Source organism: Clostridium aestuarii (assembly GCF_026735135.1).
Lineage (GTDB): Bacteria > Bacillota > Clostridia > Clostridiales > Clostridiaceae > Clostridium_H > Clostridium_H aestuarii.
In genome coordinates, this window is the sequence record NZ_JAPQER010000001.1 from 584,215 (window position 1) to 699,557 (window position 115,343).

Annotated in this window: 84 protein-coding genes, 1 pseudogene and 1 riboswitch (2 of these 86 only partly in view); of the genes and pseudogenes, 16 read left to right on the top strand and 69 right to left on the bottom strand. The window is 28.1% G+C overall.

What is annotated here, in order from left to right; genetic code table 11:
* The 3 genes from OW763_RS02495 to OW763_RS02505 form a co-directional block, all read right to left on the bottom strand.
* Nucleotides 1-8,564 carry the 5' portion of a GH36-type glycosyl hydrolase domain-containing protein gene (locus tag OW763_RS02495; protein WP_268039481.1) on the bottom strand. Its footprint begins 76 nt before the window's first position, so only the first 8,564 of its 8,640 coding nucleotides appear in the window; it begins with the start codon at nucleotides 8,562-8,564; its stop codon lies beyond the left edge, outside the window.
* 184 nt (nucleotides 8,565-8,748) lie between these two features.
* A complete protein-coding gene (lysA, locus tag OW763_RS02500) occupies nucleotides 8,749-10,047 on the bottom strand; it encodes a diaminopimelate decarboxylase (RefSeq protein ID WP_268039482.1) in 1,299 nt (432 codons plus the stop codon).
* Nucleotides 10,048-10,067: 20 nt separating this feature from the next.
* Nucleotides 10,068-11,267 carry an aspartate kinase gene (locus OW763_RS02505; RefSeq protein ID WP_268039483.1) on the bottom strand — a complete coding sequence of 400 codons (1,200 nt, stop codon included), beginning with the start codon at nucleotides 11,265-11,267 and terminating at the stop codon, nucleotides 10,068-10,070.
* Nucleotides 11,268-11,386: 119 nt separating this feature from the next.
* Nucleotides 11,387-11,559, bottom strand: a riboswitch (Lysine riboswitch).
* A 188-nt stretch (nucleotides 11,560-11,747) separates the two neighbouring features.
* On the opposite strand from OW763_RS02505, the gene OW763_RS02510 reads away from it, so the two are divergent.
* Nucleotides 11,748-13,115, top strand: a complete 1,368-nt coding sequence (locus OW763_RS02510) for an MATE family efflux transporter (protein ID WP_268039484.1) — start codon at nucleotides 11,748-11,750, stop codon at nucleotides 13,113-13,115.
* A gap of 56 nt (nucleotides 13,116-13,171) precedes the next feature.
* On the opposite strand, the gene OW763_RS02515 is transcribed toward OW763_RS02510, so the two are convergent.
* The 8 genes from OW763_RS02515 to OW763_RS02550 all read right to left on the bottom strand — a co-directional run bounded on the left by OW763_RS02515 (nucleotide 13,172) and on the right by OW763_RS02550 (nucleotide 23,378).
* Entirely contained in the window at nucleotides 13,172-13,966 is a 795-nt protein-coding gene (locus tag OW763_RS02515; RefSeq protein WP_268039485.1) for a 5-deoxy-glucuronate isomerase, read from the bottom strand.
* Nucleotides 13,967-14,047: 81 nt separating this feature from the next.
* A complete protein-coding gene (gene iolE, locus OW763_RS02520) occupies nucleotides 14,048-14,947 on the bottom strand; it encodes a myo-inosose-2 dehydratase (protein WP_268039486.1) in 900 nt (299 codons plus the stop codon).
* A 64-nt stretch (nucleotides 14,948-15,011) separates the two neighbouring features.
* The gene (gene iolD / locus OW763_RS02525; protein ID WP_268039487.1) at nucleotides 15,012-16,874 is read right to left on the bottom strand and encodes a 3D-(3,5/4)-trihydroxycyclohexane-1,2-dione acylhydrolase (decyclizing); all 1,863 of its coding nucleotides are present in this window, start codon (nucleotides 16,872-16,874) and stop codon (nucleotides 15,012-15,014) included.
* A gap of 41 nt (nucleotides 16,875-16,915) precedes the next feature.
* Nucleotides 16,916-17,908 (bottom strand): 5-dehydro-2-deoxygluconokinase, encoded by a 993-nt coding sequence (iolC, locus tag OW763_RS02530; protein ID WP_268039488.1) that lies wholly within the window; start codon nucleotides 17,906-17,908, stop codon nucleotides 16,916-16,918.
* 248 nt (nucleotides 17,909-18,156) lie between these two features.
* Nucleotides 18,157-19,173, bottom strand: coding sequence for a LacI family DNA-binding transcriptional regulator (locus tag OW763_RS02535; RefSeq protein ID WP_268039489.1), 1,017 nt, complete (start codon nucleotides 19,171-19,173; stop codon nucleotides 18,157-18,159).
* A gap of 76 nt (nucleotides 19,174-19,249) precedes the next feature.
* Nucleotides 19,250-20,083, bottom strand: coding sequence for a class II fructose-bisphosphate aldolase (locus OW763_RS02540; RefSeq protein ID WP_268039490.1), 834 nt, complete (start codon nucleotides 20,081-20,083; stop codon nucleotides 19,250-19,252).
* A 305-nt stretch (nucleotides 20,084-20,388) separates the two neighbouring features.
* Nucleotides 20,389-21,978 carry a solute:sodium symporter family transporter gene (locus OW763_RS02545; RefSeq protein WP_268039491.1) on the bottom strand — a complete coding sequence of 530 codons (1,590 nt, stop codon included), beginning with the start codon at nucleotides 21,976-21,978 and terminating at the stop codon, nucleotides 20,389-20,391.
* 662 nt (nucleotides 21,979-22,640) lie between these two features.
* Complete coding sequence (locus OW763_RS02550) at nucleotides 22,641-23,378, bottom strand: DeoR/GlpR family DNA-binding transcription regulator (protein ID WP_336296876.1); 738 nt, start codon at nucleotides 23,376-23,378, stop codon at nucleotides 22,641-22,643.
* Nucleotides 23,379-24,078: 700 nt separating this feature from the next.
* On the opposite strand from OW763_RS02550, the gene OW763_RS02555 reads away from it, so the two are divergent.
* Nucleotides 24,079-25,392 carry a sodium-dependent transporter gene (locus OW763_RS02555; protein WP_268039492.1) on the top strand — a complete coding sequence of 438 codons (1,314 nt, stop codon included), beginning with the start codon at nucleotides 24,079-24,081 and terminating at the stop codon, nucleotides 25,390-25,392.
* Between the two features lie 89 nt (nucleotides 25,393-25,481).
* Here OW763_RS02555 and OW763_RS02560 read toward each other — a convergent pair whose 3' ends face one another.
* The 3 genes from OW763_RS02560 to OW763_RS02570 all read right to left on the bottom strand — a co-directional run bounded on the left by OW763_RS02560 (nucleotide 25,482) and on the right by OW763_RS02570 (nucleotide 29,040).
* Nucleotides 25,482-26,708 carry a tetratricopeptide repeat protein gene (locus tag OW763_RS02560; protein WP_268039493.1) on the bottom strand — a complete coding sequence of 409 codons (1,227 nt, stop codon included), beginning with the start codon at nucleotides 26,706-26,708 and terminating at the stop codon, nucleotides 25,482-25,484.
* Nucleotides 26,709-26,794: 86 nt separating this feature from the next.
* Nucleotides 26,795-27,499 (bottom strand): 2-phosphosulfolactate phosphatase family protein, encoded by a 705-nt coding sequence (locus OW763_RS02565; RefSeq protein WP_268039494.1) that lies wholly within the window; start codon nucleotides 27,497-27,499, stop codon nucleotides 26,795-26,797.
* A gap of 239 nt (nucleotides 27,500-27,738) precedes the next feature.
* On the bottom strand, nucleotides 27,739-29,040 hold the full coding sequence (locus tag OW763_RS02570) for a M18 family aminopeptidase (RefSeq protein ID WP_268039495.1): 1,302 nt from the start codon (nucleotides 29,038-29,040) through the stop codon (nucleotides 27,739-27,741).
* Between the two features lie 314 nt (nucleotides 29,041-29,354).
* Here OW763_RS02570 and OW763_RS02575 point away from each other — a divergent pair, with 314 nt between their 5' ends.
* Nucleotides 29,355-31,349: a methyl-accepting chemotaxis protein gene (locus OW763_RS02575; protein ID WP_268039496.1), complete on the top strand. Its 1,995-nt coding sequence runs from the start codon at nucleotides 29,355-29,357 to the stop codon at nucleotides 31,347-31,349.
* Nucleotides 31,350-31,432: 83 nt separating this feature from the next.
* Here the strand turns inward: OW763_RS02575 and OW763_RS02580 are convergent, their stop codons facing one another.
* Nucleotides 31,433-32,905: a hypothetical protein gene (locus OW763_RS02580; protein WP_268039497.1), complete on the bottom strand. Its 1,473-nt coding sequence runs from the start codon at nucleotides 32,903-32,905 to the stop codon at nucleotides 31,433-31,435.
* Nucleotides 32,906-33,093: 188 nt separating this feature from the next.
* Between OW763_RS02580 and OW763_RS02585 the strand changes: the two genes are divergently transcribed.
* Nucleotides 33,094-34,272, top strand: a complete 1,179-nt coding sequence (locus OW763_RS02585; RefSeq protein WP_268039498.1) for a cation diffusion facilitator family transporter — start codon at nucleotides 33,094-33,096, stop codon at nucleotides 34,270-34,272.
* Nucleotides 34,273-34,382: 110 nt separating this feature from the next.
* Here OW763_RS02585 and OW763_RS02590 read toward each other — a convergent pair whose 3' ends face one another.
* The 3 genes from OW763_RS02590 to OW763_RS02600 form a co-directional block, all read right to left on the bottom strand.
* The gene (locus tag OW763_RS02590; protein WP_268039499.1) at nucleotides 34,383-34,511 is read right to left on the bottom strand and encodes a hypothetical protein; all 129 of its coding nucleotides are present in this window, start codon (nucleotides 34,509-34,511) and stop codon (nucleotides 34,383-34,385) included.
* A 26-nt stretch (nucleotides 34,512-34,537) separates the two neighbouring features.
* Entirely contained in the window at nucleotides 34,538-34,759 is a 222-nt protein-coding gene (locus tag OW763_RS02595; RefSeq protein WP_268039500.1) for a hypothetical protein, read from the bottom strand.
* A 193-nt stretch (nucleotides 34,760-34,952) separates the two neighbouring features.
* On the bottom strand, nucleotides 34,953-35,624 hold the full coding sequence (locus OW763_RS02600; RefSeq protein WP_268039501.1) for a DUF2238 domain-containing protein: 672 nt from the start codon (nucleotides 35,622-35,624) through the stop codon (nucleotides 34,953-34,955).
* A 220-nt stretch (nucleotides 35,625-35,844) separates the two neighbouring features.
* Here OW763_RS02600 and OW763_RS02605 point away from each other — a divergent pair.
* Nucleotides 35,845-36,132, top strand: a pseudogene (locus OW763_RS02605) (P-loop domain-containing protein); the annotation flags it as partial.
* A 60-nt stretch (nucleotides 36,133-36,192) separates the two neighbouring features.
* Here the strand turns inward: OW763_RS02605 and OW763_RS02610 are convergent.
* The 7 genes from OW763_RS02610 to OW763_RS02640 all read right to left on the bottom strand — a co-directional run bounded on the left by OW763_RS02610 (nucleotide 36,193) and on the right by OW763_RS02640 (nucleotide 44,345).
* Complete coding sequence (locus OW763_RS02610) at nucleotides 36,193-36,444, bottom strand: type II toxin-antitoxin system RelE family toxin (RefSeq protein ID WP_268039502.1); 252 nt, start codon at nucleotides 36,442-36,444, stop codon at nucleotides 36,193-36,195.
* Nucleotides 36,434-36,688, bottom strand: coding sequence for a hypothetical protein (locus OW763_RS02615; protein WP_268039503.1), 255 nt, complete (start codon nucleotides 36,686-36,688; stop codon nucleotides 36,434-36,436). The genes OW763_RS02610 and OW763_RS02615 overlap by 11 nt, the downstream gene beginning before the upstream one ends.
* Before the next feature lie 81 nt (nucleotides 36,689-36,769).
* Nucleotides 36,770-38,338 carry a recombinase family protein gene (locus OW763_RS02620; protein ID WP_268039504.1) on the bottom strand — a complete coding sequence of 523 codons (1,569 nt, stop codon included), beginning with the start codon at nucleotides 38,336-38,338 and terminating at the stop codon, nucleotides 36,770-36,772.
* A gap of 102 nt (nucleotides 38,339-38,440) precedes the next feature.
* The gene (locus tag OW763_RS02625; protein WP_268039505.1) at nucleotides 38,441-38,572 is read right to left on the bottom strand and encodes a hypothetical protein; all 132 of its coding nucleotides are present in this window, start codon (nucleotides 38,570-38,572) and stop codon (nucleotides 38,441-38,443) included.
* 463 nt (nucleotides 38,573-39,035) lie between these two features.
* Nucleotides 39,036-41,603: a DEAD/DEAH box helicase gene (locus OW763_RS02630; RefSeq protein ID WP_268039506.1), complete on the bottom strand. Its 2,568-nt coding sequence runs from the start codon at nucleotides 41,601-41,603 to the stop codon at nucleotides 39,036-39,038.
* 14 nt (nucleotides 41,604-41,617) lie between these two features.
* Nucleotides 41,618-43,102 (bottom strand): trypsin-like serine protease, encoded by a 1,485-nt coding sequence (locus OW763_RS02635; protein WP_268039507.1) that lies wholly within the window; start codon nucleotides 43,100-43,102, stop codon nucleotides 41,618-41,620.
* Entirely contained in the window at nucleotides 43,074-44,345 is a 1,272-nt protein-coding gene (locus OW763_RS02640) for an MBL fold metallo-hydrolase (protein ID WP_268039508.1), read from the bottom strand. Before OW763_RS02640 ends, OW763_RS02635 begins: the two co-directional genes overlap by 29 nt.
* A gap of 417 nt (nucleotides 44,346-44,762) precedes the next feature.
* Here OW763_RS02640 and OW763_RS02645 point away from each other — a divergent pair, with 417 nt between their 5' ends.
* The 5 genes from OW763_RS02645 (at nucleotide 44,763) to OW763_RS02665 (ending at nucleotide 49,534) form a co-directional block, all read left to right on the top strand.
* Nucleotides 44,763-45,224, top strand: coding sequence for a helix-turn-helix domain-containing protein (locus tag OW763_RS02645; RefSeq protein ID WP_268039509.1), 462 nt, complete (start codon nucleotides 44,763-44,765; stop codon nucleotides 45,222-45,224).
* A gap of 257 nt (nucleotides 45,225-45,481) precedes the next feature.
* A complete protein-coding gene (locus tag OW763_RS02650) occupies nucleotides 45,482-45,652 on the top strand; it encodes a hypothetical protein (protein WP_268039510.1) in 171 nt (56 codons plus the stop codon).
* Nucleotides 45,612-47,189, top strand: a complete 1,578-nt coding sequence (locus OW763_RS02655; RefSeq protein WP_268039511.1) for a recombinase family protein — start codon at nucleotides 45,612-45,614, stop codon at nucleotides 47,187-47,189. The genes OW763_RS02650 and OW763_RS02655 overlap by 41 nt, the downstream gene beginning before the upstream one ends.
* On the top strand, nucleotides 47,146-48,744 hold the full coding sequence (locus OW763_RS02660; protein ID WP_268039813.1) for a recombinase family protein: 1,599 nt from the start codon (nucleotides 47,146-47,148) through the stop codon (nucleotides 48,742-48,744). The genes OW763_RS02655 and OW763_RS02660 overlap by 44 nt, the downstream gene beginning before the upstream one ends.
* A 193-nt stretch (nucleotides 48,745-48,937) precedes the next feature.
* The gene (locus OW763_RS02665; RefSeq protein ID WP_268039512.1) at nucleotides 48,938-49,534 is read left to right on the top strand and encodes a hypothetical protein; all 597 of its coding nucleotides are present in this window, start codon (nucleotides 48,938-48,940) and stop codon (nucleotides 49,532-49,534) included.
* 547 nt (nucleotides 49,535-50,081) lie between these two features.
* Here OW763_RS02665 and OW763_RS02670 read toward each other — a convergent pair.
* A complete protein-coding gene (locus OW763_RS02670) occupies nucleotides 50,082-51,608 on the bottom strand; it encodes a leucine-rich repeat domain-containing protein (protein WP_268039513.1) in 1,527 nt (508 codons plus the stop codon).
* A gap of 163 nt (nucleotides 51,609-51,771) precedes the next feature.
* Between OW763_RS02670 and OW763_RS02675 the strand changes: the two genes are divergently transcribed.
* A complete protein-coding gene (locus tag OW763_RS02675) occupies nucleotides 51,772-51,912 on the top strand; it encodes a hypothetical protein (RefSeq protein WP_268039514.1) in 141 nt (46 codons plus the stop codon).
* Nucleotides 51,913-51,966: 54 nt separating this feature from the next.
* Nucleotides 51,967-52,461: a hypothetical protein gene (locus tag OW763_RS02680; RefSeq protein WP_268039515.1), complete on the top strand. Its 495-nt coding sequence runs from the start codon at nucleotides 51,967-51,969 to the stop codon at nucleotides 52,459-52,461.
* Nucleotides 52,462-52,542: 81 nt separating this feature from the next.
* On the opposite strand, the gene OW763_RS02685 is transcribed toward OW763_RS02680, so the two are convergent.
* Nucleotides 52,543-53,451 (bottom strand): type II toxin-antitoxin system RelE family toxin, encoded by a 909-nt coding sequence (locus OW763_RS02685; protein WP_268039516.1) that lies wholly within the window; start codon nucleotides 53,449-53,451, stop codon nucleotides 52,543-52,545.
* 32 nt (nucleotides 53,452-53,483) lie between these two features.
* The gene (locus OW763_RS02690; protein WP_268039517.1) at nucleotides 53,484-53,855 is read right to left on the bottom strand and encodes a hypothetical protein; all 372 of its coding nucleotides are present in this window, start codon (nucleotides 53,853-53,855) and stop codon (nucleotides 53,484-53,486) included.
* A 332-nt stretch (nucleotides 53,856-54,187) separates the two neighbouring features.
* Between OW763_RS02690 and OW763_RS02695 the strand changes: the two genes are divergently transcribed.
* Nucleotides 54,188-54,970, top strand: coding sequence for an ATPase (locus tag OW763_RS02695; RefSeq protein WP_268039518.1), 783 nt, complete (start codon nucleotides 54,188-54,190; stop codon nucleotides 54,968-54,970).
* An 81-nt stretch (nucleotides 54,971-55,051) separates the two neighbouring features.
* Here the strand turns inward: OW763_RS02695 and OW763_RS02700 are convergent, their stop codons facing one another.
* The 17 genes from OW763_RS02700 to OW763_RS02780 all read right to left on the bottom strand — a co-directional run bounded on the left by OW763_RS02700 (nucleotide 55,052) and on the right by OW763_RS02780 (nucleotide 77,384).
* Nucleotides 55,052-57,193, bottom strand: coding sequence for a HelD family protein (locus OW763_RS02700; protein ID WP_268039519.1), 2,142 nt, complete (start codon nucleotides 57,191-57,193; stop codon nucleotides 55,052-55,054).
* Between the two features lie 110 nt (nucleotides 57,194-57,303).
* A complete protein-coding gene (gene ftsH / locus OW763_RS02705; protein ID WP_268039520.1) occupies nucleotides 57,304-59,223 on the bottom strand; it encodes an ATP-dependent zinc metalloprotease FtsH in 1,920 nt (639 codons plus the stop codon).
* Between the two features lie 67 nt (nucleotides 59,224-59,290).
* Nucleotides 59,291-60,379 (bottom strand): dipeptide epimerase, encoded by a 1,089-nt coding sequence (locus OW763_RS02710; RefSeq protein ID WP_268039521.1) that lies wholly within the window; start codon nucleotides 60,377-60,379, stop codon nucleotides 59,291-59,293.
* 450 nt (nucleotides 60,380-60,829) lie between these two features.
* Nucleotides 60,830-61,393: a glycerol-3-phosphate responsive antiterminator gene (locus tag OW763_RS02715; protein WP_268039522.1), complete on the bottom strand. Its 564-nt coding sequence runs from the start codon at nucleotides 61,391-61,393 to the stop codon at nucleotides 60,830-60,832.
* 136 nt (nucleotides 61,394-61,529) lie between these two features.
* A complete protein-coding gene (gene pgtP / locus OW763_RS02720; RefSeq protein WP_268039523.1) occupies nucleotides 61,530-62,882 on the bottom strand; it encodes an MFS transporter in 1,353 nt (450 codons plus the stop codon).
* Nucleotides 62,883-63,550: 668 nt separating this feature from the next.
* The gene (locus tag OW763_RS02725; RefSeq protein ID WP_268039524.1) at nucleotides 63,551-63,919 is read right to left on the bottom strand and encodes a DUF1667 domain-containing protein; all 369 of its coding nucleotides are present in this window, start codon (nucleotides 63,917-63,919) and stop codon (nucleotides 63,551-63,553) included.
* Between the two features lie 3 nt (nucleotides 63,920-63,922).
* Nucleotides 63,923-65,182: an NAD(P)/FAD-dependent oxidoreductase gene (locus OW763_RS02730; protein WP_268039525.1), complete on the bottom strand. Its 1,260-nt coding sequence runs from the start codon at nucleotides 65,180-65,182 to the stop codon at nucleotides 63,923-63,925.
* Nucleotides 65,183-65,203: 21 nt separating this feature from the next.
* Entirely contained in the window at nucleotides 65,204-66,646 is a 1,443-nt protein-coding gene (locus OW763_RS02735) for an NAD(P)/FAD-dependent oxidoreductase (protein WP_268039526.1), read from the bottom strand.
* Nucleotides 66,647-66,797: 151 nt separating this feature from the next.
* Entirely contained in the window at nucleotides 66,798-68,291 is a 1,494-nt protein-coding gene (gene glpK / locus OW763_RS02740; protein WP_268039527.1) for a glycerol kinase GlpK, read from the bottom strand.
* A 98-nt stretch (nucleotides 68,292-68,389) separates the two neighbouring features.
* Nucleotides 68,390-69,094, bottom strand: coding sequence for an MIP/aquaporin family protein (locus OW763_RS02745; RefSeq protein ID WP_268039528.1), 705 nt, complete (start codon nucleotides 69,092-69,094; stop codon nucleotides 68,390-68,392).
* Between the two features lie 373 nt (nucleotides 69,095-69,467).
* Nucleotides 69,468-70,961 (bottom strand): glycerol kinase GlpK, encoded by a 1,494-nt coding sequence (glpK, locus tag OW763_RS02750; RefSeq protein ID WP_268039529.1) that lies wholly within the window; start codon nucleotides 70,959-70,961, stop codon nucleotides 69,468-69,470.
* 98 nt (nucleotides 70,962-71,059) lie between these two features.
* Entirely contained in the window at nucleotides 71,060-71,764 is a 705-nt protein-coding gene (locus tag OW763_RS02755) for an MIP/aquaporin family protein (RefSeq protein WP_268039530.1), read from the bottom strand.
* Nucleotides 71,765-72,106: 342 nt separating this feature from the next.
* A complete protein-coding gene (gene lepB / locus OW763_RS02760; RefSeq protein WP_268039531.1) occupies nucleotides 72,107-72,640 on the bottom strand; it encodes a signal peptidase I in 534 nt (177 codons plus the stop codon).
* Between the two features lie 154 nt (nucleotides 72,641-72,794).
* Entirely contained in the window at nucleotides 72,795-74,189 is a 1,395-nt protein-coding gene (locus OW763_RS02765; protein WP_268039532.1) for an alanine/glycine:cation symporter family protein, read from the bottom strand.
* Between the two features lie 482 nt (nucleotides 74,190-74,671).
* Nucleotides 74,672-75,850, bottom strand: coding sequence for a Gfo/Idh/MocA family protein (locus OW763_RS02770; protein WP_268039533.1), 1,179 nt, complete (start codon nucleotides 75,848-75,850; stop codon nucleotides 74,672-74,674).
* Nucleotides 75,851-76,369: 519 nt separating this feature from the next.
* Nucleotides 76,370-76,675 (bottom strand): AzlD domain-containing protein, encoded by a 306-nt coding sequence (locus tag OW763_RS02775; protein ID WP_268039534.1) that lies wholly within the window; start codon nucleotides 76,673-76,675, stop codon nucleotides 76,370-76,372.
* Nucleotides 76,668-77,384 (bottom strand): AzlC family ABC transporter permease, encoded by a 717-nt coding sequence (locus tag OW763_RS02780; protein ID WP_268039535.1) that lies wholly within the window; start codon nucleotides 77,382-77,384, stop codon nucleotides 76,668-76,670. Before OW763_RS02780 ends, OW763_RS02775 begins: the two co-directional genes overlap by 8 nt.
* Before the next feature lie 196 nt (nucleotides 77,385-77,580).
* Here OW763_RS02780 and OW763_RS02785 point away from each other — a divergent pair, with 196 nt between their 5' ends.
* Nucleotides 77,581-79,029 carry an aminotransferase-like domain-containing protein gene (locus OW763_RS02785; protein ID WP_268039536.1) on the top strand — a complete coding sequence of 483 codons (1,449 nt, stop codon included), beginning with the start codon at nucleotides 77,581-77,583 and terminating at the stop codon, nucleotides 79,027-79,029.
* A 91-nt stretch (nucleotides 79,030-79,120) separates the two neighbouring features.
* On the opposite strand, the gene OW763_RS02790 is transcribed toward OW763_RS02785, so the two are convergent.
* The 5 genes from OW763_RS02790 to asnA form a co-directional block, all read right to left on the bottom strand.
* Nucleotides 79,121-79,483, bottom strand: a complete 363-nt coding sequence (locus OW763_RS02790; RefSeq protein ID WP_268039537.1) for a DUF1540 domain-containing protein — start codon at nucleotides 79,481-79,483, stop codon at nucleotides 79,121-79,123.
* A 357-nt stretch (nucleotides 79,484-79,840) separates the two neighbouring features.
* On the bottom strand, nucleotides 79,841-81,598 hold the full coding sequence (gene pyk, locus OW763_RS02795; RefSeq protein WP_268039538.1) for a pyruvate kinase: 1,758 nt from the start codon (nucleotides 81,596-81,598) through the stop codon (nucleotides 79,841-79,843).
* Between the two features lie 88 nt (nucleotides 81,599-81,686).
* Nucleotides 81,687-82,646, bottom strand: a complete 960-nt coding sequence (gene pfkA, locus OW763_RS02800; RefSeq protein WP_268039539.1) for a 6-phosphofructokinase — start codon at nucleotides 82,644-82,646, stop codon at nucleotides 81,687-81,689.
* A 407-nt stretch (nucleotides 82,647-83,053) separates the two neighbouring features.
* Nucleotides 83,054-86,557 carry a DNA polymerase III subunit alpha gene (locus tag OW763_RS02805; RefSeq protein ID WP_268039540.1) on the bottom strand — a complete coding sequence of 1,168 codons (3,504 nt, stop codon included), beginning with the start codon at nucleotides 86,555-86,557 and terminating at the stop codon, nucleotides 83,054-83,056.
* A gap of 290 nt (nucleotides 86,558-86,847) precedes the next feature.
* Nucleotides 86,848-87,858, bottom strand: a complete 1,011-nt coding sequence (asnA, locus tag OW763_RS02810) for an aspartate--ammonia ligase (protein ID WP_268039814.1) — start codon at nucleotides 87,856-87,858, stop codon at nucleotides 86,848-86,850.
* 292 nt (nucleotides 87,859-88,150) lie between these two features.
* On the opposite strand from asnA, the gene OW763_RS02815 reads away from it, so the two are divergent.
* Nucleotides 88,151-88,639, top strand: coding sequence for a hypothetical protein (locus OW763_RS02815; protein ID WP_268039541.1), 489 nt, complete (start codon nucleotides 88,151-88,153; stop codon nucleotides 88,637-88,639).
* 92 nt (nucleotides 88,640-88,731) lie between these two features.
* Here the strand turns inward: OW763_RS02815 and OW763_RS02820 are convergent, their stop codons facing one another.
* The 5 genes from OW763_RS02820 to rapZ all read right to left on the bottom strand — a co-directional run bounded on the left by OW763_RS02820 (nucleotide 88,732) and on the right by rapZ (nucleotide 95,380).
* The gene (locus tag OW763_RS02820) at nucleotides 88,732-90,609 is read right to left on the bottom strand and encodes a 5'-nucleotidase C-terminal domain-containing protein (protein WP_268039542.1); all 1,878 of its coding nucleotides are present in this window, start codon (nucleotides 90,607-90,609) and stop codon (nucleotides 88,732-88,734) included.
* Between the two features lie 283 nt (nucleotides 90,610-90,892).
* Entirely contained in the window at nucleotides 90,893-92,191 is a 1,299-nt protein-coding gene (locus tag OW763_RS02825) for a DRTGG domain-containing protein (RefSeq protein ID WP_268039543.1), read from the bottom strand.
* A 10-nt stretch (nucleotides 92,192-92,201) separates the two neighbouring features.
* The gene (whiA, locus tag OW763_RS02830) at nucleotides 92,202-93,155 is read right to left on the bottom strand and encodes a DNA-binding protein WhiA (RefSeq protein ID WP_268039544.1); all 954 of its coding nucleotides are present in this window, start codon (nucleotides 93,153-93,155) and stop codon (nucleotides 92,202-92,204) included.
* A 6-nt stretch (nucleotides 93,156-93,161) separates the two neighbouring features.
* On the bottom strand, nucleotides 93,162-94,499 hold the full coding sequence (gene yvcK, locus OW763_RS02835) for a uridine diphosphate-N-acetylglucosamine-binding protein YvcK (protein WP_268039545.1): 1,338 nt from the start codon (nucleotides 94,497-94,499) through the stop codon (nucleotides 93,162-93,164).
* On the bottom strand, nucleotides 94,496-95,380 hold the full coding sequence (gene rapZ / locus OW763_RS02840; RefSeq protein WP_268039546.1) for an RNase adapter RapZ: 885 nt from the start codon (nucleotides 95,378-95,380) through the stop codon (nucleotides 94,496-94,498). The genes yvcK and rapZ overlap by 4 nt, the downstream gene beginning before the upstream one ends.
* 245 nt (nucleotides 95,381-95,625) lie before the next feature.
* On the opposite strand from rapZ, the gene OW763_RS02845 reads away from it, so the two are divergent.
* Entirely contained in the window at nucleotides 95,626-97,053 is a 1,428-nt protein-coding gene (locus OW763_RS02845) for a pyridoxal phosphate-dependent decarboxylase family protein (protein ID WP_268039547.1), read from the top strand.
* A 59-nt stretch (nucleotides 97,054-97,112) separates the two neighbouring features.
* On the opposite strand, the gene murB is transcribed toward OW763_RS02845, so the two are convergent.
* From murB to ftsX, 14 genes are all read right to left on the bottom strand, one after another.
* Nucleotides 97,113-98,039: a UDP-N-acetylmuramate dehydrogenase gene (gene murB, locus OW763_RS02850; protein WP_268039548.1), complete on the bottom strand. Its 927-nt coding sequence runs from the start codon at nucleotides 98,037-98,039 to the stop codon at nucleotides 97,113-97,115.
* A gap of 59 nt (nucleotides 98,040-98,098) precedes the next feature.
* Nucleotides 98,099-98,833, bottom strand: coding sequence for a phosphatase (locus tag OW763_RS02855; RefSeq protein WP_268039549.1), 735 nt, complete (start codon nucleotides 98,831-98,833; stop codon nucleotides 98,099-98,101).
* A gap of 14 nt (nucleotides 98,834-98,847) precedes the next feature.
* Entirely contained in the window at nucleotides 98,848-100,713 is a 1,866-nt protein-coding gene (uvrC, locus tag OW763_RS02860; protein ID WP_268039550.1) for an excinuclease ABC subunit UvrC, read from the bottom strand.
* A 14-nt stretch (nucleotides 100,714-100,727) separates the two neighbouring features.
* Nucleotides 100,728-101,330 carry a metal-dependent hydrolase gene (locus tag OW763_RS02865; RefSeq protein WP_268039551.1) on the bottom strand — a complete coding sequence of 201 codons (603 nt, stop codon included), beginning with the start codon at nucleotides 101,328-101,330 and terminating at the stop codon, nucleotides 100,728-100,730.
* 128 nt (nucleotides 101,331-101,458) lie between these two features.
* Entirely contained in the window at nucleotides 101,459-102,874 is a 1,416-nt protein-coding gene (locus OW763_RS02870; RefSeq protein WP_268039552.1) for a peptidoglycan D,D-transpeptidase FtsI family protein, read from the bottom strand.
* Nucleotides 102,867-104,087 (bottom strand): FtsW/RodA/SpoVE family cell cycle protein, encoded by a 1,221-nt coding sequence (locus OW763_RS02875; RefSeq protein WP_268039553.1) that lies wholly within the window; start codon nucleotides 104,085-104,087, stop codon nucleotides 102,867-102,869. Before OW763_RS02875 ends, OW763_RS02870 begins: the two co-directional genes overlap by 8 nt.
* Before the next feature lie 37 nt (nucleotides 104,088-104,124).
* Nucleotides 104,125-104,553 carry an FHA domain-containing protein gene (locus OW763_RS02880; RefSeq protein ID WP_272507263.1) on the bottom strand — a complete coding sequence of 143 codons (429 nt, stop codon included), beginning with the start codon at nucleotides 104,551-104,553 and terminating at the stop codon, nucleotides 104,125-104,127.
* Between the two features lie 91 nt (nucleotides 104,554-104,644).
* A complete protein-coding gene (uvrA, locus tag OW763_RS02885) occupies nucleotides 104,645-107,467 on the bottom strand; it encodes an excinuclease ABC subunit UvrA (protein WP_268039554.1) in 2,823 nt (940 codons plus the stop codon).
* 67 nt (nucleotides 107,468-107,534) lie between these two features.
* Nucleotides 107,535-109,508: an excinuclease ABC subunit UvrB gene (uvrB, locus tag OW763_RS02890; RefSeq protein ID WP_268039555.1), complete on the bottom strand. Its 1,974-nt coding sequence runs from the start codon at nucleotides 109,506-109,508 to the stop codon at nucleotides 107,535-107,537.
* 139 nt (nucleotides 109,509-109,647) lie between these two features.
* Complete coding sequence (locus OW763_RS02895) at nucleotides 109,648-110,883, bottom strand: MFS transporter (RefSeq protein ID WP_268039556.1); 1,236 nt, start codon at nucleotides 110,881-110,883, stop codon at nucleotides 109,648-109,650.
* A gap of 24 nt (nucleotides 110,884-110,907) precedes the next feature.
* The gene (gene plsY, locus OW763_RS02900; protein ID WP_268039557.1) at nucleotides 110,908-111,516 is read right to left on the bottom strand and encodes a glycerol-3-phosphate 1-O-acyltransferase PlsY; all 609 of its coding nucleotides are present in this window, start codon (nucleotides 111,514-111,516) and stop codon (nucleotides 110,908-110,910) included.
* 232 nt (nucleotides 111,517-111,748) lie between these two features.
* Nucleotides 111,749-113,038, bottom strand: coding sequence for a site-2 protease family protein (locus OW763_RS02905; RefSeq protein ID WP_268039558.1), 1,290 nt, complete (start codon nucleotides 113,036-113,038; stop codon nucleotides 111,749-111,751).
* Between the two features lie 29 nt (nucleotides 113,039-113,067).
* Complete coding sequence (locus OW763_RS02910) at nucleotides 113,068-114,330, bottom strand: S41 family peptidase (protein ID WP_268039559.1); 1,263 nt, start codon at nucleotides 114,328-114,330, stop codon at nucleotides 113,068-113,070.
* 136 nt (nucleotides 114,331-114,466) lie between these two features.
* Nucleotides 114,467-115,343, bottom strand: partial view of a permease-like cell division protein FtsX gene (gene ftsX, locus OW763_RS02915; protein ID WP_268039560.1) — the 3' portion only. The gene runs 14 nt beyond the window's last position; 877 of the gene's 891 nt are visible here — the last part of the coding sequence; the start codon falls outside the window, past its right edge; its stop codon occupies nucleotides 114,467-114,469.

The window sequence follows — 115,343 nt, forward strand, 5'->3', positions numbered from 1 at the left end:
ATTAATGGTATTACACCATCTTCTAACATATTACCATCTAATTTTGTTTCTTCTTTATCACCTTTTGAAATTTTTATTATATATTTACACTCTTCCATATTATACTCAATTTCAAAATCTTTCCATTCTTCTGGCACAGCAGGTTCTATTGTAAATCCTTTTTTACCTTTAAATTTAAGTCCCAAAATCCCCTCAAGAGCTACTCTATACATCCATCCTGATGTTCCTGTATACCAGCTCCAGCCACCTCTTCCTATATGAGGTTCTCTTCCATATACATCAGCTGTCATTACATAAGGTTCTGCCTTATATCTTTCACATTCATAATAGGATTTAGTATGACTTATAGGATTAAGCATATTATATATATTCCAAGCTTTATTTCCATATCCTAATTTTGTCATAGCAAGAACAACCCATGTAGCTGCATGAGTATATTGACCTCCATTTTCACGTACTCCTGGAACATACCCTTTTATATAACCTGGTTTCTCTCTACCATTTTCAAAAGGTGGTGTAAGCAATAACACCATGCCCACATCTTCTTTTACAAGATATTTTTCTAAAGCACTCATTGCCTCTTTAACTCTCTCTTTATCTCCTGCATTTGAAATAACGGCCCAAGATTGAGATAACGAATCTATCTGACACTCGTCATTTTCTATTGAACCAAGTGGAGTTCCATCATCAAAATATGCTCTTCTGTACCAATTTCCATCCCAAGCATTTTTCTCTAGATTTTCTTTTATAAACTCTTTCATTTCAGCATATCTTTGGACTCTATATTCATCTCCTCTTGATTTACATATTTCATTAAAATTGTCTAATATGCTGTATAGGAACCATCCAAGCCACACACTTTCACCTTTCCCTTTATTACCAACTTCACTCATTCCGTCATTCCAATCTCCAGAACCCATAAGAGGTATATTGTGAGGCCCAAATTTCAATCCTCTTTCCATTGCTTTTATACAGTGTTCATAAATAGTACCTTTTTGTTCTGAACGTCTTGATATAGTATATCTTTCGTCTTCACCTTCTTCTAATGGTTTATCTTCCAGATAATATACTTCTTCATCTAGTATACTATAATCTCCAGTTCTATTTATATAATCAGCTGTTACATATGGAAGCCATAGTAAATCATCTGAAAATCTAGTTCTTATACCACTATCAACTCCTGGATGCCACCAATGTTGAACATCGCCTTCTAAAAATTGTCTTGATGCACTGTATATAATATGCTCTTTGGTCATCTTAGGATCAACATATGCTACCGCCATCATGTCTTGAAGCTGATCTCTAAATCCATAAGCTCCTCCAGATTGATAAAATGCACTTCTAGCCCAAATCCTACATACAATTGTTTGATATAACAACCATCCGTTTAACATTATATCCATAGCTTTATCAGGGGTTTTTACCTTTATCGTACCAAGTAGTTTTTTCCAATAGCTTTTAACATTCTCTAGTTCTTTTCTTGCATTTTTTATATTTTCATATTTCTTAATAATTCTTTCAATATTCTCTATACTTTCATCTTCACCAAACATAATTAATAAAGTTTTTTCTTTTCCTGCTTTAATATTAAATTTAACATTTTCACAAAGACAAGGATCATATCCACCACCTACTGAATTTGAAAGTCTAACCATTTTTAGGGCTTCTGGATTTTCTATACTTTTACCTCTTCCAATGAATTCTTTTCTATCTCCTGTAAAGCTTTCTTCTCTTCCACCAACAACTTTTAAATAAGCATGTAAATTTCCAAAATTTTCACTATACGGATTTTGTGCAGATATATATTTTTTTTCAGTATTCAAAGAACTTGCTATATGCATAGCCGTATGTTGTGGTACAACGCCTAAAACCATTTGTGCATAATAAGTTAACGATAATTTTCTATTTTCTTTGGAATCGTTCTTTAATGTAACCAAACACAATTTAACATTTTCTTCCTTAGGCACAAACATTGTCATTTCTCCAACTATTCCATAAACACCATGCTTAAAATTAGAGTATCCAAAGCCATGCTCTATAATATATTCCCCTTTATCCCTTATAGGTTTAGGCGTAATGCTCCATATATCTCCTGTTTCTTCATCTCTTAAATAGCCAACTTCTGATGGTGAATCAATTACCCAATCATTTGACCATCTTGTTATCTTATTCTCTCTACTGTTCTTATACCATGTATAAGCTGAACCAGCTTCAGAAACTAAAAAACCAAACTCTTTATTTGATATAACATTTATCCAAGGTGCTGGAGTATTTCTACCATCTTTCAATCTAATTACATATTTATCACCTTCTAAATCAAATCCTCCTATATCATTAAAGTATTTAAGTTTATTAACTTTAAATCTATGATGTCTAAATATACACTTTTTAGGTTTTGTAGAAAGAATTTCCATATCTTTTTTCTTGTTATTTTCCTTTTTAAATTGATTTACAACTAATCCATTTTCTCCTTCTATAACTATTCTTGAAATTGCTTTTAATAAATTTATATCTTCTTGTTCAATAGTAGCTTTACTATTTAAAAATATACCACCAGGTTTATTTTGTTTATCTCTTGCATGACTTGTAGCTATTAACTCTCTTATGCTCTCTTGAAGCGGCTGAGTATATGCTGTTTCTTGTAAATTTAAAATTACAAGATCAACTTTTAATCCTTTTATACTCCAATATTCATGAGCATTTAACATTTGTCTTACTATATCCTTATGTTTTTCTTTAGTCACAATAACTAATACAATAGGTAAATCTCCTGAAATCCCATATTTCCATAAAGAAGTTTGACCTCTTTTAATATTTTTAATATACTCTTCTCTCTCTTCATATAAATCACTTAAAAATAATATTTTAGATGCCATGGCTTGATATAAATTAGCTTGCGGATATTTTATTCCTAAGTATTTCATTTCAACTCCACTTTGTGTCCATGCAAGCTCAAATATTCTATTAACATTATTAATTTCCTTATATTTCCTAGCAAGTTCTAATGCATTTTCTCTAGAATCTGTGACTGCTGTAGTATACGCAATTTTACAACTTTCCCCTGGCTTTATTCTTATTCTTTTTCTCATACTAATTATAGGATCAAGCACTGCTCCTACAGTATTTTTTAACGGAGTATCTACTTCCATTGCATTAGGAGTAAATAATGTTTTACCTCTGCCTATAAAATTAACTCTACTTGTTTCATACTGAATATTACCTACTAGTTCTCCTTCTACTGCAATAGTTTGAATAATATAAGGTTTCTTTTGACCTTTTGATCGTGGTCTTCTGTTACCAATAATACATTCTGGATTTTGCAAAAATTCTGTTCTTATAAATAAATTACTAAAAGCAGGATGTACTATATCTGCATTTAAAGGAGCTAAAGTTACTTCACAATAACTAGTTATTTCGAGAGTTCTTTCTTCACTTCCGTGATTAGTTAGAGAAATTCGTCTTACTTCTGCATTATCTTCACTTGAAACTGTAATTTCCGTATGAGTTGAAATTTCCCCATCTTCACGCTTGAATTCAGCTTTATCTAATGAAAAAATGGTCTCATATTTATCTCCTTCATTCTTACATGGTTCATAAGTCGCACTCCAGTACTTGTTAGTTTTAACATCTTTTATATAGAAAAACATTCCACTACTATCTAGAGTTATATCTTCATTCCACCTATAAACAGTCATATCATCTTTTTTTCCATATCCACTTCCACTATTTGATATCATAAGAGAATATTTCCCATTAGATAGCAAATGTGTTTCCGGCATATCTGTACATGCTGTATTATATTTTCTAACTACTATATTTTGTCTTTCATTAGTAAAATCTACAGATTCAAATCTATATTCTCTTTCATAAACAATTCTATCTGGAACTTTTTCTTGAAGTAGTAATTGTGTTGCTTTCACCTTGGAAATATTGTGAAATCTGTTTTGAAGAATATTATTTTTTAAAACATTATCAAGTGCCATTAAACTCATACCTTGATGATGTACCATAAAGCATTTTATAATAGCTTTCTTTTTACTTTTAGACATTCTATTTTCAGTATAGTCAACAGCTTCATAAAAACCATATCTACCTTCTAACCCTTCATTTGTAAGTTTTTCTATATTTGCTACTGCATCTTGAGTGTCTACTTGAAGTGCCATAACTGTAGAATATGGAGAAATTACTAACTCATTGCTAAGTCCTCTTTTCAATCCTATTCCTGGAACGCCAAATGCTTTATATTGATAATTCAAACTTACATCAAAACTTTTAAAAGCTGACTCTGATATACCCCAAGGAACTTTTTTACTTCTGCAATATCTTTTTTGCCCCTCTATTACAGCTTTATAGGTTTCGTTTAATAATGTATCCGGATAAGATTTCATAATCAATAAAGGCATTAGATACTCAAACATGGTTCCGCTCCATGAAACTAATCCTTTACTTCTTCCCATTAAAGTCATAGCTCTTCCTAGATTAAACCAATGTTTTTGTTCAACATCTCCTTTAGCAATTGCAATAAAACTTGCTTGCCTTGCCTCAGAAGCTAATAAATCATAATAACTTTTGCCTAAACTATCTTTTTCAATATCGTATCCAATGGAAAACAATCCTCTTTTTACATCAAACAACATGGTAAAATCAGTTTCATCAGCAATTCTATCAACTTTTTCTTTTATATTTTTTATTTTTATAATAATCTTATCAATTTCATTTTTGCTATTTATTAGTAACTGTTTTAATTCACCATCAGACTTATTAACTTCTTTTATTAAACTTTCTTCTTCCTTTTTTAAATTTTTTAAAGAAGTATTGAAAACCAAATAGTTGAATTTTGAATATATATTATTTTTTTCATTAACATAATCTATCCATGGAAAAACTCTTTGAAGTTCTGCTAAAATTTTACCAGTACTATTTTTTAATTTACTATTCCAATATAGTTTCTCACTACTACTAGATTTTTCTATTTCATTAACTTTGCTCCATACATTATAAAACATGTTTTTCCAAATTATAATATCATCTACTTCATTTGCTTTTGTACTATTTATTATCTCATCATAAAAACCCTTGATTTGTAATTCTTTATATATTTCTTCATTAGCTAAAGAAAGCGTATCACAAATACCTTTTTTCATCTCTTTGTTAATCAATGGTTTATTATAATATTCATCTAATGTCTCCTTCAAAAGCCATAAGTATCCAACTAAATTCCCACTATCCACTGTAGAAATATATTTTGGATTAAGATATTGCTTAGTTTTAGTGTTATACCAATTATAAAAATGTCCCTTATATCTATCTAATCCTTCCATACTACTAGTGATTTTATCTAGCCTATTTAAATTTTCTTCAAGACCAATATAACCTAAATCATATGCAACTAGATTAGAAGTTAGTCCCATAGCTATGTTTGTAGGAGAAGTTCTATATGCAATTCCATTATGTGGATCCTCTTGGTAGTTATCTGGTGCTAACCAATTATTTTCTTCATTTACAAAATCCTCAAAATAAGCCCAAGTTTTTCTACTAATTCTTCTTAGCATATTAATATGCGATATATTTAAATTAAATTTTTTATACTTAGTTTCTTTGCTTATATAATAAGCAATAGCTGGACTAACAAACCATACTACACATGAAGGTATCATTAGTAGTCCTGAATTTGTAGATTTTAAAAATGCAAGACCTAATATAACTATTGAAGTCAAACTAGCAATCCACATTGAGAAAATATAATTCTTAAGTTTTTTTCCTGACTTTATTTCAGCGTCTGCTGCTGTCTGCCACTCTAATAAATTTTTCTTGCTAATAATAAGTCTATAAAGTGTTCTAACTATTGCATCAACCATAAGATAAGCTGAATATGGTAAAAAGCAAAATATTAGTACTACCTGTTGAACTACAGTTTTTCCATTATCTATTTTGCCCGATAAATTTATCCCTCTTATAGGTGCTGTAACAGTTTCACTTATATCAAAAAGTAATGGAGCTATTAAAGCAAGCACAGCTGCAACTATCCATTTATCAGTTCCATCTGGTAAAACCTTAAATGATAAAGCTACTAACAATATTATAGATGGTGTTAACAAACTTCTTCTTAAATTATCAATAATTTTCCATTTAGATAACATATTTATAGACTGTTTATTCTTTAACCAAGGTAACAGCTGCCAATCACCCCTGACCCATCTATGTAGCCTTTTCATACTAGCATTATAATAAGCAGGATATCCATCTATAAGCTCTATGTCTGTAACTAGTGCACATCTCGCATAAGCCCCTTCTAATAAATCATGACTTAGTACTGAATTTTCTGGTATCTCGTTTTTTAGCATATAATTAAAATTATCTACATTATATATACCTTTCCCTGTAAAAATTCCTTCTCCAAATAGATCTTGATAAACATCAGATACAGCAGTAGTATAAGTATCTATTCCTGTTTCACCAGAAAAAATTCTTGCAAATAAAGTTTTATTTGCACTTACAGTACTTATACTTACTCTCGGCTGCATTATTCCATATCCTCTAATAACTCTTTTCCTTGAAGTGTCAATATGTGGTATATTTAAAATATGTCCCATAGCTCCAATTAATTTTTTTGCAGTATCTCTTGGTAATTGTGTATCAGTATCTAATGTTATTACATATTTTGCTTTGCATAATTCACTTATATCTCCACTTATAACATCGTAACTTGTTTTTTTATTGCCTCTAATTAAAGTGTTAAATTCCATGAGCTTACCACGTTTTCTTTCCCATGCAATCCATTTTCCTTCTTTTTCATTATACTGACGGTATCTACTAAAAAAATAAAATGTATCTTCTTTGTTTTTACAATATTTTTCATTAAGAGATTTTACTTCCTTCAAAGCTTCTCTTATTATCTTTTGATCTTCTTTTTCTTCTTTTAGCGTACTATCCTTAAAATCTGCTAAAAGAGCAAAATATAAATTTCTATCACAATTAGCCAAATAATATATTTCCATATTATTAACAAGTTCATGAATTTTTTCTACATTATTTATAATAGTTGGTATAACTACTACTGCTCTATTTTCTTTTCCTATACCATTTTTCATCTCAAGTTTAGGTATAAATCTTGGAGTAGTTAAACGATTTATACTCCAATTAAAAATAGAATTAATTATTTCACTACATGGTACTAAAAGAACTAAAGCAGCTAATATATATCTCCAAAAAATTCTTTGAAAATCATTTATATAACTTAAAGTAATAAATATTGACATAGTAATTATTGTTCCAACAATTATTACACCAATATAATAACCTACACTATGTTCTTTAATATGATTTTTAATTTTTTCAATCCCTTTATCCTTAATATCTGCTTTTCTTTTTAACTTTTTTAATCCTTCGTCAATAATATAATATCCAACATGTTTTTCATATTCTCTTCCATCAACATCTTCAGCTTCTTGTGCACATTCTATTGCTTTTTTAGCAACAAAAGACTCTGGTTTATTTATAACTCTAGCTAATTCTTCTAACTTATGTCTATAATAATCTCTAGATTCAAAATCCATTTCTATATAAACATTTGAAGGATCTTTTCTTAAAATATTTTCAACAAAGCTTAATTTTTCAAAAACATCTCTCCAATTTAAAGCTTCAACTTCTCTTATTGAATTTATAGAATTTCCTATAGAAAACTGATAGTCAGCTTGTTTATGATGCTCTAAATTTATCATTTTTTCTGTATTTGTTTCTTGAAGCTCTAATTTCTCATCTATCCACTTATATACTTTTTTATTGTCAACCCCATTATCTCTTAATAACTTTAATAATCTTTCAGTAAAATGAGAGGTGAACTTAATATCTTCTAATACTATTTTTTCTAATTCTTCTTCTATTCTGCTATCTACTGAAGCATTTATTAATCTGTCTGCAATTATATCAGCTCTTCTTTTTTCTTGTTGAGCAAAAACTATATTTTCTGTAATTTTACTTATATTTTGGATTAATGCTATTCTTAGCATTATAGGTAGTGCCCAAAGTTCACCACTTGTAAGTATAATATTAGTTTGATAAGCTTTAATAAATTTTTCTATTGTATCCTCATCTATTCTTCCATCAGTATGTGAAACTAATTCCACAGCAATATGATAAATTCTAGGATATCCTTTCATAATTCCTTTATTAATAATAGGTAACTTTTTGTAATACGATTCAGGCATACTGTGTTTTATATGCTTATATTCTTTTTCAACTAAATATAAATTATCTAAAAGCCATTCAGCAGCGGGTACAACTTCTCTTTTATTCTTTACATCTCTGTCTATATACTCATACCCATTCAACATATTTTTATAGCTTTTATCCAAATTTTTTATAAGCTTTCGTCTAAAACTTATATTTTTAGTTTGAGAATAATGATTAGATATTTCTAGTGCATGTTTTTCTAAATCTTCCTTATTAACATCTATTACTGGCATATCCTCCAATATATTAACTTCATCGTTTTTAGATTTTAAAAAAATTATGTAGCTAGCTCCCATCAATACTATACCCACAAGTACAATAATATAAGCCATTTGAGTCACTCCTTTATTATACGTTCTTTACTGCTTTATTTAAAAATTCATGCTTAAGTATTTTTCCCTAAAATAACGAATATTAAACACAAAAAATAAATAAAGGATTTAAACTAAAAAATATTAGCTTAAACCCTTTATTTGTTTGAATATATATTTTAAAATTTGAATTGTATAACTAACTCTAAAGTTCTACCTCATTTATAAGCAAATCATCGTAAGATTGTCGTCTACAAATAACCTTTGCATTACCTTCTTTTACCAATACAACTGCTGCTCTTGGAATTTTATTGTAGTTACTAGACATTGAATATCCATATGCTCCAGTGGCTAAAACTGCTAAGACATCACCACTTCTTGCTTCACTAATTTCTACATTGTTAAGTAATATATCTCCTGATTCACAGCATTTACCTGATATAGTTACCTTTTCTTTAGAATGTGCATTAACTCTATTTGCTATAACACACTCATACTCTGCATTATATAAAGCAGGTCTTATATTATCTGTCATTCCACCATCTACAGCAACATATTTTCTTACATTTGGAATTTTCTTTATTGACCCTACAGTATACAAAGTAACTCCAGCATTTCCTACAATAGATCTTCCTGGTTCTATTGTAAGAATAGGTAAATTTATACTTAATTCTTTTGATTTCTTATCTGCTTGTTCTAATATTGTATTACAAAACTCTTCAATTTCTTTAGGTTTATCTTCTGCTGTATAGTAAATTCCAAAACCTCCACCTAAATCTAATTCATTTATTTCATATCCTAATTGTTCCTTTATATCTTTTATTAATCCCAACATTATATTTACTGTATCACGATATGGTTCAAGTTCAAATATTTGTGAACCTATATGACAGTGAAAACCCATAACTTGAATATTAGATAATGCATTAGCTTTTTGCACTGCTTTTATAGTCTCATTTTCAAGCATTGTAAAACCAAATTTTGAATCTATCTGACCAGTTTTTATATATTCATGTGTATGTGCTTCTATTCCTGGAGTTATTCTTAATAAAATTTTTTGAGTCTTATTATATTTTTTTGCTATCTTATTTATATTTTCAATTTCATAAAGATTATCAGCAACAAATCTTCCTACTCCAAATCTAATTCCCATTTCTATTTCTTCTGAAGTTTTATTATTTCCATGGAAATAAACCTTTTCCATAGGGAAGTTACTCTTATACGCTGTATACAATTCTCCACCTGAAACCACATCTAGGTATAAACCTTCTTCAGCTATAATTTGACACATAGCAATAGTTAAAAAAGCTTTTCCTGCATAAGCAACTCTATTAATTTCTTTGTTTGCTCTAAAACTATTATAATATCTTCTACAATTATCACGAATATTTTCTTCATCCATTACATACAAAGGCGTCCCAAATTCTTTAGTAAGTTCCATTGTACTAATATGACCTATATATAATTCATCATTTTTAATTTCCATAGTACCAAATAAATTCATAATGTTGTCCCCCTTTTTAGTTAAAGATAAAATTTTTCGGCTACAATTTGAATAGCTTTATTTTTATCTTTTTGACTTATCGTACATGTTATCCTTATTTCAGATGTTGTTATCATTTTTACATTTATATTATTATCACTAAATAGCTTAAACATTTTGGAAGCAACTCCAGAAGTGTTTTTCATTCCTATTCCTACTATTGAAAATTTAGTTATATCCTCATCTATTGATATATTACGCTCATTAGAAAAGTTTTTAATTATACTCATACATTCTTCTTGTTCATCTTTTGGAACAGTAAATGATACATTCACCTTTCCATTTATAGGTGATGTTTGACTTATCATATCTATATTAATTTTCCTACTTGCTATAGTTTCAAACAAATTTGAAAGAATATTTATATTTCCATCGATTTCTTTTAAATTTACTGCAATATCATCATCACTTGTTGCAAGTCCAGTTACAGGCTTACTCTCTAAATTCATTTTATTTACCCCCTTAATAATTGTACCCTTAATATTACTATTACTTAACCCAACGTATATAGGAATCTGATATTTTTGAGCAAGTTCAATAGATCTTGAATGCATTACCTGTGCCCCTAAACTTGATAGTTCAAGCATCTCCTCATAATCTATAGCATCTAATTTTTTAGCATATTTATATTTTCTTGGATCTACACTATATATTCCATCTACGTCTGTATAAATCTCACAAACTCCGTTAAGCTTTACTGCTAGAGCTACAGCAGAAGTGTCAGATCCACCTCTACCTAAAGTAGTTATATCTCCATTCTTATTAACACCTTGAAATCCTGCTGTTATTACAATTTTACCTTTTTTTAGGCTTTCCTTTATTTTTGTAACATCTATATCATCTATTAAACATTTTCCATACTGTCCACTTGTTCTTATATCTATTTGATATGCAGTATAACTTATAGAATCATAGCCTAATTCCCTAATAGCCATTGACAAAAGTGCACAAGACATCATTTCCCCTGTAGACATAAGAGCATCTAATTCTCTTTTATCTGGATTTTTTGAAATTCCTTTTGCAAGGCTAATTAAATCATCTGTAGTATCTCCCATAGCTGACACTACGACCACCAAATCATTTCCCTCTTCTTTTTTATTTATTAGTGTTTTAGCAATATTCTTAATTTTGTTTATTGTAGAAACTGAACTTCCCCCATATTTTTGTACTACTATCCCCATATCTAAGCCCCCCATTTTAAATTCCCTTTAATTTTTATAAAAAAAATAATTGCGACAAGGGACACCCTTGCCGCAATATAAATTCACAATTATGATTTAAAATATATTCCGAACTTAGTGCACCTTGTAGCTCTCCACATAAAATTCTACGTGACAGCCTTACATATGTTCTACGTAAGACCAGAAAATAAATTTGCCAATTTATTTTCTTCGGCCATAATTCCTTTCTTTACTCATCTTTGTCTACCGACTCCAAGTAAATACTATTAATTACAGCGCCTCTACTCTAGGCAACTATTTTTTATTCTCATATTAAATTGTACTTAGTTTAACATAAGTTTTTAATCAATGCAACATTTTATTAAAATAAATTTTTTATTCTGAAATTACAAAATCTAATATATTATATAAATAGAACTTACTTTTTCATTGTATAATAAAATTATTAAATTTTATTATACATAATTTAGGAGTGTTTAAATGAATAAAAAAGAAGAATTATTAGCTAATGCTAAAATTAGTAGTGTTCTTTTTAAATTAGCTTTACCTGCAACAATTGCAATGATTGTAAATGCCTTATATAACATAGTTGATACAATTTTTATTGGTAGAGGAATAGGAACCCTTGGTATTGCTGGAGTTGCTATTCAACTTCCAGTACAAATTATTATTCTGTCATGTGCTCTACTCATTGGAATTGGTTCAGGATCTATGATATCTAGAAATCTTGGAAAAAAAGATACGGAAAAAGTAAACTATATAGCTTGTAACTCCTTTTTATGTGTAGGATGTATGGGTATTATTTTTTCAATTTTGGGATATATGTTTGCCACTCCTATAGTAGATTTTTTTGGTGCTACTAAAAATATTTTACCTTATGCAAGAGATTATGTGAAAATTATGTTTATTGGCAGTCTTTACTTTCCATTCTGCGTTTCTACCAATAACTTAATAAGAGCTGAAGGAAATTCTAGAGATGCAATGATATCAATGATAATAGGATTTTTAACAAATATACTACTTGATTATATATTTATTTTTATACTAGATATGGGTATAAAAGGCGCTGCACTTGCAACTATATTATCAAAACTTGGATCTTTTATTTATATAATTATTTACCTAAACAGTAGTCGAACTTCCATACAAATAAAACTTAAATATTTTGTTCCACAAAAAAACATTATAAAAGAAATTATCTCTATAGGATTTTCCGGATTTGCTGTGCAAGTATCTAGTAGCATTGTAACCATTATATTAAACCATATTTTAGGTCATTTGGGTGGAGATCTCTCAATTGCTATTTATGGAATAATTTACAAAATAACTTTATTCTTATTTATGCCATTAAATGGTATGATTCAAGGAATGCAGCCTATTGTTGGTTATAATTACGGCTGCAATAATATATCTAGAATTAAAGAAACTATTAAGCTTACTATAATTTGTACAACTATAATTACTACTATAGGTGTACTTATAGGAGAATTATTTCCTTATCAGATTATAAGTCTATTTAACAAAGATGAAGTTCTCCTTTCGCATGGAGTATCCGCACTAAGAATAGTTATAATAATGACTCCATTTGTAGGAGTACAAATGACAGGATTAGGCATTTCTCAATCTTTAGGAAAATCTTTAACATCTTTTTTTCTTTCAATTTTAAGACAAGTATTATTGTTTATTCCTCTAATTTTACTTTTACCTAACATTTATAATTTAGGTATTTGGGGAATATGGATTGCTTTTCCAATAGCTGATTTACTTTCAATGATTATTACAATACTAATTTCAAAAAAACAATTTAAGAACTTTATTGTAGAAAATAATACTTATACAAAAATATGAGGCAAAATTTTTTAAAAATTCTTGCCTCATATTTTATATATATATTTATAAAAGTATTATTTTTCTGGCCAAATTTTGGCATTTGGGTCATCTAACCATTTATGTTCGTCTGTAAATATTGGTTTAATATATGGATTATTGTCTAAATGTCTTATAACCCATATATAATACATTGCATATCCAGGTGCTGCTACTTGAGGATGTACTAGATTAGGTTCTATCATAACAGTATCATCATGTCTAAGTAATACCCCTTCTTCCCCAAGTTTTAGCAATCCAAATCCATTTTGTGGTTTAAATTTATAATAATAAATTTCTGGTTGTGGATGGTAATGTGAAGGAAATCCTGACCACTTTCCTGGATAATGAACATCTTCTCCTAACATTAAATTAGCATCTGGAGATATAGACTTATCTAAAATAGTTCTTACTATTCTAGTACCTGCATCATTCATTGTTCCTTTTCCTCTAATTTCAATTCTGCAATCATTCTCTGTATATAGTTTTGATTGGAAAACAATATCATTTTTTGTTTTATGAACTGCTATTTCAGTATTTTCTGAAACTCCAGTTATTTTAACTTCTACATTTTTAGGAACATGTAGGCACCACGGATTATTATCAGTAAATGATTCTCTTTTAGCATTTACTTTATTACCTTGCCATTCAAAAGTAACTTCACCTTCAACTAACAAGAATGCTCTTTCTTTTTCTTCTTTATTTACTTCTTGCTGTCCTTTAGACATTCTTAATATTCCAAAATCCATTAAATATTTGTTGTATTCTCCATCAATGTCTACAACATTATTATAACCAAATTCAAATCCATTTTTATGTTGAAATTTTTTCATGAGCTGTAACATCTCCTGTTTTCATATTATAATCCATTTCTATATTACAATCTATTTCTATACTATAATCCTATTTTTGTATTATAGTCCAGTTTTTTCATTTATGAATGCTCTTGATTTTTGAGCATATTCTAATGGATCTGCAATTGCTGGATCTTGTTCAGCTTCTATAACTATCCATCCTTCATAATTGCTTTCATCTAATATCTTAAATACACCATCCCAATCAACCATATCTCCATCTCCTGGAACAGTAAATATACCAGCTTTAACAGCTTGTAAGAAGCTTAATTTTTCTTTTTTAACTTTTTCTAAAATATTACTTCTAACATCTTTAAAATGAACGTGTTTAACTCTATTAGCATATTTTCTTAAAACTTCAACTGCATTTTCTCCTGCAAATGTAGCATGCCCTGCGTCAAATACTATTCCTACTAATTCTGGATCAGTCATTTCCATAAGTTTATCAAGTTCTTTTAGTGATTGAACTCCTGTTCCCATATGATAGTGATAAGCTATCTTCATATCTTTTTCTTTAGCTAGTGCTCCTAATTTGTTTAATCCTTTAGCTAACGTTTCAAATTCTTCATCAGTTAATTTTGGAGCTTTTTCGAATATAGATAAACTTTCATTTCCATGAATAGTTCTTCCACATTCTGCAAGTCCTACTACTTTTGCTCCTAATTCATGAAGGAAATCTCTATGTTTTATAAACTCATCTATAGTTTCTTGTTCATCTTTAGTTGTAAAAAAGCAGCTAAACCAAGCATTACAGATACACATATTTCTTAAATCTAAAGCTTTCTTTAGTGTTTTTAAATCTTTAGGATATTTATTTCCTATTTCACTTCCAGTAAAACCTGCAAGAGCCATTTCACTTAAACATTGTTGATAAGTAAGTTCTCCTCCTAATTCTGGTAAATCATCATTTGTCCAGTTTATTGGTGCACATCCTAATTTTACTTTATCTTTGTTTAACATTTTTATATCCCCCTTATGTTTTATAATTTTATATAATATTATTTTTTATAATAATTCTCATTTACTAATATGGTCTACATTTTGAAACCATATCTTTCATTGTTTCATATGCTTCATTAACTTCTTTTTTATTAGAAACAGCTGGTGTTCCAACTCTCCAAAATGCCTCATATGCATCTGTCATTGTTCCTGGTTTTACCTTAATTTCTATTAATGTAGATACCTTATCTTTTTTAGATTGTTCAATAGCTTCTTTTAATTCTTCAAGATTTGTTACAGTATATCCTTTAGCTCCATAACTTCTAGCATTTGCTGCAAAATCTATTGGTGCATATTGACCTGTTAATTCATTAGTTCTATCTTCCCTATAACGGAATTCAGTTCCAAAACTTCCTATACCTTGATTTCTTTGAAGATTATGAATACATTGGTGTCCAGAATTATCAAATAAAAGAACATTTATTTTAATTCCTTCTTGAATACTTGTATAAAGTTCAGTATGAGCCATTAAGTATCCACCATCTCCAACAAAAGTATATACTTCTTTATCCATTTCTGCCATTTTAACCCCAAGTGTTGCTGGAACTTCATAACCCATACATGAAAATCCATATTCTAAGTGATAAGTATTGGTTTTTTCTGGATTCCATATTCTTTCTAAATCTGATGGCAAACTTCCAGATGCAGAAACAATTATATCATCATCACTTAATAACTTATTCAATTCTCTCAATACTCTTGTTTGAGATAATCCATCTTCAAGTTCTATTTTTTCCATTTCACTTAGAATTTCTTTCCACTCATTTTTTGCTCTTTGTATCTCATCTGTATAAGCTGACTTATAATTATTATCTTCAAGGTATTTTTCTAAGTTTTCTAAAGTATCTTTTGCATCAGCCACTACTGAAATGGAATTCATCTTAACTGAGTCAGTACCATTAATATTAACATTTACTATTTTTGCATTTGGATTTTGATATGCATATTTTGATGATGTAACAAAATCATTTAATCTTGTTCCAATAGCAAGTACTAAATCTGCATCTTTTGCAATTACATTAGATGCTTTTGTTCCACAAACCCCAGAACCACCTAAATTGAGAGGAAAACTCCAAGGAATAGTTCCTTTTCCAGCTTGAGTTTCCATAATAGGTATATTGAATTTAGTTGCAAAAGACTTAAGTGCTTCTCCTGCTTCTGAATACCTTACTCCACCACCACATATAACAACAGGTTTTTCACTAGCAAGTAAAGCCTGTCCTGCTATTTCTAAAGTTCTTTTGCTGATTGCACGTCTTTCTATTCTGTGAACTCTTTTTTCGAAAAACTTCACTGGGTAATCATATGCTTCTCCTTGAACATCTTGAGGTAATGCCAAAGTTACTGCACCAGTTTCAGCTGGATCTGTAAGAACTCTCATCGCATTAATTGCAGCTGTCATTAATTGTTCTGGTCTTACTATTCTATCCCAATATTTACTAACAGGTTTAAAAGCATCATTTCCAGTTATATTATAATTTGTACCATTTTCTACTTGTTGAAGTACAGGGTCTGGTTGTCTATTTGCATAAGCATCTCCTGGTAAAAATAAAGCTGGTATTCTATTAACTGTTGCAGTTCCTGCTGCTGTAACCATATTTAATGAACCTGGTCCAATAGATGCAGTACATGCGTATATTTGTCTTCTATTTTTTTGCTTTGCATATGCAATAGCAACATCTGATATACTTTGTTCATTTTTCCCTTGATAATATGGGAAATCACCTTCATATGTAGCTAATGCTTCACCAAGTCCTACTACATTACCATGACCAAAAATCCCCATTACACCTTTTACAAATTTTTCTTCTTTACCATCAAATTCTACATATTGATTATCTAAAAATTTAACAAGCGCCTGAGCTACTGTCATTCTTATTGTTTTCATTTTTATACCTCCTCATTAAAATTTGTAGATTACTTTATTGTTTATTTAAATTCTTTAATATAATTCTTGATTTTTTCAACTGAAGGCATTGCACTAGAGCAACTATTTTGAGAAATAACAATTGAAGCAGAAGCAGCACCAAATTCTAAACATCTATCAATAGACCAATCTTGCATTAAACCATATATAAATGCTGAAGCATATGAATCGCCTGCACCTTGAGTTTTTAATACTTTTGATGGGAAAATTCTACCTTCATAAGTTTCTCCATCTTTCGTATAAGCTATTGATCCATCTTTACCATGTTTAATTACTACAAGCTTTCCATTATAATCAAACCATTTTTTTGCTGTCTTATAATCATCAGAGTTCCCCAGATCAGTTATATGCTCCATCACCTCAAACTCTTCTCTAGTACCAATAATAACATCACACTTTTCAGCAGCTAAATTGTAATAGATACTTGTTTCTTCCTTAGATTGCCATGAATATGGTCTATAATCCAATTCAAATACTACGATGCATCCATTTTTTCTAGCATATTCTAATGCAACAAATACTGCCTCTCTAGAAGGACTCTTTGCCAAAGCTGTTCCTGAAATTAAAAATATTTTTGAATTTTTCAAATATTCTTCTTTTATGTCCTTTAAATTTATATTTAAATCTGCAACATTATCTCTATACATTACTATGCCGCACTCAGTAGGACTTTTAATCTCTGTAAAAGCAAGTCCATTAACTGCTCCTGTTTTATCAACTACAATTTCAGAAGTATCTATATTATTATCTTTAAAATAATTTATAACGTATCTTCCAAAACCATCATCTGACACTCTACCTATAAATCCAGTTTTCATACCTAGTTTAGCTGTACCAACTGCAATATTAGCTGGAGAACCGCCCACATATCTAGTAAAAGTTATTGATTCTTCTAATGGTCTATTTATCTCATTTGGATTTAAATCTATACCTGCTCTTCCTATAGCTATTAAATCCATTGGCTTGTTTTTATCAAAATTTAGTATGTTGCTCATTTTAAGTACCTCCTAAAATTTTAAACTTTAATAACTTACACTACTAAATTACATAAACCCAATGCTAGAACATTTGCAATATTTTAGCACCTCCTAAACCAATATTAATTAAATTTATATATATGTTTAGTTAATTTAAAATTAATAGTTTTCTTATTCTATCTTAACTTATTGTTCAATGCACAGATTATAATAAATTTCATGCACACAGTTGCATAAATGCATAAAAATAAACTGATTACTTTATCTTAACAGGTTTCTCTTATAATCAACCTTGGCTGAACAAACTTACTTTGATATGAGTACGTTTGTTTACCATTTAATAATTGAATTAACCTTTCACATCCAATTTTAGCAATTTGCTCTCTTGGTTGACGAATTGTTGTAAGTAGCGGTGAAAAATAGGGAGCAATATCCAAATCATCGTATCCTATAACTGCTACATCTTGAGGAATTTTTACTCCTAATTCTTTTAAAGCTTTAATAGATCCTAAAGCCATTAAATCTGACTGTATAAAAATAGCAGTTACCTCTTTAATCATATTTACATTTTCTTTTATAATATTGTAGCCAGATTCAAATGAAAAATCGCCTTCTAATATTAGTTTAGGATCAACTAGTAAATTATTTTTTTTGAATATAGATGTATAACCACTCATTCTTTGCTTAACTTCTTCTTCTTTTGGATTGCCAGTTAAACACATAGTCTTTTGATGTCCTAATTGTATAAGATGACTTGCAGCTAAAATTCCTCCTACAAAATGGTCAGTACTTACAAAATCCACTTCTGTTTTTATATTTGATTTTGGCATATAGTGTAAAAATATACATGGTATTTTTGAATTCTTAATATACTCCCAATCTTCTGCATCAATATCAGAATGAACAATCATTAATCCATCAACCTTTTTTCGATTAATTAATTTTTTAATATTACTTTCTCCAGTAAACCTATTTTTAGGAAAACTAACAATACTATCTATAAACTCTTTTTCTAAACTGCTTCTTATGTCATTCAACAAAGAGGTAAGATATAAACTAATCCTAACTTCTGCTGTTTGTTCTGGATAAATAATACCAATAGTTCCTGTTTTATTAGTATTCAAAGATTGTGCACTAAAATTAAATTCAAAATCCAATTCTTTTGCTATTTTTTTTATCTTTGTTTTTGTTTTTTCAGAAATCAATGGACTATCATTTAAGCTACGTGATACTGTAGAGTGATTAACTCCAGCAATTTCAGCAATATCCTTTATTGTAGCCAAATTTTCAAATCACCTTCTTTAACTATAATTCTAAGCTTATATTAAACATAATATTGCTTAACTCTTTTAATATATTCTAAAATCCTAATAATCTAAATTTTTCTTTAGCTTTTTCTTTAACTTTAAACATTGCTTTTTCATTAAAATACATTCTGTCGAATTCCTCTGGGTTGCTCTCCATTTCTTTTCTTAAGGTATTACCAAATTCCATTCTCAAGGCTGTTCCTATGTTTATCTTACCAACACCATAATTTCTTAATTGTTCAAGATTTTCATCAGATATACCAGTAGAACCATGAACAACAAGCGGCACATTAGCTTTATTCTGAATTTTTCCTATTAAATCAAACTTAATATCAGCATTTTGAATCTGCATTTTATGAACAGTACCAACTGCTACAGCAAGCCAATCTGTATTTGTCTCTTTATAAAATTTTTCTGCTTCTTCTGGCTTGGTAAACAATGGCTTGTACTCTTCTAATGAAACATCACTATATGCAACAGAACCAATTTCAGCTTCTACAGATACATCTAATGCATGAGCTATTTTAACAATTTCTTTTGTATTTTTAATATTATCTTCAATAGGTAATTGTGATCCATCATACATAACAGAGGAATATCCACTTTTAATGGCTCTAGCTATAACTTCATAATTTTTACCATGGTCCAAATGAATAGATACTGGAACTTTAGCATCCTTAGCTATTTCCCCTAACAGTTTTGCCCAATATTCTACTGGCATAAAATTAACAGCAAAATTATTAGTCATTAATAAAACTGGTGCATTCATCTCTTCTGCTGCTTTAACTACAGAAATAGCATCTTCATATCCAAATATGTTAAATCCCGGAACTATATAATTGTTTTTAGACGCATCCTTTATTATATTTCTTAAGTTGCTTAACATATTCTACTCTCCCTTCAAAATATAAAAACATATCTAAAAATATTTATTACAACATTTAGTTTATCTTTTAAACTTATTTTATTATTTTTTTATATATTTTTCAATACATTTTTTTATATTTTTTTATATTTTTTAATTTTTATTTATTTTTATTTGTTTTTTATTATTTATATTTTTATTAAATATATGGTTCTATTACATGTATTTAAACTTTCTTATTATATAATTTCCTCTTACTCTTTAAGTAATAATTGTTATGTAATTTTAATCTCCCAAATTACACAACAATTATTATTAATAACTAATTAAGCAACAATTCCTATTTTTGAAAAGAATGCATATATTACTAGTATCATTATGCATATAAAAATCGATATAGGTTTAGCATATTTCCAAGGAGTTATATCTACCTGCTCAGTATATTTTTGTACATAGTCTGTTTCTCTTGGTCGTATTTTTCCAATAAAAAGCATAATTGAAACACTTATTATAAATAATACAAAGAGTACATGTAAGAAATGTATATCCCTTGCTAGGAATTTAGAAGCACCATACAAAATAATGTGAACAACAAGTGCTATTTTAGGAGCAATAGCTGGAACCTTTTTACTAAAGAAGCCAACCATAACCGCAGCTAAAATTGGTATATTATAAAATCCAAAACATTCTTGTAAATATACAAATAGTCCTGATGGAGCATAAAGAATAAACGGAGCTATTATCATTGAAGCAATTGCTAAACAAACCCCAAATCTTTTCCCTACTTTTACCACTTCAGTATCTGCTGCATCCGGGTTAATGATAGGTCTATAAATATCTAGCGTAAATAATGTTACCGAACTATTTAACGCACTATTAAATGAGCTTAAAATTGCTCCAAACAATACTGCTGCAAAGAAACCAGCTAAAGGTCTAGGTAAAACGTCAAGTACTAAAGTGGGATATGCCATATCTGGATTAGATATTGAATTTCCATACAAACTAAAAGCAATAATTCCTGGTAGTACTAAGAAAATAGGTCCCCATAATTTTAAAAAACCTGCAAAGAGAACTCCCTTTTGTCCTTCTTTTAAATTTTTAGCTCCAAGAGTTCTTTGAATAATAGATTGGTTTGTACACCAATAAAATAAATTATTAAAAGTTAATCCAGTAAATAAAACTGGCCAAGGCATTGGAGATTCAGGTCCACCTATAGCATTTAGTTTTTGAGGATTTACTGTTACCAAATGATTGATTCCAGCTGTAAAACTACCTCCTCCTAATTTGGTTAGACCAAGTATAGGAATCAACATTCCACCAATTATTAAGCCCATACCATTAAATGTATCTGATACAGCAACTGCTTTAAGCCCACCAAAAATGGCATAAATAGAACCAACTATTCCTATTGCCCAAACTGTTATCCAAAGAGCTGGCATTTCACCAATTCCGAAAACTTCTGGTATATTAAATAGTTTAACTAAAACTAAAGCTCCAGAATACAATACCGTTGGAAGATAAGTTGCAGCATATCCAATTAAGAATAAAACAGATACTATCTGTCTTGTTTTTTTATCATAACGTTCTTCTAAAAAATCAGGTATTGTTGTTATACCACTTTTTAGATATCTAGGTAAAAATATCAATGCCATGCATACTAGCGCAAAAGAAGCTGTTATTTCCCATGCCATTAAAGCCATGGTATTATTATATGCTTGTCCGTTTAGCCCAACCACTTGTTCTGTTGATAGATTTGTCAACATCAATGACCCACCAATAAAAACACCTGTTAAACTTCTTCCACCAAGAAAATAACCGTCTTGTGTATCTACATTGTCATCGCGAGTCTTATACCATGATAATATTGCTACTAACGTTGTAAAACCAACAAATGATAAAATTATTACTGCACTCATCCTTTTTCCTCCTATTCTCAATTTAAAATTCCTATATACTTGTTTTACTTCAAACATAAAATAATCATCTTTGGTTTATTGTAGAATTCATATTTTTGATTATATATTTATATTTAAACCTCCTTTTACCTAAATTTATAAATTATATAGTATTTAGCTCACTTTATCATTAAACAACCCCTGAAAATACAATATTTGTAATATATCTATATAAAATCATTTCTTTTACTTGCTGTGTTTGTTTTATTATTTTTTATTTTTATTTTTTATTATTTTTTATTTTTATTTTTTTATTGTTTTTTTATTTTTTTTATTGCTTTTATTTATTTTTATTATAAACGTTTCCATTTGAATTGTAAATATTTTTGTAAATATTTTTAATTTTTTTTTAAAATTAACAATTCTTAAAATATTTTGTTTATAGATATTCAAAGCCAAATTTAAACTTGTTTAAAAGTACTTATTATAAATCTTAGTAACTTAAATTGATTCCTTATTAAAACTTAAATTTTTTTTTAAAATTCAGCATAAAAATAAAGAAAAGAAAATCAATAATGAATTTTCTTTTCTTCATAATTTTTTTAACTTATTAGATAATTGTAAAATCAAACACAAAAGCTAACCTGTTTAATAATTTACAAGTTAGCAGTATTTTTAAACCATTATTCACATATAAGTAATCGTTTTTCTTTTTTATCAAATATTTCTTTATATTGTTTATCTATTTTATTAGTAATAATACAGTCAGGTGAATCAAGTGATGCCACATATACCAACCCTATTTTATTATATTTCGAGTCATCTATCATTAATGTCCAATTATTTGTAATATCAGATATACCTCTATATATGTACGCACTAAATTCTTTAGTTACTGTTAATCCAGCATTCAAATCAACCCCCGTTACACTAGTGAATGCCCTATTAACATATATTCCTTCAAATGTATTACTAGTTTTTTTGCCTAAAGTAAATTTAATTCCATTCTGGCATATAACTTCTCCTCCAATCAATATAACATTCTTACAATTAGGAAGAAGTAAATCTAGTATACTTATATTATTAGTAACCACTGAAATTTCATCTTCTTTTTTTATTCTTTGTGCTAAAAGATAGCAAGTAGTACCTGAACCTATAAATATTGACTCACCTTTTTGTATTGTTTTGTAAGCAGTTTCAACAATTTTTTCTTTTTGATCTAAATTACTAATACTTATTTCTTCGCTGCTAAATTTATTTTTTTTCGTTTCAATTAATACTGCTCCTCCATGTATTTTTTCAAGAAATCCTTCATCTTGTAGTTTATCTAAATCTTTTCTTACAGTTACATCACTTACTCCTAAAATTTCAGTTAATGAATTAATGTCTATTTTTTTCTTGTTTTTTAAGATTTGTTTAATTTTTCCATTCTCTCAACTATTAACATTACCTTATCTATTCCCTTCTTTAAAAAATTTTACTTATATTATATACATATTATGTGAAAAACATTGTGAAACTTTATTCTCATTTAACGTCTTTACACTATATTACTATATACTTCTTTATAATTATAGTTTATATTTTTATTTTTAGTAATACTCTGTCCTTTTTTATTTTAATTTTACTTTTTTTAATTTTAATTATCAATATATATTTTATATTTATTATTAGTTGATATTTTTATAAAATATAAAACCATATAAAATATTAAACTTATTTTACTTATAAAATATTTTTTCATATTGTTGTAACCAAAAAGTAGGATATCTTTACAAATACGCAATTGAAAATAATATTTCAACTACAAACTTTACAATTTAGCTTGAATTATCAAATATATTATGCTATACTTGTTGAAAATTAACTTTTAGGAGAAAGATTATGCAACTTATGAGTAAACTAATAAATTTAAAGTCAAAAACTAATAGAGTCTTTATTAACCATTTTAGATAGGGTTTGTATATATGAATTTTTCATCATAGATACAGGCCCTGTAAGTATTGTTTTATAGGGTTTGTATCTATGGTGGTTATATAATAATAGTTTATTAGCCACGTAGATATTTTTGTCTATGTGGCTTTTTTATATTTATTTTACATTATCAAAGGGGGTTTACTAATGAAAGAAAGAGAAAGCTTTTCAGGAAAGCTGGGTTTTATATTATCATGTATAGGATCGGCAATAGGTTTAGGTAACATTTGGATGTTTTCATGGAGACTTGGTCAGTATGGAGGTGCTGCATTTCTTGTACCATATTGTATCTTTGTGTTTATATTAGGTTCAATAGGATTAATGGGAGAATTTGCACTTGGAAGATCTAGAAAAAAAGGTTCTTTTGGAGGTATTAAAGAAATATTCAAAGAAAAGAATTTACCTTTTGGTTCTATAATTGCAACCATACCAACAATAGGATTAACTGGAATACTTATATTTTATACTGTAGTAGTTGGATGGATTATTAGATATTTTTATGCATCTTTAATAGGTACTTTCAATAAAGTTGATATTCCAACTTATTTTTCAAACTTTGCAGGAACATCTTCAAGCATTCCATGGCATGCTCTAGCTGTATTACTTACTATTATTGTAGTTACACTAGGCGTAACCAAGGGAATTGAAAAGGTAAATAAAATTGTAATGCCCGCACTTTTTATAATATTTATTATATTGATGATAAGATCATTAACTCTTCCTGGAGCTGTAAAAGGAATAAAATATTTACTTATACCTGACTGGTCATATTTATTAAAACCTATAACTTGGGTTATGGCTTTAGGTCAAGCTTTCTTTACAGTATCACTTACTGGATGTGCACTTGTAGTATATGGTAGTTATCTAAATGATGATATAGATATTCCTTCTGCTGCAATACACACAGTAATTTTTGACACTATATCTGCTTTACTTGCATCTTTTATAATTATTCCATCTGCTTTTGCTTTTGGATTAGACCCAACTGCAGGACCAGCTTTGTTATTTATAACCGTACCTTCTATATTTAAAATGATGCCAGGTGGAAATATATTTGGTGCACTATTTTTCTTAAGTATAATTTTTGCTTCTGTTTCTTCTGCAATAAATATGATGGAAGGTCCTGTAGAAGCTCTAATGCACCAATTTAACTGGAAAAGAACTAATACAGTTTTCATAGTTGGATTATTTTCCTTTATTGCTGCTATTCCATTAGACTTGAGTATGGCAAAATTCGGAGCTTTTTCTGATTTTATTACAGTTTATATTTCACCATTAGGAGCAGTACTAGCTGCAATAGCTTTCTTTTGGATTTATGGAGCTGAAAAAGCAAGAATTCAAATAAATAAAGGCTCTGCCAAACCTTTAGGAAAATGGCTGGAACCTGCTGGTAAATATATGTTTGTAAGTATTTCCATAATTGTTTTAATTCTTGGAATTATATACGGAGGTATTGGCTAATATAAAAATTAAACTTTAAAATTTAAATTTAAATTCAATTAACAAATATAAGCATCAAACTTTAAATCTTAAAGTTTGATGCTTATATTTTAATCTTTTAATTTATTTAATTCATCTTCTACTCTATTAAAGGTAACCTCTCTGTTAATATCTAATATAGTATCTTGAAGAAAATATCCTTCTTTTAAAAGTTCTTTAAGCAACTCTAAAGATATATTAAATTTTTCTTTAGCTTTATTTTTGTTTTTTTGTTCTAAGTAACTTCTTCCAAGTTCAAAATACATATCTGAAAGTTCTTTCTGCATATCCATATAATAAAAATCATTATCATTAATTATTTTTTCTCTATTAGTATCTATTATTTTTGTTATTTCTTTAGAAATTCCTAATAAAATATCTTCTGCTTTTTTATATTCTTCTAATTCATTTAACGCTTTTGCTTTTAGCAAATAAAATTTATAATCTTCTATTTCATAAATCCCATCTTTGTTTTTATTTATTTGAAAAACCTTTTCTATTGATTCCAGTGCCTCTTTTGCTCTATTGGCCTTAATCTGCATGTCTATAAAATAATACCATGCAAATTTGAACTCCTTCAAATGTTCTCTCCCAAAATATTTAGGATTATTATCTATACAATTCTCAAAATATACTGGATATTCTTTTTCAGCACATGTAAATTTTTCCCTATTAAATCTTATTACATCAACCGAATATATATTGGCTCCTTGATTTAACCATCCGCCAAAAACAATTCCTTTATCATCATTCAAAGAATTGTTTAATATCTGAAATTTATTCCACAAGCCTAATTCTAATTTTTCAAATTTATCCTTTTTAAAATTATATACAGTATATTCAGAACCTGCGCGAGTACTTATTAATTTCCCTAGTATAAGACTTTTTTTTGTACTATCATATACATTTACAAGTTGTACCATTGATATTGCATTTGCTTGACTTTTATCTTCAAAAATTTTTATCCATTTGTTATTATTTTTCTTCAACACAAAAAATCCATTTTCGAATTTTTCTTTATTTTTAAAAAATACCACAACTTCATCTATATCATCATTATCTACATCTAGTTTATATATAGATTCATTTCCTACTATCCTATCTTCCTCTAAAATCTTCGCACCTTGAGGAATGAACCTATTGGCTATATCTTTTAAATTTTCGCTACTCTTAATTTGTTTATTCACAATTTGAGGTTGTTTACTGACTGCCGCCTGAGTAGTATGTGCAGAACACCCATTCAAAAACACTCCACTAACTATAAATCCACTTAAAATCACTTTTGATACTTTGTTCATTTGTGTCCCCCCAACATTTATGTAATTATTTAATAAATATTATACACCCTAATATTTATTAAATAATTACATAAATGTAAAAAAAATCATAAAATTCTTCCTTTTTTGTATTCTGGAACATAGTCTATAATATCTTTCTTACAGCAATATCTCAAGTCTTCTTCTAACCCCAAATTAATAAGTGTATTATAGTGTTTTGCTTTTTTTACAAAGCTTATAATATCACTATTTTGCTTATAAACATACTGTGCCGTTATTGCTATATCTGATAATTCTACTTCCTTATTATTTAAAATACATTCTATAATGTACCCACTACATATAAAATCATCTATAGAAAATTGACTATCAGTACCCGCATTGATTATAACTACATCATCTTTTAATTTCAAAATTTTTTCTGCAACAGCCTTGGCATTTATTAATGCTCCTATTAAAAGATTTTTAGCTGCCACAGCTCTATTTATAGCCTTTGTACCATTAGTTGTTGTCATAACCAAAATCTTATCTTCTGCAATATTTTTTTTGTATTCTAAAGGAGAATTTGAAAAATCAAATCCATCTATTTTCTTAGCATTTCGTTCTCCCCCAAGAACATACTTTTCTCTACTGTTTTTCACTATATTTTTAGCTTCTTCTATATTAGTTACAGGTATTACATAGTTGCACCCATTATTCATTGCAGTTACTATAACAGATGTCGCTCTTAGCATATCTATAATCACTACTGTTTTATTTTTGATTTTTTCTTCTTTTATATCATCTGCTGATATAATTATATCTATTTTCATCTTATCTAATTCTCCTTCCATAATTTAAGTATTTATTTTTATTTTAGAAATTATCTAATACCCAATGTTCTCTCTAAAACACCCTTTGGTTTCGTAAATAAATTTCAAACTTTATTATCTTTTTTAACAATAAAAATGGGCTGTATCAAATAAATTTTATATACAATATACTTGTTTATAATCTAAAAATCGCTCAGTATATTGTACTTTTTTTATTTTTATACAGCCTCTTTTAAAAACTATAATTTATAAAATTCTGCAAAACTTCTAAATGTATAATAGTGATCTAAAACTCCACAAAGTTCTCTGATTGAATGCATCGAAAGAAGAGGCGTTCCAATATCAACTGATCGAATAGCTAGGTGAGTTGAAGATATTGGTCCTATAGTTGATCCCCCTCTTTCATCAGAGCGATTAACAAATTTTTGAACAGGAACTCCTGCTTTTTTACATATGCTTTCATACACAGCTGAAGAGTTACTGTCTGAAGTATAACTTTGGCTCGCAGCTATTTTTATAGCAGGACCTTTATTTATCATAGGTCTATTTGTAGGATCACATTTTTCTCCTCTGTTTGGATGTACAGCATGAGCTGAATCTGATGAAATTATAAAGGATTTTGCAAGAGCTCTAAAGAAATCTTCTCTATCTCCTCCTACTGCTATTACTATTCTCTCAAGAACATCTGACAGCATATTTGAATCTGCTCCTTGTTTAGTTGAACTTCCAACTTCCTCATTATCAAAACAAACTAAAACATTAGTTGCCTTTGATTGCTCAACATTGACTAACGCTGAAAGTCCAGAATGAACTGCTTCCAAATCATCTAATCTTCCACATGATATAAACTCATTATTTAATCCTATAATACTTCCTTTTTCATATTCATAAAGAAATAAATCAAAGTCTAATATATCCTTTGAATTTACATTTAACTCTTCCGATATAAGTTTTAAAATATAATTATCCTTTTCAAATTTTTCGTTTACAAGCTCTAATACAGGTAATGTATCAACTTGTCTGTTTAATTCCACACCTTTATTAATTTCTCTATTCATATGTATTGCAAGATTTGGTATTATCATTATTGGCTTTTTAATATTAATAAGCTTTGTTTCAGGATATAATATATTTTTTCCTTTTAATATAACTCTTCCTGCTACAGATAACGGTCTATCAAGCCAAGTATTAAGTATTGGTCCTCCATAAACTTCTGTATTTATCTTAAGATATGTTCCTTCTGATATTATTTCTGGTGATGGCTTTAATCTAAATGTAGGAGAATCAGTATGTGCACCTATTATTTTAAAACCATTTTCTTCAATATCACCATTTCCAATAACAAAAGCTATTATGGCAGAATTATTCTTGGTTACAAAATATTTACCTTGTTTATTCAAATTCCATTTTTCTTCTTCTTTAACTTCTTTAAATCCATTTTTATATAATTTTTCTTTTATATTTTCCACAGCATGAAAAGCTGTTGGGCTTTTATATATAAATTCTACAAGCTCTTGTGAAAATATTAATTCTTTATTCATAGTATTTTCCCTCCATTATTATAAATTAACACACTCTTCAAACACTAACTATTTACTTTCTTTATAATTTATAGTATATCAGATAAAAATAAATTTTTTAAAATTTTAATATAATTTTCTTGTAATCTAAATTATTTGTAAAACTATATAATTTTTTGAATTTTTAATAAATGCATTACCATATTTTGATAGATATGATATTATATACATTGTAGTATTATATAATTTTTTATATAATAATGTAATACCCAACATAAAATTACTTATTTCATAAAATTTTAATACCAAAAAAGTTCATAAGGAGGATATATAAAATGACTTTAAAAAACAATTTTAAGAGTAGACTATCATTACTCTTATCTCTTGCCGTAATTATACCTGTTTTTTTTGCTTCAACATTCACTTATTACAACAATAAAAACAGAACTCAGAATGCTTTTCACACACTAATGAAAGAAAGTTCTATTAACGTATATTCTATAATATCTGATACTATAAAATATAATACTGAATCCATAGATATGTTAAGCAAAGATACTGATCTTATTAATACGTGTTTTAATCCTGCATTTGAAGAGAAAATGGTATCTGCACTTTATAATTTTAGAGATACTCATAAAGATGTAATAACCGCATATTTGGGACAAGTAACAGGTCATCAAAGTGCTACTGTGGATAAAATTCCTGATGGATATGATCCAAGAACCAAACTATGGTATAAAGATGCTATTGCAAATGATGGAAACGCTATCATTACTGCTCCATATGAAGATGTAAATAAAAAAGGTCGATATGTTATTACTGTAGCTAAAACAGTTAAAGATAATAATGGAACTTTACTTGGAGTTGTTGGAACAGACATAACACTTTCTCATATTGCTGATTCTGTTTCAAATATAAAATTAGGTGAAAATGGTTACATAGCTGTTATAGACTCTTCAAGAACAATTATAGGTATCAATAATGAAGACATGTTAGGTAAAAATTCTGAAGAAGAACCTTGGATTAATGATGCACTAAACCTCAATAATAAAAATTCTACACTAAATATTAACGGTAAAGAATTTATTGCATATACAAAAGTTAATTCTGAAACTGGCTGGAGTATTGTAGCCTGTATTCCAAAAGCAGAATTAACAGCTGCATTATCAAAAGATAGAAATTCTTCACTAATTATAGGATTACTATTTTTAATACTAGCTATAATTTTTGGAAATATATCTGGGACTCAAGTTTCCAAATCTATACATAATATAGTTAATATCATAGAAAAATTAGGCGAAGGAGATTTTTCTATCAAAATTGAATCTAACAAAAAAGATGTTGAAGAATTCAATGCAGTAAAAAGCTCTTTAAATAAAATGGTTAAGGACATAAATGGATTGCTTAATAATATGAAATTCTCATCTATTAAGCTTAAAGATTCCTCAGAAAGTTTAGTAGCCATAACAGAAGAATCGGGTGCAGCTTCAGATGAAATAGCAAAAGCTGTTCAACATATATCTGAAGATACTACTCAACAATCCCACTCATTACAATCCTGTACTAATACAATAAATAATCTTGGAGAAGAAATAAATACTTCTTTAGAAAATGGTACGGATATGAATAAAGCTTCCATTAAAGTAAGTAAGGCTGCTGAAAATGGTATTAATTCAATAAATGATTTAAAGAAGAATTATAAACTAAACTCTGAAGCTAATTATAGATTGTTGAACGAAACAGATACTTTAGCTAAAAATTCTGAAAAAATAATGAAAATAACAGATAGTATAACTAGCATTACAGAACAAACAAGTCTTTTAGCTTTAAATGCCAGTATTGAAGCTGCTCGTGCAGGTGAAGCTGGTAAGGGATTTGCAGTAGTTGCAGATGAAGTTAGAAAGCTTTCAGAAGAATCAGCTGAATCTGCATCTCAAATAAATGAAATATTAAATATAATGCAAAAAAATATAAATAGCGTTCTTAAAAGTATTAAAGAAAGTAAACAATTAAATGATTTAACTGGAGAGAGTGTAATAACCACAAGTTCAAGTTTTGAAAGCATATTAAAAGATTTAGATTTTCTAAAAGAATATATAGATAAAGTAAATTTTTCACTAAAACAAGTTGATAATAATAAAAATACTGCTATAAATAATATTTCTGAAACTCTAGCAGTATCTGAACAAATCTCAGCTACTACACAAGAAGTTAGTGCTTCTACAGAAGAACAAGCTGCTGGCTTCCAGGAAGTTGTTCTTCTCGCTGAAAACTTGTCTACTCTTTCAATTGACCTAGATGAAGCATTAGGGAAATTTAGAATCTAAATATAGTAAAAAAAAGCAGATCACATTATATAATATGATCTGCTTTTAATTATTTTTTTACTTATAACTTATCTTGTAATTACTTATTCAGCTTGTGAATTGGGTTCAGTTTTGCCTCCACCATTCATTGCTTGCATTAAAAGATCTGTATATTTAATAGAATTTTTTTCAGTTATTTCTGGTATAGGATCAAATTCTATTGTTTCATTTACCTTATCTAAATCACTAGTATATTTAATTGTAAAAGTATATTTTGAATTAGATTTTTGAACCTTATTCTCTTCTTTTACTTCTAATTGAGTATTTTTAATTTCTTTTATTTTTGCTTGAAGTTTTGCTACATCAGCAGTAAATTTCATATTTCCAGTTTGATATACAATATATCCATCATTATTTACTCCAAAGTCAAATACTAATTCATATTCAACTAAGTCTTTTATACTATCTAATCCTTTTATTGCTTCTTCTATCATTTCATCCATTGATTCATTCATTTGTTTTTGTAAATCAACACCTTTAAGTTCTTTTTTATCTTGTTCTGGTATTAATTTCATTATATCATTTACATATTCTACAAATGCTGTTCTGATTTCTTCATTTTTCATTGCATCTTTAAGTATTTCAGCTAAGTTATCATTATTTATCTTAATCTCATAAATTTGAACATTTTGTACTCCATTTCCAATAGTTACTTGCTTTTTATCTTTTCTGCTAACAATATTATATTTAGCATCTTCTACTGTTAGAAAATCCACAAAAATATTTTCAAAGTTTTTACTGAATTTTGTAGCAGCTTTCATTATACCATCAAAATCCACATTTTGTGTTCCTGTTCCATTCTCCCCTAAAAGTTTACTTATATTATCAAAATCATATACAAGATATTTTTTTTCACCAAGCTCAGGTGCAAAAGCCTTTATCATTTCAGGAATAGAGATAATCATATTAATTTTAGGAGTATCTTGTGTTACATCAACATCTTCCCATAAATCAAAATTAATAGGATTACCCATTACATCAATATTTACATTGCTTTTAAAATATACTTTTTCGCCTTGTTTTTCTGACTTAATTTGTGACTTGCCATTGATTTTTAATTTGTTTATAACCTGCTCAATTTGAGCTAATTTCATTTTTTCTTCTTCTGATAAATTTTCACCTTTAATGTTCATTGTAAACTGTGACTGTGAAACACATGACTTAATTTCTTGGCTCTTTTTGAAAGCTTTCATTAATTCATCTACAGGAGAAATATTATCTCCAAGATGATTATAAATATTAAAATTCAATACTTCACTATATAATTTCTTAACATTTGATTTTGGCATTTTGCTTATAGCTATTCTAGCTTTTTTTATATTTTCTTCATTTAGGTTTTTTCTTGCTTCTTTAACTAATTCTTTAGCTGATTTTTCAACATCATTGTCTTGTGTTTGTTTAGCTTCAACCTTTACTTCATTTTTAGTTTCTGCCATAGCTTTACAAGGTGCTAATCCAATTCCACTTATAACCAAACTTGCTGACATAACTATAGACATAAGTTTTTTATTTTTCATTATTTTCCCCCCTAAATTTCTAACTCTCATATATTTTACCTTATTTTTCATATACAATCAAATATATGAATCTTAAAAATATCTTAATTTAATAATAACTAATATTATTTAAATTTTAATTTTATGCAAAACATGTTATTATGTATAAATAGCTATTTATTTTACTTATTAATTATGGAGGATATAATATGCTATCAAAATTTTTAGTATCTCATTTTATAAAAAATCATGAAAACATTAATGATAACAAAGTTAGAGAAGCTTATGGATATTTAGCTGGCACAATAGGTATAATATCTAATTTAATTTTATTTTTAATAAAATTGTTTATTGGTTTAATGGTGAAAAGTATTGCAGTAACAGCAGATGCTTTTAATAATCTCTCAGATGCACTTTCTTCTATAATTACTATTTTAGGATTCAAACTAGCAGCAAAACCAGCTGACAAAGAGCATCCTTTTGGACATGGAAGAATAGAATACATTTCTGGTCTAATAATAGCTTTTATGGTTATGTTAGTTGGATTTGAATTTACTAAATCATCTGTTAACAGAATAATTCATCCAGGAAAAATAAACTTTCATTTAGTACCTTTGATATTAATATTAATATCAATACTAGCTAAAATATGGCTAAGTCTATTTAATAAATACATTGGTAAAAAGATTAATTCTTCTGCTCTAGAAGCTTCTTCTTTAGATGCTTTAAGTGATGTTATATCTTCTAGTACAGTTGCTTTATCACTACTTCTTTCAAAATGGATTTCATTTCCAATAGATGGATACATAGGAATTCTAGTATCTTTATTTATACTACATTCTGGTTTTTCATTAATAAAGGACACTATTAATCCTCTATTAGGTGAAGCACCTAACCCTGAGTTCGTAAAAAAACTCAAATCAGAAATACTAAGTTATGAACATATAAATGATATCCATGACCTGATTATCCACAATTATGGTCCTGGAAGATGTATGGCTTCGCTTCATGCAGAAGTCCCATGTGATATATCAATTGTAAAAATTCATGAAATTATTGATAAAGCAGAAAAAGAAGTTTCTAAAAAATTACATGTATTTTTAGTAATTCATATGGATCCAGTTAATAATAATGATGATGAAATTATTACTACTAAAAATGAAGTTAGTAATATTCTAAAAAAATTTGATGAAGTAAAATCCTTTCATGATTTCAGAATAGTAGGTGAGGGTCAATATAAGAATTTACTCTTCGATGTAGTAATAGGTTTTAATTGCAACTTTAATGAAAAAGATAAAGAAAATCTTGTATATGATATAAATAAAGAAATTAAAAAATTTCATCCTAATTACAATGCTTTAGTTACCATCGATAGAGAATATGTATAAAAATTCTATAAGTAAAAATTCTACTATAAAAAAGTACACCTTCAAATGTTATATTTGTCTAACATTTAAAGGTGTACTTCATTTAGCTGTTTTATTAAATAAACTAATATTTATATTTTAGGTAAACCCTTTACGGGTTTTTTCATATCTGGATCAACATCCATAGTTATAGGGTTAGCACTTTTAGGATTTTTAGTTTTATTATCATTTCTTTTCTTTTTTTCTGCTTTAGTTGACATAATAATTCCTCCTTAAAACATTAATTTTATCTTTGTTTATCTTCTACCTCATACATATGAGTTTCTATCTCAACTTCTTTTATATCTTGGTTTTCGTCCATTATGGTCATAGTAGGTACAATTACTGTTCTTTCTTTTTGTTCTAAATTTCCAATTTGTTTATTTTTTAGTTGTTGAAGCTTTTCTTTACTTATTTCTGAACCTTTTAAGTGTTCTTCCTTTTTATGATTATAAATGATTTTATTCACATCTTAACGCTCCTTTCTAGAGTTATTTTTTCCTCAATATAAGTGTTTTATGCCTTATCTTAAGTGGTACCCAACTTTCATACTCCATGATAAAATATAATCACATATTATATAGCTGTACCTTTACTGACTTTTTAAAAAACATCATAATAAAACATTAGCTCATAAGAAAATTTAATTCTTACGAGCTGTATTAACAACTATGGTTATTATCATGCTGTTTTTTCTTTTTTAAAAATCTTGGATTTTCATCAAAAAATTCTTTAATGACTGGAACTTGCTGATGCCTTTTCTGATAAAAATATCCGTTAACTGAGGTAACAAAAGCTCCTATAGAGTCTACAATCAAATCCCACATAGTATCAACCAATCCAGACTTCTGCATATTTAATCCAACTATAGAATCCACAGTAAATTCAAAAATTTCCCATAGTGCTCCTATACATAAAGCAAACGTGAACGAAAATAACGCAACGAAAAACGGGCTCATTATAAGATCAATTTTTTCTTCTCTATTTAATATATATATTAATAAAAATCCAACCATTCCAAGAATAATTCCTGAAAAAGTATGAAGCATTATATCCCACCACCAAAATTTATTATAATAATTTCTAAGTTCTCCTAAAAACTGAGCTGCAAAAATAAAACTTAAAATTACTATTTGAAAACTTGCAGGAAGCTTTATACCATTTTTTCTAGCAATTATATAAGGTAAATACGTAAGTATAATCGTACTTATAGCAATAAAAAGATTTAACCAATTGTGGGTTTTAATGCTTATGATTATAGCTAATATTAAAAGCATCCTTATGGTATTGGCTAGTACAATTTCTTTTTTATAAATCTTCTTTATTATCTTCATCTAAATTCAACTCCTTTATTAAATTTTCTAAAGGAACTAGCTCTTCTTTTGAATTTCTATATTACTTACATATTTTTATTTCCTGTTCTATAGTTTTCTTGTCTTTTTACATAATTTTAATGTAATCAATAAATTAATATTTAAATATTAGCTATTAACAGTAAACTTTCACTTTTATCTTTAATATACTATATAAATATGAAAATAGGAGTGTGATTTTATGAAAGGTAAATTTAAACATTTTTTCCCAGGTGGAAATACATCTAAAGGCTTTTATTCTTTTTATAGATATATATTATCTCAAGAATCTGCAAGAAGAATAATTTGTCTTAAAGGCGGTCCTGGAACTGGTAAATCTTCTCTAATGAAAAAAGTTGGACAATATTTTAATGAAAAGGGCTATGATATAGAATATCATCATTGTTCTTCTGATAATAATTCTCTAGATGGAGTTGTTATAAAAGATTTAAATGTAGCTCTACTTGATGGAACCTCACCACATGTAGTTGTCTCATTAACACACAATGGCACCTGTTAATTTTTACAATATAACAGGTGCCATTTTAATTTATTTATATATCTGTCCTCTATTTCCAATGTCAATTACAATAATTATAAGCTCATCATCATTCTTTTCAAATAAAACTCTAAAATCCCCTACTCTTAATCTGTATATATCATCTATGCCTTTTAATTTCTTTATATCACCTTTGGGTAATTCTAGTATTGCTTTAATAATTCTTTTTTGAGTATTAGCATCTTGTTTTTTTATAAACTTTTCAGCTTTTTTAGTAAGATTGATCTTATAATTATTCTCCATCTAAATTTAACTCCTTCATCAAACCTTCTAACGGAACTAAATCTTCTTTTGAATTTTTATATTCCTTACATATTTTTATTTCTTCAGCATCAGGTTCATCTTCTTCAATACTAGCCCATTCCTTTTTCAATTGCTTTTGCTTCTTTTGCTTTAAGTATTCATAAAAATCTAATACTTCAGCCAAAACTTGTGAATCCTCTTCTTTGATTAATTTTTCAATTACTTCTTTAGATAATGGACTCATTTAATCACCCCTCTAATTACTAATATCATTACTATAATTATACCATAGGTAATTAATCTTAAACTATGCTAACCTACTCTTTTAGAAGTTCCAATAAATCTTTATTTCCTGTTCTCTTGTTTCTTTATCTTTTTCACCTATCTCAATATAATCAATAAGTTCATTTACCATTGTGTGAGTTAACTCAGTAAAATTCTTATATTTTTCTATTATACCCATGTATTCTTCAATAGAACTTTGACTTTCTTTTAATTCATTTATTTTATTTTTCAATAACTGTTTTTGTGAATTTAATTCTTCTTTTTCTTTTAAAAATATAGTGTTAAATTCCTTGAACTGCTCCTGTGAAATAGTCCCTTTAATTTTATCAAGGTATATATTTTTTAATGCTTCCGTTCTATTTTCTATATCTACATTTATTTTTATCAATTTCTTTTCCATTACTTTTATTTTGGAATTAAAGTTATGCTCTTGTAATAGCTGAGAACTCATTTTGTTCATATCACACAAGGTATTTATATAATTCTTAATCTTTTTAGTAACAATATCTTGCAGCAAATCAAATCTTATAGAATGGCTTGTACAGAGTTTCTTTGTTGGATGAATACTATAAAGCTTACACCTTAAATAAACATAATTTTTGCCATTACATAATTTATTCATAGTGCTTTTACAGTCCATACATTTAACCTTTCCTGCAAATATATGAGTTTTTCCGCTTCCAGTACTTCTAACTTTTGACTTAATTCTCTGCTGTACTGTCTCAAAGGTTTTCTTATCAATTATTGCACTGTGAGTATTTTTTACAATAATCCACTGATTATCATCTAACTCTCTCATCTTCTTTGACTTATAATTTAGCTTATGTCTTTTATGCTGTACCATATTTCCAATGTATATTTCATTTTTAAGAATACGCTTTATAGTTGTTTTATTCCAAAGACCATAATTATCTTTTGCCGAAACATTCTTATATTTTAGTCCCTTATTTTTCTTGTATTTAGTTGGGTTAGAAATTTCTTTTTCATTGAGAATACGTGCTATATGCTGTGTTCCATTTCCTTGAATATACAAGTTGAATATCATTCTAATAACTTCTGCTGCTTCTTCGTCAATAACTAATTTATTTTTATCATTAGGATCTTTAGCATATCCATAGGAAGCAAAAGATCCAATAAACTTTCCACTTTGCTGTTTTAATCTAAAGACTGCCTTAATGGATTCACTTACATCTTCACAGTACCACTCATTTACTAACCCATTTATTTGGCGAGATTTCTTATTCTGTTTGTCTAAAGTATCCACACCATCAACAGCAGTTACAAACCTTATACCCCATTCGATAAATTTATTGTGAAGATATTTTTCTACAAGCTCCATATCCCTTGTAAATCTAGATTGTGTTTTGCAAAGAATAATATTGAACTTACCTTGTTCAGCATCTTTTAACATGACATTAAATTCTGGTCTATTGGAATCTAGTCCCGAATAGTCATCATCACTATAAATCTTGTATATATCCCATCCTTTTTCTATAGCATATTTCATTAATAAGTTCTTCTGATTCTGTATACTCTCACTATCATCTTTATAGCTTTTCTTGTTCTTATCCTCATCTGATAGTCTACAATATATGGCTATTTTATTCATTTTTGGCTATACCTCTCCTTTAAATTGTTAAGAAGTATAACTATCTGCTTTACCTATAATTATTATATACAAAAGCTGATAGCACTTTCAAAAGAACATAATTCATCTGTTACCAATCGTTTCTAATTGACCTATTATTTTTAACAATAATTCTTCTAAAGTTTCTTTTCTTTTATCTATGTCTTCATTTTTAAAGCTTTCAGTGATTTTAATTTTTGTTTCTTTTTTAAGCATAAAAATCCCCCCATATAATAATATGAGAGGGAAAAGTAATTTATTAGTTGTTATTTTAGGTATTAATGAAATCTATATCAACTATTAATTTATTTTATTATTAGTTGATATATGGATGTATATACTTATAAACTAAAAATGATTTTATTGGTGAAGACGAAGCACGCCCTTTAAAATCCACCACTTTTCTTACTATTATTTAATTATCTCTAATAATCAATATAGACTTTCAGGATTAAGTTAATTCTCTAAAACTTTGTAACATCTATATCTGAATTAATATATCTATTTCCTACACTAAAAGTTTTAAACCAGCTATTTTTTGAATTTCTACAATCTTTGAAAGAAAAACAATCCTATCTTTATTTACTCCAACTTAATTTTCTTCACTATCATCACTATTTTTAATTAACTCAACACACTTATCATAAGTCAATATTTTCATATTCAATTTTAAATATTATTATTTAATTGTTTCAATAAACTCTTCTAGTTTACCTTTTAAATAATTATTGTTTAATTTAGATAAATCTAGCTTTTTCAGCTGTTCAATAGAATTATTTTCTGTAATTTTAAATTTCTCAACAACTTCTATTGCAAATTCTCTATTCATACCAAGAGATACCAATTCTACTGTAGAATTTTTACAAGCACCTATTTCTAAATACATAGGAATGTTAATTATTTTATGTGCTAATTTTTCTCTTCCAGTTATCTTTAAATATTCTTTTAAAATTTCTCCATAAGCATAAAATCCTTTAACTAATTTATACCTAATATTTCCATTTAAGTATCTTACCTGTTTTTCTACTTCTTTAGAAATTTCTTTATTATTATATTCCTTATTCGAACTATTTTTTAAAACTTTATATAATAAAATAAACTTTAATTTATTTTCTGTAATCCACGAATATGACATAAACTTTAATTTATCCTTATCATATTGATTATATAAATTTTCATTCATAAGATATTTATTAATTATATCTATAACTTCAGTATAAACTTTTAAAAATGTTTTTTTATCTACATTAAAAGGATGAGGTAATAGAAATTTTTCAATTGTACTATCATTACTTTTTAAGTATAACCATAATTTATTTATATTACTATATCTCATACCAACAAGTCTAATTAAAAGTTCCTTAGGTGGTTCAAACCCCTGTATAATTTTATCAACCATATCTTCCAAATTATTGTAACTTTCATTTTCTACTTGATGATTTATTAATTTTTGGTGATTAATTCTATCTATTATTGTAGAGCTAACTATATAATCATTAATACCATCATTATCATCTATATCATCTATGTCTTCTCCATCTTCTATATCCTCTACATCTTCTGTATTTTCTATATCATTACATTCACTATGTAAGATTATCTTTTTTAATTTATCTATTTCTTTATATTGATCGGAAATAAATTGAACTTCATTACTTTTATCATCATATTTGTTAATATCATTCCACTCTTTATTCTGAATAAGTATAATATTTCCACAAAAATCATATCCCATTCTACCTGCTCTGCCAGCTAAATTCCAAAATTCCAAATTAGATAAATCCTTTTTCTTTTTTCCTCTTCCTTTAACAGGATTATATACATATATATTTTGAGCTGGTAAATTAATTCCTTGAAGTAATGTTGATGTGCATGCAATAATTTTAAAATATCCTTGAGCTGCTAACTCCTCAATTCCCCCTCTAATAAAAGGTGGTAATTTCCCATAATGATATACTATACCCTTTCTTATATATTTACTCAACAAATATTTTTTACTTATGGAATACTCAATAAAATCTGCAAATTCATTTAACACATCTATATTTGAATCATCATAATTTCCTGAATTGAATATTTTTTCACAAACATCTACTGCCAACTTAGTAGTATTACAATAAATAATGGAGTTTTGACCATTATTAAATCCCAATACTACACTAGCAATATTACCTGAAATTGAACTTGCTGATCTATTTATCCTAACTTTTTCTGCAACCAAATTATCGTTAATAGTTATTTTATATCCACATGTATCTTTATAAAGTTTTATTATATTTTGCCTTACTGATGATTTCATTTCATTCAAATATCCACTTTCATCTTCTTTGGCAAATCTTTGAGTAAACTTTTCAGGATTATTTATTAAAGGACTTATAAATATAAGTTTTAAATCCTTCCATAATCTTTTGGCGTATTTAATACTATATTCTAGTAAAACCCCTCTTTTACCATCAATAACATTTTGTGCTTCATCAACAATTAGCACATTCACCTTAATTTCATTATTATTGCATAATTGATAAAATCTCTCTTGAGTTAATATTAATATTGTTTTAAATTCTTTTTTTAAATTTGTTACATCTGATGACGAAGATATATTAAATCCTATATTCAAATCATCTATATTTATTTCTTTCCTGATTTCTTTCCTGATTTCATTAATTACTTCAGTTATTAACGCTCTAGTTGGAACTACATAAACACAACAGTTTAATCCATTTAAAAGCATATCTATTATTATTCTTTTTATTATAAACGATTTTCCAACAGACGTTGGTGCTGAAACACTCACTACTTTCCTTTTCTTAACGAGTTCATAAAAACTCAATTGAAAATTATTTAATAAATACTCTTTATTTACTAATTTTATTGTATTATTTCTTTTATATAAATTATTCTTTAACATATCAAATGGCGATATTATATTTTCTTCATTATTATTATCCACTAATTCCTGACTTTTAAAGTTTCTTAATCTACCTAATATTATGCTTGATATTAATTTTAATTGCTTATTCTTAACTGGTAGCTTGGCTACTATAGTTGCAATTGTTAGTGCTCTTTCCTTATTTTTATTACTATGAGAATTTAATAGTATTAGAGCATTTTCTAATAAATATACTAGTTCCCCAATATTCTTTTCACTTTCACATTGGTCATGAAGAAACTCTCTCTTTATCTCCAGTTTAATATATTTATTAATTAAGTTATCTATTTTTTTTATACATTCTCTATTCACTATCATAAATTGCCTCCAAATTATAATAACATATTGTTAAAATCACTCAACGATTCTATTGGTAATGATATCCAATGAATTTTTATCTCTTTTATCCATTTAAATTTAGAGCACAATCCTACAATATCATGGTTATACTTGTCCAATTCATTTTTTACTATAAATTTAACTAACGCATCATTATCTCCATTTCGTTTATACTGGATTTTATTATAAATTTCACTATTATAAGAATTCAATAATATTATCTCTAATTCTAGTTTATCATTTTTTATTTTGTTAATTTGTACTTTTGTTGCAGTATCTAAATAGCTGACAGCTAATTCATCCCAGATAATAATTCTTTCTTGGTCATTCTTCGCTGATTTTTCTTTATCAATTTCATTCAACACTTCTTTAATTGAATCTAAAATATTTTCTTGCATTTCTGCATAACCTATTAATAATTTTATTCCATCATTGGTATTACATATGTATATATCTTGTTTTAAATTTTCATTTATTAATGAATATGTTGAAGCTAAACGTGGTGATTTATATTTTCCTTCTAATATAATCCAAAGTAAAACCAAAGAAATTTTATTATCTTTAATTAATTGTTCTTTTAATTCATTTGTAACCTCGTCAACAATTTTCATTTGTTTACGTTTAATTTTTAAATTATTATCCTCTAATAAAATTAAATCTTGTAATTCATTTGCATAATCTCTTAAAAATAAATCAACTAAATCTCCTATATCTTGAATTTGATATTTTTGTTTAAGCACAAGACAATCTGAACTAAAATCTTCCATTACATATTGAAAATAAAAAAATTTTTCTTCACATTCTTTGTGAAATTCATCAATTCTATCATTGAGTAAGTTCTTACATCTATATGATAATACCTTTAACACATCCATTTTATCGTTTTTCGCTAAAAATTCCACTACTTTTTGTATACTCACTACTTTGATTTTAGTTTTAATTCGTTTAGATATAAATTCAGTTGAAATAATCCCAACTATTTTATTATCTATCAACAAAGGTGCTCCAGATAATCCCTGCCAATCTGTATTAAGTTTTTGATCATTGATAGTCAATTCATAATCGCATTTTTCATTCTCAATTTCTCTATTTATAGTTCCATCAAGATATGAATATTTATTATCTTTATTAGTCAAATCATATTTAGCATCTTCAGGATAACCAGTTGTCTCCCAAACATCACCTTTTTCTAGTGCTACATCAGCATATATTTCACTATAATTTATATTTTGCTTAATCTCACTATCTAATCTTAATACTGCAAGATCAATATCATCATAGTTAATATAGACTTTATCTCTACTTTTACTTGTAGTATTAATAAACTTAAAAATTATATCTAAATCTTTTACATCATCTAAATCTTTTAATACATGCCCAGCTGTCAATACATATGTTGGATTGATTAAAAAACAAGTTCCCATTAACTTTCCATCTTTTTTTCTATTTCTAATCTCTCCCACTATCTTGTAATTCATCTTCCTCCCCCTTAATATCAATTAACTGTGTATCCTCATCAAGCGAACTTTCATTTTCATATTTAACTATAAATTTGCTCTCTTCTAACCTATAATCTCTTAAAAATTCTTCTACTTTGGGCAACCTATAATTAAAATATAATATCTTCTTTTCTTTCTGATTAACTATAATTTTTGATATAGCTTCTAAATCAGGATGATCAAAACTATTGCCATTAGTTGATATAAGATATCTTTTGCTAGTTATCATTTCTAAAAATTTATTTGATGTACTATACTTGCTCCCATGATGTGAAACCTTAACTAAATTAAATTTCAATTTATCCTTTTTTAAATTTTTTAATAAATTTCCCAATATTTCTTCATAGTCTATTGGACTACTATCTCCTAAAAATAGCAAACGTTTGTCATAAAACTTTAAAATAAATGAAATAGAACTTCTATTTTCTATCCTTTCATCTGAAACATTAAATTCTAAATACTCTTTTAAGTCATCACTTGCAGCACACTCTTTTTCACAATAGATTTCTTCCATTGCATCTTCAATCTGATTTACATAATATAGTTCAAAAGCTTCAGCAAGTTCTTTAGATTTAACTATTTCCTTTTCAAATCCCTTATCTATTAAATATTTTCTCCAATCATATAATAATTCATTTAATATTTCTTTAGTGGGACCTAATAATATAATTTCTACTTCATTACTTATTGGAATTTTTTTTAATTTATTCTTATCATCAATGCATACTGCATTTTCAAATGATTTATTTAATCTCTGCCTTATTTTATCTTTTTCTAAATAATCTACTAAAAGGTTAGCAGATTTATATGAAATAGTTTTTTCACCAGTTTCATTAGGATCTGGTGGATATTCATCACTTTGTAATAATTTAAATATATTATATTCTGTTTTACATAATTCTTTTTTATTAACCTCAATATCATATATGCTAAAATAATCATTGTACCAAATTTCTGATATTTCACATATTTCATCATTAATATAATCACAAAGTAAATCTCTTGCACCATTAATATGATCATTATCTATATGAGTTAATACAAGTAAGTCAATCTTCTTTTTATTTTTTTTAAAATTACTCAAATCTTTTTTGATTAATTTATAAGTTGAAATATAACCACAATCCACTAATATATTAGTTTGCTCTTTACCATTACATTCTATTAAAATGCTTTCCCCATTAGATGCTGGGTATACTTTGATTTTTATATAGTTTTCCATTTTATCCCCTCTTTTATTATTTTCTCCATAATTATACATCATGTTTCATTTTTTGTATATAAAGTCACTTTAAGCTAATCTTCTTTATGCTTTTCTCTTTTTAATTTATTTTTTATCATTCATTCCAATCTGCCAATCATTAGTTAAAATACTATAACAGAATATCTTTTTTATAGAAAAAGTATTCTATATTTCTTCTTTTACTTCCATGATTTATCCTTAATTAAAAAATCCACGAAACTCCTATATTTATTATACTTTTACTTCCATTAATCCTAAATTTTCTTTTTTATTACCTTTATACCTCACATTATATTTTAATTTTTCTTTCAACCTTAAACCTACTTACCAATATAACCTTTTTACAGTTTATAATTTCTATTTTTTGTCAATAATCCTTAACAAGGAGGTGTCTTCATGCTTACACCAAATGAAAAACTCGGATTTACTATAAAAAAATATAGAAAAGCTAAAAATTACTCAACTCAAGAATTGGCCAAGCATTTGAATGTATCAGTAGGATTTGTTAACCATCTTGAACATGGTAAAAATAATGTATTCAAACTAAATTTATTAATGCAACTTATAAATGTTTTGGACATACCTTTAGCAGAAATAATACTAGATAAATCTATACAAATTAATGGGTTGCATATAAACCCTAAAGAAAAAAAACTTGAAATCTATTTAAACAATAAAGGTTTTAATAACATAGATATATTAACAAAAGAATTAAATCTTGTTATAAATTCATTTCTAGAAACCATCTCAGAATATGAATATACTCCTGAAGCTATAAAAGCTATTTCTACCCACACAGTAGAAGAAATGAAATACATCAAACAATTAAAGAACTTAAAACAAGACACTGATTTATAATTCAGAGTCTTATTTTTTTACCCTATTATTCAATTTATTGAACAATTCGTGTTATTGAATATTTTCATTAAATTTACACAAGCTAAGTTCAAGGAGGAATAAGACTGATGCGCACTAAAACTTATTTCAGTTATTGATAAAACTTTAATTTTTTATTCTAATAAAAAACTACCTATTTATTTTCTTGTTCCCCTACCCCTAACTGCAAAACATACTGTGAATATTTTAATATTTGCAATTTACAAGGAGAAAAAATAATGAAAAAAGAAAATCAAAGCCCAATTATATCAATAGAATACAAAAATGATGAAAAAGCAAGGAATAAACTTGTCCATTTTTTAATAAATCTCTTAATAGAAGAAAATAATTCTATAGGAGATTTGTTAAATGAACAAAATCAAAGTGATCGAGGATGTGACAATAACTAATATGGTTAAAAGTCCCGAGAATTACGCAGCAATTTATGCCCGTCAATCCAATCCACAAAGTAAATCTTTGGATTTTCAAGTAAACCTAGGCATAGAAATAGCTGATACTCATAATCTTTTTATTTACAATGTTTATGAAGAACAAATATCTGCCACAAAAATTAGATATTATGAAAGACCTGAATTTAATAAGCTTTTAGAAGATGCCGCAGCAGGATGCTTCAAAACTGTAATTGTATTTCGTAGAGATAGATTAGCTAGATTATCTCCAGACTTCATTGATATAAAAAATTTTTTTAAAAATCATAACATCAAAATTTTATATTCTAATGAAGGAGAATTCCAAGCTCCACAAAACTATGTTGGAGATTTTATTGAAAATATAATTATGGCTGTTGACGAACTTGAGCCTAAAATTGTTACTGAAAGAACTACAGCAGGTAGAAAGAAAAAAAGAGAACGGAGAGAATATTCAGCTGGAAAATATATTCCTTTTGGTCTTAAAATTGATGAACCTAATTATCCAATAACCAACATAACTCCTCTTAATTCTAATTCAGACAATATATCTAAAAAGCCATGTACTGAATACATTAAAGATAAAAAAAAAGCTGAGTTTATTGAAACACTTTTTCAAAAGTACACTGAAAATAATGAAATAACCGGTGCTGCAGAGCTTTTTAGAGAAATACGTAAAGATAAAACCATAACAATACCTACTGATTTTAAGAAATCTAGTATACCAAATGTCATACAAAATCCTATATATGCTAATCTTCAACTAAAAGACCTGGATTATAAATTAAAGGATTCTCTTATTTATGAAAATAACACTATAGTAGAAGTTAATAAAAACTTTTTTCATCCTTGTTCTAACGTAAAAAATATCATAGATGAAGATCTTTGGTATGAAGCATTTAAAAAATGGAAAAATACTCATACTCGTAAACGTAAGCCTAGAAAAACCGTCAACTATTTACTTAAAGGATTGTTATATTGTAATAAATGTGGGAAAAAACTTAGTCTTAAAGGTAAAATCTATAAATGTAATACTCCTCAATGTATCATCCTAGAAGAATCATATATTGTAAATAACGTATTAGAAAAAGTTATAAATGATCTTTTCAGTACAGCTAATATAATCACTGCTATTGATAAAAATATTAACTCTATTAAAAAACAATTGTCTGATAAAAATAAATCTCTTAATAAAAATAAATTAACTCAAAGAGAATCTACATTGAAATATGTCAATAATGCTAAAAATGAAAAATATAAATTAAAGTTAAAATCGCTATTAAATATTGAAAAAACACTTAAATCTGATATTGGTCACTTAAAACGCAATATAAATTACCATAATCAGCTTAGATCAATTGTTTTACAACTAATTAACTTTAATAACATACATGAGCTTATCGCAAAAATGAAAATTAATTATGAGACTACTCAAAAATTTTTGAATGAAAATATAAAGAAGGTGTTTGTTTGTGATGAAAACTCAGATTATAGAATCAATGACATCAAATACAAATAGGGAAAAAACAGCTGCTGCTTACATTAGAGTATCTACAGAAACTCAAAAAGAAAAGGGCTTTTCTCCCGAAAATCAACGTTCTCTAGCAGAGCAATACGCTGAAAAAAAAGGTTGGATTTTAGACGATAATATGATTTTTGAAGAAGCCAAACCTGCTTCTACTATACTTGGTAAACAATTTAGTGAAGAAAATTTAATTGAAAATATGTATAATAGACCTGAATTACAAAAGCTATTACAATTAGCAGGATATAAACGTTTCAAGTATTTAATTGTATACACTCGAGACAGACTTTCTAGAAGTGTTGCCGAAACTAATGCACTAGATATATTCTTTAAAAATTTTAAAATTGATATTCATTATACTAAAGATGGAGAAAATCTTAACTTTAAAGATGATAAAATGAATCGCTTTATGCATATTGTTTTATCAAGTTTAGCTGAATTTGAAGCAAATACTATTTCTATGAGAGTAAAAGCTGGTAATAAATCCTGTGTAACTAAAGGTTATTGGCCTGGTGGTAGAGAACCTTATGGTTACATACGTAAACCAATAGATGAAGATGATTCTAAACGAAATCATTTTACACTAGAAATATCTAATTTTGAAAGTAATGTAGTAAAAACTATATTTGAATATTATATAAATGAAGGATTAGGCTATAAAAGAATAGCTGATAAAATGAATAAAGAGTATGGTCCTTATTGGACTAAAAATAAAATTGAATCTATTATTAAAAATCAAACTTATACTGGGCATATTGCATGGGATAGACGCGGCGGCAGACGAACACATAACAAACATGAAAATCCTATATTATCTAACCTTCTTAAAGACGCTACTATTATAAATGAAGACCAGTGGAATAAATGTGTAGAATTGAGAGAACAGCGTTCTAAATTAAGAGATCCTCATTATTATACAACACCTTTCATTTTAAAAGGAAAATTAATATGTGCAAAATGTAATTCCATTATGAAATGTAAAAACTATGGTAAAGCCAAAGGTAGCGTTTACCGCTGTTGTATCAAAAGTAGTAATGGAAGATCTGAATTAATTATAAAAAAGGAATTAGTTGAAAATCTATTTATAGAAACCTTAAATAAAATTTTAAACTTTAAGAATCTTGATAACTTATTTGAAACTTATTACAATGAATTTAATAATAAGCATAATAAAGCTAAAACTTTTCTCAAATGCATTAATGACAAAATTAATGAAATCCAAAATTATAAAACTAAAATTCAATCCTTAATAAAAGATGAAACAGATTCTGATATTAAAGAAATTCTTCGCTCCGAAAAAGCTATACTCTCAAATTTATATGAAAAATATCAACAGAAAAAAAGTAAACTTGAAAACTCACTAAAAAAACAACCATTTAGTAAAGAAACTTTTATTGAATCTTTATCTAATTTCCCCAAAAACTTTAATAAATTAGAACGACTAGACAAAAGATTATTCATTGATAATTATATAGATAAGATAATAGTAAATAAAATTAATAAGCAACTTTCAATGAATATTATAGTAAAACCATATAAATTTATATAACCTTTTATTAAATAAGTATATATAAGAACGAGGTATATTATATATTTAACCCCAAAGTAGGCAAACACTCTGTCACGGTATACCGTGATAGAGTGTTTGCCTACTTTTCAATAAAATTTATTCAATGCTAAAGTAATATCTTATTCACTACAAAAATATTATATACTATAAGTAATTTTTAAGGATTGTGATTATGGCGAGTAAAAGGAAAATTTTAACTCATGAAGAATTTGATACTATACATCAAATGATAACAACTAATAACGCTCCTAAGATAATAATTAAAACATTCAAGAAAAGTGGAAGGATAAGATTCGGTTATGATTCTCTAAGAAAAACCATTTTATGGTATTTCGATATGCATTGGGATACCATAAAGAAAAGATGGGTTGAAATTCCTTCGCTCCATCCCTATTATAAACTACCAAAAGATTTTCAACTATCGATGTTTACAACTTCCATAAACATAAACCAATCAGAAAATAATCCTAAACCTTTACCACATGAAAATCCCACTATTAAAAAATCTCCACCAAATAGTTCTAAAACCAATGATTGCAAAATTAATCTTAATGGTAAACTTAAACCTATAATTCCATTAATTGAACTTGAACTCGCAATAGCTGGTAAAGAAAGTCCCTATTCATTAGCTATTCCAGGTAACGATATAGTAACTATAATAAAAAACATTCACGTTATAGAACAAACTATAACACAAATTCAAAAATCCATTAACTCTATGAATCATAATTTATCGGTATTAGTTAATCATTATAATGAACTTAATTAAAAATTAGAGGATTAAATTTGTTTTTCTATAATTTTAATACAAAAACAAATTTAATCCTCTACTGTACATAATAATGAGGAGTCTAGTGAAGAAAAATCAAAATACTTGATGTCGTTTAATATGCAAAATACATAATAATATTTTATAATTTATCCATTATTAAGTTATATAACCATCCTACAAAATTAAAACAGAGTCTCTAAAGCACAAATATGGTTTTGCCATTTCTAGTAAGGATAAACTTCCATTTTATATTATAGGATCAGTTTCAAATCCAATAATTGTAAATTTTTAAATTTATTTTCAGCTAAAATCGATTAATCTACTTCTCTTTATTATCTAATTTCATTATAAACAAAAACTGTGAAAGCATTCTCTTAACAGTAGTTTCACAACTTTTCATTTAAGTTTAATTGCGTTTTTAATTTACATTTTACTCGTGTCAGACACGACCTCTTAAAAGAAAATATTATCAGTTTTTTTCTTGCTAGTATATCCTCCTCTTAAAATATCAATAGTCTAATATATATTAATTTCCTAGATACTTTTAATCAATATTATTTGCACAAATCGAACATACAATATCATCATTATATATTTCATTTCCACAAAATATACAGTATCTATGTGTGTCTTTTCTTATATCTTCTGACTCATCTTTTTTAATATAATGTGTAATAATAAAAATTCCATTGTAAAAAATATATTTATACTCTTGTCCTCTTTTATCATTTTTTAATTCCTTGATGCCAAAATCACTTAATATACTATTGAAACCTTCAATATTCTTTAATGCTTTTTCAAACTCATCATAGAAAGGTTTATTAACTGTTCTAACAACATTGAAGTTATTTTTATCGCAATAACTCAAAAATGCCTTATAAGTATTAACTACAAGAATTTGGTTGCTAATTCTTCTACTGAATATTTCTATCTTACTTTTCTCTAAATTAGGTATTAAATAGTTTTTATTTGTATTCGGATCATAATCTTCCTCTTTAACATAATTACATAGAACTCTATAATTACCTACAGCTATAAAGAAAAATATATATTTTCCTTTTTTAGTATTTTGAGTAACTCTAACTTCTTGTACTGCTTTTCTACCTATATACTTATCTTTTAAAATAATCAATTCATACAAATCAGGATTAGTATAAATAAATTCTGCAAATCTATCTATAGAGGAGTTATAATTACTATAATCATCTTTTGTTTTAAGATTAATACCTTTTAATTTTCTAAATGGAGAATATATATCATTAAATAATCCTGAATCGATATCTTTCTTAATTTTTACAAAAAGCAAATATAAATTTGAATATTCTAATGTATGGTATTCAAAATCAGGTTTAAATAATTTGCTATAATATTTCTCAACAGGACTATAATCAATAATTTTATTTCCACTTAACGTTAACACTTCTAACCCATTCAGTCCCCTTAAAATACCAATATCATAAATTCTATTATTCTTAATTTGGAGTCCATCTAAATTTGTTAAATCCTTTAATGGTTTTATATCTTCAATATAATTATTATCAAGATTAAGCGCTTCTAATTTAGTCAAATTTTCTAATGGTTTGATATCTGAAATTTTATTATTCTCTAAATATAGCCATTCCATTTCTATGAGTCTACTCAAAGAACTTATATCACTAATATTATTATTCTGTGCCAATAAAGATTCTAATTTTACTAGATTCTCTAATGGAGTAATGTCAGTAATGTTATTATGAGAAATTGCCAACATTTTTAATTTGGTTAGATTTCTTAATGCACTAATTTCTTTAATTTTATTTCCTACTAACCCTAAAGCTTTTAAATTAACTAATTTACTAAGCTGATGTATATCATTAATATCTTGATTTAGTAAATTTAAGTCTTCTAAATTTATAGCATATTGTATTCCTTCTAAATCTTTTATTTTCCCTTTATTAAAATCATTTATATTTATTTTTTTAATATATCCCATTTCTTCTTTTAGAATATCTCCTTTAGGTTTATTAATTATTATTCTAATTACCTGTTCTAAATTTTTATCTTTAAATTTTACTACGTTAGAATTATTCATTTCTTTCCCCCACTCCCTACGTTTGATTTTTAATTACGTTTATAATTAAAAATATATTAATTAAAAATAAATTATATACTCAGTTTTAAATACAATTCTGATCTATCTTTACTTAACATATATTCATAATAATAAATAATTAAATGCATGGAGGTTTTAATATATGATTTCCTTTAATCCAAGTGATTTTAATGTGCAAAATGCAAAGCAAAAAAATAAGTTAAGAGATAAACTAAATGATTTGGGCAAATCATTAATAGTTTATGCCCAAAATGTATGTCCAAATATCACATGGGATAATTAAGTTACTAACAGTCCTAATATAGATGCTGAATGGGGTGCTATTTGCCCTTTACCAATGTCACTATATCCTGATTTAATTTCTCAATCTCCTAATATATTTTTAGGAATTCCTCAAAATAGTGATAACGTAACACTAGCAGTCAATATACAATTTAAGGAACAAAGAAAAATGTTTGAAATGCACTGTCAACCATTTAATATCAATAAATTATTGACTTCTTTCAAAAATGCTTCAAATGCAACTATTAGTGTATTGAAGAAAGAAGTAAATGTAGAAACTAGCCGTTTTTATAATTGGTTAGATTTGTGGGATATTAAAAATTTACCTGATATTAATGTATCTAATGTTTCTACTTCTTATATAAATACTTATCTAAAAATTACAAAATCTGTCCCTAAACACCCTAATCCAACTTTCAAATATGAACCGGTTTTCTTAGTAAAATATACCTTCACCCGATATCAAATAATAAGTAGTACTGACGTTGAAAAACTTCTAGGTGATAAAGTCAAGCTACTATGGCCTATTATAGATACTCTTATCCATTAATTAAAATAAAATTTCAAAAAAATTAACAAGTGGTTGTCTCAAAAGTATATTTTCAGACAGCCACTCTGTATATATTCATATTTAAAATGGTCTCATATATAAATCCTTATGCTTTGCTATTCTTAATAATTCCCATTTATGTTCCTTATTTTTACTCGGTTCTCTTAATGATACTCTATAATTATCATTTACTCTAAATGTAAATATATCATCATATCGTTCTAGTTTTTTAAAATTTAGTCCATGAATATTTATATTTTCATTTAATTTCTTTAAGGCTCTTTTATATCTCTTTTTAATATTATGTGGCATTGATTTTAAATCTTTTTTGAATTTATTACTTTCAATTATTTCATCATAAGATATTGAAGTAACCATTTTCATAGTAGATTTAAAACTATAAAAATCTTTTAATATATAAACTGGAACATCTGTATATTTTACATACTTACTTGCAATATCAAATAAAATTTCTAAAGGTATTATTCCATTATTATACATATACTTAGTATCTAAAATCGAAGTGCTTAATCCTCTTAATCCTGCTTCATTTTTTTCTCTAGATAAATACTTATCAAATTCATTATACCCTCTTGGTTGACTCTTTATAAAATTTTTTATTGAATTTCTTATTGATGAGGATATATTTTTTCCATAAAATTTTTTATAACTATAAGCATTAGCTAAAGCCTCTTCTAATGAATCTGTTTTTAAATATACTTTTTCTATATAATTTTTATATAATTTATATTTATTATCCATAGTTAAAATTTTTTTAAGTGCTTCCAAAGTATCATTTGTTAGACAGCTTGATATGTTTTTTCCTATTTCATCATTAATATTTTTAAACATGTAATTTTTCCATATATCAACAAACTTATGAGAAACAAAATCATCCCATATTATATCTATTCTATCTCGCAATGATATTTCTAAAGTGGCAATAGCTATATCTGTTAAAAAGTGAAAAAAATCATGTGTAAATAACAACTTAAAAGCTAATTGTAAACTTGTATATATATCTATTCCATTAAAAAAAATACTTTTTTAGCTACATAATATAATGCACCTTCTTTAATATAAATTCCCCACTTATCCATATTATACTTTTCTTTATTATCTTTTTGTGACCAATGAAAAGAATGATAATATGCTAATGCTTCAATCCCATGTTCTTTAACCTTCTCATTATAAGTACTAATATCAATATTTATATCTTTAAAATAATTATTATCTATCAAAAAAATATTTCTATCTATATCATTAACTCTATACCTTGAATTTTCTGCTTCTTTTACATCACACATTTCACTATACATATTATTTCTTATATCTGAGAAATCAGTTATAAGGTTATATTCTATTAATTTTTCAATGATTTTATTTACTTCCACCTAACCCACTCCCATTTATTATTATCTTATATAAAATATATTAAGTCTCTTACTTTTGTATTCTCATAATAAAAACCACTCATTGATATATGAGTGATTTTAAAATGAAAGTTTTCTCTATTATTTATTGTTAATATTTCATATAATTTCAACATTATAATCTTAATATACTATTATCTATTTCTTGAAATTTCCTTTTTAAATCTTAGTTACATTTTATCTATAGGTAATCAAATAGCTATACTTATTTTTATCTTTTCTTTTGTGTTTACGATACCTCACCACATGTAGTTGATCCTATAAATCCTGGAGCAGTTGATGAAATTTTAAATATGGGTGAATGTTGGAATGAAAATGGGTTTAAAGATTGTAGAAATAAAATTATATCTATAAACAAACAGGTTGGAAAAACTTTCAAACATGCTTATCACTATATTGGAGCTGCTAAAACTATACATGACGATTGGAGCAGCTATAACACTCAAGCTTTAAATTTATCTAAATTAAATAATTTAAAAGAAGAATTAAAAAATAAAATACTAACAAACTTTAAGGTTTCAACTATGGGAAACAGTAGACACTTATTTGCTACTGCCTTCACCCCAAATGGGATAGTAACTTATATTGATTCAATATATAGAGATTGTAAAGATATTTATGTATTAAACGGTGGACCTGGTACTGGAAAAACTTCCGTTCTAACTTATATATATAAAGAAGCCTTAAAACGTGGTTTATTTGTTGAAGTATATCACGATGCTTTAATTCCTGAAAAAATTGAACATATTGTAATACCTGCTCTTAATATTGCAATTTTAACCTCTAATGAGATAAATCAGAAAAAATTTAAAGGTTATCAAATTAATATGGACAATTATTTAAATAAAAACATGTTAAAAAATAACATGGAAGAAATAAAGAAAGATATAGAAAACTTCTATTTACTTCTCAACACTGGTCTTAAAATTATAGCAAAAGCAAAATCACTACATGATGAACTTGAAAAATACTATATTCCAAATATGAATTTTGATAAAACGGAAGAAATCGGTACTCAAACTATAAATAAAATTCTGATATATGAAAAAGATTTTAAAAGAAAAAGTATATTTTAAAAACTCATAAAATTTATAGTTTAAATTTAAACTTAAAGACCATAAATATAGAAATTTTCTATATTTATGGTCTTTATTTATCTAATCTAGATTGTAAATAAACAGTTTATGCAGTGCTCTTGTTGCCATAACATACATTAGCTTCTCTTCATTTTGTTCTATTTTTTCTGATTCATTATTTTTAGCTTGTTCATTAATTATTATTACTGCATCAAATTCCAATCCTTTTGCAAAATAAGATGGGATAATAATTTGACCTTTACTATATATCATATCCTCTCTATCCAGAACCTTAATTCCTGTTTTTTCCTTTATTAAATCTGATATTTCCTTGGTTTCCTTTATATTTTTGCATACTACTGCAATACTTTCAAAGCCTTCCTTTTGTAACTTATGTATGTTTGTATGAATTTCTTTTACAAATTCTTCTTTAATACCAAAATTCCTTTCAACAACTTTTTCTCCACTTCTAACTATAGGAACTATTTTTTCTTCTTGTAAATATTTATTTGCATACTCCATAATTTCTTTAGTAGATCTATAACTCTTATTTAATTTAAAATATTCTATTTCATCAAATACTTTTTCCAATTGAAGCATAGGTATTTCACCTAAAATTGGTAGTATTCTTTGATTTTTATCTCCTACTATTGTAAAAGCACTACACTTAGTTAACTCTTTAATCACTTTAAATTGAAGTAAACTGTAATCTTGTGCTTCATCTATAACTACATGTTTAATTTGTTCATCTAATTTTAAACCTTCTAGCTTTATTTTTAAATACAAAATAGGAGCTAAATCATCAGCTGTTAATTGCCTATTTCCGTTTAACCCATTATATAATTGAACAACATCTTCATTGTCTAACCATTTAACAGATTCTTTCGCAACCATAACTTCTTTAATAACTTCTCTTATTTTTAATTTTCTCTTAAAAGCTAAGTTACTTTCTTCAATATTTTTTTGTTCTTCATTCAAGCTAGAAATCTTATTTTTATACCATTTTTCTATATCTCTAACTTTTTCATCTCTTCTATCGCTAATTTTAGAATATAATATCCTTTTAATCTTTTTACTTCTTCTAAATAAAGGCATAGATTTATAATATTCAAATAAATCTTTAATAGCTAACTTTGGCACTAGTATTTCATTATTAAAAACAAGTTCTTGTATAATAAAATATCTTTCATTTAGGGTATCTATAAATTTATCTAATTCTTTTATAAAGTCTTCAGAGTTTTTAACTATCATAGTGTCGATAAAAGATTTCTCCTTATTTATTACTTTTTCCATGTACTCTCCAGTACTCATAATATTAGATAAATCTAAAAATTCTAATGCAAATTCATTAAAAGTTTGCTGCCTTACCCCTATTTCTCCAAGGCTAGGAAGCACTGTTGAAATGTACTCCATAAAAATACTATTAGGTCCTAAAATCAAAACCTTATCTTGAAGAATTTTTCTATAATTATAAAGTAAATATGCAACTCTGTGCAACGCTATAGTAGTCTTACCACTACCAGCAACTCCGTCCACAATTATTGTTTTATTTCTTTGCTGTCTTATTAACTTATCTTGCTCTTCTTGAATTGTCATTATTATATCTTTTAATTTTTGTTCAGCTTTTTTACTAAGTACCATTTGAAGAATTTCATCTTTTACATCAATAGCTGAATCAAACATTCCCTCAAGCTTTTCTTTCTTTATTATAAACTGTCTTTTACCTTCTATATCTACTTTTACTTCTCCCATAGGTGCTTCATACTTTGCCTCTCCAAGTTTTCCTGCATAAAAAAGCGAAGCAACTGGAGCTCTCCAATCTAAAACTAGCGGTTCATAAGCTTCTTCTTGTGTTAAACCAAATCTACCTATGTATACTTCCTCTTCATCATTAAATTCTTTTTCCAAAAAGTTAACCTTACCAAAATAAGGTGACCCTTGAAGAACAGTCATTTCTTTAAGTTTTCTATCTATAGCTTTAAAACTTTCCTCTTTAATAAATCTTTCATGATCAAAATACTCAAGCAATTTATCTTCATCATCTCTATATTCTTCAACAGCTTTTTTTCTGGTATTTATCAAAACTTCAGTTACTTGTTTTCTTTTATTTATATAGTTTAAAATTTCTTTTTTTATTATTTCAACAGTTTCTTCAACCCTTTGTTTTTCTGCTTCTAATTCTATCTCTTTTTGTATCTCTTTTTGCATTTCTTTATTTTCCACTTTCTATCCTCGCTTTCTTTTTTATTCCTCATCTATAATAATGTGTAAGAGTACATAATTTACTATCATATGTAAATCATGTACTCTAAGTTCTTTATTAAGCATTAAATTTATTCAATTTTACCTTCTTGTTTATAATCTTCTTCTATTTGTTTATCTAATACTATATTACTATTCTCTTTTTCATTTTGATTTTCTTCATCATTATCACCTATCAACTGCTCGTTTTCAAAATCTCCATTAACCATTTTCATAAACTCTTCACCCATTAGAGTTTCTTTTTCAATAAGTCTATTTGATATAATTGTAAGAAGTTCTTTATTCTCTTCTAATATTTCTATAGATTTCTTATGTGCTTTTTTTATTATATCTAATACTTCTTCATCTATAATAGCTGCAGTTTGAGCACTACAATTTTGCACTGGTCTTCCATCAAGATATCTACTGGAAATAGATTCAAGTCCCATCATATCAAATTTTTCTGTCATACCATATATGGTAACCATATTTCTAGCAGTTTGAGTTGATTTTTCTATATCATTGGATGCTCCCGTTGATATAGTACTAAATTCCACTTCCTCAGCTGCTCTTCCTCCCAACATCACAGATATTTTATCCATCATTTCTTCTTTGCTTATCAAATATTTTTCCTCTTCTGGCAGCTGCATAGTATATCCTAATGCCCCCATTGTTCTTGGAACAATAGTTATTTTATGTACTGGATCTGTATGTTTTAATAAGGCTGCAACTAACGCATGACCAACTTCATGAAAAGCAACAGTTCTCTTTTCTTTATCTGACATTATCCTGTCTTTTTTCTCTTTACCAGCAATTATTATCTCAATTGCTTCTTCTAAATCTTCTTGAATAACAACTTTTCTTCCATTCTTAACCGCAATAAGTGCTGCCTCATTTATCATATTAGCAAGATCTGCTCCTACTGCTCCAGGAGTAGCTTTTGCTATATTATCAAGATTTACATCATCAGACATTTTAACTTGCTTTGCGTGAACTCTTAATATAGCTTCTCTTCCCTTTAAGTCAGGAGTATCTACAATCACTCTTCTATCAAATCTACCTGGTCTTAATAATGCTTTATCTAAAATTTCAGGTCTATTTGTTGCAGCTAATATCACAACACCTTTTGAAGAATCAAAACCATCCATTTGAGCAAGAAGTTGGTTTAATGTTTGCTCTCTTTCATCATTACCTCCACCCATTGCAGTATCTCTACTTTTTCCTATAGCATCGATTTCATCAATAAATATTATACATGGTGCCTTTTCTTCCGCTTGCTTAAATAAATCTCTAACTCTCGCTGCTCCCATACCTACAAACATCTCAACAAAGCTAGAACCTGACATTGAGAAAAATGGAACTTTTGCCTCTCCTGCTACAGCTTTTGCAAGCAATGTCTTACCTGTTCCTGGGGGTCCTACAAGCAGTGCACCCTTAGGAAGTTTTGCACCTATTTCCACGTATTTTTGTGGTTTATGCAGAAAATCAACAATTTCAACTAAAGATTCTTTAGCTTCATCTTGTCCAGCCACATCTTTAAAAGTCTTTCCGGTTTCATTCTCAGCATAAATTTTAGCATTATTCTTTCCGAAGGACATGACTCCACTACCCATTCTTTTTTCCATACTTCCAAATAGTATTCTTCCAATAAGCATAAATATTGCAATTGGTAATACCCACTCAAAGAAAAAGTTTTTAATAGGATCATTATTACTTACTGGTCCATCATATTCTACACCTGACTCTTTTAGCTTTTTTAATAAATCTTCATCATATATATTGGCTGTGTACAATATTTTTTGACTTATTCCTTCCTCTTTAGGAACAATAACTATTTGGTTTTTAGTTATTTGTACTTCTTTAATTTTCTGTTCTGTAAGCATTTTCTCAAAAGTACTATATTTAATGTGTTCTGTTTTAAAACTTCTCCATACTGAGTTTAATACAAGAATCAAACCCATAACACCTATAACATAGTACATAAGATATTTAATCTTTTTATTTTTAAACATCTTGTTATGTCCTCCTACTAATAAATTTAAAATAATTATCTTAAGTTCATATATAAATATATACTTATTATATAATTTCTTCCCAACCAGTTATATTTATAATTCCAAGCCCTGGAATATCACTAGCAGTAATAATGTTTTCTTCAAATTCCACTCCTCCTACTACAGGATCACTTTCAAAATTCATAATCATATCAAGATTTGTATTAACTATATTTTTTTTACCCATAGCAAGATTAGCTGCCGCAGTTACACCTATTTTACTTTCAGCCATACAACTCATCATACATTTAACACCCATAGTTTCAGCAATGTTACATATTTTTAAAGCATTATGAAAACCTCCGCATTTCATAAGTTTTATATTAATTAAATCTGCAGCTCTCATTTGCATAATTTTTAGTGCATCCCTACTTGAATGCACAGCTTCATCTGCTAAGATATCTGTACGTACATTGTCTGTTACAAACTTTAATCCTTCTATATCCCAAGCTTTTACTGGTTGCTCAACAAATTCAATATCTAATCCTGCATCTTCAAATTTAGTTATTATTTTAACAGCAGATTTTGGTGTCCATTCTTGATCAGCATCAACTCTTATATTTATACCTTTTCTTGCTACCTGTTTTATTGATTTCACTCTTTTAAAATCCATAATAGGATCGGTACCTACTTTTACCTTTAAATGCTTGAATCCATTATTTATAGCCTGCATTGCTTCTCTTACCATTTCTTCTGGAGTACCTAGATTAATAGTAATATCAGTAACAATACTTTTTTTACTTCCTCCAAACAACTTGTATAATGGTATATTATATTTCTGTGCAAACAAATCATAAACAGCCATATCTAAAGCTGCTTTTGCACTTGTGTTTCCACTTATTGTATTATCTATTGTTGACATAATTTCTTCTAAATTATCAATATTCATTCCGATAATCTTATCTTTAATTAAATTTATAGCGTCAATTATTGATTTTTCACTATCACCTGTTATTTGTGCACTTGGCACAGCAGAGCCTATACCTACTTTTTCATTATCTGTAATTATCTTTATTACAACTTCATCAACTTCATTTATAGTAGTTATTGCAGTTTTAAAAGCTTGTTTAAGTGGTATATTTATTCTGCCTATCATTATATCTTTTATATTCATAGTATGACACCTACCATAATTTTTGGTTAACGAGAATAACCTTTAATAGTTATTATACCTTTAATAATCTTTACCTACAAGACTTTAACTTCTATTGATTTTTTAACTTTTTATTAATAATGCATTTAAAATCTTAATAAATTAATTTTACCTCTAATAAATTTTATAATTATTCAATTTATACTAATACTTTTATTGACATTAAAATAAACTAATAATACAATATATAGTGAAGGTAAATAATTTTATTATATTTATTTTAATACAAATTTAATAAAATTATTTATTAATAAGCTAAAGTAACCATTATAATTTATTAGTAGATAAACACATATGTCATACATGGATAGAAATCTCGTATTTCCCTCCCACACCCATGTATGACATTTTTTATGTACCATTAAACTTTAAAATCATATAATTTCCTCAATTACAATATAATGAGTAACTCTATAAACTTAACAAATCATATTTTGAAGTTGATACAGCAATTGCTCCACCGGATAAAGCATCTATAACATCTTTTTTACTTTCTATCAATCCACCAGCTATTACTGGAATTTTTACTTCTTTTTTTATATTTTTAATTATTTTATTAGCAATTCCAGGCATAATTTCTACCGCACTAGGTAATATTTCTTTTAAATTTTTAATTCCTGTTTGTAGTGACAGGGAGTCTATTAGAAAAATTCTAAGTATTGTTAATAATCCAATCTTTTTGGCATATTTTACATTAGATAATTTTGTAGTAATTATTCCACTTGGTTGTACATGCTCTTTTATAAAATCTATTCCTGCATGGTCTCCTCTTAGTCCTTCAATAAAATCTACATGTATAAATACAATTTTATTATTATCTTTTAATTTTTTACATATAGAAGATATATTTATTATATTTCCATATAATATAAATACAACTTTAACTTCACTTTCTATTACTCTTTGTAAGTCATTATCTTTTCTAATAGCTGCAACTACTGGATTTTCAATAAGCGTTTCTTCCCACTGTTTCATATCTTTATCCTCCTTATATTTGCTCTATATTTAAAGAAAAACTGCATTTAATTTTTAAATGCAGCCTATAATAAATTAAGTCTTTATTTTAAATTTTATACCATTAGTAACATATTTTCAATTTAATTAAACTTCATTAACAAGCAACGTCTTTTTCATTTTCATCTTTTTCAGTTCTATCGTGAACATTCCATGTGAATGATAGAAATACTATTGCAAAAACACAAGATGCAACTAATAGCATAAATCCTCCATCCCATCCAAACTTATCAAATATGTTGCCTAATAATACTTCTGCTAATACAGCTCCACCCATATAACCAAATAGCCCTGTAAATCCAGCAGCAGTACCTGCAGCTTTTTTAGGAACTAAGTCAAGTGCAGAAACACCTATAAGCATAACAGGTCCATAAATTAAAGCTCCTACTGATGCCAATGCTATATCTATAGCTATTAAGCTTGTACTTTTCCAATATATATATGTAGCAATTGCAACACCTATCATACAAAACACTCCAACTGGTGCACGACGTCCGTGGAATATCTTATCACTTATCCATCCTACTATAATAGTACCAGGTATAGCAGCATACTCAAATAATGCAAAAGCCCATCCTGCTTGTGTTTTATCAAACCCTCTTACTTGTTGTAAATAAACTGGTGCCCAGTTAAGAACTCCATATCTTACTAGATAAACAAATAAATTAGCTATAGCAATAATCCATAAAAACTTATTATTTAATACATATTTAAATAATATCTCTTTAGTTGTTAACTCTTTTTCCCTATCCTCTACTTCCATACCAAATTCTGGATAATCATTTTTATATTCTTCTATTGGTGGTAATCCTAATGATTGTGGAGTATCTTTTGCAAATATCATAAATAATACTCCTGTAACAATTGCTATTATGCCTGGTAAGTAAAAAGCGCCTTTGTAGCTTCCATCAAACATAGTAACACCTATAACTGCTACTGTAGCTATTAATCCACCACCTAAGTTATGAGCAGTATTCCAAATAGACATTTTAACTCCACGTTCTTTATCTGAGAACCAATGTGTCATTGTTCTTCCACATGGAGGCCATCCCATACCTTGAACCCATCCATTTACTGTCATTAACATAAATAAGATTGGTATACTTGCTGTTAATCCTAAACATAGGTTAGCAATTCCAGATAATATAAGTCCTATTGGTAAAAAATATCTTGGGTTAGATCTATCCGAAAAACTTCCCATTACAAACTTACTTATTCCATAAGCTATTCCTAACCCAGAAGCTATAAATCCAAGTTCTGTTTTTGTAAACCCTAATTGTGTTATCATATAACTTTTAGCTATTGAAAAGTTACTTCTAACAAAATAGTAAATCGCATATCCAATATAAATACTTAAAAAAACTTGGAGACGATACCTCTTATAAGTAGAGTCAATTTTATCTTTTGGTAAACGCTCAACATGAGGTGCTGGTTTTAAAAATCCTATCATTTTATTTTACCCCTTCCTTTTAGATCTAATTTTATAATTTAAGTAAATTTATAGCTTATACAAGCGATATTTTTACAAAATTATTAACATTTTTGATACATATATTTCTTATACTATAAAACAAAATTTTTATAAAAAACGTTTTCAAAAAACATTAAAAGCCTCGTTTTAAAGATAGTATTTCACATCTATCTTTTAAAACGAGGCTTTCTCCATTTCTCATCCTCAATACTTAATTCAGTTTTATATTACATCTTTAATAAATATTCTTCAATACTCTATATTTTTCAACTTTTTTGATAATGTTACTAGTTCTTATCATTTATTTCTACAATTGAATTCATATTTATACATATATTTTACTTATTGTAATATATTATAATTTATTATTATTATTTTGTCAATATATAGGTAATTTTTAGAATCATTACATATTTCTTAATAATTAAATTATTGTTAAATTTAATTTTTTCTCACCATATATCTTTCGATTTTTATAAATTTTTGAGCTATATCACCAGTGTATATTCTTACACTTTAAAACTTTCTTTAACTTAATAAGTTCCTGTTTTTTACATTAAAAACTGAAAAAAATATAAAAGTACAGCAAACTAAAAACAGTCTTGCTGTACTTTTATTACATTTTATATTTAATCTATTCAAATGTATTAATTTCTCTTCCTTATTTTCTTAGTTGCAACTATATTAACACCTGTTCCTGCAACATTTTCAACTATTATATCGCCAACTTCTATTGGAGCCTTTACACATATTCCTTTTAAAGCTCTAACACACTCAAATATTTTTCCTTTTGGTATATCATTTTCTGTCTTAATAGACAATACATCTATTTCTCCTTCTTCAACTTTAACTGAAGAGGTTACAATCCTTGTAGGATTTGTACATTCTTTTTCTGCATATACTACTCCTCTTGGACATGTATTTCCAGTTACTTTCACTACCTTATCACCATCTATTTCAACTTCTAAATGACATCCAATAGGACATTGTATACAAGTTAATTCTCTCATAGCCATACTCTATTCTCCTTCCACTTTTACAGTAATTGTTTTACAGTTAGGATATTTTTCAAACACTGCTCTTGTAAGTTTTACTGTTTCCATTTCACCAGGAGCTAAAACTCTTTTCTTTCTGTGTATTTCACGTTCATTATCAAAGTATACAGAAACATAGCTATCTTTAAATACCCCGCCAACTCTAAATCTAACATCTACATCTTGTTCTACATTTTCAGGATTTATTTCTACAGGTACAGTATATCTAACACCTTCTGTTGCTATAAGTTTTACACTTTCTCCCTTAACTTTCTTTCCTCTTATATAATCAACAGCATTTTTACCTGCATTATAGCTTTCTTGAGTAACAAAATCAACTAAATCATGTACATGAAGTACATTACCACAAGCAAAAATACCATCTTCACTCGTTTCCATAATTTCGTTAACTTGTGGTCCTCCAGTTACATTTGAAAGTTTAACTCCCGCACTTTTTGAAAGTTCATTTTCTGGAAGAAGACCAACTGATAGTAATAACGTATCACATTTTATGTGTTCTTCAGTCCCTGGTATAGACTTTAAGTTTTCATCAACTTTTGCTATAATTATTCCTTCAACTCTATCTTTTCCTTCTATTTTTGTTACCGTATGTGATAATTTTAAAGGAATTCCATAGTCATCTAAACACTGGACAATATTTCTTTTTAATCCACCTGAATAAGGCATAAGTTCTACTACAGCTTTAACTTTTGCTCCTTCAAAAGTCATTCTTCTTGCCATTATAAGTCCTATATCTCCTGAACCTAATATAACCACTTCTTTACCTGGCATATATCCTTCAATATTTACAAATTTTTGCGCTGTACCAGCAGAATATATTCCTGCACATCTGCTTCCTGGTATATTTATAGCTCCTCTTGGTCTTTCTCTACATCCCATTGCAAGTATTATTGCTTGAGCTTTTATTTGCACTAATCCATCTTCTTTATTTATTACCGTTATAACTTTATCTTTATTTAAATCTAATACCATTGTATTTAATTTATATGGTATTTCTAATTCTTGTACTTTATCTATAAACCTTTGAGCATATTCTGGTCCTGTTAATTCTTCTTTAAATGTATGAAGTCCAAATCCATTATGAATACATTGATTAAGGATTCCACCTAAGTGACCATCTCTTTCTAATATCAAAATATTATCTATTCCTTCTTCTTTAGCTTTTATTGCTGCTGCAAGTCCCGCTGGTCCTCCACCAATTACTACTATATCATATTGTTGCATTTGAAAGTCCCCCATTCTTTCCTATTTAATATCTTCTTTAATCTTTCCTGTTAGCACATTAGATTTTCTACCATATTTAGTTACTTCGGTACGAGGTATATTTAATTCTCTTGCTAACAATTCTACAATTCTATTTGAACAGAAACCTGATTGACATCTTCCCATTCCAGCTCTTGTTCTTCTCTTTACTCCATCTAATGTTCTAGCACCTAAAGGTCTTCTTATAGCATTCAATATTTCTCCTTCAGTTACTGTTTCACATCTACATACTATTTTGCCATAGTCTGCATTTTCTTGTATAAGCTTTCTTCTTTCTTCATTATTCATTTCTCTAAATTTAGGAATATCTTTTCTTATAGGATTAAACTTTTCATTTTTTTCTGGTGATAATTTTTCAACAACTATATCAGCAACCATTTCACCTATAGCTGGTGCACTAGTTAACCCTGGGGATTCAATTCCTGCAGCATTAATGAAATTATTAGCATCTTCTACTTCACCTATAATAAAATCACTATCTACTTCATGTGCTCTAAGTCCTGTAAATGAAGTTATTACCTGTCTCATAGGTACTCCCTTTACACTTTTCTTACTTTTTTCTAGTATAGAATCTATTCCTTCTCTTGTTGTATTCACATTTTCTTTATTGTCAATATCTACTGAACTCGGACCTATTAATAAATTGCCATCCACTGTTGGTGTAACAAGTACTCCTTTACCCATTTTAGTTGGAAGTTGGAATAAAGTTCTTGAGATAAGATTTCCTGCTGATTTATCAAATAAACAATATTCTCCTTTTCGTGGTATTATTTTAATTTTTTTGTTACTTACCATATTATTAAATTCGTCAGCATGTACACCAGCTGCGTTTATAACTAATTTTGTCTGTATAGTACCTTTATTCGTTTTTAATCTATATTCGTCTTCTAACTTTTCTATTTCTTGCACTTCTGTTTCAAATTTAAACTCTACACCATTCATATATGCATTTTCTGCAAGAGCAATAGTAAATTCATACGGACAAACTATTCCACCAGTTGGAAGTCTTAATACTGCTACAACACCATCTGCTAAATTTGGTTCCAATTTTAAGGCTTCTTCTCTATTTAAAACTTCCATTGTATCTGGAATACCGTTTTTTATTCCTCTTTGTCTTAAAGCTTCTAGCTTATCTATATCGTTTTCATCAAAACATAAAACTAAAGACTCATTTCTCTTAAAAGGAAAATCTAATTCTTCTTTAAGCTTATCATACATTTTATTTGCTCTAACATTTAATTTAGCTTTAAGTGTACCTGGAATAGGATCTTCACCTGCATGTACAATACCACTGTTAGCTTTACTTGTACCACAAGCTACATCAATCTCTTTTTCTAATACACAAATCTTTAATTTGTACTTAGATAATTCTCTAGCAATTGCACAACCTGTAACTCCAGCACCTATAATTGTAATATCAAACATAATATTCCTCCTTCAAATTAACAAAAAGAGCCTTAATCTAAAGGGATCTATTTTCCCTTCAAATTAAGGCTCTCTATTTCTCGGCCTATTTAATATTCCATTTGTAATTAATTATATCATATATTGATTTGAAATTCAATTATATCTTTCATTAATTTTCTTCCCATTTTTTAGATCTTTCTACTGCTCTATGCCATCCTTTAACCAATTCCTCAGTCTTTTCTTGTTTCATTGAAGAATTGAAAGTTCTTGATATTGCCCAATTTTGTGCAACTTCTTCTTTATCCTTCCAATATCCAACTGCAAGTCCTGCTAAATATGCTGCCCCTAGCGCTGTAGTTTCTATTACTTCTGGTCTTGCAACATTTACTCCTAAAATATCTGATTGGAATTGCATCAAGAAATTATTTGCACATGCTCCTCCATCTACTTTTAACTCTTTAAGTTTAATTTCTGAATCTTGTTCCATTGCTTTTAACACATCATAAGTTTGATATGCCATTGATTCTACTGCCGCTCTTATAATATGCTCTTTTTTAGCACCTCTTGTAAGTCCAACCATCGTTCCTCTTGCATATTGATCCCAATATGGTGCTCCAAGCCCAACGAACGCTGGTACTAAATATACTCCATTTGAGTCTTCTACTGCTGTAGCATATTTTTCTGATTCTGGTGCACTCTTTATCATTCTAAGTTCATCTCTAAGCCATTGAATAACTGCTCCCCCTATAAACACACTACCTTCTAAAGCATATTCTACCTTTCCATCTATACCTACTGCTATTGTTGTAAGTAATCCATTCTTAGAATCTACTGCTTTTTCGCCAGTATTCATTAATAAGAAGCATCCTGTTCCATAAGTATTCTTGGCAGTACCTGGTTTGAAACAAGTCTGCCCAAACAATGCAGCTTGTTGATCACCTGCAACTCCTGCAATTGGAATTTCTGCTCCTAGAATTTCTCTATTAGTTTTACCATATATATAGCTAGATGGTTTTACTTCTGGAAGCATTGATTTTGGTATATCAAGTATTTCTAAAAGTTCTTCATCCCATTTTAACTCGTGTATATTATATAACATCGTTCTTGACGCATTTGTATAGTCAGTAACATAAACTTTTCCTTTTGTTAGATTCCAGATTAACCATGTATCAATATTACCAAATAATAATTCCCCTTTTTCTGCTTGTTCTCTAGCACCTTCAACATTATCAAGTATCCATTTTACTTTTGTAGCTGAAAAATATGCGTCTAACACAAGACCTGTTTTCTCTCTAATCTTTTTATCCATTCCTTTTTCTCTTAATTTATCACAATACCCTGCTGTTCTTCTACACTGCCATACTATAGCATTATATACTGGTTTTCCTGTGTTCTTGTTCCATACAACTGTTGTTTCTCTTTGATTTGTAATACCTATTCCAGCTATATCTTCCGGACTTATATTTGCTTTAGCAAGAGCTTCTTGCGCCACTCCTACTTGAGTTCCCCATATTTCCATTGGATCATGCTCAACCCATCCTGCTTTTGGATATATTTGCTCGAATTCCTTTTGTGCTACACTTATTATCTCACCTTTTTTATTGAATATTATACATCTTGAACTTGTTGTACCTTGATCCAATGCCATAATATATTTTCCCACCATAATTCCCCCTTGTTAAAATAAGTATTTATATTGTAAAACTTAAACTTTTATAAAAAATTTGATAAAACCTTATAATATAACCTTATAAAATACCTTTAAAATACTGATACAAATAATAATGCTCCTGCTATTCCTCCAACTATAGGTCCTAAAACTGGTATCCATGAATATCCCCAATCTGAATCACCTTTTCCTGCTATAGGTAAAATAGCATGTGCTATACGAGGTCCTAAATCTCTAGCTGGATTAATTGCATATCCTGTAGGTCCACCAAGTGAAAGTCCTATTACAACTATCAATAAGCCTGCTGCAAAAGCACCAATTCCTGCTACCATTTCTGCTTGCCCTAATCCCATTAAACCAAATACTAATAATGCAGTTCCTAAAAACTCACATAAAAAGTTTGCTCCAGTATTTCTTATTGCTGGTGCTGTACAAAACACCCCTAACTTTGCAGCCTTATCTTCTGTTACTTCCCAATGTGGTAAATAAGTTAACCATACTAATGCTCCACCAACAATACCTCCTAACATTTGTGCAGCTACATATGATGGTACTTGACTCCAAGCCAAATTACCAACAACTGCATTAGCTATTGTAACAGCTGGGTTTATGTGTGCTCCACTAATTCCTGTAAAAATATATGCAGGAATCGCAACTGCTAGTCCCCAAGCAACTGTTACAACTATCCAGCCTCCATCTTTACCTTTACTTTTGTTAAGTGAAACAGAAGCAACTACTCCATCACCTAACCAAATCAAAATTAAAGTTCCTAAAAATTCCGCCATAAAATTTGACATTTGAATACCTCCTTAAATTTTAATAAAATAGCTTATACTACATGCAGTATAGTTTAAAATGAACACTGTAAACGTTTATATAAGTGTTATAAAAAAACCGCTTTTAATATAAGGATTTCTCCTCATATTAAAAACGGCTCTCATATCTCTGCCTTAAATATGTTATTTATTGTAATTCTATAATACACTACTTTCCTTTCCATTACAAGTATTTTTTTGTATTTTTTTACATTTATCAGATTATAACCCTTGTTATTATATATGCGTTTATTTAAAATATTTATAATATCAATTACAAACTAAAAAAGCTATTGACAAAACGTCAATAGCCAAAATCAACTTAATAAAAAGTATTCTTTTTTATTTTACACTATTAATTTTCTTCCCATTTTTTAGATCTTTCTACTGCTCTATGCCATCCTTCAACCAATTCCTCAGTCTTTTCTTGTTCCATTGAAGAATTGAAAGTTCTTGATATTGCCCAGTTTTGTGCAACTTCTTCTTTATCCTTCCAATATCCAACTGCAAGTCCTGCTAAATATGCTGCCCCTAGGGCTGTAGTTTCTATTACTTCTGGTCTTGCAACATTTACCCCTAAAATATCTGATTGGAATTGCATTAAGAAATTATTTGCACATGCTCCTCCATCTACTTTTAACTCTTTAAGTTTAATTTCTGAATCTTGTTCCATTGCTTTTAACACATCATAAGTTTGATATGCCATTGATTCTACTGCTGCTCTTATAATATGCTCTTTTTTAGCGCCTCTTGTAAGTCCAACCATTGTTCCTCTTGCATATTGATCCCAATATGGTGCTCCAAGCCCAACGAACGCTGGTACTAAATATACTCCATTTGAGTCTTCTACTGCTGTAGCATATTTTTCTGATTCTGGTGCACTCTTTATCATTCTAAGTTCATCTCTAAGCCATTGAATAACTGCTCCTCCTATAAACACACTACCTTCTAAAGCATATTCTACCTTTCCATCTATACCTACTGCTATTGTTGTAAGTAATCCACTCTTAGAATCTACTGCTTTTTCGCCAGTATTCATTAATAAGAAGCATCCTGTTCCATAAGTATTCTTGGCAGTACCTGGTTTGAAACAAGTCTGCCCAAACAATGCAGCTTGTTGATCACCTGCAACTCCTGCAATTGGAATTTCTGCTCCTAGAATTTCTCTATTAGTTTTACCATATATATAGCTAGATGGTTTTACTTCTGGAAGCATTGATTTTGGTATATCAAGTATTTCTAAAAGTTCTTCATCCCATTTTAACTCGTGTATATTATATAACATCGTTCTTGACGCATTTGTATAGTCAGTAACATAAACTTTTCCTTTTGTTAGATTCCAGATTAACCATGTATCAATATTACCAAATAATAATTCCCCTTTTTCTGCTTGTTCTCTAGCACCTTCAACATTATCAAGTATCCATTTTACTTTTGTAGCTGAAAAATATGCGTCTAACACAAGACCTGTTTTCTCTCTAATCTTTTTATCCATTCCTTTTTCTCTTAATTTATCACAATACCCTGCTGTTCTTCTACACTGCCATACTATAGCATTATATACTGGTTTTCCTGTGTTCTTGTTCCATACAACTGTTGTTTCTCTTTGATTTGTAATACCTATTCCAGCTATATCTTCCGGACTTATATTTGCTTTAGCAAGAGCTTCTTGCGCCACTCCTACTTGAGTTCCCCATATTTCCATTGGATCATGCTCAACCCATCCTGCTTTTGGATATATTTGCTCGAATTCCTTTTGTGCTACACTTATTATCTCACCTTTTTTATTGAATATTATACATCTTGAACTTGTTGTACCTTGATCCAATGCCATAATATATTTTCCCACCATAATTCCCCCTTGTTAAAATAAGTATTTATATTGTAAAACTTAAACTTTTATAAAAAATTTGATAAAACCTTATAATATAACCTTATAATATACCTTTAAAATACTGATACAAATAATAATGCTCCTGCTATTCCTCCAACTATAGGTCCTAAAACTGGTATCCATGAATATCCCCAATCTGAATCACCTTTTCCTGCTATAGGTAAAATAGCATGTGCTATACGAGGTCCTAAATCTCTAGCTGGATTAATTGCATATCCTGTAGGTCCACCAAGCGAAAGTCCTATTACAACTATGAATAGCCCTACTGCTAAAGCACTAATTCCTGCTACCATTTCTGCTTGCCCTAATCCCATTAAACCAAAAACTAATAATGCTGTAACTAAAAACTCACATAAAAAGTTTGCTGTAGTATTTCTTATTGCTGGTGCTGTACAAAACACCCCTAGTTTTGTAGCTTTATCTTCTGTTTCTTTCCAATGAGGTAAATAAGTTAACCATACTAATACTGCTCCAACAATACCGCCTAGCACTTGTGCCGACACATAAGCTGGTACTTGACTCCAAGCAAATTTTCCAACAACTGCATTAGCTATTGTAACAGCTGGATTTATATGTGCACCACTAATTCCGCCAAAAATATACACAGGAATTGCAACCGCTAGCCCCCAAGCAACTGTTACAACTATCCATCCACCATCTTTACCTTTACTTTTGTTAAGTGCAACAGACGCAACTACCCCGTCTCCTAACCAAACCAACAATAAAGTTCCTAAAAATTCTGCCATAAAATTTGACATTTAAATTCCTCCTTAGTTTTTTAATAAAATAATTAATACTACATGCAGTATAATTTAAAACAAGTATTGTAAACGTTTATATCAAAACTATAAAAAAGCCGTTTTTAACACAAGGATTCCTTAAATCCTAGTATTAAAAACGGCTCTCATATCTCTGCCTAAAATATATTATTTATTATAAGTCTATAATACACTATTTATTTCCCCTTTACAAGCATTTTTTTAAAATGATTAAATTTTAGCCTTTTAAATTGTATGTATATAGATATTTTGTAAAATTTCATACTATTTCAATACATCATTCGACATTTTCTTATTGTTTTTACCTTTATAATATAAAATTTATTTCAATGCTTCTTCTCCATATACAAATTTTCCAAACCTCTTAAAAGGAAAAACTATAAATCGTGCTTTGCCCCTTATTTTATCACCAGTTATGTAATGCTCATTCCAATACCTACTATCTAGAGAATCCCCTCTGTTATCTCCCATAAAAAAATATTTACCTTCTGGCACCTTAAATTCTCCACCTATTCCACCATTAAATACTACATATGGCTGATCTACTTTTTCTTCATTTATATAAACATCTCTTTGGTTATCTACCCTTATTTTATCCCCTGGAAGTCCTATAAGTCTTTTAATTAATGTTTCTTTTAATTCATCAGAATAAAAAACTACAATGTCTCCTCTTTTTAGTTTACCTTTATCATATACTCTTGTAACAACAATTCTATCTCCTGGCTTTATCGTTGGATACATTGATTTTGTAGGAACTGATACTTGAAAAAACAAAAACTTATTTATCAAAAATGCAAGTAAAATTGCTGTACCTATAGGTAAAACCCAATCCCTTAAGATTTTTTTAGCTTTCATATGTCTATCTCTCCTTATTTTTGTAATACATAAAGATATTTTATCATAAATAAAAAACTAAAAAAACATATAATATTAGAAATACCTTTCATTGTGTAAAATTATTATTAAAACAATAATAAGATGCCATTTTTATTGGCATCTTATCATTATTTTAACAAGCTGTTTTACTGTATTCTGTTTGTTCTTGAATATCAATAATTTTATCTTGAGATATTTGATCTAAATTATCATTCCATAAATATTTTTCAGTTTCACTTACGATAACTTTACTCAAAGCTATTAGAGATATTAAATTTGGTATAGCCATTAATCCATTAGATATATCTGATATTCCCCATACTAAATTCAATGAGAATACAGACCCCATAAACACCATAACTATCCATATAAATTTATAGAGAATTATCCCTTTTTTGCCTAAAAGATATTCAGTTGCTTTCTCCCCATAATAAGACCATCCAAGTATAGTAGAAAAAGCAAAAGTCATAAGAGCTATGGCTAAAAATTTAGTTCCTATTGATGGAATAAATTCGAAAGCTGTTTTTGTAAGTTGGCCTCCTTCAAGACCTTGTTTCCAAACTCCTGTATTAGTTAATACAAGTCCTGTAATAGCACACACAACCCCAGTGTCCCAAAATGTTCCAGAAGAAGCTACTAAAGCTTGTCTAACTGGATTCTTTGTTTGAGCTACTGCTGAAACTATTGGTGCACTACCCAATCCCGATTCATTTGAAAAAAGACCTCTGGAAACTCCAAATCTCATAGCCATCATTATAGTTGATCCTGCAAATCCACCTGCTGCTGCCTGTTTTGTAAAAGCATATTTTATTATCAACGCAATAGATGATGGAATAGTTTTATATCCTAATGCAAGTATTATAGAACATCCTAAAATATAAAAAATTGCCATAAAAGGAACCAACACATTAGAAACCTTCGCTATATTTTTTATTCCTCCAAGTATTACAAATGCAGTAAGAAAAGCAAGTGCTAAACCAGTAGTCCATGTAGGAATATTAAAAACATCCTTTGCCATCTCTGCTACTGAATTAGATTGAACCATGCAACCTGTGCCAATACACGCTATAGCTGTAAATATTGCAAATAGAATCCCTAGCCATTTCTTCTTAAGCCCATATTCCAAAACGTACATAGGTCCACCTGCTATACTACCATCTTTGGTTTTAACTCTATATTTCACAGAAAGAAGAGCTTCTCCATATTTTGTTGCAATACCTAATATTCCTGCCATCCATGTCCAAAACACAGCACCAGGTCCACCTAACGTTACAGCAGTTGCGACCCCTACTATATTACCTGTTCCTATAGTCGATGCAAGTGTTGTAGCTAAAGCACTAAATTGACTAATCTCTCCATCTGTACCTTCATCCTTTGCAACTGAAAGTTTTATTGCTTTCCCAATATATCTTTGAATAAATTTTAGCCTAATAGTTAAAAACACATGAGTTCCCAAAAGCAAAATTAATAAAGGCCATCCCCATAAGATAGCATCCACCTTAGAAACTATCTCTTCCATAATACCCATCCTACAATCCTCCTAATTATTTCAAATAATAGTATTATTATTTAGTTTTTTACATAATGATTTATTTTATCACAAATTCGTCTATAAGTGAATATTTATAAACTTATAACTTTCAATTTTCAAATAATATTAAATTTCGATCTGTATATTTATACATATTGACTTTACGTGTTATAGATAATATTTTAAATATAGTTGTTTTAAAATCAACTTTTTCTACCTTTAACACGTCTAATATAACAATTGTGATACATAAATGATATTTACTGCAGGTATTTAAAATCTCTTATCTTACAAACACAAACAAACTTAACCATAAAACCTTTATAAAACTATTTATATCTTCTTACTCTAAAAACATTCAATTGAATCAAGAAATGAAAATTCTAGATTCAAATCATATAATAAAAAGATATCTTACAATAAAGAAATCACCTGCGTCAGAAAAACTAACACAGGTGATTATAATTTTTAGTTTTAATTTATTTGTAAGCAACCCATTTACATCCATTATCAGCTGACTCAACACAATTTTCCAATAATCTAACACCTTCAATACCTGCATCAACTCCAGGAAACCAAAGGTTATCAAGAGTATCTTTATCTCCTCTATTCATAGCATCCATTGCTAATGCAAAACGATGGTAAAGATTAGCCCAAGACTCAAATAGACCTTCAGCATGACCGCAACCAATACGATTAGCACTAACTCCTTGATCATCATTATAAAGATATCCATGTCCACGATCTAGAATACGTTTTGGTTCACCTTGAACTTCATATTTTAATTGGTTTGGATGCTCGTCCCACCATTCAATAGAAGCTTTAGAACCAACAACACGTATTTTTTGTTCGTGTATACCACCAGCATTAACTGCGGATGCCCAAAGGTTACCAACAGCACCGCCTTCAAAGTGCATTAACACAAAAGCATTATCTTCTAATGGTGAACGGCTTTTTATAAAACTTTGACGAGTACACATTAGTTCTTTAATCTTTAGATTAGGAACCATAAATTCAGCAAGATAGAATGCATGAGTACCAACATCACCTAATACATAAGTTGAACCTGATACTTCAGGACTTACACGCCATTTTGTACCTGGGTCATTTGCTTCTACTTCAGTAGAATGCCAACCATGAGCAAATTGCATATTGATTATACGAATTTCTCCAAGATCTCCATTTTCAATCATATTACGTGCTTGATGTATCATCTCATAACCTGTATAACCATATGTTACACCAATTATTCTATTTTCACTCTCAGCTATTGCTTTTAGTTCTTCAGCTTCTTTTACAGTGAAACAAAGTGGTTTTTCACATATTACATGCAAACCAGCTTCCAAAGCAGCTTTGCACATCTCATAATGAAATTTATTTGGAGTGGCAATTGAAACTGCTTGAATTCCATCTTCACGTTTTGCTTCCTCTTCAAACATTACTTTATAGTCTGAATAACAACGTTCTGGATCAACCCCTAAGTTTTTACCAAAATCAACGCAACGTTCTGGATTAATATCAAATGCACCGGCAACTAATTGAAAAAACTTATCACGTGCAGCTGAAGCACGGTGAATATACCCTATTTGACTACCGCGTCCCCCTCCAATCATTGCCCATCTAATTGGTTGTTCAAATCTTCTTTCTTCATTAAACATAATATACCTCCTCCAAAAATGTATTTAATGTATTTTATTAAAATTCTCCTAAGAGAACATGTTTCGCAAATTTATTTCAGAATAATATTTTAATCCCATTTCTTTAAAATATTTACATCCACAGGCAATATTCGTGAAACTTCTACCTTAATGACATTCTTCTAAATCTAAAAAGGCATTTTTACAACTTAACTATATACTAAATAAAATTTTTCAAAACAAATTGGAATACTTTATAAATATTTTAATCCATATATAATTCGTAGTCAAGACAAAAATGTTATTTTTATCTATATTTTCTTATTTTTTTTTATTTTTATTTATCTTTTATTATTTTTACTTATGTTATATAATCATTATAAGCAATTATAAAAAGATTTATAAACAAATTGTGTAAAAGCCAGGCTTAACATTAAGTTATTTGAAAATTTACATATATATAGGAATAACTCTGCTGACTTAATTAATCTAGAATAATAAAAGCACCTACAACTTTTCATTGTAGATGCTCTTACCACTCTAAATCATAAGTAAACACACATAAGCAAATAAAACTGAACCAGTTACTGCAATAAATAAATTTTCTTTAATAAAACTTAATAGTATTGCAATTCCTAACGCACATATTGAAATCAAAGGATGTCCTTCTACAGCTGAAAACCCACCAGGTATAACCATAGCTCCTAACGCTGCATAAGGTATATATGTTAAACTTCTTTTTACCTTATCAGAAAGATTTAATCTCTCAACAATATAGAAAGGTAAAATTCGTGGTATATATGTTACTAGCATCATTCCTATAATTAATAGCATTACCTTATTCATAACATTTCTCCTCAGTTTTATTATTTTTTTCATCTATTACATTCCATATGATAACAGTTAATACTATAACTATTATTATGTGCCACCCTTGAGGAATAAATTTAATATGATGAATTAGTATATTTAAAACACCTGAAGTTACTACAACACCAATAATTTTAAAAGATTTTTTAAATTCTGGTGCTAATATAGCTAAAAACATAGCGTATAAAGCTATTCCCATACTTTGATTCAATGCATTGGGTAATATACTCCCTAACTGAAATCCTAAGAAAGAACCTATTGATAAAGATAAATACGCAGTTACAGCCATAGGTAAGTAAAAATATACTCCAACAGATTCTTGTTTTAAATATGATATAGAATATGTTTCATCTGTCATCCAAAATGCTATTAGAGGACGCCATTTTAAACAATTTTTATTAAGTTTAGTACTAAGTGAAACCCCCATAATAAAATGCCTAAAATTGAAAAGTAATGTTGTGAATATTATACTTAGCATACCTGCTCCTGAATTTAATAACTCTAGTGCAACAAACTGAGATGCTCCAGCATAAACAATTGCTGAAAATCCTACACATTCTACTAACCCAATACCACTAGATTTAGCTAAGATTCCAAATGTCATAGCAATAGGAATAAATCCCAACGCTATGGACACCCCCGCTTGAAAACCTGACTTAACTTCCTTTAAATGCTCTCTCTTCATTTTACTTCTGTTTCTCCTTTCAAATTTTTAATAAAAATTCATCTAACAAAGTTCAAAATGTATTTGTTAATCACATACTATGTACTCTTAAAATTCTGTATACAATATTGAATAATTTATAAATTTGTTATAGTATATAAGAAATTATATATAACAGTCAAAATAATAGTATAACAGTGCAAAAGGGGAATAATTGATGTTTATATCTATTGATCGAAATAAAAAAGAGCCAATTTATAAACAAATTGCTCAAGGAATTACAGATAAAATTTTATCAGCAGAATTCTCACATAATATGCAATTACCTTCTGTTAGAAAACTGTCTGACAATCTTGGGTTGAGTCATATGACTATTGTAAAAGCTTATAACTTACTTGAAAAAGATAAAATGATAACAAAGATTCAAGGTAAAGGTATTTTTGTTAATTCTTCTATACTTCACCCAACTTCTAATACAAAGATAATTTCATCATGGTATAGCTCCATAGAAGACTATCAGCCTAGAGCTCTTACACTAAACCTTTTAAAAAATACTTTAGTTAAGAAAAAGTATAATTTATCCTATGCCATGCTTCCTATAAGTTTGTGCCTAGATGTTAAAGATATATTTATGAACGTTTTATCTACTCAACCCGAAGCAATAATGTCTTATACAGAAACCTCCGGGGATTCAAAACTCAAAAAATCCTTTATTCAATATCTATCTAAATACAGAAGTATTAGTACAAACTCCAACCAAATAATAATTGTCTCTGGTACACAACAAGGTCTAAGTTTAATAGCATCTGTCTTTACAAGTTCAAAAGACCTTGTAATGATAGAATCTCCATCTTATACAGGTGCAATAGATGCATTTAAAAATTCTGGTGCCATAATAAAACCATTACCAATTTCTAATAACAAATTTTCTCTTAACGAACTTTTAAAACAATGTGATCAGCGACCACCAAAGTTTCTATATCTAACACCAAATTATAGTAATCCAACAGGCTATTGCTTATCAAAAAAAGAACGTCTTGAACTCTTAAATATTGCTGACTCCTTCAATTTTTATATTATAGAAGATGATCCTTGGGGAGAAATTAGTTTTGAAAAAGAACCTCCATTACCTATCAAGGCTTATGATAAAAATAATAGAGTTATCTATATCAAAGGTATTAGTAAAATTTTAGGTGCTGGTTATAGAGTAAGCCTTATCTCAGCATCTGAAAATATCATTAACACTATCGAAAAAGCAAAGGCCTGCGCCGATTTAGGAACTGCTTTGCTTCCTCAAAGGTTACTTTCTGAAGTTTTAAATAGTACAAAAATTGATAATCATATTAAAAATATAAAAAATTTCATTAAACAAAGAATGGAACTTACTATACGAATTTTTAAAAAAAATTTAAATAAAAAGGTAAAATATACAGTCCCAAATGGTGGATTCAATATTTGGCTTAGACTTCCTGATGAAATAAATACAGAAAATATTTTATTTAAATCTGCTTATGATAAAGGCATCACATTTTTACCTGGGGCTATATGCTATCCATTACACCCTCACCACAACGAGATTAGAATTTCAATTTCATATTTAAATAATGAAAATTATGAATTTGCTATTACGCAGTTGTGTAAAATCATAAATGAAGCATTAAATTAATCAACTTATTAAATTCTGCCAAAAACATAGCACTAAAACAAAGGCTTTCCTATCGATGTAGGAAAGCCTTATTTATCTTAAAAAACGAATTTTATTTTTGTATAAATGTTTCACATTCTGTTTGTTCACTCATTTGAGCTCTTAGACCCTTTATTTGTACATTAGGAGCATTACAAATTCTATTATTGTTATAACTACAATTTTCTGCATTACATATAATTTTAGGACTCATCTCTATTGAATTTTTAGCAAATACCTGTTTAAGTTCACCTGATATATTCATATTAGCTAAATTGGTAAAAGCATTTTTTAAACCTTTTTCTGCAAATGTACCACATTGAGTATCGCTACTTGTATTAGCCTTTAACCCACCAACATTAATTTCTCTTGCTGAACACAGACCATTTATATTATGAACACACTTTCCCACACTGCAACTTAATACAGTATTCATTTTATAACTCCTCCTCATTTTTTTGCTTTAATATATTTTTTGATTAATAGGAGTTTTTATTCTTATATTGTGTAAATAAAAAAAGGCATCCTATTAATAGGATGCTAAGAATGGAATTAGTTACCTAATCTATGTATTAAATTAGTTTAACCATTTATATGTGGATTATACTAAACATATGAATATGTTGTTTTTAATCTAAACTCATTTTCTCATTGTAACATATAACTATTATTATATCTACATATTTTTTTAAATTTAATAATTTTTTATTTTTAAGTTTTAAATATCAATATAAAAGGAAAGTATTTGATTCATTATACTTTCCTTTTGTTTTTCTAAAATATATAATTTCTTTTATTGCACTACATCAGCTCTTCCACTATATACAACACCACGAGCTACATCAAGTGTAATAAATGTACCTGTTTTTATACCTTCCATTGCTCCACCAGCATTACAAATTATAGGAATACCTCTAGACAAACATTCAATAGCCATATGGGAAGTTAATCCACCGGTTTCTGATACAACACCAGCAACTTTGTCTAAAACTTCTATGTATCCTTTATCTAAATGTTTAACTACTAATATATCATCATTTTCTACTTTTTCTTGCGCTTCTTGTGGATTATTAATTACTTTAGCTGTACCATATCCTGCAAAATCTCCTGCTCCTTTACCTTGTACTAAAACATCACCAACAATATGAACTTTAAGCATATTAGTAGTTCCTGAATAGTGTACAGGTATTCCTGCTGCAACAATAACTACATCTCCATTTTTAACATATTCAACTTCTTTTGCCTTATTTACAGATTGAGCTATCATTTCATCAGTTGACTCGAATTTTTTAGCTGTTATAGGAAACACACCCCAATTTAGTGCTAATCTTCTAGCAACCTTTTGATTTGGAGTAACTGCAATAACAGGACATTTAGGTCTATATTTTGATACCATTCTAGCAGTATTTCCTGTTTGAGTTGCAGTAATTATAGCTGAAACATTCAATTCTTCAGCAGTTGTACAAGTAGCAAGACTTATGGCATTAGCAACATTAGCTATAGCATGCTCTTTTCTTTTGCTTAAAGCATCTTCATAATTTATTTGTGATTCTGCTGCAATAGCTATTCTAGACATAGTTTTAGCAGCCTCGATAGGATATTTACCATTTGCAGATTCTCCACTCAACATTACAGCATCTGTACCATCAAATATAGCATTAGCTACATCAGATGCTTCTGCTCTTGTAGGTCTTGGATTTCTCATCATAGAATCAAGCATTTGAGTTGCAGTTATAACAGCTTTTCCAGCTTTATTACATTTATCTATTATCATTTTTTGAACTAAAGGAACTTCTTCTATAGGAATTTCTACTCCCATATCTCCTCTGGCTACCATTATACCATCAGAGAATTTAATAATTTCATCTATATTGTCAACACCCTCTTGATTTTCAATCTTAGAGAATATTTGTATATCGCTTCCTCCATTTTGCTCTAACACTTTTCTAATTGCTAAAACATCTGATGCTTTTCTTATAAAAGAAGCAGCTACTAAATCTACACCTTGTTCACAACCAAAAATTAAATCTGATTTATCTTTTTCTGTAAGTGCAGGTAAATTTATTGATACATTTGGAACATTAATTCCTTTTTTACTAGATACAAATCCATTATTAGCAACTACACAATGTATTTTATTTCCTTCTATTTCTCTTACATTTAATCCAACTAATCCATCATCTATTAATATAGTATCTCCTACTTTTACATCTTTGTGCAACTCTTCATAAGTTACAGAACATTTTGTTTCATCCCCAAGTACATCTTCTCCACAAAAAATTGTAAATTGACTTCCTTCTTTTAATTCAAGCTTTTCTTTAAAATCTTTAGTTCTTATTTCTGGTCCTTTAGTATCTAGTACAATTGCTACTGATTTGTCAAGATTTTCTCTTAACTCTTTTATTAAAGCTATTCTTTCACCATGTTCTTCATGATTTCCATGAGAAAAATTAAGTCTTGCAGCATTCATACCAATTTTAATTAATTCTGTTAATACATCTTCTTTTTCACTTGTAGGACCAATTGTAAAAACCATTTTAGTTTTTTGCATAAATTACTCCCCTTTAGCTATAATTTTATTATTGAATGATGTTAAAACTTTAAATTTATAAAATTAGCTTTAACATCATTTAACTACTTTAATAAGATAATATCTTGGCTATCTCATATAGTTCATCGTCAAATTTTGTTTCCATAGCTAATGCCTCTTCAATACCATCATCAATTACTTTTCCATCTCTAATTCCAACTACTCTTGATGATTTTCCATCCAGCAATAATTCTACAGCTTTAGCTCCCAATCTAGAAGCTAGAATTCTATCAAAAGCTGATGGACTTCCGCCTCTTTGAATATGCCCTAAAATAGTTGCTCTTGTTTCTATTCCTGTCACTCCTTGTATCCTTTTAGCTAGTTTTTCAGCTCCACCTACACCTTCAGCTAAAATAACTAAATTATGCATTTTTCCTCTTAATTTACCTTCTAAAATTGTTCTACATAATTCATCTTCAGTAAAACCTTTTTCAGGAACTATAACACTTTCTGCACCACCTGCAATACCTGCATAAAGACTTAAATCACCACAATTTCGTCCCATTACTTCTACTATACTTACTCTTTCGTGAGAAGAAGATGTATCTCTTAATTTATTTATTGCATCTAAAACAGTATTAAGTGCAGTATCAAATCCAATTGTATATTTCGTATATGCTAAATCATTATCTATAGTTCCAGGCAATCCAATTGTTGATATTCCTAGTTTTGATAACAATCTGGCTCCTTGTAATGAACCATCTCCACCTATAACTACAACACCATCAATTCCAAAAGCTTTTAAAATATTTACAGCTTTCTTTCTTCCTTCTTCTGTTCTAAACTCCTCACTACGAGCTGTTTTCAAAATTGTACCGCCTCTTTGTATTATGTCTGATACACTATGATGGGTCATTTCGAAAATTTCTCCATTAATTAAGCCACTATATCCTCTTTGTATTCCCATTACCTTTAAACCTTTGTGTAATCCGGTTCTTACTACCGCTCTTATCGCAGCATTCATTCCTGGTGCATCTCCACCACTTGTTAAAACAGCAATTGTTTTCATAAACCATTACCTCCTGAACCCGCCGGGACTTTTTTAATCCCATTAAAGCTATAAACTAACTAGTATAATACTATTTTTAACTTAACGATAGTATAACATTTTCTTTTTAATTTTTCATTAAAATTTTATTATAAAATATGAAATTAGCACTAATTTTATATTTTTTTATGTTCTTCTTTTATAATATTTTGTTTAACCTTATAACTAAATATACTATATACTTAGAAAAAAAAATTACATAATTAAAAAATCTAAATGCTAAATGCAAGTTTCATTGTGAACAACGTCTTATAACTTCTCTTTTCCTATGTTTTAAGTTTATTATAAACCTTAAAAAAGAAATTTAGTGAGCAGTAAACATTTAAACTTGCATATAACTATATGATTTTAGAATTATATAATTTTTTTCAGATAACTTTAATATTAGGTTCTCCAAATTTTTCAATTAAAAAATTTAATAATTTATCTTCTTCTTTAATCCACAATTCTCTTTTAAGCATGTATTTTTTTCTTTCTCTTTTTGTACAAATATAAACTGGCATATCACCTTTGTTTTTTAAAAATTCACTTTTTAATTCATTTGTAGTTTTCTTTACATCCTTATCTGATTCTATTTGAATATATAATTTTTTATTAGAAATTTTAACTAGTCTTTGAATATTATCACATAAAACTTTAGGCTGTTCATCTTCTCTTTTAGTAATTCTTCCTTTTATTAAAACAATTTCATCTTCCAATATTAAGTCATTAAATTTCTCCAAAGTCTTTGGAAATATAATAACTTCCATACTACCATATAAATCTTCTAATCTGATAAACGCCATCATTGAGTTATTTTTAGTTATTTTTCTGGTTACTTCACTTATAATACCACCAATAATAACCCTATCTCCATCTTTAAATTTTGCATTTTTCTCTTCAATATGCTTTGCAGCTTCATCTAATAGTTCCTCTTCTAACGCTCCATCTCCTATTATATCTATAGTTTTAGCAGAAGTTGCATTTTTGAGAGTAATTTCATACTCTTGAAGTGGATGTCCAGATAAATATAATCCTGTCATTTCCTTTTCCATTGATAGTAAATATTTTTTATCAAATTCATTTATATTAGGATATTTTATCTCTATTTGTTTAAATTCACTTTTAAAACTAGCAAACAAACTCATTTGTCCATCAATATTTTTCTTTCTTTGATTTACAATAGAATCTATTATTCTTTCATAAACTGCTAAAAGCTGTGAACGATATATATTAAAGCAATCGAAAGCTCCTGCTTTAATTAAACTTTCAATAACTCTTTTATTAATACAGCTCAAATCTATTTTATTGCAAAAATCTACAAAACTTGTGAATTGACCTTTTTCTTTTCTTATTTTAACTATGTTTTCTATTATATTATCTCCAACATTCTTTATAGCTGCTAATCCAAAACGTATTTTACCATTTGGCACTGTAAATTTTGCAGAACTTTCATTTATATTTGGGGATAAAATTTCAATTTTCATCTCTCTTACAGCTCTAATATAAAATGATACTTTATCACTGTTTCCTCTTACACTATTCAACATAGCCGCCATATATTCTTTTGGATAATAATAAACTAAGTAAGCAGTATCATATGCTACAACAGCATATGCAGCAGCATGTGATTTATTAAAAGCATAAGATGCAAAATCCATCATAGAATCATAAATTTTATTAGCTGCATTTTCACTTATACCATTTTTAACACATCCTGGTACATCTACATTACCATTTTCATCTACAATTCCGTATATAAAATTTTTTCGTTCTTCTTCCATTACTTTATGCTTTTTCTTTGACATAGCACGACGCACCAAATCACTTCGTCCCATAGAATACCCTGCTAAATCTCTAACTATTTGCATTACTTGTTCTTGATATACCATACACCCATAAGTAACCCCTAATATATGCTCTAGTTCTGGAGTTTCATATTGTGCTTCACTAGGGTTATTCTTATTTCTAATATATCTTGGTATTTCAGCCATAGGACCAGGTCTATATAAACTTATTCCCGCTATAATATCTTCTAAACTTTCTGGTTTTAGTTCCTTCATAAAATTTGTCATTCCTGGAGATTCTAATTGAAATACTCCTACTGTCTTTCCTTTACCTAACATTTTATATACATTTTCATCTTCAAAATTTATTTTATCTAAATCTATATCTATATTATTATTTTCTTTTATTAATTCTACTGTATCTCTCATTACTGTAAGAGTTCTAAGTCCTAAAAAGTCCATTTTTAATAGTCCAAGTTCTTCTAAAGTAGTCATAGTAAATTGTGCAACTATAGATTGCTCATTTTTTAAAAGAGGGACGTAATTTACAAGTGGATGAGACGCTATAACAACCCCAGCAGCATGCGTTGATGTATGTCTTGGAAGACCTTCAAGATTTCTTGCAACATCTATAAGCTCTTTAATTCTTTGATCAGTATCATAATTATTTTTAAGTTCTTGATTCATCTCTAATGCTTTGTCTATAGTTATTCCTAGAACTGTTGGTATCATTTTAGCTATCTTATCTACTTCAACATAAGAATAATTCATAGCTCTTCCTACATCTCTTATACAAGCTCTTGCTGCCATAGTTCCAAAAGTTACAATCTGAGCTACATTTTCCTTACCATATTTTTCAACAACATAATCTATAACTTCTCCACGTCTTTCATAACAAAAATCACTATCTATATCTGGCATAGATACACGATCTGGATTTAGAAATCTTTCAAATATTAAATTATATTTTATAGGATCTATTTTAGTTATTCCTAATGTATATGCAACTAATGATCCTGCAGCACTTCCTCTTCCTGGTCCAGTCATTATCCCTTTTTCATTTGAAAATCTAAAAAAATCCCAAACTATTAAAAAATAATCCACATATCCCATTTGTTTAATTACGCCTAATTCATATTCAAGCCTGTCTTTTAACTTTTCGTCTATATGTGTGTATCTTTCTTTTAAACCCTTATAACATAAATCTTTTAAATATTCATAATGATCCGTCCCCTTTTGCAATGGGAAAGTAGGAAGTTTTGATTCATGAAATTTATAATCAAAATCACATTGCTCTGCAATCTTAACAGTATTCTCTAATGCTTCTGGAGCATAAGCAAATCTATCATACATTTCTTGTGGTGACCTTAAATAAAATTGTTCTGGTTGATAACTCATTCTGTTTTCATCATCTACTGTTTTTCCTGTTTGAATACACAGTAATACATCATGAGATTTTGTATCTTCTTTTCTAATGTAGTGGACATCATTAGTTGCAACAAGTGGGATATCTAATTCTTTTGATAATTCCACTATCATTTCATTAACTCTAAGCTGTTCTTCCATACCATGATATTGAAGTTCCAAATAAAAGCCTTCCTTAAAAGTTTCCTTATAAAAAAGTGCTGCTGCTTTTGCTTTTTCTATATTATTATTTAATAAGTTATTCTGAACTTCTCCAGCTAAACATGCACCTAAAGCTATAAGACCTTCACTGTGCTTTTGTAAATATTCATGATCAACTCTTGGTTTATAATAAAATCCATCTATAGAAGCTTTAGATACTATTTTCATGAGATTTTTATAACCTTCTTCATTTTTCACAAGAAGTACTAAATGATGAGTCTTATTTTCTGGATTGTTTTGCTTAATATACATAGACTTTGCAGCTACATATATTTCACATCCAATTATAGGCTTTATCCCTTGATCTTTTGCCTGTTTATAAAATTCAACGCATCCATACATATTTCCATGATCTGTTATAGCAAGACTTTTCATTCCGAGTTCTTTCGCTCTTGCAATTAATCTCTTAATTTTACCTGAGCCATCTAAAAGACTATATTCTGTATGCACGTGTAAATGGCAAAATTCTTTTATATTCAAGCATTTTGCCCCCTTCCTATTTGTAGTGTATTTTAAATTAAACTCTTGTTTTATTCACTTACATAATATCACATGAATGCTGAAATTTAATTAGTAATTTTTATCCTTTCTTTAATTATTTCTATAATATCATTATTTAAACATATTATAAATCTAGTTAACACGCTCCATTAACAAACTAATATTAAGAATTAAACATTATAGGTACTAGGTTCTATGATTTAGATACTAGTAATTATGAATTAAAACAAAGGGATTGACGTAATAAAAATATCGTCAATCCCTTTGTTTTATAATAATCTAATACCTAATTCTTTACATTCTTCTATAACTTCATCTGACCATATAGATGCTTGAACCTCTCCTATATGTGCTTTTCTTAAAAAGAACATGCATATTCTCGATTGTCCAATTCCTCCACCTATAGTATAAGGAAGTTTTTCTTCTAAAAGCATCTTATGGAAAGGAAGTTCTTTTCTATCTTCTAACCCCGCTGCTTTAAGTTGATATAGTAACGCTTCTTTGTCTACTCTAATTCCCATAGATGATAATTCTAAAGCACAATTCAAAACTGGATTCCATAATAACAAGTCTCCATTAAGCTTCCAATCATCATAATCTGGAGATCTGCCATCATGTTTTTTTCCTGATTTTAATACATCACCTATTTGCATCAAGAAAACTGCACCTTTTTCCTTAGTGATTTTATTTTCTTTTTCTTTATCATTTAAATCAGGATACATATCCTCTAATTCTTGAGTTGTAATAAAGGTTATCTTTTCTGGCAATATTTTTTCTATTTGTGGATATTCTTTATTTATAAATTCTTCAGTACCTTTAAAAACTCCATAAATTTCTTGTACTATTTCCTTTAATCTTTCTAATGTTCTTTCTTCTTTAGTTATAATTTTTTCCCAATCCCATTGGTCTACATATATTGAGTGAATATTATCCAATTCTTCATCTCTACGAATCGCATTCATATCTGCATATAAACCTTCTCCTATTTTAAATCCATATCTATAAAGCGCCATTCGTTTCCACTTTGCAAGAGATTGTACAATTTGCATTTCCACATTTTTTATATCTAATGCATCAAAAGCAACAGGTCTTTCTATTCCATTTAAATTATCATTAATTCCTGATGATTCTTTAACAAAAAGTGGTGCTGATACTCTTGTTAAATTAAGTTTTTTAGCAAGTTCCGTTTGAAAATAATCTTTAACTTTTTTTATTGCTATTTCTGTTTTTCTTAAATCTAAACTAGATCTATATCCTTCTGGCACTGTGAACTTTTTCATTTGCCCCATATGTGACCCTCCTCTAATTCCGTTTATGTTTTACTTATTATTTTAATAACGATTATAGTATTTTTATTTTAATTTGTCAACATTTTATTTTCATTTTTATTACTTAGTTAAAATAATCCTATATTTTTTAACGTTTTCATAATTTTTCTTATAGAAAACAGTGTTTAAATTAGTATTTATTAAAAATAATACCATTAAATATGTTACTTTAGATTTTTTAATAAAATTCGATAAATACATATGTAAGTTAATTTAATTTTCCTAAAGAAATGGAGCATACATTATGATAAAAAAATTTTTTTCAATTATTTTAATAATGTTATTTACCATATTATTAATATCTTGTGGAAATAATAATAATAATCAAGCCACTGATAGTATACAAACTCAATATGATGCTATAAAAAAACAAAAAGATAATTCTTCAACTAATAGTTCTGAAATTCCACCAGAAAATGAAGAATTAAAAAAGGCAATTACCACTCTAGTAAAAAGCTGCTTAAAAATTCAGTACACAGAAAAAAACACTACAGACTTAAAAAAAATATGTACGCAAAATTTCATTAAAAATAAAGATAATTTTTTTTATAAAATAAATTCTAATCCTTATGAAATAATAAAAATATCAAAAATAATTAATGAGGATAAAGAAAATAAAACTTTTAGTATCTCTGTTGAACTAAAAGATACTATGGGAAAATACAAACAAACATTTCATATTTTTAAAAAAGAAAATTCATACTACATCGATAGTATTATTTATGAAGAATAAAAAATATATAATGCTAGAAGTACATTTTATAATATAAAGGCTTTATCTCTACCTAAATAGAAATAAAGCCTTTTTCTAATTTATTAAAGTATTTATTGGTTTATAGGTATTAATAACTTTTGACCTATAAGAATTAAATCTGGGTTTTTAAGATGATTATATTTTGCAATTTGAGGATATTTCATATTGTATTTTCTTGCTATTCTACATAATACCTCTCCTGGCTTTACAACATAAACAATAATTTTTGCTTTATCCTTTTGTCCCTGTTTTAAATTATCTTGTTGTACTTGCTTTACCTTATCTTGTTGAAGATAATGTACTTGTTTAATTGAGAGATTTTTAGCATTTTTAACTGCTTTTACTAATTCATCTCTTATTGGCACATTTGTATTAAATGTATTTTTAGCATTGCTAAAGTCATATTGGTCTCCACCAGTAAACATAAAGTCGTTTGTCACTACTGTATAATACTTATTCATATCAACTGGAGTACCATCCTCTAATTTCATTGAAGTTATCTTACCATCTTTATTGTAAGTAACTATAACTCCTGTTTCTTGTATCCATCCTATTTTTTCATTCATTATACCATGTTGGATAACATTTTTAAGATCTGACCCTTTAAGTTCCATCTTAAATAAAGTGTTATCAAATGGCATAACTTCATAAAGTTTACCCATAGTTATATCACCTTTTGGTATTGGACATCTCAATCCACCACCATTGGTTACAGCTATTTCAGTTCCTGCAGCCTTTTTCATAACATCACATACCCATTGACCAAGTAATGAAGGTCCGTTCCATCTATCATGAGCTAATTCTTTGTCAGTTGTTCCTAAGACTTCTCCTAAAATTGGTTTTAATTCTTTATCGTATTTATTATATATAGCTTCACCATCTTTATCTTTAACCAATTCTGATTTTCTGTGATATATAGTATCAACATTTGGTACTATATCTATAACTTTGTTATTTTCATCTAACATTATAGATAATTTAGCTAATGCTCTTCCTGCATAGTATCCTTGAACTACAGGTTTTCCATTAACTTGTCCACATACTATTTTATGAGTATGTGATGATACTACAGCATCAATATTTTTAACTTCGCAAAGTTTAGAATCTACTACTTCATCAGTTATTTTTTTTGTTTCTTGATCTTGTATTGATCCTAAATGGGTTAACGCTATAACTACATCACATTTTCCTTCTGGTGCTTTACCTGATTTTAAATAATCTGCCCATTTTTTTGCACATACTGCTATATCTCTAAATTCCACATCTTTAACATTTTCAGCTTTTGTCATATAGGCTGTTTCCTTAGTTGTTAGTCCAACAAATCCTATTTTTATTCCACCTTTTTCTACTATCATATATGATTTTGCCCATTCTACTGGGGTTCCACTTTTTTTATAATAAATGTTAGAAGCTAAGAATGTGAAATTTCCATCTTTAGCCCATTTATTCATCCATTGTAGTCCCCAGTCAAACTCATGGTTTCCAACTGCTGAAGCTGTAACTCCAACTGATTTTATCATTTCTGATACTGGTGCTCCATGTGTTAAATTTGACATTGCGCTACCTTGATAGTTATCTCCACCTGAAACAACTATAGTATTTGGATTTTCTTTTTTAGCTTTCTTTATTGCTGCAACTAATTTAGCTATCCCAACATTTTTACCTTTTTCTCTTGGGTCTTCCATAAGATTTCCATGGAAATCATTAAATGAAACTATATCAATTTGTTTTGCAACTTTAACCTCTGGTTTAGAAGAAATTTTACTTTGCAATTTTTCTGAATTAAGATTTGAATCCTCTTTAGAAACTGTAGTGTTTGATGTTAGGTCCTTAACTTGTATGTTTTGTTTGTCTTCCGCAAGTACATTAACTGGTGATATTAATGCCAATATCATAATTAATGCCACAATACAAGCTGTCCACTTTTTGTTTGTAAAATTTTTAAACAATATATTCATCCCCCTTTATAATGATTTTTAAATACCTATAATTAATATAGATATTAATAACTTTAAAATTATATGTTATCATATACCATTATATATAATTTTAGTATATTTTGTAAATAATAATTATTTTTTGACCAGCTATTCAGTAATTACTAAGTTAAATTTAATATCTAATTCTAAATATAGTTACTTGACTGAATACATAATAAAAAATAAAAAAAGTATGCTGTACCAAAAATTGGTACAGCACACAGTATATCAGTTCTTAACTTTATTACAGTAATCATTTAACTATTTTTGCTGAAAGCATTGCTTTAGCAATTAATTCTTTCTTTTTAAACATACTAATTTCAACCTTACAAAAACTTCTTCCCATATCAATTATTTCTGTATAAATATCAATAATGCTGTCTATTTGCACAGGTTTCATAAAATATATCATTATGCTATCTACTCTGATATTTACATTATTCTTATGTCTTATAGTCATAATTCCCACAGTAGAAAGAAGCATATTTAATGAACTCCAAGAAGCAGTTCCTAATTGGTCTAACATTTCAGGAATTATCTTTCCATTAAAATGCATTTTTTGGTCTTTCACTTCATAATTAAAATTTCTAAGTATTAAATCTTCTATTGTTTCTCCAACTTGAGGCTGTTTTGCTGCATACTGAAGAGCTTTTATAACCTCTTGCCGTCCTATAACTCCTACTAGTTTTTTTCCTTCAACTACAGGACAAAGTTCTATTCCTTCCCATCCCATAATATGTGCTGTATATGCTACTGTTGTTTTTTCTCTTACTGTTATAGGATCCTTACTCATTATTTTTCCAATTAAAATTTCTTCATCGTTTTTAATAGGAATATCTTTCATAGTAACAATTCCAACAACATTTTCCTCACCATCAACTACTGGATATCTTTCATGTTTTGTCTTTTCTATCAGTGTTTTTAATTTTTCTACACTATCATTTATTTTTAAATAAATAGGATCGTTTCTCATAATATCTTCTACTAGTATTATTTCTTTCTTTATTAAATTTTCCGACATAGCTCTATTTATCATACTAGCTACTGTAAAACTATCATAACTAGAACATATTATTGGTAAACATTTTTCATCTCCTAATTTTTTTATTTTATCACTACAAGCAAATCCACCTGTTATTAAAACTGCACATTCATTTTCTAACGCTATACTTTGAATATCTTCTCTATTACCAACTATAACCAAGCACCCAGGAGACATATACTTTTTAGCTTCTTTTATTCTCATGGCTCCTATAGCAAATTTATTCAATCGCTTATGAATTCCATCTTTTCCACTAACAATAGAACCTTCTACTATATTTACAACCTCAGCATAACTAAGAGATTCTATATTTTTCTTTTCTATTTTTTCAATTCTAACAGTTCCTACTCTAGGTATAGTAGAAACTATTCCTAAAGCTTCTGCATCTTTTATGGATCTATAAGCAGTTCCATCACTTACTCCTTGTTCACTTGCAATACTTCTAACAGATATTTTTGTTCCAACTTTAAGTGAAGATATATACTTTATTATGTCTTCATGTTTTGACATTCCCTAAAACCTACTTCCCTTCTTTTCTCAGTTCCTCTGCTATTTTTTCAATTCTTCTAAGTCTATGATTAACACCAGATTTACCTACTTGTGGATTTAACATTTGTCCAAGTTCTTTTAGAGATTCATTTGGATAGTTTAATCTAAGCTCTGCAATTTCTCTTAAATTTTTAGGAAGCCTTGGAAAACCTATCTCTTTTTCTATAAGTTTTATACTTTCTATTTGTCTTACTGCAGCATTAACTGTTTTGCTTAAATTTGCGGTCTCACAATTCACTAATCTATTTATATTATTTCTCATTTCTTTCATTATTCTAACGTTTTCAAGCTCTAAAAGCGATTCATGAGCTCCTATTATATTAAGTAAGTCAACTATTTGTTCTCCTTCTTTTATATATATTACGTAACTACTCTTTCTCTGAATAACCTTTGAATTTAATCCATAACTATTAATAACCTGACTCAATTCTTTTGCGTAATTTTCATCATGAGTAACGAATTCTAAGTGATATGTCTTTTCAGGATTACTTATACTACCTCCACCTAAAAAAACACCTCTTATAAAAACTCTTTTACATTCATCTATGTCAATTATACTTTTAGGTATGCTGTATTCCAATAGAATCATACCATTTTCTTCCTTTAGCACTCCAACTTCTTTTAATAATTCTTTTACTTTCATTTCATGAGTTATCATAACTAAATAAATATTATTTTTTTTCAAAGAATTACTTCTTTTTACAAACAACTTCGCATGCATGCCAAAATGTTCCTTTAATAACTTAAAAACAAGCCTAGCAATTGCAGGATTTTCTGTAGTAACTCTAAAATTTATTTTTTTATCTCCTCCAAATCCTAAAGTACCACTAACTTTCATAATTCCTGATAACAAAGCTGTAGCTTCTTTTTTAGTTAATTTTGTATATCTGCAAATCTCATTCTTTACTTTTGAAGAAAATGACATATTTTCCTACTCCTTACTTGCTTTATTTTCTTTAAGTCTTTGTGACAAATAGAAATATTCTATTATTTTCTTTTTATCGTACAACAATTTCTTTTCCATTATCGTTTTCATTAATAACTGAGCTAACTTATCTTGATCATGTCTAACCCAATTATTTTTAACTGTAATAAAATCTCCTTCTATTACTTTTACATTTAATTTATCTATTTTATCCCTATCTATTTTAACTTGTTCTGCATTTTTTTCTAAATACTTTTCCTTTATTTTATTGCTTATTTTTTCAGTATTAACTGCTATATAATCAATTATTCCATTACCAGCATGCTTAAATATAGCTTGTATATGCTCTGAAACCGTATAATTATCTGTTTCTCCTTCTTGAGTCATGATATTTGAAACATATATTTTTAAAGCATTAGTCTCTTTCAATGCTTTACTTATATCTTTAACTAAAAGATTTGGTATAACACTAGTATAAAGACTTCCTGGTCCTAATATTACAGCATCCGCTTCTTTAATAGCTTCAACAGCTTCATTTAAGGCTTGTGCATTTTCAGGTTCAATAAAAAGTTTCTCTATTTTACTATTTTGATTAATAGCTTTTTCTGGAATATTAGACTCTCCTTCAATTATATTACCATTTTTTAATTTAGCTTTAAGTACCATATCATCTAAGGTAACAGGTAAAACTCTTCCTGTTACAGCAAGAACAGAACTCATTTTTTGAACAGCTTCTTCAAAGTTATTTGATACTCCATCCATAGCTGCTAAAAATAAGTTTCCAAAGCTTTGATTTTTCAAATTGCCTTCTTTAAACCTATATTGAAGAAGTTCTTCCATTAAAGGTTCTGTATCTGCTAAAGCTAAAATACAGTTTCTAATATCTCCTGGTGGAAGCATACCAAGTTCCTCTCTTAAAGCACCCGAACCTCCACCATCATCACCAACTGTTACAATAGCAGTTATATTTGAAGTATAATATTTTACTCCCCTTAGCATAGTAGAAAGCCCTGTTCCTCCACCTATTGCTACTATTTTAGGCCCTTTAACTAATAACCGTTTTTCATATATTAAATTTTTCAACTTGTGTGAATCCAAAGAAATATTTAAATAACCTCTATTAATTAACATCATAATAGATCGTATTCCTTGAGTAACTGATATATATAAAATTATTATTCCTGATACAATTAAAAATATATAAAAATACATATATTCTTTTGTAAAAATTCTTTTATTAAAAAATTCTACTGCAGCAAAAACTATAAATAAAATCCCCATAGCCCCTAGAGTAATCCACCTTTTTACTCTTACACCAGGCTTCAACCATTGGAGTATTTTCATAATTTAAATCCACCTTTTTTTTTATCTTCATTTATATCTCTATGTTCTTTATTTACTTTATAACCTTTTGAACTTAACTTATCATAAATTGTATTAGCAATTGTAACAGAACGGTGTCTTCCTCCTGTACAACCTATAGAAACTATAAGCTGTCTCTTACCTTCTTTTATATAATTAGGAATTAAAAATTCAAGCATATCATATAATTTACTAATAAATTCATTGCTTTCTTTAAAATTTAAAACATAGTCCTTTATTTGTTTATCATTACCTGAAAATCCCTTAAGCTCAGGTATATAAAAAGGGTTAGGTAAGAATCTCACATCAAAAACCAAATCCGAATCTACAGGTATTCCATATTTAAATCCAAAAGATAATACTGTTATCATTAGCTGATTATCTAATTGCTCTTCATCAGCATATATTCTTGTTATTCTTTCCCTCAACTGTCTTGTAGTCATCTTTGAAGTATCAATTATATTTGTTGCTTTATATTTAACCTCATCTAATCTTTTTCGTTCAAGTTCTATTCCTTGCAAAATTCTTCCTTCTGGTGCTAATGGGTGTTTTCTTCTAGATTCTTTATATCTTTTTACAAGTGTTTTATCACTAGCATCTAAAAATAAAATTTCATACTTATAACCTTGATTTTTTAGATATTTTAAATTTTCAAAAAGGTCATCAAAGAACTCTCCCCCTCTGATATCTATAACTAAGGCTATTTTATCTATCTTACCCTCTGTTTGATAACATGCATCTGCAAACTTAGCCATCAATGTTGGTGGTAAATTATCCACACAAAAATATCCTAAATCCTCTAAGCTTTTAATAGCTTGACTTTTTCCTGCTCCTGATAATCCTGTAACAATGACAAATTTCATATGAAGCCCTCCCTTCATTAATACAGTATTATTTTTTTATTATAACACGATTTTAAATCAAAATCTTTATTTAGTTATATGTAATTATATATCCCTAATTTCTAATTATAATATTACAAATATTTTAAATTTTCAATTGCTGATGCTACCAATTAGATATATAATAATATCATCTATCTGTTAATAAAAGTATATTTGTATAATATATACTTTATATTCAAATATTAAAGAAAGTAGGTTTAATTATGAAAACTCAATCTCTAGATATTGAAAATTTAGATTTGGCTCTAGACAAAGCTATGAATGTTGTTAAGAATTATATGAACAATATAACTACTGAACCTGTAATTCCTGATATTAAACGTGAAGATTTAAAAACTTTAATCCATTCAGAAATACCATTTGAAGGTATTGGTATTGAAAAATCTATAGAGGAAGTTGAAGAGACTATTGTTCCTTATTGCAGTAAAATAGGAAACCCAAAATTTTTATCATGGATTATAACAAGTCCATCTCCTGCTGGAACAATTGGAGAAATTATAAATTTAGGATTAAATCAAGTACCATTTTGTTATAAAAGTGGACCTGCTGCAACAGTTATGGAGGAAATTGTTATATCATGGTTTTCTAAAATATTTGGCTACTCAAATGAAAGTGGAGGAATCTTAGTAAGTGGTGGAACAATGGGAACTTTAACAGCACTTTCTGTTGCAAGAGAAGCACATATACCAGGAGTTATGAAGAAAGGTCTGCAAAATATAGAAAAACCACTTACAGTTTACGTTTCAGAAATAGCACATAAATCTGTTGAAACAGCAGTAAGTCTTTTGGGAATTGGAAGCGATTTTATACGAAAAATACCTGTAGATTCTAATTTTAAAATGGATACTAATAAATTAAAACAAGCAGTAAAAAAAGATAAAGAATCAGGTTATGACCCATTTTGTGTTGTTGCACAGGCTGGAACATCGAATGAAGGATCTGTAGACAATATTGATGCTATTGCAGATTTCTGTAATAAAAATAACATATGGTTACACATAGACGCTGCTTTTGCAGGTGGTGCAATTCTAACACAAAGAGGAAAAGAATTAATGAAAGGTATAGAAAAAGCCGATTCTATTTCAACTGATCCTCACAAATGGTTTTTCATACCTGTTGAAGCTGGCTGCGTTTTAATAAAGAAACGTGAACACCTTTATAATACATATAAAACTGCAGATAAAAACTTTAATAAAGAAGAACCAATTGAATATATGAATTATGGAATTCAATTCACACGTATGTCTAGAGCACTTAAAATTTGGTTTGCATTTAGAACTTATGGACTTGATAAAATTGCAAATATTGTAAATCAGAATATAGATTTAGCACAGGAATTGACACAAAAGATAAACGGAAGCAAAAACTGGGAACTTTTAGCTCCTACACAAACATCTGCAGTATGTTTTAGATATATACCTAATTTAAATTTAACTAATGAAGAATTAAATAAACTTCAGCATAAAATATTAAATGAATTAGAGAAAAGTGGCAAAGCATTTATTGCCCCTGCTGTAATAAACGGTAATGTTGCAATGAGAACTTGTTTTGCTAATCATAGAACAAGTTATGAAGATTTAAATTTTATATTTAAAACTCTTTCTGAATTTGGAGAAAAATTTTCTAAATAGTATTTTAAGCCTGTATTCTTTTAAAAAGAATACAGGCTTAATTTCTTTTAAACTTTTATCTAAACCTCATCTATTTCTTCACCAACAATTCGTACTTCTGGATTTAAGTTAACCCCATACTGTTCTTTAACTTTTTTTTGCACAATTGCAATAAGTTCCATTATATCTTTTGCTGTTGCATTATTTTTATTGATTATAAATCCAGAATGTTTAACTGATACTTCTGCTCCCCCAACACTTGTACCTTTTAAGCCACAATCCTGTATAAGCTTTCCTGCAAAATACCCTTCTGGTCTTTTAAAAGTACTCCCTGCTGATGGATACTCTAATGGTTGTTTTTCTTTTCTTCTTCTCGTCAAATCATTGATTCTATTTTTTATAGTCTCGTAATCTCCCTTTTCTAGTTTAAAAGTAGCCTCAAGTACTATATAACCAAACTTTAACACAGCACTCATTCTATAGTTTAGCTCTAACTCATCTTTAGAAATTTTTCTTATTTGTCCATTATTGTCTATTATAAGTACACTTTCTATTACCTGAGATATTTCTCCATTATATGCTCCTGCATTCATAGCAACAGCGCCACCTACACTACCTGGTATACCATTAGCAAATTCTAATCCTTTTAAACTGTGTTTCAAAGCTAGTTTAGCTGCACTTGAAAGAAGTGCTCCCGCCTGTGTACTTAGTATTTCTCCATCCACACTTAACTTATCTAATCTAGATAAGTTAATAACAACTCCTCTTATTCCTCCGTCTCTTACAACTAAATTAGTCCCATTGCCAATCACATAATATGTAATACTATTTTTTTTGCAAAAATTTATTATTTCCTTTACTTGTTCATAGTTTGTAGGTGTAACCAATATATCTGCTGGTCCTCCTACCTTAAATGAAGTATACTTCTTCATTAAAGCATTTACCTTTATATCATTTTCATCTAGAATATCCTTGAATTTATTTACAACGCTTATATCTTGAACCATGTGCTTCTCCTTAACTATTATTTATAAATATGTAAATAGTATAATTCATATACAAGCCTTTAATCAAGTTTTATATCTTTTATTTTTCCTTTATTTTGTAAATATTTTATTAGTTTTCTTTCATCAGTATTTATTACTAATTCTTTTGGCATTTTAATTTGTTTAAGCATATTTTCTACTTCATCAAATTTACCTATTGTAAAACATATATGAGAGTCACTTCCTAATATAATTTGTGCACCATATTTCTTACAATATTTTGCAATATCAGTACATACAGGTATGCTTCCTTTACGTGAAACTTTAAATGAACTATTATTTATTTCTATTAAAATATTTTTTTCTTTTGCTTTTTTTACAACTTCTTCTTCATATATCGGGAATTCAGGATTTCCACTATGTCCAATAATATCAACATAAGGATTATCCATTGCCTTTAATAAAGCTTCTGTATTCTCCTTTCTAGTTCCAGGTTTTATACAAGGTTGATGTAAACTAGCTATAACTATATCTAGATTTTTTATAAATTCTTCTTCAAGATCCAGATTACCTTCATTGTCTATTATATTAGCTTCACATCCATGAAGCATTGTAACTCCATATATATACCTAGGCAATACTTTAAAATTTCCAAAATACCATTTATGTGGTGCATGAGGCATTAATGGTCCATGTTCTGTAGTTCCTAAAACCTTTAATCCTATTTCTGAAGCATATTTAGCATTTTCTAACAAAGTTGTGTACGCGTGACCACTTGCTATTGTATGTGTATGAACATCAAGAACATATTTCATATACTCAATCCTCTCTATTTGTTTTTATGAAAATAATCAATTATACTTTGTGCTGCCTTCTTATTTATTGATGGTGTACTCAATAATTTTTCATAACAAGCCTTTCTTATATTATCAACACTTCCAAATTTTTTAAGCAACTCTTTTCTTCGTGATATTCCTATATTGGGAATATCTTCCAATATAGAATGAAGTATTCTTTTATCTCTTAAACTCCTATGATAGGTAATTGCAAATCGATGTACTTCATCCTGTACTCGAGTAATTAAATTCATGACTTTAGAGTTTTGTTTGATTTTTAGCTCTTTATTATTATATATTAGCCCTCTAGTTTTGTGTTTGTCATCTTTAACCATTCCACATACAGGTATATTAATATCAAAGTGTTTTAAAACTTCTAATGCCACATTAACCTGCCCTCTGCCACCATCCATAAGTATTAAATCAGGGAAAACACTAAATTTTGTTCCACTTAATGCTAATCCTCGTTCCTTTATTTCCTTTGTTTCATTAATACCATGCTGAAACCTTCTAGTCAATATTTCTCTCATACTATCATAATCATTTGCCCCTATAACAGTCTTTATTTTAAAACGTCTATAATCACTATTTTTAGGTTTTCCATTTTCGAAAACGACCATAGTTCCTACAGAATCTACTCCTTGTATATTAGATATATCATACGCTTCTATTCTATGTGGAATATCCTCTAACTCTACTATCTCGCAAAGTTCTTTTAATGAACTATTATTAAATTCTTTTTCTTTTTTTAGTTTTAATTTAAACTGTTCCAATGTCATTTTAGCATTTTCTTCTACCATACTTAAAAGTTTCTTCTTTTCTCCTTTTTCAGGAACTTTAATTTTCACTTTAGTTCCTCGTTTAGAAGAAAGCCATTCTTCTAAAAGCTTTATATCTTGTACTTCTGGTACATATACTTTTTTAGGTATAAATGCTGTGCCTCCATAAAATTCTTTTATAAAATTTGAAATAATATCTCCTGTATTTTCTAATATATTATTTTCCAAAATAAAATATTCTCTTCCTATTATTTTGCCATTTCTAACAAAAAATATTTGAACACACCAATCTTCCGTATCACTACTTATATTTATAAAATCTTCATTTTCAAAATTACTAGATATAATCTTTTGTCTTTCTCGTATCTTATTTATTGCATTAATTTTGTCCCTTAAAACTGCCGCTTTCTCAAACTCTAAACATTCAGCTGCTTCTTCCATTTTTTCTTTTAATTTATTTAATACATCGTTTTCCCTACCTGTTAATAAATCTATTAATTCTTTAATAAATTTATTATACTCCTCTTTACTTATATATCCCGAACAAGGAGCACTACATAATTTTATATGATAATTTAAACAGGGTTTTATCTTTTCACCTTTTTCTTTTATAATTTTTCTACATGTTCTTATTGGAAAATTCTTTTTTATAAGTTCTATAGTTTCATATACTGCAGATGAATCTGGATATGGTCCAAAATATTTTGCTCCATCCCTTGCTCTTATCCTTGTTACAAAAACTCTAGGAAAATCTTCATTAATAGTGATTTTTATAAATGGATAATGTTTATCATCTTTAAGCAAGATATTATATCTAGGTCTATATTTTTTTATTAAATTGCACTCTAAAATAAGTGCTTCCATTTCTGATCCTGTAACTATATATTCAAATTCAGCAATATTTTTTACCATTGCCTTTACTTTTTCACTATGATTTTTAGATTTTTGAAAATACTGCTTAACTCTATTTTTAAGTATTTTAGCCTTTCCAACATATATCACTTCTCCAAGAGAGTTTTTCATCAAATAAACTCCTGGCTTTTCCGGGAGCATTTTAAGTTGATATTTAAAATCAAACATTTTACTCACCACCCTTATAATATAGCTGGCAACCTATAAACTGCATATGCAAGCCCCATGATTATAAGAAAGTCTTCAAAGGTATTTCCTTTTTTAGAACTCACCCTATATGTAAAAGGAAACTTGTACTTTTTCTTTTTGAATGGATAAAATAACGGAATACCCATTTTAGTCATCATATCGCAAGTCAAATGCATACCATATCCGACCATAAAATAATATGCTATAAAAGACACATCATAAATTTCGCCCAAATATCCTGATATAAATGTAAATACTATTAATCCTACTAAACTATGAGTTAACCCATTTCTATGAGATGATATGGCTACAAATATAAATACAATTCCCAAAGCATTTAACGCAGCCTCTCTTGTATATAAATAATTAACCCACAAAACTATTAACGCAAAACCTAAATACATTATAGTCTTTGTTTTTTTATTCTTAAAAGGTAATATATATTTATTAATAATGCTCTTCGGATGATCTATATCTGGCATCAAAGATGCTATTATAACTATTAGTATCCCGATATAGGTAAATCCCCCTGGTATTTTGTCACATACTGACATAAAAGTTATAGCTCCTATTCCTGCATGAGTTTTCCCCTTCATATTGTCTCCTTTATCATTAAAATAATATAAAAAAAGTCAAGATTTGATAAAACTCCTGACTTTATTATACCACTATAACCATAAAAGAAATATATGTTCATAGTTGTTATTATCGTTTTTTGTCTGTATTATTTATTATATAAAGCTTCTTGTATTACTTGCTTTGCTATTTTAGCAGCTTTCACTCCTCCTACTCCTCCATTTTCTACAATTACCGCTACTACAACTGTTGGTTTACTATATGGTGCAAAACCAACAAACCATGAATGAGATGCGCCTTCTCCATTTTCAGCTGTACCAGTTTTTCCACATATATTTATTCCATTTATTCTGGCGTTTTTTCCTGTACCCTCGTCTACAGTTTTTTTCATAAATTTTTTTATTATTCTAGCATTTTGTTTAGAAGTAATTTTTCCCAAACTTTCTGTTTTAATTTTTTTTACAGTATTTTCTTTACTGTTTAATATATCTTTAACTAAAAATGGCTTCATCATAATTCCATCATTTGCTATGGCTCCAGTTACCAATGCCATATGCATTGGCGATACTATAACTTCTCCCTGTCCTATAGCACTTTGAGCAATATTCCCCTGTTCATTTCTTCTTAGACTAGGAAAACTACCCTTATTAACATTAAAGTCATTAATAGGTATATTTTTATTAAAATAAAATTTTTCTGCTGTATTTCTGAGATTATAATTGCCTAACTCAATACCCAACTTTCCAAAAACTACATTGCTGGATTCTACAAAAGCCTCACTTAAACCTATTTCTCCTAATTTTTCACCATTATAATTTTCCAAAGATTCTTTAGAATTAAAGACTAATATCCCCTCATCTTTAAAGATTTTTTTATTTATTCCTTCTATATTTTCCAATGCACTAACAGAGGTTATTATCTTAAATATAGACCCTGGAGGATACAAACCTAAAGTAGCTCTATTATATAATGGGTTATCTTTATTAGAATTTATTTTTTTCCAGTTTTTATCTAAATTATTAGGGTTATATGAAGGCTTAGATACCATTGCAAGAACTTCTCCATTTTTAGGATTCAAAACTACTACTGCTCCTTTATTATTTCCTAAAAGGTCATAGGCTCTTTTCTGTATATTATAATCTAAAGTAGTTCTTAAATTGTACCCAATTCTATTTGACTTTTCAGTAATTGTTTCAAAAAATTTTGATAAATCCATAGTATCTGCACCAATTAAAGTGGAATCATATTTTCTTTCTAAGCCCGTTATTCCATATCTAGGACTTATATATCCTATTACATTTGCAAATATTTCTCCATACAAATAAGTTCTTTCTTGATTAAAAGAATTACTTTTTTCACTCTTAGTCAGCGGATTCATATTTCTATCATAAATAGTTCCTCTTAATATAGCATTTCGTTTTGCTAATAATCTTTTATTATACGGACTTGAAATAATATCTTCCGCTTTAAAAATTTCAAAGTATGTAATATATAAAATAACACCTAAAAAACACACTAAAAACACACCAAGTACATTTTTTATATTCTTGGAAATATCATTCAATTTTTGCTGCCTCCTCAGAAATTTTTTGCAATACACCTAAAGCAAAAAAAGTAGTAATCATGGAACTTCCTCCATAACTTATTAAAGGCATTGTTATACCTGTAAGAGGAATTAAATTTATCACGCCTCCAATAATAACTAGCACTTGAGTAGCTATCATTGAACTATATCCTACTGCAAGCAATGCTGAAAATTTATCTTCAGAATAAACTGCTGCCCTCATACACCTATAGAATAATAAAAAGTATAATATGATTACAGCAAATCCCATTAATCCACCCATTTCCTCACATAAAACTGCAAAAATGAAATCTGTTAGGTTAACTGGTATAAATTCAGGATGACCACGTCCAAGTCCAGTACCAAATAACCCACCTGATGCTATTGATATTATAGATTGAACAATTTGATACCCCTCGCTATTAGCATAATTCCAAACATCTTTCCATATTAAAAATCTAACTTTCACATGATGAAATAATTTATAACTAATTACAGACCCTATACTAAATAAGCCAAAGCATACAGTCACATATTTAATCTTTGAAGTTGCTATATAAAGCATAGTTACAGAAATGCCAAAAAAAATCAAAGCTGAACCTAAATCTCTTTGTAATACCATAAATCCAAGTGATATCATTACAATTGTCGCTGGCTCTACTAAATCCTTATAATTTTTGTATTTTTTTAAAGTCGAAGCTAGATATGCTACCAAGAAAAGTTTTCCAAATTCTGAAGGTTGAAAACCATAATTTCCAATCATTATCCAGTTTTTTGCTCCATATTTTTCCTTGCCAAAAAAAGTTCCCATAGCCATAAAAACTAACGTTATAACTAAATAAAAGTATTTACACTCTGCAAATCTTTTTAATCCTGGAAGTAATACAACAATAAATATAAATCCTATTATTCCAATTACAAACCATATAACTTGTTTTATAGCATATATTCTATTTATTCTATACAAAATAACTATTCCAATTACTGTTAATACCCCCGCAAAAATTAAAATATACTTGTCACCATCAGGAAAAAATCTTCGAATTATAAAATGTGCATAAGCAATAAGCCCACAAATCACAATTCCAACTAATAGTGCATTTTTATCAAAAGGCTCACTCGGCCAATGTAAAACACTTAAATTTAAAAAACAAATTAAACAAAAAGCGTAAATATAATATAAAAATTTTCTTTCAGCAGTTTTACTATTCATAAATTTTATCCACCTTAAATTTTCAACTAACTTTAATTTACCCTATCAATTTAAACGTATATTTTCCTATTGAAATTTCATCCTCAGACATTAGATAACTTTCCTTTGATATTTTAGTATTATTAATCATTATTCCATTTATACTTCTCAAATCCTTTATAAAACATTTATTGTTTTTTATAAAAATCACAGCATGATGCTGTGAAATATATTCATTCTTAAGTACAAGTATATTATCTTTTTTTCTTCCTATAGTAAGCTTATCATGTATTGGAATAACTGAGCCAACTCTTAACTGTGAATTGACATCACCTACTCTTATTACTTCTAGTCCCCAAATTCTTGTATTATTCTTTTTCCTATTTACTTTCTTTATATCCTTATACATTATCTTTAGAGCCCAAAATATTATTATATATATAGTTCCAATAATCAAAACTTTAAAAATCATTCTTAATAAAGGCATGTTTATCCACCTCTTATCATATAAATTCTATGAACTAAAGACTAGCATTAAAACTGTAATGCTAGTCTTCTTCCTATGTCCGTTTTATATATTATAACATGTTTTTTAAATAATATCCTGTATAAGAACTGCTATTTTTAGCTACTTGTTCTGGGGTTCCCATACACACTACAGTTCCACCTTTATCTCCACCTTCTGGACCTAAATCAACAATATAATCCGAGCATTTTATAATATCTAAATTGTGTTCAATTACAACTACAGTATTTCCGCCCTCAACTAAACGCTGCAATATATTTATAAGCCTATTTACATCATCTATATGAAGTCCTGTAGTAGGCTCATCTAAAATATATAAAGTTTTCCCTGTACTTCTTTTTGATAATTCAGTAGCTAATTTAATTCTCTGAGCTTCTCCACCAGAAAGCTGAGTAGATGGCTGACCAAGTCTGACATACCCAAGTCCTACATCCATAAGAGTTTGGAGTTTATTTTTTGCTCTTGGAATATTTGAGAAAAATTCTAATGCTTCTTCAACTGTTAAATTTAAAATTTCATCTATATTTTTTCCTTTATATTTCACCTCTAAAGTTTCTCTATTATATCTTTTCCCTTTACAAACTTCACAAGGAACATAAACATCAGATAAAAATTGCATTTCTATTTTTATTATACCGTCACCACGACAAGCTTCACATCGCCCACCTTTAACATTAAAACTAAATCTTCCAGGCTTATACCCTCTCATCCTCGCTTCAGGAGTATTAGAAAACAACTCTCTTATTACATCAAATAATCCTGTGTATGTTGCAGGATTAGATCTTGGAGTTCTTCCGATAGGACTTTGATTTATATTTATAATTTTATCTATATTTTCTATTCCAGTTATCTCCTTATGAATGCCTGGATTCATTTTTGACTTATTTATTTTTTTATTTAATCCTTTATAAAGTATTTCATTAACTAAAGTGCTTTTTCCTGAACCTGAAACTCCCGTAACTGATGTAAGTAATCCTAATGGAAACCTAACCGTTATATTTTTTAGATTGTTCTCCCTAGCACCAACAATTTTTATTTCTTTTTCATTAGCCTTACGTCTAACTGTAGGGACTTCTATTGTTTTTTCACCTATCAAGTACTGACCTGTTATAGAATCCTTACAATTTTTTATGTCATCTAAACTTCCAGCTGCAATAATTTTCCCACCATGTTCTCCTGCACCTGGACCTATATCCACAACAAAATCTGCTTCTTTTATGGTATCTTCATCGTGCTCTACTACAACTAGAGTATTTCCTAAATTCCTTAGATGTTTTAATGTACCTATAAGTCTATCATTATCTCTCTGATGAAGACCTATACTAGGTTCATCAAGTATGTATAAAACTCCAACTAATCCCGATCCAATTTGACTTGCAAGTCTTATTCTTTGAGATTCTCCTCCTGATAATGTTCCTGATTTTCTATTTAAACTTAAATAATTAAGTCCAACATCAATTAAAAACTTAAGCCTGCTTTTTATCTCCTTTAATATTTGATTTGCAATTATTGCATTTTTCTCTGACAATTTTATACTTTCTGTAAACTCCAATTCATCCTTAATAGACATATTGCAAAATTCAAATATATTTTTACCACTTACAGTTACAGCTAATGCTTCTTTCTTTAATCTAGCTCCTTTACATTTTGGACAAGGAGTATCACTCATATATTGTTCAATTTGTTTCTTTATATAGTCAGAGTTAGTTTCTATATATCTTCTTCTCAAATTGTTTATTAAGCCTTCATATCTATGATTATATAATCCTTGTCTATCTTCTTTTACATATTCTACAATGATTTTTTCTCCATTCAACCCATATAATATATAATCTAATATTTCTCTTGATAAATCTTTAATTGGAGTATTTAAATTAAAATCATATTTTTTTGATAATGCCTTTAAAATACTTAATGTCCATGAGTCTTCTTTCAGTGCACCTTCTCCTAAAGAAATTATTGCACCTTCAATAATACTCTTACTTTTATTAGGTATAACTAAATCTTCATCAATTTCTATTAAAGTACCTATTCCATCGCATTTATCACATCTACCAAAAGGTGAATTAAATGAAAATAATCTTGGTGCTAATTCATCTATACTTATTCCACAATCAGGGCAAGCAAATTTTTCACTAAATAAAATATCCTCTCCACCAATAATATTCACTATTACCTGTCCTTCAGATAATTTCAAAGCAGTTTCTAATGAATCAGTAAGTCTACTCGCTATTCCTTCTTTTATTATTAATCTATCTATTACAGCCTCAATAGTATGTTTTTTATTCTTGTCTAAATTAATTTCTTCCTCTTGTAAATCATATATTTCTCCATCTATTCTAACTCTTACATAACCATTTTTCTTTATATTATCAAATATTTTAACATGTTGTCCTTTTCTTCCTTTAACTATTGGAGAAAGAATTTGAATTTTACTTCTTTCTTGTAGTTCTAATATCTTATCTACCATCATATCTACAGTTTGCTGAGTAATTTCTCTACCACATTTAGGACAGTGTGGAGTTCCTACTCTAGCATATAAAAGCCTTAAATAATCATATATTTCTGTAACAGTTCCTACGGTAGAACGTGGATTTTTACTTGTTGTTTTTTGATCTATAGAAATTGCTGGCGATAATCCTTCTATATATTCAACATCTGGTTTATCCATTTGACCCAAAAATTGTCTTGCATAAGCAGATAATGATTCAACATATCTTCTCTGACCTTCAGCATAAAGAGTATCAAATGCTAACGATGACTTTCCTGAACCAGAAAGTCCAGTAAACACAACTAATTTATCTCTAGGTATTTCTAAATCAACATTTTTTAAGTTATGCACTTTAGCACCTTTTATAAAAATTTTATCCTTCATTTTTATTTCAGCCCTTCCCAAATCATATCTTTAGCTACTAACTTTCCACTTTTAATTGTCAACTGAATTAAATTTTCTCACGCAAATTTAATATTTTATCTCTAAGTTCCGCAGCTCTCTCAAATTGTAAATCCTTAGCTGCTTGTTTCATTTCTTTTTCAAATTTATTAATTAATTTGTGAATTTCATCTTTACCAAGTTTTTTAGATGATTTATTAATCACATATTCTTCTGCATCTTCAGCAACCTTATTTTGTATTACTTCTCTTATGTCTTTAACAACAGTCTTAGGAGTTATTCCATGCTTTTGGTTATATTCTATTTGTATTTTTCTTCTTCTATTAGTCTCTTTTATAGCTTTATCCATAGCTTCAGTTATAGTATCAGCATACATAACTACCTTACTTTCAGAATTCCTTGAAGCTCTTCCTATAGTTTGTATAAGGGCAGTTTGAGATCTCAAAAAACCTTGTTTATCAGCATCTAATATTGCAACCAAAGCTACTTCTGGAATATCTAACCCTTCTCTTAAAAGATTAATTCCAACTAAAACATCAAATTTGCCTTTTCTTAAATCTCGTATTAATTCCATTCGCTTCATCGTATCAATACTTGAGTGAAGATATTCTATCTTTATATCCATATCTTTTAAGTAATCTGTTAAATCTTCAGCCATCTTCTTAGTTAAAGTAGTTACAAGTGTTCTATATCCTTTACTTATTGTTTCTTGTATACTAGCATACAAATCATCTATTTGACCCTTTATAGGTTTAACTATTATTTCTGGATCTAGTAATCCTGTAGGTCTTATAATCTGTTCTGCTGTGTTTGTGGAATGTTTTTTTTCATACTCACTAGGAGTTGCACTTACAAATAACGTTTGATTTAATTTTTTTTCAAATTCTTCAAATTTAAGCGGTCTATTATCATAAGCACATGGAATCCTAAAACCATATTCCACTAAGTTGTTTTTTCTTGATTTATCTCCACCATACATTGCCTTAACCTGTGGAAGCGTTACATGACTTTCATCAATAAAAAATAAAAAATCTTCTGGGAAATAATCGAGTAAAGTTTGTGGTGGTGTACCTGGTAATCTACCATCTAGAACTCTGGAATAATTCTCAATTCCACTGCAATATCCTACTTCTCTCATCATTTCAATATCAAAATTAGTTCTTTGTTTTAATCTTTGTGCTTCAAGAATCTTATCTTGTTCAATAAACTCTTTAACTTTTTGCTCTAATTCATCTTCTATTTGCTTTATAGCACTTTCAAGCTTTTCTTTAGATGTTGCAAAGTGAGATGCTGGGAATATTGATACATGCTTTCTAGTAGATAATATTTTCCCTGTCAAAACCTCAAATTCTCTTATTTTATCTATTTCGTCTCCAAAAAATTCTATTTTTATACCTATATTAGTAGATGCTGTTGGAAATACATCTAAAATATCTCCTCTAACTCTAAAAGTACCTCTTACAAAATTCATCTCATTTCTTTCATATTGAATATCCACTAATTGTCTAATAACTTCATCTCTATCTTTAATCATGCCCTCTCTTAATGATACAGTAAGCTTTTTGTATTCCTCTGGATTACCTAATCCATATATACATGAAACTGAAGATACTACTATAACATCCCTTCTTTCAAATAAAGCTGAAGTAGCTGAATGTCTTAATTTATCTATCTCATCATTTATGGATGCATCTTTTTCAATAAAAGTATCTGTTTGGGGTAGATATGCTTCTGGATGATAATAATCATAGTAAGACACAAAATATTCAACACAATTTTCTGGAAAAAACTCTTTAAACTCTGAGCATAATTGAGCAGCTAAAGTCTTATTATGAGCTAAAACCAATGTTGGCCTTTGCACCTTTTCTATTATATTAGCCATAGTAAAAGTTTTTCCTGAACCGGTCACGCCTAATAAAGTTTGAAATTTTTCTTTTCTTTTTATACCGTTTACTATACTGTTTATAGCTTGTGGTTGATCGCCTGTCGGCTTAAATTTAGAATGTATTTTGAATTTCCCCATTTTACCATCTCCTGTGAACGTTTGTTCGGTTATATTAATTTTATACTTTTATAGTTTTAATGTCAATAAGAGTAATTAGTTCTCTAGTTACCCTAATTTAAAAGAGAGTAACAATTTAATTACTCTCTTTTTGATAAAACTATACTATTTTATATTCTTGTACTTTATTTAATAAAATATATCCAATAATAAATAAAAAAACTAAACTCAAAATTCCATATTTTGATTCTTTGGTTATATGTGATATAACTCCTATCATCAATGGACCTATGATAGCAGAAAATTTTCCAATTATATTGTAAATTCCAAAATAACCTGCTGATTTTTCTTTTGGAATCATTTTGCAATACATTGAACGACTCAATGCCTGCATTCCACCTTGACAGGTTGCTACCAACATAGCTAAAACCCAATAATCAAAAACTGATTTTATAAAAAAACCATATATACTAATAAACATATACATACCAATACCAATCATCAACATTTTTTTTGCACAAAATTTATCTGCTAATTTCCCAAATAACAATGCAAATGGAAAAGCAACAAACTGTGTAACTAATAAAATTAATAAAAGATGATTACTATCAACGCCTACATCCTTTCCATATACAGCTGCCATTTTAAAAATAGTACTAACTCCATCAATATAAAAAAAATATGCTATCAAAAAAATATATATATTCTTATTTTTTTTGATTTCACTTAAAATTTTAACCATTCTTCCAAAACTATCATTAATAACATGAGAAGATTTTTCAATAAAATGTATTTGTTCTACATTTTTAAATAGTGGAATGGAAAATAAAAACCACCATAGCCCTGTAATTATAAATGAAATTTTTATAGTTGTAATTTTTGAAGAAACTCCGATTAAAGAAGGTTTTAATATAATTGCAATACTAATAATAAATGGTATAGTACTTCCTATATATCCCCAAGCAAATCCATTTGACGAAACCCAATCCATTCTATCTTTATTTGTAACATCAACTAAAAAAGCATCATAAAAAATATTAGCACTAGAAAAACATATTGTTGCTATACTATATATAAATAAACATTGAATAATATTCCCTTCTTGTATAGTCGCTAATGCACAAGTACTTACAGCTCCAATCCCTACAAAAGCAATCATAAATCTCTTTTTATTATCTTTGTAATCCGCAAGAGTACCTAAGAAAGGAGCACCTATCGAAACTATCAAAGCTATAAAAGTATTTACATATCCCCAGTAAGCTGTAGAATAAGAATCTTGAATTTCTTTTGCAACTACATCCTTAAAAAAAATAGGTAAAACAGCTGTCATAATAGCTACTGCATATGCAGAATTAGCCCAATCGTAAATTATCCAACTTTTTTCTTTCTTAGTCATTATTGTTCTCCTTATTTTAAATTATTATTTTTTCTTTCTTCTTATAGTTTCTTTTAGCCCAATTTCTTCTTTTTTTATAATTCTCTTTACATTCGGTACATGTTTATAAATAGATAGTACAGCTATAACTATACATACAATAACAGCTTGCATAGGATAATTAGCTATATATATTGCTACTGGTAAAATACTAACTATAACAATAGTTCCTATAGCAATGTAATCTGTTATAATAGTAATAATAATAATAGAAATAATTAATATCACTGCAATTCTATAGTCAATTGCAAGTACCATTCCAATAATCGAAGCAGTTCCTTTTCCACCTTTAAATCCTAAAAAAATAGGAAACACATGTCCTAGAATCACAAATATACCTGCTATAAAAGGTAAAAATGATGAATCCGTCCAAATAGCTTCTATAATTAGCACTGCCACTACCGCCTTCATAATGTCTACTAATGCAGTTATGATTCCATATTTCCATCCCATGACTGTTGTAACATTAGATGCACCTGCATTACTATTTCCATGCTCCCTTATATCTATTTTTTTTACTAACTTTCCCAAAATATACGCAGCTTGAACATTTCCTAAAAGATACCCTATTGCTGCAGCTATAATTATTCTCATATATACTCCTTCCAAATATTAATTATTAAACATATATAGTATTTTAATTTTTATTAACAATAAAACAGCTAATATATATTATTATATACATATATTCAACATTTTTTTCGTTTTTTCACGTTTTTTTGTTATATATAAATTCTTTTTATCACTTATTTTACTAAAAACTATAATAAAAAAGATGATATCTCAAAAATATTTGAAATATCATCTTTTTTATTATAGTCTAATGTTATTTATTTTTATCTTTCATTTTATCTAATACTTCTTGAAATTTATTTTCATTTACCTTAACAACCATTCTCTCATCTGGTATAGCTACTGGCACAAAAACAATTCCTAGTTTTTTAAAATCTGTTAATTTATTATATCTTATTTCCTCTAAATTTCCTGCCGCTCGTTTTATCTTAAACCAAACAAAATTTGAAGTTTCTCTTAAAATTTTAAACATGTCATCTTCTTTACATATAGGTTTATCATTCACTTCTACTACCACATCTCCGCTTTTAATTCCCATCTCAAAAGCAGCAGAATTAGGTGCAACTTCTAAAACCATCATGCCATTTTCACCACTAACATATTTAGGTTTAACTTTAACTTCCATATATCTTTGTATATAAATCATAGTTTCGTGTGCTGCTGGTGCAAAGATTACAACAAATAATTTAAAAAATATATTTAAAATCGCCAGTCTAGCAAATATAAATAACAATATGCTGTAAATCATTATCATTAATCCTGACGTAATCGCTTTTTGTTTTTTTGTTTTAGTAAATGTTACACTACTATAGCCAATCATTCCATAAAAAGGAAATAATAATATGGCTGCATTTTTAATAATTTCTAAAGGAGTAGAAGGACTTAATAATGTTTTCCATTGTGTAAGCGAAACTATTTGTTCTAAAAAATACATCTTAGAATTAACTATTAATATAACAGATATTGGTATAAGCCAATATCTTTTTAATGCATATCCACCTATTATTTTATCATTTTTTTTAGTAAATATAGGAATAGCTCCTTTATCTCCATCAAGCATAACAAGTATAGCTTCAATAAAATGTAAAACTGCTATTAATGTCATGAGTGCAACTACATCTATATTTAAAAACTTTAATGAACCTATATCTAAATCATACATTTGTCTCATAATTTCTAATAAAATACTAACAAATCCTAGTATAGCACCTGAATAAGAAAAACATATAAATCTAGGATTAATAAAGATAAGAACTATAGATATTAAAAATATTAATTCTATAGAAGTATTCTCATCAAATCCAACGCCTAAATAACTCAATGCAATACTACCCAATATTCCTGCAAATAATCCTAGGACTATTTGAGATATTGTTAATTCATAAGGAGAATTAAGTCTATCCCCAATAATCATTTTTTGTATTATAACTGTTTTTTTATTTTGCTTATAAAACATAACAATAAAACCTATTAATATAAATATATAAGGAACTTTTACTATCGCAAAAGCTATAGTCCTTAATATATTTAGCGTAATACTCATGTAAGCTAATTACTCCTCTCGCCTTTGTCTTATTTCATCTTTTCTTTCATAATTTCAAGTGCCTTTTTAAATTGAGGATCAGTTTCCCTACTATAAGTTTTCTTTAATAGGTCTTTTGGATATTTAACTTCAATATTAGGCTTAATTCCTTTATGATGAATATTTTCACCATTTGGAGTATAATATTTTGAAGTAGTTACTTTTAGTGCTGTACCATCACCAAAACCAAATCTCTTTTTGTCCAAAACACTTTGAACTATTCCTTTTCCAAAAGTTTTTTCACCAACTAAAGTGCCTAGCTCATAATCTCTTATAGCTCCTGAGAAAATTTCTGATGCACTTGCTGTTCCTCCATCTATTAACACTACAAGAGGTATTCCTATTAGTTCTCCACCTTTTGACTTAAATTCCTCTTTATTTTTATTTTTATCTATTGTTGATACTATAGTTTTTCCCTTTTCAACAAATTTTGATGTAATTTCAATAGATTGTGTTAACCATCCACCTGGATTTTGTCTTAAATCTAATATTAAACCCGTCATACCTTTTTTATTTAATCTATTAACTTCTTCTTGAAATTGACTTCCTGTATTTTCAGCAAAAGTACTTATTTGAATATATCCTATTTTATCATCTAGCATTTCTCCTGATACTGTAATTAAAGGAATAACATCTCTTTTAACTTTAATATCAATTTTTTCTGTATTTTGTCTGTTTATTGTAAGAACAACATAAGTATTTTTTTCGCCTTTCATCATTGATATAGCTTTATCTAAATCTTTACCTAATACTTGTTTTCCATCTACTTTTTCTATTATATCACCTGAAATTATACCTGCTTTTTTTGCTGGTGAATCTTCAAAAGGAGCTATAATAACTATTTTATTATCTTTTACTCCTACTCTTATTCCAAGACCTACATAATCTCCTTCTGTATATGTACTAAATTCTTTATATTCATCCTTATCCATATAAACTGTATATGGATCATTTACGCTATTAGCTATCCCTTTTATCGCACCATCTATAAGTTTATTTTCATCAATTTTACCATCATAAAACATTTCAATATTTTGTTTTACTATAAACATTTTTGAGAATTTAGATATTTCATCATATTTTGATTCGCTGATTCTAACTGTACCCTTTAAAGGCATTCTGAGTGCTATAGTAAACGTAATAAAATTTGTTAAAACAACTATTAATATTCCTATTCCTATTCGTTTCAGATTACTTTTCTTTTCATTAGGGTTCTTCTTATTTTCACATCCATTAATTTCTTTATAATCCATTTTTATTCACCTCTTACTTCCATGCTACTTATATTTTTACGTTAATAATAGAACAATTATACCTATATAAAATAAAATTCATAAATATTAAGGCTGGCTATAAAAATGCCAACCTTTTTTTAATAATATTTATATTTTATACTCTTAAAAATTTTCTAATAGATAAAATACTTCCTAAAGCTCCAATAGTTATTCCTGCAATAACAAATACCCACAAAACACTTCCTAAGAAATATGCTGGTTTAATTAAATCTAACATCATTATAGCAGATGAAAGCTTATAGTATGTAAATTTATATAAATAATTTAATAAAACAGTAGAAACAAGTGAACCTATTAAACCAATAATCATTCCCTCAATTATAAATGGCCATCTTATAAACCCATCTGTTGCTCCAACATATTTCATTATTCCTATTTCTCTTTTTCTTGAATATACTGCAAGTTTAATGGTATTTCCAATTAAAAGCAATGAAATAGGTATTAATATAACTAGTGCTGCTAATCCAATCCATTTAACTCCTTTGGTAAGAGATGCTATTTTATTAACTATCTCTTCATTAGCTCCTACTTCTTCTACTCCTGTCATGTCTTTAATTTCATCAACTACTTTTTCAATACCTTCTGCCTTTTCAACTTTAACAATAAATGATTCTGGCAGAGGATTTTCTTTATCTAATCCTTCAAGTAACTCCTTATTTTCCTCACCTAATTGTTCTTTATATTTATCTAATGCCTGAGTTTTTGTTTCATATTCAACATCAACTATTGCATCCATAGATTTAATAGTTCTTTCTATACTCTCTTTATCAGCTTGTTTAATGTCATCTTTTAAAAACACTTGCACTTCCAATTTTGATTCTACATTTTTAATTATATTATTTGCATTAAGCATAGTTAATAAGAATATTCCAAACATAAAAAGAGTTAAAGAAACTGTAATTATTGAAGCCATACTTAACGCTTTATTTCTTTTTAAACTCTTCAAAGCATCCATTGAAAAATATTTCAAA

Excerpts from the sequence above, each read along its gene's own strand:
- lysA (WP_268039482.1), bottom strand. The coding sequence starts at position 10,047 with ATGAATTTATTTGGTACTATGGAAATTAAAAATGATGAATTATATATA.
- OW763_RS02505 (WP_268039483.1), bottom strand. The coding sequence starts at position 11,267 with ATGGGGATAGTAGTACAAAAATATGGGGGAAGTTCAGTTTCTACAATA.
- OW763_RS02510 (WP_268039484.1), top strand. The coding sequence starts at position 11,748 with ATGAATAAAAAAGAAGAATTATTAGCTAATGCTAAAATTAGTAGTGTT.
- OW763_RS02515 (WP_268039485.1), bottom strand. The coding sequence starts at position 13,966 with ATGAAAAAATTTCAACATAAAAATGGATTTGAATTTGGTTATAATAAT.
- iolE (WP_268039486.1), bottom strand. The coding sequence starts at position 14,947 with ATGTTAAACAAAGATAAAGTAAAATTAGGATGTGCACCAATAAACTGG.
- iolD (WP_268039487.1), bottom strand. The coding sequence starts at position 16,874 with ATGAAAACAATAAGAATGACAGTAGCTCAGGCGCTTGTTAAATTTTTA.
- iolC (WP_268039488.1), bottom strand. The coding sequence starts at position 17,908 with ATGAGCAACATACTAAATTTTGATAAAAACAAGCCAATGGATTTAATA.
- OW763_RS02540 (WP_268039490.1), bottom strand. The coding sequence starts at position 20,083 with ATGTTAAGCAACTTAAGAAATATAATAAAGGATGCGTCTAAAAACAAT.
- OW763_RS02545 (WP_268039491.1), bottom strand. The coding sequence starts at position 21,978 with ATGAGTGCAGTAATAATTTTATCATTTGTTGGTTTTACAACGTTAGTA.
- OW763_RS02555 (WP_268039492.1), top strand. The coding sequence starts at position 24,079 with ATGAAAGAAAGAGAAAGCTTTTCAGGAAAGCTGGGTTTTATATTATCA.
- OW763_RS02560 (WP_268039493.1), bottom strand. The coding sequence starts at position 26,708 with ATGAACAAAGTATCAAAAGTGATTTTAAGTGGATTTATAGTTAGTGGA.
- OW763_RS02565 (WP_268039494.1), bottom strand. The coding sequence starts at position 27,499 with ATGAAAATAGATATAATTATATCAGCAGATGATATAAAAGAAGAAAAA.
- OW763_RS02570 (WP_268039495.1), bottom strand. The coding sequence starts at position 29,040 with ATGAATAAAGAATTAATATTTTCACAAGAGCTTGTAGAATTTATATAT.
- OW763_RS02575 (WP_268039496.1), top strand. The coding sequence starts at position 29,355 with ATGACTTTAAAAAACAATTTTAAGAGTAGACTATCATTACTCTTATCT.
- OW763_RS02580 (WP_268039497.1), bottom strand. The coding sequence starts at position 32,905 with ATGAAAAATAAAAAACTTATGTCTATAGTTATGTCAGCAAGTTTGGTT.
- OW763_RS02585 (WP_268039498.1), top strand. The coding sequence starts at position 33,094 with ATGCTATCAAAATTTTTAGTATCTCATTTTATAAAAAATCATGAAAAC.
- OW763_RS02590 (WP_268039499.1), bottom strand. The coding sequence starts at position 34,511 with ATGTCAACTAAAGCAGAAAAAAAGAAAAGAAATGATAATAAAACTAAA.
- OW763_RS02600 (WP_268039501.1), bottom strand. The coding sequence starts at position 35,624 with ATGAAGATAATAAAGAAGATTTATAAAAAAGAAATTGTACTAGCCAAT.
- OW763_RS02610 (WP_268039502.1), bottom strand. The coding sequence starts at position 36,444 with ATGGAGAATAATTATAAGATCAATCTTACTAAAAAAGCTGAAAAGTTT.
- OW763_RS02615 (WP_268039503.1), bottom strand. The coding sequence starts at position 36,688 with ATGAGTCCATTATCTAAAGAAGTAATTGAAAAATTAATCAAAGAAGAG.
- OW763_RS02620 (WP_268039504.1), bottom strand. The coding sequence starts at position 38,338 with ATGAATAAAATAGCCATATATTGTAGACTATCAGATGAGGATAAGAAC.
- OW763_RS02625 (WP_268039505.1), bottom strand. The coding sequence starts at position 38,572 with ATGCTTAAAAAAGAAACAAAAATTAAAATCACTGAAAGCTTTAAAAAT.
- OW763_RS02630 (WP_268039506.1), bottom strand. The coding sequence starts at position 41,603 with ATGATAGTGAATAGAGAATGTATAAAAAAAATAGATAACTTAATTAAT.
- OW763_RS02635 (WP_268039507.1), bottom strand. The coding sequence starts at position 43,102 with ATGAATTACAAGATAGTGGGAGAGATTAGAAATAGAAAAAAAGATGGA.
- OW763_RS02640 (WP_268039508.1), bottom strand. The coding sequence starts at position 44,345 with ATGGAAAACTATATAAAAATCAAAGTATACCCAGCATCTAATGGGGAA.
- OW763_RS02645 (WP_268039509.1), top strand. The coding sequence starts at position 44,763 with ATGCTTACACCAAATGAAAAACTCGGATTTACTATAAAAAAATATAGA.
- OW763_RS02650 (WP_268039510.1), top strand. The coding sequence starts at position 45,482 with ATGAAAAAAGAAAATCAAAGCCCAATTATATCAATAGAATACAAAAAT.
- OW763_RS02655 (WP_268039511.1), top strand. The coding sequence starts at position 45,612 with ATGAACAAAATCAAAGTGATCGAGGATGTGACAATAACTAATATGGTT.
- OW763_RS02660 (WP_268039813.1), top strand. The coding sequence starts at position 47,146 with ATGAAAACTCAGATTATAGAATCAATGACATCAAATACAAATAGGGAA.
- OW763_RS02665 (WP_268039512.1), top strand. The coding sequence starts at position 48,938 with ATGGCGAGTAAAAGGAAAATTTTAACTCATGAAGAATTTGATACTATA.
- OW763_RS02670 (WP_268039513.1), bottom strand. The coding sequence starts at position 51,608 with ATGAATAATTCTAACGTAGTAAAATTTAAAGATAAAAATTTAGAACAG.
- OW763_RS02675 (WP_268039514.1), top strand. The coding sequence starts at position 51,772 with ATGATTTCCTTTAATCCAAGTGATTTTAATGTGCAAAATGCAAAGCAA.
- OW763_RS02680 (WP_268039515.1), top strand. The coding sequence starts at position 51,967 with ATGTCACTATATCCTGATTTAATTTCTCAATCTCCTAATATATTTTTA.
- OW763_RS02695 (WP_268039518.1), top strand. The coding sequence starts at position 54,188 with ATGGGTGAATGTTGGAATGAAAATGGGTTTAAAGATTGTAGAAATAAA.
- ftsH (WP_268039520.1), bottom strand. The coding sequence starts at position 59,223 with ATGTTTAAAAATAAAAAGATTAAATATCTTATGTACTATGTTATAGGT.
- OW763_RS02710 (WP_268039521.1), bottom strand. The coding sequence starts at position 60,379 with ATGAATATAAAAGATATAATGATAGGCAGAATAAATATACCACTTAAA.
- OW763_RS02715 (WP_268039522.1), bottom strand. The coding sequence starts at position 61,393 with ATGAAACAGTGGGAAGAAACGCTTATTGAAAATCCAGTAGTTGCAGCT.
- pgtP (WP_268039523.1), bottom strand. The coding sequence starts at position 62,882 with ATGATAGGATTTTTAAAACCAGCACCTCATGTTGAGCGTTTACCAAAA.
- OW763_RS02725 (WP_268039524.1), bottom strand. The coding sequence starts at position 63,919 with ATGGCTATGAGAGAATTAACTTGTATACAATGTCCTATTGGATGTCAT.
- OW763_RS02730 (WP_268039525.1), bottom strand. The coding sequence starts at position 65,182 with ATGCAACAATATGATATAGTAGTAATTGGTGGAGGACCAGCGGGACTT.
- OW763_RS02735 (WP_268039526.1), bottom strand. The coding sequence starts at position 66,646 with ATGTTTGATATTACAATTATAGGTGCTGGAGTTACAGGTTGTGCAATT.
- OW763_RS02745 (WP_268039528.1), bottom strand. The coding sequence starts at position 69,094 with ATGTCAAATTTTATGGCGGAATTTTTAGGAACTTTAATTTTGATTTGG.
- OW763_RS02755 (WP_268039530.1), bottom strand. The coding sequence starts at position 71,764 with ATGTCAAATTTTATGGCAGAATTTTTAGGAACTTTATTGTTGGTTTGG.
- lepB (WP_268039531.1), bottom strand. The coding sequence starts at position 72,640 with ATGAAAGCTAAAAAAATCTTAAGGGATTGGGTTTTACCTATAGGTACA.
- OW763_RS02765 (WP_268039532.1), bottom strand. The coding sequence starts at position 74,189 with ATGGGTATTATGGAAGAGATAGTTTCTAAGGTGGATGCTATCTTATGG.
- OW763_RS02770 (WP_268039533.1), bottom strand. The coding sequence starts at position 75,850 with ATGTTTAATGAAGAAAGAAGATTTGAACAACCAATTAGATGGGCAATG.
- OW763_RS02775 (WP_268039534.1), bottom strand. The coding sequence starts at position 76,675 with ATGAATAAGGTAATGCTATTAATTATAGGAATGATGCTAGTAACATAT.
- OW763_RS02780 (WP_268039535.1), bottom strand. The coding sequence starts at position 77,384 with ATGAAGAGAGAGCATTTAAAGGAAGTTAAGTCAGGTTTTCAAGCGGGG.
- OW763_RS02785 (WP_268039536.1), top strand. The coding sequence starts at position 77,581 with ATGTTTATATCTATTGATCGAAATAAAAAAGAGCCAATTTATAAACAA.
- OW763_RS02790 (WP_268039537.1), bottom strand. The coding sequence starts at position 79,483 with ATGAATACTGTATTAAGTTGCAGTGTGGGAAAGTGTGTTCATAATATA.
- pyk (WP_268039538.1), bottom strand. The coding sequence starts at position 81,598 with ATGCAAAAAACTAAAATGGTTTTTACAATTGGTCCTACAAGTGAAAAA.
- pfkA (WP_268039539.1), bottom strand. The coding sequence starts at position 82,646 with ATGAAAACAATTGCTGTTTTAACAAGTGGTGGAGATGCACCAGGAATG.
- asnA (WP_268039814.1), bottom strand. The coding sequence starts at position 87,858 with ATGAAAAAGTTCACAGTGCCAGAAGGATATAGATCTAGTTTAGATTTA.
- OW763_RS02815 (WP_268039541.1), top strand. The coding sequence starts at position 88,151 with ATGATAAAAAAATTTTTTTCAATTATTTTAATAATGTTATTTACCATA.
- OW763_RS02825 (WP_268039543.1), bottom strand. The coding sequence starts at position 92,191 with ATGTCAAAACATGAAGACATAATAAAGTATATATCTTCACTTAAAGTT.
- whiA (WP_268039544.1), bottom strand. The coding sequence starts at position 93,155 with ATGTCATTTTCTTCAAAAGTAAAGAATGAGATTTGCAGATATACAAAA.
- yvcK (WP_268039545.1), bottom strand. The coding sequence starts at position 94,499 with ATGAAAATACTCCAATGGTTGAAGCCTGGTGTAAGAGTAAAAAGGTGG.
- rapZ (WP_268039546.1), bottom strand. The coding sequence starts at position 95,380 with ATGAAATTTGTCATTGTTACAGGATTATCAGGAGCAGGAAAAAGTCAA.
- OW763_RS02845 (WP_268039547.1), top strand. The coding sequence starts at position 95,626 with ATGAAAACTCAATCTCTAGATATTGAAAATTTAGATTTGGCTCTAGAC.
- murB (WP_268039548.1), bottom strand. The coding sequence starts at position 98,039 with ATGGTTCAAGATATAAGCGTTGTAAATAAATTCAAGGATATTCTAGAT.
- OW763_RS02855 (WP_268039549.1), bottom strand. The coding sequence starts at position 98,833 with ATGAAATATGTTCTTGATGTTCATACACATACAATAGCAAGTGGTCAC.
- uvrC (WP_268039550.1), bottom strand. The coding sequence starts at position 100,713 with ATGTTTGATTTTAAATATCAACTTAAAATGCTCCCGGAAAAGCCAGGA.
- OW763_RS02865 (WP_268039551.1), bottom strand. The coding sequence starts at position 101,330 with ATGAAGGGGAAAACTCATGCAGGAATAGGAGCTATAACTTTTATGTCA.
- OW763_RS02875 (WP_268039553.1), bottom strand. The coding sequence starts at position 104,087 with ATGAATAGTAAAACTGCTGAAAGAAAATTTTTATATTATATTTACGCT.
- OW763_RS02880 (WP_272507263.1), bottom strand. The coding sequence starts at position 104,553 with ATGCCTTTATTAAGAATGATTTTTAAAGTTTTGATTATTGGAACTATA.
- uvrA (WP_268039554.1), bottom strand. The coding sequence starts at position 107,467 with ATGAAGGATAAAATTTTTATAAAAGGTGCTAAAGTGCATAACTTAAAA.
- uvrB (WP_268039555.1), bottom strand. The coding sequence starts at position 109,508 with ATGGGGAAATTCAAAATACATTCTAAATTTAAGCCGACAGGCGATCAA.
- OW763_RS02895 (WP_268039556.1), bottom strand. The coding sequence starts at position 110,883 with ATGACTAAGAAAGAAAAAAGTTGGATAATTTACGATTGGGCTAATTCT.
- plsY (WP_268039557.1), bottom strand. The coding sequence starts at position 111,516 with ATGAGAATAATTATAGCTGCAGCAATAGGGTATCTTTTAGGAAATGTT.
- OW763_RS02905 (WP_268039558.1), bottom strand. The coding sequence starts at position 113,038 with ATGAGTATTACGCTAAATATATTAAGGACTATAGCTTTTGCGATAGTA.
- OW763_RS02910 (WP_268039559.1), bottom strand. The coding sequence starts at position 114,330 with ATGGATTATAAAGAAATTAATGGATGTGAAAATAAGAAGAACCCTAAT.